Source organism: Pseudomonas sp. GM79, assembly GCF_000282495.1.
GTDB lineage: Bacteria > Pseudomonadota > Gammaproteobacteria > Pseudomonadales > Pseudomonadaceae > Aquipseudomonas.
This window is the reverse complement of record NZ_AKJE01000032.1, coordinates 1-115,343: the sequence shown is the minus strand read 5'-3', so window position 1 is coordinate 115,343 and position 115,343 is coordinate 1. Positions and strand designations below refer to the sequence as shown.

Here is a 115,343-nt window from a genome sequence, read left to right as displayed (position 1 = left end):
GATGGGTCCACGGAAACTGGTCGAACATCGCGCATTGGGTAATGCGGTGCGTGTCGTGCAGTTGGGCGATGTTTGCCGCAAGGGTTTCCGGGTTGCAGGAAATGTAGAGGATGTTGTCGAAGCGTCGGGTCAGTTCGCAAGTGTCCGGGTCCATGCCGGCGCGGGGCGGGTCGACGAACACGCTACCGAATTCGTAGCTCTTGAGGTCGATGCCGTGCAAGCGGCGGAACGGACGAACTTCGTTCAGTGCTTCGGTCAGTTCTTCGGCAGACAAACGCACCAGCGTGACGTTATCCACTGCGTTTTCGCTCAGGTTGCTGAGCGCTGCATTGACCGAGGTCTTGCTGATTTCGGTGGCCAGCACTTTGCGCACGCGGGTCGCAAGTGGCAGGGTGAAGTTGCCGTTACCGCAATACAGCTCCAGCAAATCGTCGGAGCGATCGCCGAGGGCGTCATACGCCCAGTTGAGCATCTTCTGGTTCACCGTGCCGTTGGGTTGGGTGAACGCGCCTTCCGGCTGGCGATAGCTGAAGGTGCGGCCGCCTACTTCGAGTTTCTCGACCACGTAATCGTGACCGATCACTTCGCGTTTGCCTTTCGAGCGACCGATGATGCTGACATTCAGGTCGGCGGCCAGTTTCGACGCGGCCGCGTGCCAGTGTTCGTCCAGCGGGCGGTGATAGCACAGGGTGATCATCGCATCGCCAGCCAGGGTGGTGAGGAACTCCACCTGAAACAGCTTGTGGCTCAGGGCCGCACTCGCTTGCCACGCCGCCTTGAGTTGCGGCATCAACTGGTTGATGCGAAGGCTGGCGATCGGGAATTCTTCGATCAGGATCGGCGTGCGTTTGTCTTCCTGGGAAAACATTGCGTAGTGGCGCTCGCCGGCTTCACGCCACAGGCGGAATTCGGCACGCAGGCGAAAGTTTTTCAGCGGCGAATCGAACACTGCAGGTTCGGGTGCATCGAACGGGGCCAGCAGGTCACGCAGGCGCGTGACCTTTTCTTCGAGCTGAACGGCGTAAGCCTGGGAGTCAAAAGTCATGCGTTGAACCAACCCAATTTGATCACGAACAGAATCGACAGAATCACTAGCGCCGAATTCAATTCACGGCCGCGACCGGACAACAACTTGATGGCCGTCCAGGAGATGAAACCGAAGGCGATGCCGTTGGCGATGGAATAAGTGAATGGCATGGCCAGGGCGGTGACCACGACCGGTGCGGCGACGGTGATGTCGTCCCAGTCTATTTCCGCCAGGCCGGATGTCATCAGTACGGCGACGAACAGCAACGCAGGTGCGGTGGCGAAGGCTGGAACGCTGGCCGCCAATGGCGAGAAGAACAGCGCCAGCAGGAACAGAATAGCGACCACGATGGCGGTCAGGCCGGTGCGTCCACCGGCACTCACGCCGGCTGCGGATTCGATGTAACTGGTGGTGGTCGACGTACCCAGCAAGGAACCGGCCATGGCCGCGGTGCTGTCGGCGATCAGGGCGCGGCCCATTTTCGGCATGTGGCCGTCCTTGCCCATCAGGCCGGCGCGCTTGGCGACGCCGATCAGCGTGCCGGAGTTGTCGAAGAGGTCGACGAACAGGAAGGCGAAGATCACGCTGACCAGACCGATGTCCAGTGCGCCTTTGATGTCCAGTTGCAGGAAAGTCGGTGCCAGCGACGGCGGCATCGACATCACGCCACCGAACGGGGTGAAGCCCAACAGGATGGAGACAATGGTCACCGACAGAATGCCGATCAGCACAGCACCGCGTACTTTCAGGGCTTCGAGGGCAACGATCAGGGCAAAACCAAGGGTCGCGAGAATCGGCGCCGGTTGCTTCAGATCGCCGAGGCCGACCATGGTCGCCGGGTTGCTGACCACGATGCCGGCGTTGTGCAGGGCGATCAGGGCCAGGAACAGGCCGATACCGGCGGCAATCGCCGAGCGTAGCGCCAGCGGGATGCTGTTGATGATCCATTCACGGATGCGGAAGATCGACAGCAGGAAAAACATCACCGCCGAGATGAACACCGCGCCCAACGCCACTTGCCAGGTGTGGCCCATGTGCAGGACCACGGTGTAGGTGAAGAAGGCATTCAGGCCCATGCCCGGCGCGAGGGCGATCGGGTAGTTGGCGATCAGGCCCATTGTTGCCGAGCCGATGGCCGCTGCCAGACAGGTGGCGACAAACACCGCACCTTTGTCCATGCCGGTCTCGCCGAGGATGCTCGGGTTGACGAACAGAATGTAGGCCATGGCCAAAAAAGTCGTAACGCCCGCCAGAATCTCGGTCCGCACGTTGGTGTTGTGTGCCTTGAGTTGAAACAGCCTTTCCAGCATGTCTGCTCCCCGTGGCGCGCCCGGCGCCGTGAATGTATCGACCTCAACAGCAAAGCACAGGCCGCTGCAGGCGCCTGGGTATTTTCTGTGGGTCGGAAAAAGCCGCGCATCATACCAGCAGCGTGGGGCTATGGCTGCTTATGGCTGCGATCGTCGTCGATGTTTTGCATAAAAGGGAACTGCGCCATACTGCGCGCTGTTTTTTTGGGGGAGGGAGGGGGTAGATATGTATTGCATTAATAAGCGTGTGATTGCGGCATTTGGATTGCTGCTCAGCTGTTTCATCGGCGCGCAAACAGCCTCTGCGGCCATGGCTCAACCGTTGAGCCAGGTGAAGGTGCTCAAGGTCGAATCACCAGGCTGTGGCTTTGAAAACATCGCGGACGGCCAGGCGCAAACCCGTTGCGACCACAAAGGGCCAAACATCAAGGTGTATGTGCTGGAGGTCGGCTACGGCCGTGCAGCCCATGTCGCACTGGACGGTTTCGAGGTGAACGGCACCCGCACCCCTGTCTGTGCTTTTGATACCGGCAACCTGACCGAGTGCTCCGCCGGGAAAAAAACCGTCGGCTATCTGTACATCTTCAACCTGGCGGGCAAGCAGGACGGCACCTTCACGTTCAGCAACACCTCGATCAACGCCCCCGGCAACACGCTGTCGACGCAGCTTTACATCAAGTAACGGCTGGCCTCGAACAAGGGTCAGGAAAGCTGACTACGCTTTAAAGATCATCCTGTGGACCGCGCCCATGACCTTTAGAGCCCTGATTACCCTCGCCGAGGGCATCGACGATCTGCAAACCGTGACCCTGATCGATGTGCTGCGCCGCGCCAAGGTTGAAGTGGTGGTGGCCAGCATCGAGGCACGGCGTATGCTCACCTGCGCTCGCGGCACCCGCTTGACCGCTGATGCGATGTTGGTGGATTTACTGGCCCAACCCTTCGACCTGATCGTGCTGCCTGGCGGTGCCGTAGGGGCGCAGCATTTGGCGGCCCACCAACCCTTGCAACAATTGATCAAGGACCAGGCCGCCGCCGGGCGCCTGTTCGCCGGTATTGCCGAATCTCCGGCACTGGCGCTGCAAACCTTTGGCGTTTTGCGCCAGCGGCGCATGACTTGCCTGCCCACGGTCAGCAATCAACTGTCGGGTTGCAACTTCATCGATCAACCGGTGGTGGTCGATGGCAACTGCATCACTGCTCAGGGCTCGGGCGCCGCGTTGGAGTTTGCGCTGACACTGGTGGAGCAACTCTGCGGCAAAGCCACGCGGTCGACGGTGGCGGGAGAGTTGGTTGTTTAGTGAATGTCAGGCGTGGATAGCAATCGGTTCGATGAAGGGGTGCTCACGCTGCTCCGCTTGCCAGAGATCATAGTCGGTCTGAACCCCTAACCACATCCGGGCCTTACCGATTCCAGCCCGCTCCAGACGTACCGCCAGGTCCGGACTGATGGGCGCATGGCCGTGCAGCACTCGCGAAAGATGCGGGCGGGCGAATCCAAGGTGCCTGGCCAGTTCGGTGACGCTGACACCAAGCTCGGGCAATACATCCATCAAGAGTGTTTCGCCAGGGTGTGGCGGGTTGTGCATGGGCATGGTCCTGCCTCCTGTCAGTGGTAATCCAGATAGTCGACCAGTTCGATATCCGAACCAACTTCCGTATCCTGAGCTACATCAGGCCCTGACCTCTTCCACCGGCACATGCATGCGGTCGCGGTTGGCCAGGGTCGGGAACAGTTTGACCCAGACCCCGGTCACCATCAGCGTGCCGATGCCGCCCATGACCACTGCCGGCACGGTGCCGAACCAGTGGGCCGTCAGGCCTGATTCGAACTCGCCGAGCTGATTCGAAGCGCCGATGAACAAGCCATTCACCGCGCTGACCCGGCCGCGCATCTCGTCCGGGGTTTCCAGTTGCACGAATGAGGCGCGGATCACCATGCTGATCATGTCCGCTGCGCCCAATACCACCAGCACGGCGAGAGAGAACCAGAAGGAAGTCGACAGGCCGAAAGCGATGGTCGCCACGCCGAATACACCCACGGCCGTGAACATCACCCGCCCGACGTTTCGCTCTACGGCAAATCGCGCCAGAAACAGCGACATCAACAGCGCACCGACTGCAGGGGCTGAACGCAGCAGGCCCAGACCCCACGGGCCAGTCAGCAGAATATCTTTGGCGAACACCGGCAGCAACGCGGTCGCGCCACCCAGCAGGACAGCAAACAGGTCCAGGGAAATCGCCCCGAGAATATCCGGGCGACTGCGAATGAAGCGGATGCCCGCCAGTAGCGAATCCAGGGTCGCCTTGCCCTTGTTCAGCGGTGTCTGTCGGGCCGGAAGGTTGAGCATCAACGCACAGGCGATGAGGTAAAGGATCACTGTCGGGCCATACACCCAGACGCTGCCGAAGGCGTAGAGCAAACCGCCGAGGGCCGGGGCGACGATGGTGGCCGATTGTTGCGCAGACTGCGCAGCGGCAACGGCGCGGGGGAATAACGCGCTGGGCACGATGCTCGGCAGCAACGCCTGAGTCGTCGGCATTTCAAAGGAGCGGGCGGCGCCGAGCAGGAACGCGAGGATGAAGATCATCTCTCGGGTGACATGGTCGGTCGCGCTGCCGATGGCCAGTGACAGGGCGATCAGCGCTTGCAGTGACTGACAGATCGCCGCGACCTTGCGCCGGTCATAGCGGTCCGCGACATGCCCTGTGTGCAGCATGAACAACACTCGAGGGGCAAATTCCACCAGCCCCACCAGGCCCAGATCGAGCACATTGCCCGTCAGTTGATACAGATTCCAGCCAATGGCCACGGTCAACATCTGAAAACCGCTGGCGGTGAACACCCGAGCCAGCCAGAACGCGATAAACGGGCGGTGATGACGTAACAGCAGGGGCGCTTGGCTGGGCATCTGAAGGCAGGTCTGGGCGGGGGGAAGGGCGAGATTATCACCAACCTGTAACCAGAAGTTGCAGGGCTGAGAAATTTAGTTAGCTAGACACCGATCTACACAGAATACGAAATCCCTGTGGCGAGGGGGCTTGCCCCCGTTGGGCCGCGAATCGACCCCGGACCTTTACGACTGCTGCGCAGCCGAACGGGGGCAAGCCCCCTCGCCACAGTTAGTTCACCCATCTAAAAATGAATTGCAACGCATGACCAACCCCCATGAGGCAACCTGTCACGCGGCAATAGACCACACCGTCCATCGGCAAAAATGCGACTACTCTTTCAACGTTGCTTGATCCAGATCAAGACCCTTCGTGGAATTGATCCGGCGGCCAGATGGCCAGACTCCCTACGTTTGTGATGATGGTACAAAAAGAACGAATTCGAATTCGCCACACTCCATATCCGTGGGGGCAGTGGGTGTAGGCCGCAAGCCTTCAGCCGGTATTACCTGACAGAGGAAGACTTATGTTCGGTTTGGAGGCACTTGATCTCGCCCGGATTCAGTTCGCATTCACCATTTCGTTTCACATCCTGTTCCCGGCCATCACCATTGGCCTGGCGAGTTACCTGGCGGTGCTCGAAGGCCTGTGGCTGAAAACGCACAACGACACTTACCGCGATCTGTACCATTTCTGGTCGAAGATCTTTGCCGTCAACTTCGGCATGGGCGTGGTTTCCGGCTTGGTCATGGCCTATCAGTTCGGCACTAACTGGAGCCGTTTTTCGGACTTCGCCGGTTCAGTGACCGGGCCGTTGCTGACCTATGAAGTGCTCACCGCCTTCTTCCTCGAAGCCGGTTTCCTCGGCGTCATGCTGTTCGGCTGGAACAAGGTCGGGCGCAAGCTGCACTTCTTCGCTACCGTCATGGTGGCCATCGGCACCCTTATTTCTACCTTCTGGATTTTGGCCTCCAACAGCTGGATGCAGACCCCGCAAGGCTACGAGATCGTCAACGGCCAGGTCATTCCAGTGGACTGGCTGGCGATTATCTTCAACCCGTCGTTCCCCTACCGCCTGATGCACATGGCCACGGCGGCATTCGTTGCGACCGCCTTCTTCGTCGGTTCGTCGGCGGCCTGGCACTTGCTACGTGGCAAGGACAACCCGGCCATCCGCACCATGCTTTCGATGGCGATGTGGATGGCACTGATCGTGGCGCCGATTCAGGCGGTTATCGGTGACTTCCATGGCCTCAATACCCTCAAGCATCAGCCGGCGAAAATCGCTGCGATCGAAGGCCACTGGGAAAATCACGGCGACGAACCGACGCCGCTGATTCTGTTCGGCTGGCCGGACATGAAAGCCGAGAAGACCAAATTCGCGGTAGAAATTCCGTACCTCGGCAGCCTGATCCTGACCCACTCCCTGGACAAACAGGTGCCGGCGCTCAAGGAGTTCCCGCCTGAAGACCGGCCGAATTCAACCATCGTGTTCTGGTCGTTCCGGATCATGGTTGGTCTGGGCATGCTGATGATCTTCACCGGTTTGTGGAGCCTGTGGCTGCGCAAACGCGACAAGCTGTATACCTCGCGGCCGTTCTTGTACCTGGCGCTGTGGATGGGGCCGTCTGGCCTGATCGCGATCCTCGCCGGCTGGTTCACCACTGAAATCGGCCGTCAGCCATGGGTGGTTTATGGGCTGATGCGCACGGCGGATGCGTCCTCCGGGCACAGCTTCGTGCAAATGAGCATCACCTTGATCATGTTCGTTGTGGTGTATTTCGCGCTGTTCGGTGCCGGTCTTGGCTACATGATGCGCCTGGTGCGCAAAGGGCCGAAGATCGACGAAGGCAAGGAAACCAACGAAGGTGGTCCTGGCCAGAAGCGCACACCGGCCCGTCCGCTGTCTGCAGCCGATGACGATGGCACCGAAGCTGATAACAGCCCCAGCCTGACCAAGGAGATTTGAATCATGGGTATTGATCTTCCGCTGATCTGGGCCGTGATCATCATCTTCGGCATCATGATGTACGTGGTCATGGACGGCTTTGATCTTGGAATCGGCATTCTCTTCCCGTTCATCAAGGGCAAGAGTGATCGTGACGTCATGATGAACACCGTCGCGCCAGTCTGGGACGGCAACGAAACCTGGCTGGTGCTGGGGGGCGCGGCATTGTTCGGCGCTTTCCCGCTGGCCTATTCGGTGGTGCTCTCGGCGCTGTACCTGCCGCTGATTTTCATGCTGATCGGGTTGATTTTCCGCGGTGTGGCCTTCGAGTTCCGCTTCAAAGCCAAGGACGACAAGCGTCACCTCTGGGACAAAGCATTCATCGGTGGCTCGATCGCCGCAACCTTCTTCCAGGGCGTGGCATTGGGTGCGTTCATCGATGGGCTGCCGGTGGTCAACCGTCAGTTCGCCGGCGGTTCACTCGACTGGCTGACACCGTTCACGATGTTCTGCGGTGCGGCGCTGGTGGTGGCTTACGCGCTGCTCGGTTGCACCTGGCTGATCATGAAAACCGAAGGCAAGTTGCAGGAACAGATGCATGACCTGGCGCGCCCGTTGGCCTTCGTGTTGCTGGCGGTGATTGGCATTGTCAGCATCTGGACGCCATTGGCCCATGCCGAGATCGCCGCACGCTGGTTTACCCTGCCGAACCTGTTCTGGTTCCTGCCGGTGCCAATTCTGGTGCTGGTGACCCTGTACGGTCTGATTCGCGCGGTGGCCCGCAATGCGCATTACACGCCATTCCTGCTGACCCTGGTGCTGATCTTCCTCGGCTACAGCGGTCTGGGTATCAGCCTGTGGCCGAACATCGTGCCGCCGTCGATCTCGATCTGGGACGCCGCCGCACCGCCGCAAAGCCAGGGCTTCATGCTGGTGGGCACGCTGTTCATCATCCCGTTCATCCTGGGCTACACCTTCTGGAGCTACTACGTGTTCCGCGGCAAGGTCACCCACGAAGATGGTTACCACTAGCCCATACGACTACGGCGCAGAATTGATACCTGCGCCGTTGCAGAGGAGAAAACGATGATGGCTGGCAAACCTGATTTGCAGGAAATCGAAGCCGCCGAGAAAAAGCCGCTTTGGCAGCGACTCGGCTGGCTGGCGATGATCTGGGCCGGCAGCGTCGTGGCACTGTTCATTGTGGCCACGCTAATGCGGATGTTCATGAATGCCGCGGGCCTGAGTACCCACTGAACTTCCCATCCCGTTGCCTTGCGGCACGGATTTATAACCCTCCTGCGATGGAGGGTTTTTTTTGTCCGTGATTATTTACGTGCTTTGAGAATCACGAACTTGGGGGTGGCCGCGACTTGTTCGACGCCGCGGAACAACCGCGCCAGCTTGCTGTGATAACCCAGGTGACGATTGCCGACGATGTACAGCGCACCGCCCACCACCAACGATTCACGCGCCTGCTGGAACATCCGCCAGGCCAGGAAATCGCCGACCACTTGCTGTTGGTGAAACGGCGGATTGCACAGCACTACATCCAGGGATTGAGGTTCCTGCTCAGCCAAACCATCGCCGGCCCGCACGATCACGTCGCGATCGCCCAGCGCCGCGCGCCAGTTTTCAGCGGCCGATTGCACCGCCATGAACGATTCGTCCACCAGCGTGTAGTGCGCCTCAGGGTTTTGCAGGGCACTGGTAATCGCCAGCACGCCGTTGCCACACCCCAGATCGGCAACCCGTGCTGCGCCGAGGTTCTTCGGCAAGTGCGGCAAAAAGGCCCGCGTGCCAATATCCAGCCCTTCGCGGCAGAACACATTGGCGTGATTGAGCAGTTCGATCGCAGGGGCGTCGAGTCGATAGCGGGTCGGGTAGGGGGATACAGCAGGGGCTTTGGCTTCGGCTGTGGCGATCAGCAGCCGAGCCTTCTTCACGGCAAGCGAGGCTTGCACCGGGCCGATATAACGCTCCAGCAGATCTCCCGCAGCGCGTGGTAAATGCTTCACCATCGCGGCCGCAATCACTTGAGCGCCGGGAGCCAATTGCCCTTGTAGCCTGATCAGTTGCTCTTCCAGCAGGGCCAGGGTTTTCGGTACCCGGATCAATACCCGGTCGAACGGCCCGACGAATATTTCGCTGGCAGGCACCTTCGGCACTGCATCAAACGTCTGGCCATTGCGTATCAGGTTTTTTTCCAGCCCCTGAAATGCCAGAAACGAATCGCCGCTGCTGGTCACCCGAACCTTGCCCACCAGGCTGGCGGCCAGAGCACCGAAGCTGTCGTTGAGCACCAGCACGCGGGTATCGGCTGCCGGTTGTTGCTCGGCCAAATGATTGAGCAGGTATTCGTCTGCGGCATCAAACGCTTGCAACGGTTCGTTCTGCTGTTCGGGCTGGCGGATCAGATCGAGTTGAGCGAAGGGGGTTTCGAGCAGAGGCATGAGGCAAGAGGGCTCAGGGTAGTCAACGGAGGATAATCATCGAATGGCCCGCCGCTCGGGGGCTTGCAGCGGGCGAACCATCTGAGTGGACTGCGTCGTGGAATTTCACACGGCATCACTCAGGATGGACCGCAAATGGTACGTTTTTTTCGCTTGGATTACTCGCGGGGATTACCGGATTCAAACAGATTCAGATGACGCCCACTCTCGCGGCTCTGATCACTGCCGCAATTTTGTTGTTTACACCGAATTTTCGGATGGCGCCGCGTATATGGAACTGTACCGTGCTTGGGCTCAGGTTGAGGATGATCGCGACCTCGTCTGCCGTCTTGCCATCGGCTGAGTATTTCAACACCTCGATTTCCCGGGATGATAAATGCACTGTGCCTGGTTTTGAGGGCACAGGCAGTTCTTTCGCCACAAGCCCATGCAAGTGACGGCTAATGAACATCGCGTAGCCCAGATTTTTATACAGATCATGCGTCGTAATCGGACAATGGCTTCTGGCCAGGCTCAGCATGCTGCAAAGCCCGTTCTCATCATGAACGGATTGGGACCAGCCATAGCGCAACCCTTGCTGTTTTTGTGCTTGCCGCAGTGTTGGTGTCTTGCAGAAGATTTCTTCCTGCCAAAGAATCGGTAATTCGGAATGATTGCAATGGGCTAGTATCGGGTCGACTTCACTGAAGTGCTCTTGTTCATATTTTGTGTTCCATTCGGTGGGATAATTATTCAGATTGATCGTATGGCGGCGTATCCCCCTTACTTGGGATGTTATTGAAAACGCACAGAAATTAAAGCCAAGATTTTTAACGAGATTGAGAGAAATCTCGTACGCGGTCTCTATTTTCTGAGCGTAAGAAAGCTGCGTTAACTGTGATTCCTTCCACACTTTCATTGGGTAACTCCATTGCGGACTTACTGTCGGTGGTGCTGATTGGATCCGATATCCGGCACGCCACGATTGTAGGAGAATTCTTACATATGTGGTGGATTTTTTTGTTCTTAAAAAAAAATTGCAACTGTATAAACCAGTTCTTAGCCTGCTAACGAAGCAACAGTCGTCAACTGCATATCATATTTGTGTTTCTACTGTTTGGTGAGGTAAGGCAAAAGCCATTACAAATCACCGGTGTTTATGCCCTCTGCTTTGCGGGACACTGGCGTTATCTGTTGAATGGAGCGACCCATGACTGCCAGTGCAGAGAAATTCACACGTCAGACACTGCTCGACGTCCAACCGTTGACTCCAAACCTGTTTACCCTGCGAACCACCCGGGATTCGGGCTTTCGTTTTCGCGCAGGGCAATTCGCCCGGCTGGGCGTGACCAAGGCCGACGGCAGTACAGTGTGGCGGGCTTATTCCATGGTCTCATCCCCCTATGACGAGTTCCTGGAGTTCTTCTCCATTGTTGTGCCGGGAGGGGAGTTCACCAGTGAACTGAGCCGGCTGGAAGTCGGCGATACGCTGCTCGTCGACCGGCAGGCCTTTGGTTATCTGACGCTGGATCGCTTCGTCGATGGCCGTGACCTCTGGTTGTTATCCACAGGCACCGGGTTGGCGCCGTTTCTGTCGATCCTGCAGGACTTCGAGGTGTGGGAGAAATTCGAACGAATCCTCCTGGTCTACAGCGTGCGCGAAGCACGGGAGCTGGCGTATCAGGAGCTGATTGCAGGGCTGGCCCAGCGCGATTATCTGGCTGAGTACGCGCACAAGCTGCAGTTCATTGCCACCGTCACCCGCGAGCAGCATCCTGGGGCCCTGAATGGACGGATCACGACACTCATGGAAAGTGGCGAGCTAGAGCGAGCGGCCGGTGTAGCGCTGACAGCCGAGCATTCGCGGGTGATGCTCTGCGGTAATCCGCAGATGATCGATGACACGCGCAAGTTGCTCAAACAACGGGACATGCACCTGAGCCTCAGTCGACGACCCGGCCAGGTGGCAGTGGAAAACTACTGGTAAACAAACGGCGCCCAAAGGCGCCGTTTCTTGGGCAATCAGTCATCAGGGCTGATTGTTCTGAGCCTTGAGCAGATCGCGAATCTCTTCCAGCAGCTCTTCTTCCTTGGTCGGAACCGGCGGCAGGGTTGGCGCCACGGCCTCTTCGCGTTTCAGACGGTTGATGGCCTTGACGCCCATGAAGATTGCGAAGGCGACGATGATAAAATCGATCAAGCTCTGGATGAACTTACCGTAGGCCAGCATCACCGCCGGGACATCACCGTTGGCAGCCTTGAGCGTAATGGCCAGGTCACTGAAGTCGACCCCACCGATCAGCAAACCTATGGGTGGCATCACCACGTCGCCGACAAACGACGAAACGATTTTGCCGAAGGCGGCGCCGATGATGATACCCACGGCCATGTCGACCACATTACCTTTGACCGCGAAGGCCTTGAACTCACTTATCACGCCCATAGGTTATTTCCTTGTTACAGATGAGGTTGGTGAGCGCAGTGTAAATCAGCAAAACGGCTCCTGCTCGAAACGCCGCCTCACAATGCTCGCTCTTATCGACACATCTTCCGGCAATTAGTTTACAAAGTGCCACCATTCGCGCGCGACTAACCGCTCTAGACCGGGTATTCCAGAACCTTTTCGCTATCGGTTCGGTGCGGGATTTCTATTTATGTTTTGGCCTTTGGGTCACTAGCCTCTGTGGGGCGCACCTGGATGCGCCTTATAAAATCAGAGGAAACTTCCATGACAACTCCCCTTGGCCTCGGGGCTTTTCCCTTCCCTCGTACCCTTGGCGTTCTGACCGCCAGCCTGCTGTCCTTCTCCGTCAATGCCGCGACCTTGACCCGCGATAACGGTGCCGCCGTCGGCGACAACCAGAACTCGCAAACCGCTGGCGCGACCGGGCCGGTGCTGCTGCAAGACGTGCAACTGATCCAGAAACTCCAGCGTTTTGACCGTGAACGCATTCCCGAACGCGTGGTGCATGCCCGTGGCACTGGCGCCCATGGCACGTTCACCGTAACCGACGACCTCAGTGACCTGACCAAGGCCAAGGTATTCGCCGGCGGCCAGAGCACGCCGGTATTTGTGCGTTTCTCCGCTGTGGTCCATGGCAACCATTCGCCGGAAACCTTGCGTGATCCGCGGGGGTTCGCCACCAAGTTCTACACCGCAGATGGCAACTGGGACCTGGTCGGCAACAATTTTCCGACCTTCTTCATCCGTGACGCGATCAAGTTTCCAGACATGGTTCATGCCTTCAAGCCGGATCCGCGTACCAACCTTGACGACGATTCCCGTCGTTTCGACTTTTTCTCCCATGTTCCAGAAGCCACTCGTACCCTGACCGAGCTGTATTCCAACTCCGGTACGCCGGCCAGTTATCGGGAGATGGACGGTAACGGTGTACATGCCTACAAGTTAGTGAACGCCAAAGGCGATGTGCACTATGTAAAATTCCACTGGAAAAGTTTGCAGGGGTTAAAGAATCTCGACCCTAAAGAAGTGACAGGTGTTCAAGGTCAAGACTACAGTCATATGACTAACGACTTGGTCGCCAATATTAACAAGGGCAACTTTCCTAAATGGGACTTGTACATCCAGGTTCTAAATCCGCAAGACTTGTCCAAGTTTGATTTCGATCCATTGGACGCGACCAAGATCTGGCCCGGTGTGCCGGAACGAAAAGTTGGACAAATGGTGTTGAACCGTAATCCGGCGAATGTTTTCCAGGAAACTGAACAAGTGGCCATGGCCCCGGCCAATTTAGTTCCTGGTATCGAACCTTCGGAAGATCGCTTATTGCAAGGGCGAGTGTTCTCGTATGCCGATACTCAACTGTATCGTCTGGGGGCCAACGCTCTGCAGTTGCCGATCAATGCACCCAAAGTCGCCGTGAACAACGGTAATCAGGATGGCGCAATGAACATCGGCGCCAGCAGCACCGGCGTAAATTACCAGCCAAGTCGCCTGCTGTCTCGTGAAGAGCCGCCAACCGCGCGTTACAGCCAGTCGGTTCTGTCGGGCAGCACGCAACAGGTGAAGATTCAGCGCGAACAGAACTTCAAGCAGGCCGGCGATCTGTATCGCTCGTTCAACCAGAAGGAACGTCAGGACCTGATCGACAGCTTCGGTGGCTCACTGGCCACTACCGATGACGAGAGCAAGCACATCATCCTGTCCTTCCTGTACAAGGCCGACCCGGAATACGGGACCGGGGTGGCCAAAGTAGCCAAGGGTGATCTGGCTCGGGTCAAGGCGCTGGCGGCCAAACTGGTCGACTGATCCATCTGCCTGAAGCGGGGCCTCATGCGAGGTCCCGTCTGATCAAGGAGCGTTGCCATGCGTTTTTATCTGTCGGTGTTTCTGGTGTGCGTGTCGTTCGGTGTGCTCGCCGGGCCCGAGACGCAAGTCTCGAAGAGCCCCGAGGCGCTGAAAGCCCAATTACAGGATTACTATTTCGATGCCGCTCGACGGGGCGATCTGCCCATGCTGGATACTTTCATCGAAGCCGGCTATTCCCTCGATACCCGCGACAGCAAAGGGTACACCGCACTGATTCTGGCCGCGTATCACGGCCAGAATGCTGCGGTGGGACGTTTGCTCGCTGCCGGGGCGGACGCCTGCGCCCAGGATCAACGCGGTAACACGGCGTTGATGGGCGCGATTTTCAAAGGCGAAGTGCAGATCGCTCGAACCCTGCTGGCTGCCAATTGCAACCCCGACCAACGCAACGGCGCGGGACAGACTGCCGCGATGTATGCCGGCTTGTTCAAGCGCGTCGAGTTGCTGGACGCCCTCAAGGCCAAAGGGGCGGACATGAACGCCGAAGATCCGCTGGGCAACAGCGCCGCGCGTCTGGCCAGCGGTGAAATCCGTACGGCGGCGCCGCGCTGATCCGCGTGAGCTGAGCTATCATCGCGGTTTTTGCCGGGAGTTCAGATGGCCAAGGCCAAGCGCATGTACGGCTGCACCGAGTGTGGCTCAACCTTCCCCAAGTGGGCCGGCCAGTGCGGCGAATGCGGGGCCTGGAACACGCTGACCGAAACCATGGTCGAGAGTGGTGGCGCCGCAGCCCCCAGCGGGCGCACCGGTTGGACCGGCCAGCAGGCGCAGATCAAAACCCTGGCCGAAGTCAGCGTCGAAGAGATTCCGCGTTTCTCCACGGCGTCCAGCGAGCTGGATCGCGTTTTGGGCGGCGGCCTGGTGGATGGCTCGGTGGTGTTGATCGGTGGTGATCCGGGTATCGGCAAGTCGACCATTTTGTTGCAAACCTTGTGCAACCTCGCCAAGAGCATGCCGGCACTGTATGTCACCGGCGAAGAGTCCCAGCAACAAGTGGCCATGCGCGCCAGGCGGCTGGGCTTGCCTCAGGATCAACTGCGGGTGATGACCGAAACCTGCATCGAAACCATCATCGCCACGGCCCGGCAGGAAAAGCCCAAGGTGATGGTGATCGACTCGATCCAGACGATTTTCACCGAGCAACTGCAATCGGCGCCGGGGGGCGTTTCCCAGGTGCGCGAAAGTGCGGCGTTGCTGGTGCGTTACGCCAAACAAAGCGGCACGGCGATTTTCCTCGTGGGCCATGTCACCAAAGAAGGCGCGCTGGCCGGTCCCCGAGTGCTGGAGCACATGGTCGACACCGTTCTGTATTTCGAAGGCGAATCCGATGGGCGCTTGCGTCTGCTGCGGGCGGTGAAAAACCGTTTCGGCGCGGTCAACGAATTGGGCGTGTTCGGCATGACCGACAAAGGCCTGAAGGAAGTCTCCAACCCCTCGGCGATTTTTCTGACCCGGGCCCAGGAAGAAGTCCCGGGTAGCGTGGTCATGGCAACGTGGGAAGGCACCCGGCCGATGCTGGTGGAAGTCCAGGCGTTGGTGGACGACAGCCATATGGCCAACCCCCGCCGGGTGACGCTCGGTCTGGATCAGAATCGCTTGGCCATGTTGTTGGCGGTTTTGCACCGCCACGGCGGCATCCCGACTCACGACCAGGACGTGTTCCTCAACGTGGTCGGCGGGGTGAAGGTGCTGGAAACAGCATCTGACTTGGCCCTGATGGCAGCGGTCATGTCCAGTTTGCGCAACCGGCCGCTGCCCCATGATCTGCTGGTGTTCGGCGAAGTCGGGTTGTCGGGTGAAGTGCGCCCGGTGCCGAGTGGTCAGGAACGCTTGAAAGAGGCGGCCAAGCACGGCTTCAAGCGCGCCATCGTGCCCAAGGGCAACGCGCCGAAAGAGGCGCCGCCGGGATTGCAGGTTATTGCCGTGACGCGCCTGGAGCAGGCCCTCGACGCGTTGTTCGAATAGCTGCCGAGTCGAACACAATCCCTGTGGGAGCGGGCTTGCTCGCGAAGAGGCCATCACAGCCAACCTCAATGTTGGCTGTTACACCGCCTTCGCGAGCAAGCCCGCTCCCACATTGGATCAGCGTCGGGCCGTCAAACTTCGATCAGAGCGCCCAGCTCACGCTCAAGCTCTTGCGGATCGCCCAGGTTGAACTCAATCAACCGCCGCAGTCGTTCAATCGATTCCAGGCTGATGTGTTTGCAGACAAACCCGAGTTGACCATGGTCATCGTGGGTCAGCAGCACATCCATCTTGATCTCTACGTCTTCATTAAGATGAATATCAACCAGGAAATGCCAGTCTGGATTACCCAGCCACGGCTCGGGCTTCTCGATAAGCAGCCCCTTGAGCGACAGGTCGATCAGCTTCACTGGCCAGATGAATTCCCCTTGGCTCAGCTCGGTTCGGGCATCGAACGCAATACGTTTGAAGCGACGGCGATCAGCAGGGTGGTCACTCATGGCGCAATCCTCTGAATGTCCGCTGACTATAGACCCGCATTGTCAAAGCCTGCCAGCAAAGACAGGCTCTGGATCAATGTCGGGGTATGGCCTTTGCCGTCAGTAGCGCTAAACTCCGGATGGCTGTCTTTCTTGTCCACTCTGGCTGGAATCATAAAATGAAAAATAATAATAGCCTGCTACGCCACTTACCCTGGCTGCTGCTGGCAATCCTGGGAGCGTGCGCCCTGGGCGTAGTGGCATTGCGCCGAGGCGAGGCGATCAACGCCTTGTGGATTGTGGTCGCCGCCGTGGCCATTTATCTGGTCGCGTACCGCTACTACAGCCTGTTCATCGCTAACAATGTGATGCAACTCGATCCGCGTCGGGCTACACCTGCCGTGCTCAACAATGACGGTCTGGACTATGTGCCGACCAACAAACACATCCTTTTCGGTCACCACTTTGCAGCCATCGCTGGCGCAGGGCCGCTGGTCGGTCCGGTCTTGGCGGCGCAGATGGGCTACCTGCCCGGTACGCTGTGGCTGATTGCCGGCGTGGTGCTGGCGGGTGCGGTTCAGGACTTCATGGTCTTGTTCATGTCCACCCGCCGCAACGGCCGTTCCCTGGGCGACATGGTCCGTGAAGAAATGGGCCGCATCCCCGGGACCATCGCGCTGTTTGGCTGCTTCCTGATCATGATCATCATCCTCGCGGTGCTGGCGCTGATCGTGGTCAAGGCCCTGGCCGAAAGCCCATGGGGCATGTTCACGGTGATGGCGACCATCCCGATCGCGATGTTCATGGGCATTTACATGCGCTACATCCGCCCGGGTCGCATCGGTGAAATCTCGGTGATCGGCGTGGCGTTGCTGCTGGGTTCGATCTGGCTGGGCGGGCAGATTGCCGCTGACCCGGTGTGGGCCAAAGCCTTTACCTTCACCGGAATCCAGATCACATGGATGCTGATTGGCTACGGTTTCGTCGCCGCAGTACTACCGGTGTGGCTGATTCTGGCGCCGCGTGACTACCTGTCGACCTTCCTCAAAATCGGCACCATCGTCGCGTTGGCGATCGGCATCCTGATCACCATGCCCGACCTGAAAATGCCGGCATTGACCCAGTTCATCGACGGCACTGGGCCGGTGTGGAAGGGTGGTTTGTTCCCGTTCCTGTTCATCACCATCGCCTGTGGCGCGGTGTCGGGTTTCCATTCGCTGATTGCTTCCGGCACCACGCCGAAGCTGCTCGCCAGTGAAGGCCATGCCCGTTACATCGGTTACGGCGGCATGCTGATGGAGTCCTTCGTAGCGATCATGGCCATGGTGGCCGCTTCGGTGATCGAGCCAGGCGTGTACTTCGCCATGAACAGCCCGGCGGCCCTTGTCGGCGCGGATGCTGTTTCAGTGGCGCAGACGGTCAGCAGTTGGGGTTTTGCAATTACCCCGGAAGCGCTGCAAGCAGTGGCCAAGGACATCGGTGAAACCACCATCCTGGCCCGGGCCGGTGGTGCGCCGACCCTGGCGGTCGGTATCGCGCAGATCCTGCACCAACTTCTGCCAGGTGAAAACACCATGGCGTTCTGGTACCACTTCGCGATCCTGTTCGAAGCGTTGTTCATCCTGACGGCGGTGGATGCCGGCACCCGTGCCGGGCGTTTCATGCTGCAGGATTTGCTCGGCTCCTTCGTGCCAGCGCTCAAGCGCACCGAATCCTGGACCGCCAACCTGATCGCAACCGCCGGTTGCGTGGCGATGTGGGGTTACCTGCTGTATCAAGGCGTGATCGACCCACTGGGCGGGATCAACACCTTGTGGCCACTGTTCGGCATCTCCAACCAGATGCTGGCGGGTATCGCGCTGATGCTGGCAACCGTGGTGCTGATCAAAATGAAACGCCAACGCTACGTCTGGGTCACCATGCTGCCAGCGGTGTGGCTGCTGATCTGCACCACCACCGCAGGCTTCATCAAGCTGTTCGACGCCAACCCGGCAATCGGCTTCCTGGCGCTGGCGAAAAAGTACAGCGACGCCTTGGCCAACGGCCAGGTCCTCGCGCCGGCCAAAAGCATCGAGCAGATGCAGCACGTCATCTACAACGCCTACACCAACGCAACGCTGACCGCGCTGTTTTTGCTCGTGGTGTTCAGCATCCTGTTCTTTGCACTTAAGGTCGGTATAGCCGCCTGGGGCACCAAAGAACGTACGGATAAAGAAGCGCCGTTCCAGGCTTTGCCGGATGCTTGATGGAGGAGGGTGCCCATGTTCAATGACCTGAGTCGCCTCGGTAAATACCTCGGTCAGGCTGCACGCCTGATGGTCGGCATGCCCGACTACGACACTTACGTCGAGCATATGCAAACCAAACACCCGGACAAACCGCTGATGAGTTACGAAGTGTTCTTTCGGGAACGTCAGGAGGCTCGTTACGGCAGCAAGGCGGGACCGAAGTGCTGTTGATGCGAAACATTTAAGCGGTATTTTGCTTTAGGAGCCCGGCCTGCCGGCGATAGCGACCTTCGAGACGCTACCGTTGGCAAGCCGGGCTTTTTTTTGTTGTTGTACTTTCTGATATTGGCCGAATTCCTCCTTGAAGCGGGCGAAACACTCCATGACCTTTTGCTTGTTTTCAAGCAAATAGCCCTCTTTGAAGTACACCGTAGCGATCAATTCCAGCCTGATGACTGGGGTGTTATCCGGCAATTCAAAGGCTAGGTCAGGAGCCTTCTCGTTTAATCTTTCCGGTCTGACGCGCACCTTCAAAAACAAGCCTGCCTCCTGCGGGCAGGCTTTGAAGCTAGATGTCCGACGGTGATGTATTCAATGGGATGATGCGCTCATTTCAGGCGTAAAACCTTGAACCCATGGGTATCTGGCCGAACATCAACACTACCTGCTTCCTCTGGTTGCCCTTTTTCCGCGAAATAGTCATAAACCAGGAACTTTCCTGGGACCTCGTTCCCGATATTTGGAATGACCAACCGCATTTGCTCTTGTCCAAGATAAAGCCAGCGGGGCAGGGACTTCTCTGCAAAATCGATTCGTTCGATCGAATGACTGACGGGGTTTTTGCGTAAAACAACACCCTTCAAATACGGCGAGCCGTAGTTGAGCGCAAATATAAAGCCGGAGGAAATGCACTTTGCCAGGACCACCTGCCCGACAAAGTCGGTATCAGGCATGTCCGTAAATGCAGTTTGTGTTTTCTGATCGAGCTCAAGAAACAAGCGCTGACCCTCTGCAGTTGACTCGGCCAGTAAAGACACCCGTGTTCCATCAGACAAAGGGCAGCCGAGAATTGACTTGGGCGGCTCTGCATAGGCAGTCCCTATAAACAGGACAGTGATTAAATACAACCACGGTTTTTTCACTTTATATTGTCCCTGAGCACCTGCATTGAATCGGGACTGGCCGCGAGTTTCGCGGCACAGGCACTTATTTTTTTATAATAAACTCCGTTGGAAAGGCCTCGGTACTTTTTGTAGGCCTCTTCAATTGAGCTGGATACATCGATCCAATATTGCATGTACTCCGTGCCAAGTTGAATATTTTTGGCTTCGTCAAAAATGCTGGCGCTAGCGTGGAATTCCTTGCCTTCGGCAAATACCGCTTTGGTTTGCTCGTCGCTCGGCGTACGGCCAAGCTGTTTCTTTTTTCGATATTTGTAGACCTGTTGCACCGCTTGCATCTGCATTTGCATCAGGCCTCGAGCATTGTGCCCAGCCCCGGCATTAGCATCGAAACGTGACTCCATATAAATCTGGCAAATGATAGTGTTTGTATCAATCGAAGACTTGTTGTTGGCTTCAACCAGTTTCCTGATTTCCTTCAAACGCTTACTGTCATCTACCATGACTGAAGCCGGTTTTTTATCGGTTACCGGAGTCAACGCTTTTTGACTTGTGGCCAAAGGTTTCAATTTAGGCATATCAAGCGTCCCATCCTGGATTGATAGGGGGGATGTCGTCATAAACCTCAATCACAGCCATTTCCGCTTCTGCACTTTTTATTTTTCCAGTTCTTCCTTCATCATTGGTACGTCCCGCCAGGCTCTTGCCCGAAGAGGTTTTGATGACATAAGGAAAATTTTTCAACGGTAAACCCGTGTTTTGATCAGTAATCAAGAAATCCAAGTCATGGTCTGTTTTCTCGAGAACTGTTTTTCGTTCTAAAAGTTGACCGGCGCTCGCGATTGCAGCTGCTAACGGGATCAATGGACCTAATGCCTGGGTACCTGAACCCGCTCCCGGGCCACCCCCGGAATTCACCTTCACCTCCGCCCCGCTAATCGTCACCCCACCCGCATCAATCTTCACAAAGCACCCGCCAGCCTTGGCCGTCAGCTCCATGCCACCCTCAACCACCACCTTTTCCCCGGCGTGGTAATGAATCTCCGTCCCGGCCTCGACAAACTGCGCCGTTCCCACTTTCACATGCCGGGTCACGCCTACAGTCAGGTGATCATCCGCCCGCGCTTCGGTCTTGCGGTCCAGATGGGTGAGGCGGTGCTCTTCCACCTTGAACTCGCTGAACGCGTTGGCTTCGACCGTGTCATGCCGTTCGTTGCCGATGCGGATTTTCTGGTCGTGCTCGGTGTTTTCATCCCAGTCGCGCTGGGCGTGCAGGTAGATCTGTTCCGCGCCTTTCTTGTCTTCGATGCGAAACTCGTTGTAGCCCTTGCCGCCCGGTGAACTGAGGGTCTTGAAAGTGCTGCGGGTTTTGTTCGCCGGCAGATCGTAGGGGACGACGTTTTCCTTGTGGTACAGGCAGCCGGTGATCAGCGGTTGGTCGGGGTCACCTTCGAGGAAGGTCACGAGCACTTCCATGCCGACTCGCGGGATGGCGATGCCGCCATAGGCGTTGCCGGCCCAGCCGGTGGCGACGCGCAGCCAGCAGCTGCTGGTGTCGTTGCCCTGGCCGTCGCGGTCCCAATGGAATTGCACTTTGACGCGGCCGTATTCATCGCAGTGGATTTCTTCGCCCGCCGGGCCGGTGACGATGGCGGTCTGGCTGCCCAGCACTTTGGGTTTCGGGTGTTCCAGGGCGGGGCGGTAATGCGCGTCCCACGGCGTGGCGAGGAAGCGGTTGCGGTAGCCCTGGTGGAAGTCGTCCTTGTTATGGGTGACGTCGCTGGTGATGTTCTCGCCGAGTACTTGCGGCTGCTTGCCTTCGTGGACGATTTCCAGCAGCAGCCAGAGGTCGTTCCACTCGGCACGCGGGTGTTCGCTGAGGGCCATGAAGTGGCCGCTGACCAGGGTCGGTTCGTCGCCTTTGCCTTCGGCCAGTTGGTAGTCGCTGCGATGGCGTTCGAGGGCACGGGTCGCCAGTTGTTTGCCCCGTGCGCGGTCGGTGAAACGGCCGGGGTAGTCGTAGTCTTCCAGGTCCGGGGCGAACGCGCTTTTGGCCGCGCCCTCAGGCAGCAGGCGCGGTTTTTCGAAATCGTAGTCGCGGCGGCTGACGCGGGTGGTGCGGGTTTCCAGGCGCAGGTTGAAGCGCTTGATCACCGGTTTTTTGGCAGCCATGCCGGAGTCTTGCTGGTAGCTCACCGGCGCGAGTTTGCGGAACACCGTCTGGTCATCGCCGAACACCAGTTTGTGGCCGCTGGTCGAGTGCTGGAAGTGGAAGTGAATGCCTTCCTCTTCGCACAGGCGCTGGATGAAGTGCAGGTCGGATTCGTCGTACTGCACGCAGTACACGCGCTCGGGGTAGATGGCGCCGAGCTGGAAGCTGTAGGCGTCGGCCAGAATGCCGCGGGCCTCGAGGACTTGGGCGATGATCTTCGGCACGCTGAGCTGCTGGAAGATCTGCTGGTCATGGTTATGGCGCAGATAAGCGAGTTGCGGCACCAGGCTGATGCTGTAGCGGGTCAGGCTCTTGCCGGAATCGCCTTGCTCGATGCGGTACACCAGGCCATGGATTTTGCCCTGGCCGGTGGCGCCGAAGGTCAGGCAACCGGACTTGTGCAGCAGCTCTTCGAGTTTCAGGTCGGGGCGGGCGCTCACCAGTTCGATGTCGAAACAGAACGGCTGGTTGAGGGCTTCGCGGCCGACGAAGCTGAGCACCTGAAGGTCAACGGAAACACCTTCAAGGGTGAGGGAAATATGGGTTGCGTTCGCGTCCAGCATGCCTTGAATTCCGTCCTTTGAAAAAGCAGGCGCGGATGGTGCAGCATTAAAGTGCCATGTTCAAGGTTGAAATGCCGTAGGCCCGGGGCCTGACGGGTATCGGGCTTTCCCCTATAGCCGAGGTTTTGCGCAATGAATACAGGCATTTTTTGAGGCGATTGGGGCCGTCACACCAAATAAAAGAAGGCCCCACAGGGTGGAGCCTTCCTTTATTACTCAGCCAGCAAATTCAAAGCGATTGCAAGGATATGGTCGCGCTCTGAGAATCTTGCGGGCTGTCAGCATCCATCCACACCCATTGCGTACCGTCGCCTTGCAGATTATTGGTGATGCTCTGAATCTGCGAGTAAACGATCTTGACGTTCCCAGCCGCACTGGCAGTAGGCCCAATGTTGGTCACCTGATTGGCAAGGAGGCCGTTTGAAGTCTCATTGACAACAAAGACGGTCGCTTGCGCCTCACGGAACTGGCAGGAGAGGAACTGTGAAATGGTGCTGGTGATTGTCAGGTTCATCCACTTCGATGGGGGTACCGCATAGTAACGGGCATACTTGTTGAACGGATGCTGCTCACCATCGGCTTGCAGCGGATAATTGCTCAGTCCCGATGTATTGGTCGGCATACTGACACTTCCCAACCAGATTTCGACCTGGGATTTACCGGCGTTGCTAGGCAGTGAAACCGAAACGGTTTGAGTATCGGTGCCCGAAACAAAACCCAACGATGCCAGGCCTGCATTGGCCGTGGTGCCAGGAACTGTGATCGGTACGGGTGGCTGGCTATTGCTCCAGTTCACGGAGACAGTCGAATTGGTATCATTTTGAGCGGAGTTGTAGATAAAGATGCCATAAAGCTGGCCGGGGCTAAGCGCGGTACAGGTGGCTGTATCTCCTGCGGTGAGCGTAATGCGTTGTCCGCCGTTCCAGTTTATTTGGGCAGCTGAGATAGCGACACTTTCCATGTTGGAGTTCCTTTTCCTGTTGTGGGGTATAAGGATGGCCGCACAGCAATTTCCTTACCTGCGCTGTGCGTGGAAAGGATATTAGTTGAAGGCATGTAGCGGTCAAGTAACGGGCTGGTTATTTTTATTGAGCGCACATTGTCTTCAGTGGCCGCTGGATTGTTTTGTTGGTGATTATCTATTTATTAATATAATTCAATAAGATAAGAATCAGCTATGTATCCGGCGATGGTGCTGCTTGGAGAAATAGGAGTTTGAGGAGTTGATTTTTGGAATAGCTAAAATCAGGAAGCGCTATAACTGGGTACATAATTTTAAATTCTATAAAACTGTCAATATCCGCTCGTCTTTTATTTGGATTGAAGACTCGGTACATATTTACAATCGAAATAAAAATATATCAAAACAATATTTAATCTCTACCGGCAGGTCCTGAAATCAGCACCTGCGGTAGTGAGAAGGCATGAGGTCCGGATTTCAGCTCAACTGCCGCCGATACGGCAAATCCGGTCCGGTCTTGCTGCAGGTCAACGCTGCGGCGCTCACCGCAAACCTGAGCATCGCGTCAATTTGCTCACGGCTCAGCTGTTGCAACCCTTCAACCGAATCCAGCTGCTGCTCGGTCAGCCAGGTAATCAGCGCCGCCTGGAAGGTATCGCCGGCTCCCACGGTGTCGGCAATCTTCACCGAACTGGCCGGCACCGACCATGAACCGTGGGCACGGCTGAACACCGTTGCGCCTTCGCCGCCTCGGGTGAGGAACACCAACTGGCAGCGATGCTCCAGCCAGCCTTCGATGACGCGCTGAGGATCCTGCTCGGGGTACAACAGGCTCAAGTCTTCATCGCTGACCTTGATCAGATCCGCCAGCTCCACCAGCGTGGCAATCCGCGAACGCCACAACTCGATGTTCGGCTCGGGATTGAGGCGCACGTTCGGGTCGAGGCTGATCAGGCGTTTGCCGCTTTCTCGTTGTACCAATGCCAGCAAGGTATCGGCAATCGGTTGCACCACCAGCGAAAACGAGCCGACGTGCAAACCGCGCACTTCAGACCCTAGCTCTGGCAGATGCGCCAGGCTCAACTGCCGATCGGCGCAGCCTTCGCCACGAAAGCTGTAGTGGGGCGAGCCATTGGCACCGACCGCGACCATCGCCAAGGTGGTCGGTGCGGCAAAGTCCACGAGGTAATCCGGGCGCACACCTTCATCCTGCAGCACTTGCTGCAAACGTCGGCCGAGGTAATCGGTCGATAGGCCGCCAAACAGCGCGGCGTCCACGCCCAAGCGGCGCAAACCTACGGCCACATTGAACGGCGAGCCGCCGGCAATTGCCTTGAAATTCACTTTGGATGCCAAGCCGCTGGCATCGTCTTCGCTGAAGAAATCGAACAGCGCTTCGCCACATACCAGATACATAGTTTCTCGCTCTTTAGAGGGTTGCGACATGCTGTCGATAGCGTTCATAGGCCTGCTGACAGGCCGCCACATTTTCTGCAATCGGTAAGGTTTCACTGGCCAGATCGAGCTTTACGCAACGCTCGCACAAGGCCGCCAGGCTGTCTTCGTGACCGTTTGCCCAGGACTTGCACCACGCCGCCTGAATCGCTGCGCCGAGGGCCGCGGCTTCACTTTGCTCGGTGCAAATCACCGGCGTATTCATGATGTCAGCGACGATCTGTCGCCACACCGGGCTCTTCGAGCCGCCGCCGATCAGGCAGATGCGCAGGCTTTGTAAGCCATTCTGGCGCAGCAGGTCCAGCCCGTAACGCAAACCGAAGGTAGTGCCTTCTACCACGGCGCGGCACAGGTTGGCCCGGGTCAGGTTGGTCATGGTCAGCCCCAGCAGACTGCCGCTGGCATGGGGCAGGGCAGGGACGCGTTCGCCATTGAGGAACGGCAGCATGCACACGCCGTCGGCACCGATCGGCGCTTGCGCGACCAAGGCGTTGAACGCCTCGATATCCAATTCGAACAACTCGCGAATCGCGCCGGTCGCGTTGGTCTGGTTCATCGTGCAGATCAGCGGCAGCCAGCCGCCGCTGGAGGAGCAGAACGTCGCGACCGAGGCGTCCGGGCTGACGTTCGCTTGCTCGGCATAGGCGTAGACCGTGCCCGAGGAACCAAGGCTCATGGTGATCGCGCCGGGCTTTATATTGCCGGTGCCGATGGCGCCCATCATGTTGTCGCCGCCGCCGCTGGAGACCAGTGCGTGAGGGTTGATGCCCAGATGTTCGGCGATACTCGGCAGGATTGTGCCGACCGGTTGATGGGCGTCGATCAGCTCCGGGAGCGCGGCTTGCAGGCGCCCGGTGGGGTCGATGTCGCGCAGCAGTTGCAAGTCCCATTGGCGGGTGCGCACGTTGAAATACCCGGTACCCGAGGCATCACCGTACTCGCTGCAACTGCGGCCGGTGAGCCAATAGTTGAGGTAGTCATGGGGCAGCAAAATGCGGGCGATCCGGGCGAACACTTGCGGATGTTGTTCTTTGGTCCAGAGCAGTTTGGACACGGTGTAGCCCGGCGCGATGACGACGCCGAGGCGTTCCAGGGAGCCTTTTTCGCCGCCCAGATGGGCGAGCAAGCGGTCGTTTTCCAGCGTGGACTCGGTGTCGCACCAGAGCTTGGCCGGGCGCAGCGCCTGGCCGCGATCGTCGAGCAGCACCAAGCCATGTTGCTGGCCGGAAACGCCGATGCTGACGATGGTCTGACCGTCTACATTTGCGGCGAGCAACGCGCGACGAGTGGCCTGGGTGAAGGCTTCCAGCCATTGGGCAGTGTCTTGCTCACGACGACCATTGGCGCCGCTGATGAGGCTGTGGGCCGCGGCGCCCTGACCGAGGACCTGGCCGCTTTGCGCGTCGAGGATCACGGCTTTGGTGCCTTGGGTGCCGCAGTCGATACCGAGGAATAGTTGTTGGTTTTCCATGGAGGATCCTTGGTGTGTCAGGTCGATCTCGGTGAACCCATTCGCGAGCAAGCCCGCTCCCACATTGGATTGTTGTCGAACACAAAATCTGTGTTCACTGAGGATCTACTGTGGGAGCGGGCTTGCTCGCGAAGACGGCAGCAGGTTCACCACCACTCTTACGCCAGCACCCGCTCCAGCGTCCGCGTCACCCCAACATCGCGCAAGCTGTTACAGCACCACTCGAACGCAGCGACAAACTCCGGAGAGCGCGGTATCGCCGTCCCAAAGATTTCCTCCACTTCCAACAACCGCTGCGTGATCAACACATCATCGGCCACCAGTGCCTGACAGAACGCCGCCCGTGGATCCGGAATTGCATAGGTCTGGCCATTCTCATCCACGCCTTTGAGGTACAGCGCCCACGCCGCGACCACCAGCGCCGCACGTTTGGTCTCCTGCCCGTCGGCAATCAAGCGATTGATCGTCGGCACAGTGAACTTCGGAAACTTCGACGAGCCATCCGAACATACGCGCTCCAGCTGATCGGCAATCGCCTGGTTGGAGAAGCGCGCCACCAGGGTGTTTTTGTATTCAGTCAGGTCGATCCCCGGCACCGGCGCCAGTTGCGGCGTCACGTCCAGGTCCATGTAGGCGCGCATGTAGCGCACGAACAGCGGGTCGTTCATGGTTTCGTGAACGAAGCGGTAACCCTTCAAAAAGCCCAGATAGGTCAAGGCCAGATGGCTGCCGTTGAGCAGTTTGATCTTCATCTCTTCGTAAGGCGTGACGTCATCGGTGAACTGCACGCCGACCTTTTCCCAGGCCGGGCGACCGTTGACGAATTTGTCTTCCAGCACCCATTGCACAAACGGTTCGCAGACCACCGGCCAAGCGTCATCGACCGCATGTTTGTCGGCCAGTTGCAGACGATGCTCGGTGCTGGTCATCGGCGTGATGCGGTCGACCATTGCATTAGGGAAACTGACATGGCGCTCGATCCAGTCGCGCAGATCGGCATCGCGCAGGGCGGCGAATGCCAGCAGGGCTTTACGGGTCACGGCGCCGTTGTGCGGCAGGTTATCGCAAGACATCAGCGTGAACGCGGGCGTGCCGGCTGCACGACGTTTGGCCAGTGCGGCGCAGAGGAAACCGAATACAGTCTTTGGCGCGTTCGGGTGAGCCAGGTCGTGCTGGATCTGCGGCAGGTGCGCCATGAACTCGCCGTTGCTGTCGTCGATGCAATAGCCGCCTTCTGTGATGGTCAGCGAGACGATGCGGATATCTGGATGGGCGAGTTTGTCGATCAGCACTTCGGCGCTGTCTTCGGCCAGCAGCATGTCGCGGATGGCACCGATGACGCGGACTTCGGCGTCGTCGGCGTCGCCAAGTTCGAACAGGGTAAACAGATAATCCTGCTCTTTGAGATCGTCCCGGGCGCGGCGGTCTTCGGCGCGCAGGCCGACCCCGCAGATGGCCCAGTCCAGCGCTTGGCCGGTATTCATCAAGGCATCGGTGTAATACGCCTGATGCGCGCGGTGGAAGCCGCCAACGCCAATGTGCGCGATGCCTTGGCGGGTATCGCTCAGGGTGTAGGCGGGCAAGGCCACCTCGGGGGCGAGGCGGTTGAGGTTCTGTTTATTCAGTTTCATCGCATGCTCTCGGATCAGGCTGCGGCGCGCAGTGGACGGGTCAGCGCCACGCCGTCGGCATCGAATAAATGGCAGTGTTCGGCATCCAGGTGCAGGCTCAGGGTTTCGCCATAACGGCTGGCCAGATCGCCGCGAACGCGCATGGTCAGCGCTTCGCCGGATGACGTCAGGACGTGGCAGAAAGTGTCGCTGCCCAAGCGTTCGCTGACGTCGGCAGTGACTTGCAGGGTGCAGTCGCCAGGTTGCGCCAGTTCAAGATGTTCCGGACGAATCCCTAAAGTCACCGCACCGCCGACACTCAGATTCGCCCCGCTCAGCGGCAGGGTAATGCGGGTGCCGGCGTCTAACAGCACTTCGCAGCTTGGGCCGTTAACGCGGGTGATTTTGCCCTTTAGGAAGCCCATTTTCGGCGTGCCGAGGAAGCCTGCGACAAACAGGTTGGCCGGCTGGTGATACAGGTCCAGTGGCGAACCGACTTGCTCGATCTTGCCGCCATTGAGGACGACGACTTTGTCGGCCATGGTCATCGCTTCGACCTGGTCGTGGGTCACGTAGATCATCGTGGCTTGCAGTTCTTTGTGCAGGCGCAACAGTTCCAGGCGCATCTGCACCCGCAGGGCGGCGTCGAGGTTGGACAGCGGTTCATCGAACAGGAAAATTTTCGGGTTGCGCACGATCGCCCGGCCGATGGCCACGCGTTGACGCTGACCACCGGACAGTTGCTTGGGCTTGCGCTCCAGCATCGGCCCGAGTTCAAGGATGCGCGCCGCTTCGCCGACTTTTTTCTCGACTTCGGCTTTCGCTACACCGGCCAGGTCCAGCGCGAACGACATGTTTTTGCGCACGCTCATGTGTGGGTACAAGGCGTAGGTCTGGAACACCATCGCCAGGTCGCGTTTGGCCGGGCTGACTTCGGTGATGTCGCGGCCATCCAGTTCGATGGTGCCGCCGCTGACTTCTTCAAGGCCGGCGATCAGCCGCAGCAGGGTGGACTTGCCGCAGCCCGACGGGCCGACGAACACCACGAATTCCTTGTCATTCACTTCCAGGTCGATGCCTTTGATGATGGAAAAACCTTCGAAGCCTTTTTGCAGATTTTTGATTTTCAGGTTGGCCATGATGATGGGCCTCCGATTGTTGTTTTTTAAGATCAAAAGATCGCAGCCTTCGGCAGCTCCTACACGGAACGTCCGGCCGATGCGGTGCTCCTGTAGGAGCTGCCGCAGGCTGCGATCTTTTGCTTTTGATTTTTCATTTCACGGCGCCGAACGACAGGCCGCGGACCAATTGTTTCTGGCTGATCCAGCCGAAGATCAGGATCGGCGCACAGGCCAGGGTCGACACCGCCGATAACTTGGCCCAGAACAGACCTTCGGGGCTTGAGTACGAGGCGATCAACGCGGTCAGTGGCGCGGCCTGGGACGAGGTCAGGTTCAGCGACCAGAACGCCTCGTTCCAGCACAGGATCAGCGACAGCAGAACCGTGGAAGCCAGGCCGCCCTTGGCGATCGGCAGCAACACCCGGACCATTTCCTGCCACAGCGTTGCGCCATCCAGGCGTGCGGCTTCGAGGATGTCCTTGGGGATGTCTTTGAAGTAGGTGTAAATCATCCAGACCACGATCGGCAGGTTGATCAGCGTGTAAATCACGATCAGCGCGATGCGCGTGTCCAGCAGGCCGAAACTCTTGGCCAGCAGGTAGATCGGCATCAGCACGCCCACTGGCGGCAGCATCTTGGTCGAGAGCATCCACAGCAGGGTGCCTTTGGTGCGCTGGGTTTCGTAGAACGCCATGGAGTAGGCCGCCGGCACCGCGATCAGCAGGCACAGGGCCGTGGCGCTGAAGGAAATCACCACCGAGTTCCAGGCGAAGCTGAAGTAGTCGCTGCGCTCGTTGATGTGCAGGTAGTTCTCCAGCGTCGGTGTGAAGATGAACTGTGGCGGCGTGGCGAACGCATCGATTTCGGTTTTGAAACTGGTCAGCACCATCCAGAAGATCGGGAAGAAGATCAGGATCGCGATGGCCCAGGCCAGAGTGCCGAGCAGCAGGCTTTGCAGGCGGCGGGATTGTTGAAGAGTCATGGCGCAGGCCTCAGGCTTTGTCTGTCAGGTTTTTGCCGATCATTCGCACCAGCACGATGGCCGCAACGTTGGCAATCAACACCGCGATCAAACCACCGGCGGACGCCATGCCGACGTCGAACTGCACCAGCGCCTGGTTGTAGATCAGGTAGGCGAGGTTGGTCGAGGCGTAGCCGGGGCCACCGTTGGTGGTGGTGAAGATTTCGGCGAACACCGACAGCAGGAAGATGGTTTCGATCATCACCACCACCGCAATCGGCCGGGCCAGGTGTGGCAGGGTCAGGTGCCAGAAGATCGCGACCGGACCGGCACCGTCCAGGCGCGCTGCTTCTTTCTGTTCCTGATCGAGGGACTGCATGGCAGTCATCAGGATCAGGATCGCGAAGGGCAGCCATTGCCACGAGACAATGATGATGATCGACAGCAGCGGGTAGTGCGCCAGCCAGTCCACCGGTTGCGCGCCGAACAGTTTCCAGATGTAGGCGAGAATCCCCGAGACCGGATGGAAGATCAGGTTTTTCCAGATCAGCGCACCGACGGTGGGCATGATGAAGAACGGCGAGATCAACATCACCCGCACGATGCCGCGACCGAGAAACTCACTGGCCTCCAGCAACGCACTGATCAATACGCCGAACACCACGCTGATCAGCAATACACTGCCCACCAGCAACAGGGTGTTGGTGGCGCCGGGCAGAAAGCCTGAGTCACTCAAAAAGTAGCTGAAGTTTTCCAGCCCCACGAACTGGTTTTCACCGGGGTAGAGCAGGTTGTAGCGGATCATTGAAAAATAGACGGTCATGCCCAGCGGCGCGATCATCCACAGCAGCAACAGCGCCACCGAGGGGCTGACCAGAAACCAGCCGGGGTTGGTCAACCGGCTTTTACGGACCGGTTGGGCAATGTCCATGTGAGCTTTGACAGTTGAAATATTCATGGCGTTAAAACCGATTAAGAACAGACAAATGAAGATCCAATGTGGGAGCGGGCTTGCTCGCGAAAGCGGTGTATTAATCGCTGAAGATGCATCGGATGTACCGGCCTCTTCGCGAGCAAGCCCGCTCCCACAGTTGTTATTGCGCGGTTACTTTGGGATAACCGGCGCGCTTCATCTCACGTTCGGTGGTTGACTGGGCGGCGGTCAGGGCCTGGTCGACCGTGGTCTGGCCGATCAGCGCCGCCGAAAACAGCTTGCCGACCTGGGTGCCCACGGCCTGGAACTCAGGGATGGTCACCAACTGGATGCCGATGTAGGGCACGGGCTTGAGGGACGGTTTACTCGGGTCCGCAGCCTTCAGCGATTCCAGCGTCACCTTGGCGAACGGCGCGGCATTCATATAAGCCTCGGTGTAGGTCGAGGCGCGAGTGCCTGGTGGCACGTTGGCGATGCCGTCTTTTTCCGCGACCAGCGCACCGTATTCCTTGGAGGTGGCCCAGGCGCTGAAGGTTTTCGCCGCGTCCTTGGCCTTGGAACTGGTCGGAATGGCCAGTGCCCAGGAATACAACCAGGCCGAACCTTTGTCGGTGGTTTCATGCGGTGCGTAGGTGAAGCCGACGTGATCGCTGACCTTGCTTTGGGTCTTGTCGGTGACGAACGAACCGGCGACGCTGGCATCGACCCAGATCGCACATTTGCCGCTGTTGAACAGCGCCAGGTTTTCGTTGAAACCGTTGCTTGAGGCGCCCGGCGGGCCGGATTTCTTCATGGTGTCGACGTAGAAATTCAGCGCGTTTTTCCATTCGGGGCCGATGAATTCCGGTTTCCACTGCTCATCGAACCAGCGTGCGCCGTAAGCATTGGCGACGGTGGTGATCAGCGCCATGTTCTCGCCCCAGCCAGCCTTGCCACGCAGGCAGATGCCGTACTGCTCTTTATCCTTGTTGGTGAGTTTGCTGGCGAATTCGCCGATCTGAGTCCAGGTCGGGCGTTCGGGCATGGTCAGCCCGGCGTCCTTGAACAGGTCGGTGCGGTAATAGGTGATGGAGCTTTCCGCGTAGAACGGCAGGGCATAGAGCGTGCCCTTGACCGAAAGGCCTTCACGCACCGAAGGGAACACGTCGTCGAGGGCATAGCTGGCCGGCAAGTCTTTCATCGGTTCCAGCCAACCCTTGGCGCCCCAGAGTGCGGCTTCGTACATGCCGATGGTCAACACATCGAACTGCCCGCCCTGGGTGGCGATGTCGGTGGTCAGGCGTTGGCGCAGCACGTTTTCTTCGAGCACCACCCAATTGAGCTTGATCTCCGGATGCTCGGCCTCGAAGGTTTTCGAGAGTTTTTGCATGCGGATCATGTCGCTGTTGTTGACGGTGGCAATGGTCAGGGTCTGGGCGCCGAGGCTGACGCTACTGAGGGTCATGCAGGTGAGAGCAAGCAGAGCTTTTACAGAAGGTTGCATCGTGCACTCCTTTTCTGCACCCGGCGGGTACAGAAGGACAGTTATTGTTTTTGTGTCTTCCTGGGCAGGAAGAATGTGCACTGATTACAGCCTTCAATCGATGGGGTGACAAATCATCCATCGCACTGTGACCGATACTTTTTTGCACTGGGGTTCAATGCGAGAAGCGCAGAGGACGGTGTTTTAGCGGTTAACCCCGATTGAATCCGTACAGGTTTATACGGCCGAAATCAAAAGATCGCAGCCTTCGGCAGCTCCTACAGAATCACTCGATCCCTGTAGGAGCTGCCGAAGGCTGCGATCTTTTGATCCTGCTTTTAACCGTGGTTTTGCTCAGTCAAACGCTGCACCGCCAACCGCCGGTAGTGCGACGGCGTCATGCCCTTGAGCTGTTGAAAGCGCCGGTTGAAGTTGGAAATATTATTGAAGCCCGATTCGAAACACACATCGGTCACCGTTTTGTCGCCATCGGCCAGCAGCTCACAGGATTTGCTGATGCGCAGGCGATTGACGAACTCGATGAAGCAGCGCCCGGTGGCCTGTTTGAACACTCGGCTGAAGTAGGTCGGCTTCAGGCCCAGGTGCTCGGCGACTTCTTCCAGCGGCAGTTCCCGGGCGTAGTGGGCAAAGATGTAATCCACCGCCCGGTTGGTGCGGTCGATGTTGTGTTCATCGGCCAATTGCGGCGTCGTGGCACCGGACAGCAACTGATAGTCATCGGACGCCGCCAGCAACTCCAGCAGAATGAAAAAGTGCCCGAGCCGGGTCATGCCCCGGGTGTCGGCGATGCGCTGCATCAAGGTCATGGCCTGGCGGATCGTGCGCTTGCAGCGAAACTCGATGCCGTACTGCGCGCGCTCCAGCAAGGGTGCAAGCGTCTTGAGTTCGGCGAACACCTGATGACCGCTTTCAAACAGTTCGTCAGTGAAATTGACCAGCATGTCGCGCTTGGGCACCACTTCGTCTTCGGCCACCTGGCTGATCCAGTTGTGGGGCAGGTTGGGACCGGTCAGGAACAGCGTTTCCGGGTAGAAGTTACCGATGTAGTCACCGATGAACACCTTGCCGGAGCTGGCGACGATCAGGTGCAGCTCGTATTCCTTGTGGAAATGCCAGCGCACCAAAGGGCACGGGAAGCCGTGCTGACGATAGATGATGGACAACCCGTTATGGTCGTCCATCAATTCGTAGGAAGGATCGGTAACTCTGGCTGGTCGGCTCATGTCAGGGCACTTTTATTGTTATCGCCCGTTGATCATGCCTCTTTCCAGGCTCTCTGTACCAGCCCGTGACGTTGACCGTTCAGGACCGGTGATGCAACGAACGGCCATAGATGGCTTTCATGCCGGAGGCGATGCAGCAGTAGCGGACATGGTCAACTGATAACGCGGCTGTGTGAAAGTTTATTCGATTCGATTGTTCGCTTTTATCACGCTGGCGGTTCGACAATCAGAAACCAGTTTTGATTAAAAACAATCACTATTGGTTTCGATTCTTTGCCTCGATCCACTGGGCCATGTACTGAGTGCTTTTGTGATGATGATGGCGCAACATGCTGCCGGTAAAGTTATCCCTTCTAAGTTGTGTCAGATGTTGCTGGCAATACAACAACTTCTCGATCAGCGCCGGGCCATGTACCGCGGGCTGATAGCGATCGGCTAATAATTGCTGGCCATGGGATTGGGCGCTCATCCAGAGCTCTTTGTCTTTATAAAGACGAACCGCACCATCGGCGAACTCACGCGCGGTTCGGGTCACGGCGCCTGGCCACGGCTGTTCGCGGTGCATCGCTTCTGCGCCAATCGGGGTAGTGACATTGGGCGTGCCACACAGCATGGCGTCGACAATCTTGCCTTTGATACCCGCACCAAAGCGTAACGGCGCCAGGCATACCCGCGCCGCGGACATGACTTGCAATGCATCTTCTGCCCAGTTCATCACATGAAACCCTTGGGCCGCATTGTGCAGGGCGGTGGCTTTGGGCGGCGTATAGGCGCCATAGATATGCAGTTGCGCCTCTGGCAACTGCGCACGGATCAGCGGCCAGATCGTGGTTTTCATCCAGAGCACGGCATCCCAGTTGGGCGCGTGGCGGAAGTTACCGATACTGAGGAAATGCGCACGGTCTTCAAAGGCTGGCGATGCGGTGGCCAGCGGTTCGACCATCAACGGGCACCAGTGCAGCAGTTGTTGCGGTAACCCGAACTGCTCGACCAGCAATTCAATCTCCACTTCGGAGATCATCAAGTTCAAGTCGCAGCGATACAGCGCGGCGATCTCCCGTTTCGCCAGGTCGGTATCGGCCATGAGCTCGAACTCTTCACGCAATGCCGGGGCGAACAACTCGCTGAAATCGTTGGCGTCGTCACTGGCCTTCAAGCGCTCCTTGAGCCGCTGGTGCCGGGCATGCCGCAGGCTTTGCAGGTCTGAAGTCTCCAGTACGCGCAAGGCGTCGGGGCAGTGTTTCTCTACTCGCCAGCCGAACTGTTCCTCCATCATGAACTGGTCGAACAACACGATATCCGGGGCCAGTTCGCTGACAAAGGTGTCGAAACTGCTGCTGTTCAACTCGATCGGCACTTCGCGGATGCCCAGCTCGGTCAGATCGGCCTTGTGCTCGCCGGGGCCGGCGGGACTGCTGAAGGTGATATCCCAGCCTTGCTGCAAGAACGTTTCGAGGATCTGCATCACATGCCCACTGGCCGCAGAAGAGCGGGGCTCGGGCCAGACGTATCCGATGACTAGGACTTTGGTGATGGGCGGGGGGGGCATGAAGGTGGATCCTTTGCGGCAAGCGATAGGGCGAAAAGGGCGCAATTAAACCACAGCGCTGGGTAATTTTATTCCTGCGTGGAATCACACGACGGTGTGAATTTTTCAAGCAACCAATGACAAGGGACTATTCATTATTCCTGGACAGCCCAGAGTTCACCTCTCGCCTGGCCATGCCGAGTCGCTGTCGCCGGTTGCGAGCAGTAACGTTCTTTACTGTCATTGCATGCAGGTCAAAAAATATAACTAAGGTTTTTGGTTGCGTTGTAAATATTAATAACATATCTACGGTTTGTTATTTAGTTGGGGATGATTACGCTTGTGCCTGGCTTGCAGTAATGGAAAAGTGCAGTTCGTGCTTTGTTGCTGCTCGCAGGAATACGTTATGAAAATGGAGTTGCCTGGTATTTACGATAATGCCGAAGATCAATACTCGCTTCTATGGCTGCTGGCCCCCCTAAGTGATGTGGAGGAGGAAGAGCCTGTGCCAATCGCGAAAACCAGAACATTCGAAATCAGTTCGCTCGATGACAGAGATGTCGATGGTGTTAATGTGAAAGAACTGAGTGATGAAATATTGCATGGCTGTTCGGTCGTCGCTGACCCCGCCAGCTTTGATCCTGCCTATTTTATTCGTGATCGCATTAATGAGGCGGTGCAAGCGTTAGTGCCTGACGAAAAAAACAGGTCGCGGATAAGTCATGATTCAAAAGTGACGATTAAATATATAGAGGTTAAACAACCCAATCGCAGTGACATGCTTAAAGCCGAAAAGGATCCCGCCAACTGGAAGGAGCGAACATTTACATTGGCAGAACTATGCACCGGCTATCATTATCGTGTGCTGAAAGACAGAGGGTACTCTGAAATACAATGGCCTTCCTATTATCCTGCCAAGCTTGTAAAGACGTTGGAGGGGGCCGACTATCAGGCTGACTTCAAAAAGTATGTTGCCGAAAGCTTACAGCATCCTGCGGCGTACGCTTTTGGGCGACTGCTAAAAAAAGCCGAACTCAACAAGCTGGTCGTAGAGTTCATCAAGAGTGACGCTCGCTCAATGGAAGACAGGATGATTGCCTTTGAGTATCTCAGAGGCTTGATCCCTGCGCGCCTTCTTAACTTGCACAGCGACCCGGATCTTGAGGTCGATAATGCCGTGTTTATCGGGCGCAGCAATCTGGATCGCGGTGTGTTGTTTTTTCTGGGCGAAGACAGTGCGGCCATCGAATTTCCCGCCGGGCATGACGAGCGCGGAAGGTTTCTGGAAAACCATCCGGAACTGCAAAAGCGTCTGCTGAAGCGTGTTCCATTGAGCGCGCAACAAAAACCTTACGTCCGTGATTTCAAATATCGGGGAATGGAATTTCCCCCGTTCGCGACGCGCCCAAACTATCGAGAGATTGTATTTCGATCCAGCATTGACATTGGCAAAGACCTTTTCGACCGGCAGATCGAGCGAGCGTTGGCGGACATCGATACATTGGTATCAACCCACGCCGAGCGTATGACCGATATTGCGTTGGAAGTCGCCGGGTATCTGCTGCAATGCATTGCGTTCGCAGTTTCGATCCCTACCGGAGGAACGGCGGCTTTGGTGTCTGCACCGATTCGTATGCTGATTCCCTTCCTGTTGGGAATTGGGGCATCGGCAACTGATCTGATCCGTGCCGAAATCTCTGATGACCCTTCCGAGGCGGAACGTTTGAGGATCAACGCAGCGATCGGAGTTTTGTCTGAACTCGCCGGCCCCATTGCGGAAAAACTTTTGGGTAAAGCGCTTTCCATCGTGGCCAAGAAAAACATCAGCCGCCGAGTGCTTGAAACGCTTAAGCGCAGCAATAGACCCTCGTTGGTGCGCAGCCCCGCAGGCAGCATCAGCCATCAGTTGGCGAGTACTGCTGGCAAAGAAATACCGGATGCAGGCAAGGGGGTGCTCGTCGCAGGCTACCTGTCAGAGTTGGCGGGCGGGCCTAATGTGGCGCAGTCCCTTGCGACGAGCTCACAGGTGGTGAGACTTTCCGGGCCGGAAAAAGGTTTTGTCTATCAAGGTTTCGTGTTCCGCGGGGACACGCGCGACACGAAGATAATCTTTGAAAAAGGGTTTACTCAACGCACGCCAATCAGGGATCTCAAACAGGTTAACGGCTTCAAAGGTGGCTATGGAGGTGCTCACGATGCGCTCGATCTTGATGGCGCCGGGATTTCGACCTCGGCTTTTTACAAGAAAGACGGCGCAGGTGCCTTTGTCTACGGTGGCCAAAAAGGCGGCTACACCTATTTCGTCGATGCTCGTCAGTTGGAGGGATTCCATTTGTATGCCAATACCGAACTAGCGTTTCGCCCAAACTCCGGGTTGAAACAACTGCCGCCTTTGGAAATCAACTATGCCGTCGATCTACCGCCTGCCTTGATTCTCGGCGCCTATGACAAGGCCGGAACGTTCATTCCCAACCCCAAAGCGATCAATCGAGCGCTGATGGCGAGTGAGGTCAATCCATTGAAAGGCAGTGGTCGAGACCTGGGAAATAAATTCCGCCAGCCGCTGACTGATATCAACGGACTTGCTGGCGTCGATTTTGGTAACGAGGCGGTGGCCGAGCAGGAAGCAGTGCCGCCTGTGCCGCCTGTGCCAGACACTACCCCGACGCCTGCACGACTACCGGCTAAAGTGGATGCCAATGACATCGTCGCTTTCCGAGAGCGGCAGGAGGCTAAACGCAAACGCCCGAGTGCTTGAGTCGCGTTATTGGCCAGGCGACAAAATACCCTTGACCTTGTCCCGCAACTGATCGATAGAGAATGGCTTGCCGATGAGATACATGCCGTCTGGCACCTCGATGCTTTCGGCATAGCCGCTGGCGAACAGAATCGGCAATTCGGGACGCAGCATGCGTGCCTGCTTCGCCAGTTCCCGACCGTCCATGACCGGCAACCCTACATCCGTCATCATCAAGTCGATGTACTGGTCTTCATCATTGATGAACTCCAGCGCCGCTTCACAGCCATCCGCGGCAAGCACCTTGTATTCGAGCTCCTCCAGCACATCGACGATCAGCGTGCGCACGATGGCATCGTCTTCGACGACTAGAATGGTGGAGGGGTCAGCGGACATAGTGGGGCTCTCAAAGGTTGAATTCGCGGTTGCCGGACAATCGAAACCGCCGGGTTCTTGCGTGATTGAGTGATGAATCACGACAGGTTCCCGACGCGTTACAAAGACAATAGCCGCACAAGAGCCACAGAGAATAACCGCTCCTTTGTCCCAGAGCAGCTAAATGCAGGTTTTTGCCGCAAAACATGTCAGAAAAATGGATGGCCCCGGCCGTTTTGGGGCAGACTCGATGCTTTTCAACAGTACGACAAGGCTTCCCCATGACCTCTGCGTCCTCGGTTGATGAGCAACGATTCCGTAAACTCCTGAGCCGCAACGTCAGCCTGCCGCTGGGTGTCGGCGTCATCAGTGCGGTTTTCTTCGTTTCGCTGATCACCTACCTGCTGTCGGTGATTCAGTGGGTCCAGCACACCGACCGGGTGATCAATAATGCCAATGAGGCGATAAAGCTGACCGTCGATCTGGAAACCGGCATGCGTGGGTTCCTGCTCAGTGGCGACGAACATTTCCTCGATCCCTACGAGACGGCCAAGCCCAGAATCGCCGTCGCGCTCAATACCTTGCTTGAATTGACCGCCGACAATCCGGTCCAGACCGATCGTCTGCGCCGGCTCCAGGCCTTGCAGACAGAATGGGCCAATTACGCGCAATCGATGATCGATCTGCAGCGCGCCAGCGGTGACTACCGTGGCGTCGTCAAGGCCGGACGCGGCAAACGGCTGACCGATGAGATCCGCAAGCAGTTCGAAGACGTTATCGACCTGGAGCAGCAGTTGCGTGCCACTCGTAACGAGGAAGTGCGCCGCACCACGATCTGGAGCATCGCCCTTTATCTGCTGTTCGTGGCCGCTATCAGCGGGTTGCTGGCCTACATTGGCCGTCGGGACTTGCTCAAACTGTCGCAAAGTTACAGCACCAATCTCGCCGGACAACAGGCCAGTGCCCGGCGCCTGGAACAGCAAGCCTGGTTACGTAACGGCCAGACCGAACTGGCCGAGCAAGTCCTGGGGCAGCTATCTCTCAATGTGTTGGGGCGCAACATTTTGCAGTTCTGTGCCCAATATTTAGGCACGGCTGTCGCGGCGATCTATGTCCGTGAGGATCATGGTGGCCTGAAGCGTATCGCGTCTTACGGTTTCTCCCGGGAACAGGAAGCGCTTGAACAGCTGATCTACAGTGGCGAAGGGATTGTCGGCCAGGTGGCGCAACAGGCGCGTTTGATTCGTCTGGATAACGTTCCCGGCGACTACTTCAAAGTCAGCTCCGGCCTGGGCGAAGGTTTACCGCACAGCGTGCTGGTGGTGCCGACCAGCGACGACGATCGGGTCAATGGTGTGATCGAACTGGGGTTCCTGCGCCCGCTGTCGGATCGCGATGTCGAACTGCTCGAATTGATTGCCGGTAACATCGGCACCTCGATCGAGGCCGCCCGCTATCGCCAGCGCTTGCAGGAAGTGCTGGCCGAAGCCCAGCAACTCAACGAAGAGCTGCAAGTTCAGCAAGAAGAACTCAAGACCGCCAACGAGGAGCTGGAAGAGCAGTCGCGGATTCTCAAGGAATCCCAGACTCACTTGGAAACCCAGCAGGTAGCGCTGGAGCAAACCAACGAACAACTCGCCGAGCAGGGGCAGATCCTGGCCGCGCAACGCGATGCCATGGACCTGAAGAACACCGAACTGAATCTGGCTCAAGTTGAGCTCGAAGCGCGCGCCGAAGAATTGCAGCGCTCAAGCAAATACAAGTCCGAATTCCTCGCCAACATGTCCCACGAACTGCGCACGCCGCTGAACAGTTCATTGATTCTGGCCAAACTGCTGGCGGAAAACCCGCAGGAAAACCTCAGCGCCGAGCAGGTCAAGTTCGCCGAGTCGATCTATTCCGCTGGTAATGACTTGCTTAACCTGATCAACGACATTCTCGACATTTCCAAGGTCGAGGCCGGCAAGCTTGAGGTACGTCCGGAGAACACCAGTGTTGCGCGTCTGGTGGAAGGCCTGCGAGGCATGTTCCAGCCATTGGCTGCGCAAAAGAACCTGGATCTGCAGATCCAGTTGCAGGCCGATGCACCGCTGATGCTGCTCACCGATCGCCAGCGGCTGGAGCAAGTGATCAAGAATCTGCTGTCCAACGCGGTGAAGTTCACCGAAAAGGGCACCGTCAACCTGAGCGTCGCTGCTCAGCCGGGCAACGGCATCGCTTTTATTGTCCGCGATTCGGGCATCGGTATTGCGCCGGATCAGCAGGAAAGCATTTTCGAAGCCTTCCGTCAGGCCGATGGCACCATCAATCGTCGTTACGGCGGCACCGGCCTGGGTTTGTCGATTTCGCGTGATCTGGCCATCTTGTTGGGCGGCTCGATCAGTGTGACCAGTAGGCCTGGGCAGGGCAGTGTGTTCACCCTGGTGCTACCGCAGCAATACGTCGAGCCGGGCGACGGGCCTGTCGATGCGATGGAAGCCACGCCGGTTGTCATGCCCCCAAGCGCCATGGTTGCTGCGCCTGGGCCGCTGATTGCCGCCGTCGATATTCCGCGTTTCGACGATGATCGCAACAAGGCGCCATTCGCTACTCGCTGCATCCTGGTCGTGGAGGATGAGCCAAACTTTGCGCACATTCTTTACGATCTGGCCCATGAACTGGGTTACCAGTGCCTGGTGGCCCACGGCGCCGACGAAGGCTACGACCTGGCCATGCAGTTCCTCCCTGATGCGATTCTGCTGGACATGCGCCTGCCGGATCACTCCGGGCTGACGGTATTGCAGCGCCTGAAAGAACATGCCGAAACCCGGCACATCCCGGTGCACGTGATTTCGGTCGAAGACCGTGTCGAGGCGGCCATGCACATGGGCGCCATCGGTTATGCGGTCAAGCCCACCACCCGCGAGGAGCTCAAGGATGTATTTGCCCGCCTCGAAGCCAAACTGACGCAGAAGGTCAAACGGGTCTTGCTGGTTGAAGACGACGATGTGCAACGCGACAGCATCGCCCGGCTGATCGGCGACGAGGACATTGAAATCACCGCTGTCGGCCTGGCGCAGGATGCGCTGGACTTGCTGCGCACCACGATTTTCGACTGCATGATCATCGACCTGAAGCTGCCAGACATGCTCGGCAACGACTTGCTCAAACGCATGTCCACCGAGGATATCTGCTCGTTCCCGCCGGTGATCGTCTATACCGGACGTAACCTGACCCGGGACGAAGAGACCGAGCTGCGCAAGTATTCGCGTTCGATCATCATCAAGGGCGCGCGCTCGCCCGAGCGGTTGTTGGACGAAGTGACACTTTTTCTGCACAAGGTCGAATCCCGCTTGTCTCAGGAGCGTCAGACGATGCTCAAGATCGCCCGCAGCCGCGACAAGGTTTTCGAGGGCCGTAAAGTGCTGTTGGTGGACGACGATGTACGCAACATCTTCGCCCTCACCAGTGCATTGGAGCAAAAGGGCGCCGTCGTGGTCATTGGCCGCACCGGCCGTGAGGCGATCGAGAAATTGAATGAAGTCGAGGACATTGACCTGGTGCTGATGGACGTGATGATGCCGGAAATGGATGGTTTCGAAGCCACCCTCGAAATCCGCAAGGACCCGCGCTGGCGCAAGCTGCCGATCATTGCGGTGACGGCCAAGGCGATGAAGGACGATCAGGAGCGCTGCTTGCAGGCCGGTTCCAACGACTACCTGGCCAAGCCTATCGACCTGGACCGCCTGTTCTCTTTGATTCGTGTGTGGTTACCGAAGATGGAACGAATCTAGTGGAGCGCGGCACCGACATCGAATTGCGCTTATTGATCGAGGCGATCTACCTCAAGTACAGCTACGATTTTCGCGATTACTCCAGCGCGTCGATCAAACGCCGGGTCAATCACGCCTTGAGTCAGTTCGAGTGCAAAACCATCTCGGCGCTGCAAGAGAAGGTTCTGCATGATCCGTCCGCGTTCATGCAATTGCTGCAATTGCTGACGATTCCGGTCAGTGAAATGTTCCGCGACCCTTCGCATTTCCTGGCGCTACGTCAGGAAGTGGTGCCACTGCTCAAGACTTATCCGTCGATCAAGGTCTGGATCGCCGGTTGCAGCACTGGTGAAGAGGTCTATTCGATGGCGATTCTGCTGCGCGAAGAAGGCCTGCTGGATCGCACCATCCTCTATGCCACCGACATCAACCCGCACTCGCTGGATAAAGCGCGGCAAGGGATTTTCTCCCTGGAGAACGTCCGGGCCTACACTCACAACTACCAGCAGGCCGGTGGTCAGCGGTCGTTCGCCGATTACTACACGGCGGCCTATGGTTATGCGATTTTCGACAAGAGCCTGTGCGACAACGTGACCTTCGCCGATCACAGCCTGGCCACCGACAGTGTGTTCTCGGAAACTCAATTAATTTCATGTCGTAATGTATTGATTTATTTCAATAAAAAGCTTCAGGGTCGTGCATTGGGCTTGTTTCACGAATCGCTGTGTCATCGGGGTTTTCTGGCACTGGGCAGTAAGGAAACCCTGGATTTCTCGGCCTATGGCAATCAATTTGAAGCATTGGTCAAACCAGAACGGATCTATCGCAAATCATGAATAGGGCAGTGCTGGATACTCATCGGCTGGATCTTCGCGGCATTGGCCGTCTGTTTGTCGAGCTGGAACGAATCGCATGTTAAGTAATGTCCTGGCCAAATTACTGATCGTCGACGACCTGCCGGAAAACCTTCTGGCGCTCGATGCATTGATCAGGCGTGAAGACCGTATCGTCTACAAAGCCCTGTCCGCCGACGAAGCCTTGTCGCTGTTGCTGCAGCATGAATTCGCCATGGCCATTCTTGATGTGCAGATGCCCGGCATGAACGGCTTCGAGCTGGCCGAGTTGATGCGCGGCACGGAAAAAACCAAAAACATCCCGATTGTGTTCGTCAGCGCCGCCGGCCGCGAGCTTAATTACGCGTTCAAGGGCTATGAAAGCGGTGCGGTAGACTTCTTGCACAAGCCGCTGGATGTTCATGCGGTCAAGAGCAAGGTCAATGTCTTCGTCGACCTGTATCGCCAGAGCAAAGCGATGAAGCATCAGGTCGAAGCGCTGGAGCAAAGTCGACGGGAGCAGGAGGCGCTGCTCAAACAGTTGCAGAACACCCAGAATGAGCTGGAGCAGGCGGTGCGCATGCGTGATGACTTCATGTCTATCGTGGCCCACGAAGTCCGTACGCCGCTCAATGGCCTGATTCTCGAAACCCAGTTGCGTAAAATGCACCTGGCCCGCAATAACGCCGCGGCATTCACGCTGGACAAGATGCACGCCATGGTCGACCGCGACGAGCGGCAGATCAAAAGCCTGATCCGCCTGATCGAAGACATGCTCGATGTGTCGCGGATCCGCACCGGCAAGCTGTCGATCCGCCCCAGTCGGTTTGACCTTGTACAACTGGTGAACAATCTTCTGCAAAACTTTGCCCCGCAGGTCGAGGCCGCAGAGTCGTCGGTGACCTTGACGGCCGAGCAGCCGGTGATGGGGCACTGGGACGAATTCCGTATCGAACAAGTGGTCTCCAACTTGTTGACCAATGCGCTGCGTTATGGCGCCAAGAGCCTGATCGACGTACGCGTGTACAATCAGGACGGGCAAGCGTGGGTTGAGGTTCAGGATCGCGGTATCGGGATCAGTGAAGAGGATCAGCAGCGCATTTTTCAGCAGTTCGAACGGGTTTGCGCCAAGGCCGTTGTAGCGGGACTGGGCCTTGGGTTATTTATTTCGGAGCAGATTGTCGCCGCCCACGGTGGCTCCATCACCGTCGAGAGCCGGATTGGCGAAGGCGCCTTGTTTCGCGTTTGTCTGCCGCTGCAGGAAAACAGCCCGATTAACGCAACCTCTGAGTGACCGCACGGTCGTATCAGCAGCTATTGACCGAACAAAGGCTTTCCATGAGTGAAGATGCACAAGATGTGGTACTGATCGTCGAGGATGACCCTTCGATCTTGATGGTGCTGTCTGCTTACTTGTCGGGTGAGGGGTACCGGGTGCTGCAAGCCGAAAACGGCGAGCAGGCCTTTGAAATTCTGGCGAGCAAGCCGCATCTGGACATGATGATCACCGACTTCCGCTTACCGGGGGGAATCACTGGCGTGCAGATCGCCGAACCCGCCGTGAAGCTGCGACCGGAGCTCAAGGTCATTTTCATCAGCGGCTACCCGCAGGAAATTCGCGAGACCGACAGCCCGATCACCCGCAAAGCGCCGATCCTGGGCAAGCCGTTCGATCTGGATGTGCTGCAACAGATTATGCAGGACATGCTGTCCTGAAGACGGCGGGCCCCCGTAGGAGCTGCCGCAGGCTGCGATCTTTTGATCTTTTGATCTTTTGATCTTTTTGCGCTTGCGCGACGGCCCAGGATCAAAAGATCGCAGCCTTCGGCAGCTCCTACACGAGAATCTCTCAGATTCTGATCATCTCCCGCACCTTCGCCGTCAACAAATCGAAGGTGAACGGCTTGGTGATCATCTGCATGCCGGGGTCAAGAAAGCCACCGCGCACGGCGGCGTGTTCGGCATACCCGGTGATGAACAATACCTTGAGATCAGGCCGATACTGCCGGCCGATTTCCGCCAGTTGCCGGCCGTTCATGCCCGGCAGCCCCACGTCGCTGATCAACAGGTCGATTCGCTGACCGGAGTCGAGAATCGGCACGGCGCTGTCGGCGTCGCACGCTTCAACAAAGGCGTAGCCCAATTCACTCAATACGGCACTGACCAGAACTCGCACGGCGGGATCGTCCTCGACGATCAGCACGGTTTCGCCGTCTCGGGCGTAAGGAGCGTGTTGGGCATCGATTTGGGTGTCCTGGACCAATTCGCCGCTGAAACGCGGCAAAAACAGACTGACCGTGGTGCCTTTTCCGACTTCACTGTGAATGCTCGCATGGCCGCCGGACTGCTTGCTGAAACCGTAAATCATCGACAACCCCAGGCCCGTGCCCTGGCCAATGGGTTTGGTCGTGAAGAAGGGATCAAAGGCCCGGTTGATGGTGCTTTGCGGCATGCCGTAACCGGTATCGGTGACGCTCAGGACGATGTAATCGCCCGGTTGCAGATTGCTGTGTGCCGCGGTGAACCCTGTATCCAGATGCTGATTGGAGGTTTTGACCAGCAGCTTTCCGCCGTCGGGCATGGCATCCCGGGCGTTGAGCACCAGGTTGAGCAGGGCGCTTTCGAGTTGGTTGGGGTCTGCCTCGGCGACCCACAGTTGCTCGTCCAGCTGCATTTCCAGGTGAATGCTCTCGTTGATGCTGCGTAGCAACAGCTCGCCCATGGACACCACAAGGGTGTTCATCTGCACCGGTTTTGAATCCAGCGACTGACGCCGAGAGAACGCTAGCAGACGATGCGTCAGGCCCGCCGCGCGGTTGGCGGAGGTCACTCCAAGATCGATCAGACTGTCCAGGTCTTCGGTGCGTCCGCGCGCCAGGCGTCGACGCAGCAGTTCCAGGCTGCCGATGATGCCGGTCAGCATATTGTTGAAGTCGTGGGCAATGCCGCCGGTGAGTTGGCCGACCGCTTCCATTTTCTGCGACTGCCTGAGGACCTCCTCGTTGAGGCGCAGTTGTGCGGTGCGTTCCTCGACCTGTTGCTCGAGGGTTTCCAGCGTGTTTTGCAGGCGCAGTTCACTTTGGCTCAGATCAATCAACCGGTCCCTGGCTTCATACTGCCGTCGTCGCCCGCGCAACGCCGTGGTGACCAGGCTGATCAGCGTGACCGGATGGAACGGGCGCTCAAGGAAAGTCACGTTGCCCAACTGCGAACCGAGTCGCGACGCAGGGTTCTGCTCCGGGCCACCGTGGTGGGTCAGCAGCACGATCGGCAGATCCGACCACGCCGGTTGCTGTTCGATCAGACCCAGCAGCGGTTCAAGGTCGGCGCCCAATAAGGCCTCGGAAGCAATCACCAGCAGGCCGGCACCTAGCGACAGCTCATTGCACAACGCGCCCAGATCCCGGGTGATGACCCCGTCGACCCCTGCCTCGTTGAGCATCATCAGCGCGATCTGGCTGTCGCGTCCCAACGGCGCAAGAATGATCGCACGCTCGGACATTGCCTCCATGACCGTCACTGGGCATCTTCCTCAAGCAGCGGATTGCTCGCGCCCAGGTAAGTGGGCACGCCACGCAATACACCCTGGAATGCATCCAGTGGTTTACCGATGGTCATGCCCTGGCTGCTGATGCGGTATTCGCGGATGGTCGATTCGTGGCTGCCGGTACGTTTTTTGATGATCGAGATCGCTCGGCGTACCTTGCCCAGGGCTTCGAAGTAGCGCAGCAGAATGACCGTGTCGGCGAGATAGGTAATGTCGACGGGGGCCTGCATGTCACCGACCAGCCCATGCTGGGCGACGGTCATGAATGTCGCGGCGCCTTGGCGATTGAGGTACAGCAGCAACTCGTGCATGTGCAGCACCAGCGCATTTTCCTCGGGCATCGCCGCCTGATAGCCGTTGATACTGTCGATCACCACGGTTTTGATATTGCGTTCATCAACACAACGACGAACCCGGTAGGAGAACTCGCCGGGGGACAATTCGGCGGCGTCCACTTGCTCGATCAGCAAGTTGCCGGTGTCTTCCAGTGCCTTCAGGTCGATGCCGATGTTTTTCATCCGCTCGAACAGCAGCCCCAACTCTTCATCGAAAATGAACAACGCAGCCTTTTCGCCACGGGCCACTGCCGCAGCGGCGAAGATCATCGAGATCAGGGATTTGCCGGTACCGGCCGGGCCGAGGATCAGGGTGCTGGACCCCGTCTCGATACCGCCACCGAGCAGGGCATCCATTTCCGGGATGCCACTGGTCAATTGCTGGCGGATATAGCGCCCGCGATGTTCGGCCGCCACCAGGCGCGGGAAGACATGCACGCCGTCACCCATGATGGTGAAGTCATGGAAACCACCCCGGTACTTCTGGCCGCGATACTTCACCACGCGAATGCGCCGGCGTTCGGCGCCGTAGTTGGGCGTCAATTCTTCGAGACGAATCACCCCGTGGGCCACACTGTGCACGGTTTTGTCGAGGGCTTCGGTGGTCAGGTCATCCAGCAGTAGCACTGTGGCCTCGTAGCGCACGAAGTAATGCTTGATGGCCAGAATCTGTCGGCGGTAGCGCAAAGAGCTTTGGGCCAACAGGCGGATTTCGGACAGGCTGTCGACCACGACGCGGGTCGGTTTGACCCGTTCGACCGCCTCGAAAATCTGTTTGGTGGCTTCGCCCAGCTCCAGGTCCGAGGAATACAGCAGACTCTGCTGTTGCTCGGCATTGAGCAGGCTTTCCGGCGGCGTCAGCTCGAAGATGTGGATGTTCTCATCGAGCTCCCAGCCGTGGGACAACGCCCCTTGGCGCAGCTCGCGCTCGGTTTCCGACAGGGTGATGTACAACGAGCGCTCGCCGGCACGGGCGCCAGCCAGCAAAAAATGCAATGCGACGGTGGTTTTGCCGGTTCCGGGTTCACCCTCCAGCAAGAACACGTGGCCGCGGGACAATCCACCGGCCAGGATGTCATCCAGACCTTCAATGCCGGTGGCGGCTTTTGCACTGATCAACTCGTTAGATGTAGACAAGAAATGCCCTCTCATGACTAGGGGAAGCGAGGCAGCAGGCTTGACGTGCCTGAATGGACTGCCTGATCACTTGACCCTTCGCCGAGACGGCGGTTCAACCTTTTGTTGCTCTGATTTGTAGCAGCGCCCACAGGCGCGTAGGAGCTGCCGAAGGCTGCGATCTTTTGATCTTGATTTTCGATCTTTCGATCTTGATTAAAGCCCTTGCTGCAACGCCGGATCATCCGGATTGAGCTGCTCCAGCTGTGCCAACAGAATCTGTACGTTCTGCAACTGACCGCTTTCCTTCCAATAGTTGATCAAGAGCACCCGCGCCTTGCGGTCGGCCGGGTGGCGCTGAACGATTTCCTGCAGCTGGCTCTGCGCCGCTTCCAGCTCTTGCTCAGCATGCAGCGTGGTGGCCAGGTCGTAGCGGTAATCCTTGTTGTCGGGCTCAAGCTCCACGGCTTTGGACAACCCGAGCAGGGCGAACTCACTTTGCCCGTGATGCAGCAACCATAGCCCCAGCGCATGTTGCAGGTAGGCCGAGTCAGGCTGGGCCTTTAGCTGCTTCGCCAACAATTGCCTGGCAGCATCGCTTTGGCCCTGTTTATCCAGCACTTCGATCTGCATCACCAGTGCCGGCAGGTTGCCGGGCTCCAGTTGCAACGTGCGCTCCAAGGCCTGCTGCGCTTCCTTCAGCTCGGCATTGTGCAAGTGCAGGCGCGCCTGTTGATAGTGGATCTCGGCCGTTTCCGGCTGACCCTTGAGGAGTTGCTCCCAAGCATCGATGGCTTGCTCCAAAGGACCAAAGTACAACCCCAGTTCATCCGGCGTCAGGCCCAGCAAAGCGTTGACCGCGGCAAACCGGACGCTCGGATCGCTGTCATCGAGCAAGGGCCCCAGCAACAGACTGCGCTGACCACTGGGCACTAGCCCGCTGATGCTTTTAATCGCCGCGATGCGCACATCCGCCGAGGGATGTTGCAGGTCCGCATCCGCCAGTTTCAGGGCTTGCGGGCTTGGGTAGTTGGGCAGTTCGGCATGCAGCCAGACACGGCGCTTGGTCGACAGGTCAGGGCGGCCCAATTGCTGATAGAGCACCCGCGCCGCCCCCGGTTGACCCGCGCGCGCCTGGGCCAGTGCTTCGCTGTAGCCATGCTTGATCGCTGCTGGCACCACCGGCGTCGTGCTCCGCAGGAAAAACCAGGCGAGGACGAGGGCAAACAATACACAGAGGCTGATGAGCAAGTAGCGGCGGGACTGAGGCATGCAGGAATCCGGGGGCTGGCAGGCTTTTGCAAAGCCACCAGCTTCGGTCAGGCCGGGCTGTGAGTCAAACCCAAGCTTAGTTCAGCACGTAGTCGACGGGCTCAAGGGCGGGTGGCAACTCGGTTTGCCCCAGTGCTGCCAGCACTTCGCGCTCCAGCATGCGCACAATTGCATTGCACGGCAGATCGTTCTCATCGAAGCCGAACGGGTCTTCCAGATCGTCGCCGATTTCGTCGAGGCCAAAAAAGGTGTAGCTGACAATGGCGGTGATCACCGGTGTCAGCCAGCCAAGGGGTTCGGCCATGGCAAATGGCAACAGGATGCAGAACAGATAAATGGTGCGGTGCAGCAACAGGGTGTAAGGGAAGGGCAGTGGCGTGCTTTTGATTCGCTCACAACTGGCCTGGACCTGGCTGAGGCTGACCAGTCGGCTTTCCAGTTGGGTATTGCGCCATTCACTGATCTGGCCGCGCTCGGCCAGCGCTGAGCACCGAGCACCGATTCGCTGCAAGAGTGCGTCGGTGATGTTCGGGTGCTTTGCGTCTACGGCATCTTGCGTCCACGGTTTGATCGCGCTGATCTCGTTTTCAAAGCGCAGGCGGGCGATCAAGCCATGGGCGAAGCCGCAGAGTTCACGCAGCAGAAGTTCACGTTCGGCCGCCGCCATCAATCCTTGGGTTTCGCGAATCAACGAGCGTACTTCGATGATCAGTTGCCCCAGTTGCTTGCGACCCTCCCACCAGCGGTCATAGCAAGCGTTGTTGCGAAAGCTCATGAAGATCGACAGCGCCAACCCCAGCAGGGTGAAGGGGGTGGCATTGACCTTGGAAAAATAGGCCGGGTGCCAAGTCTCCACCAAGACAATGACCGACGCGAGCAGGGTCACCAATAAACTGCGCAAGGCAATGCGCTTGGCAATCGAGCCTTTAAGGGAAAACAGCATGCCGATCAGATTCGGCTTGGGACGCACAATCATGGGCAGCAACTTTATATAGAGAGTGGCGCTTGCGCAGCAGTGTCAGCCTAAGGGGTGGAGGAAGGGCCGTCCAATTGCTATGGCTGACGAGCTAATCGACAGGCTCTATCAAGGTAAGCGTATTTATCGGCGAATTTGCCTACAGGTTTTGTCGACACCGAAACCTGTCGAGGCACTGAAGCAATGACTACGCTTGCTGGAGATGACTCAATGAGCGCTCCCATGCAGCCACTGCTTCAATATTTCAAGGCGATACTCAACCCCGGACGAGAGGTGCTGCTGTTCGCCCTGAGAACCATTGTGGCCGGACTGCTGACATTGTATCTGGCCTTCCTGTTCGACCTTGAACAGCCCAAGTGGTCGATCATGGCGGTGGTCATCGTCAGCCAGCCATTGGGCGGCATGGCCCTGGCCCGAAGTTTCGGCCAGGTCATCGGCACCACGCTCGGAGCAGTGGTGGCGGTGTTGATCATGGCGATCTTTCCCCAGGCGCCCCTGCCTTTCATCCTCACCCTGGCCTTGTGGTTGGCATTCTGTACCGCCGGCGGCACCTTGTTGCGTTACACCAGTTCCCAGGCATTTGTCCTGAGCGGGTACACGGCGGTGGTCGTGGCGCTGCTGGCGGTGCCCGATCAGGAGGGCACGTTCCTGCTGGCCGTCACTCGTGTGACCGAGACGCTTTTGGCGGTGGCTTGCGTGTGCGTGGTCAGCCTTCTCACGGCGCGGCCGGAAGCGGTGGCGCGGGATTACTTCGCCAAGATCGATCAGGTCATCAAGCTGCTCGCGACCCACGCTGCTGCCGTCATCCGAACCGAAGAAAGCGAGGCCGATTTCCATCGGCGGCAAATGCAACTGCTCGGCGCAATCAGTGCTCTGGAGGGGGTACGTCGGCATTTATATTACGATGCGCCACGATTGCGCAGCGCCAATAGTCTGGTGCAGTTGCTTGGCAATCAACTGGTGCTGCTGACTTCGCGGTTGACGGCCCTGCGTCACCAGAGGCTACTGCTCACCGAACGCTGGGAAGGCGCGTTGCCGGAAGAGATACAGCGTTTGCGCGCCGAAGAACTGGCGTTTCTCGATGAGTTGGCCCTGCAAGGGCGTTCGCTGTCGACCGAGGCACGGCACCATTTCGCCGCGCTGCAACAGCGTTTCGATGACCAGGCCTACAAGGCCGAACAACTCACCGAGACGATGCCTGCCACGCTGCGTTCATTGGCCTGGGCACTGCGCTGGGAGCAGGCACGGATGCTGGAGCAACTGGCGCAGATTCTGGAACTGAGCGACGCGATTCAGGAAGGGCGTGAAGCCAGTTGCGTGTTCCGTGGCCAGGAAAATCCGCTGCATTTGGACTTCGCTTTGGCGGCAATGAATGCAATCCGGGCATTTGCCGCGTTGCTGGTGGCCGGTCTGATCTGGATCGAGACCGCTTGGGACGGGGCCCGTGGCGGGATGATTGTGGTGGGGATTCTCTGTTCGCTGATGGCGACTTTTCCGCGACCGTTACTGGCCGCGCAAAGCTTTGCCAGGGGGCAGGGGCTGGCTTTGGTGGTGTCAGCGCTCTATCTGTTCATGCTGATACCGATGATCAGTGACTTCGAGTTGCTCGCCTTGTTGCTTGCCCCATTGCTGTATGCCGTCGCGGTGGGGCTAGCCAGTCCGTCAACCACGGGTACAGGCATTGGTCTTGGACTGACGACCATTCTGTTGCTGGGTCCGCAAAACACAGAAATCGGCCAGAACAGTGCCATTCAGTGGTTCGAGTTTGCCGGTGCGTATGTCAGCGCCTCCGCGCTGGCGCTCAGTGTCTACGCCTTGATTTTCCCGTTCAGGCCCGTTTTGCGGATACGCCGGCTGTTCAATGAAAACTGCGAGCAGGTTTACGCGTTGCTGAAGAAGCCGGCCACCGATGAACAGCAATTTACGTTTGAAAGCCGAATGGTCGATCGCCTGACCATGATGCTGGGACTATTGCCGGCGACCAACGACAAGCACTCCAGCGAGCTGTTCGAAGTCAGCCTTGGGTGCATGGCACTGGGTGTTGCCTTGAACCAGCTCAGGCAACAGGGGCAAAGCAACACGTTGCTGAGTACAGAACAGCAAAACCGTTTGCTGGCAGCCGTGCGTGAGACAGGACGATTGATCTCTGGACGGCCCGGGATTGACCTTGAGCAGTTGCTCGGAAACTTGCGTGTCTTGGGCGATGAAATGGACGACTTGCATTTAGACGTTCATGAACACCTGTGGTCGGTATTCAGGATGCGCGTGGCGTTGTTGATCGTGGTGTCGTTTCTGGAGCGACATCGCAAATACTTTCAACCCGCCCAAACGGAAGGAGAGCCGGCCCTTGCCCATTGATTTTGAATTGGGTGGTGTCTACTTGCCCCCGATTGCCCAGGCGTTACTGCTGGCCCTGCCGATTTTCCTGCTGCTGGACTGGGTCTTGCGCCGCGTTGGCGTGCTGCGTTTTGTCTGGCATGAAGCCTTGTTCGAAGGCGCGTTGTACGCGTGTGTTTGCGCAACGCTGATTCTGGTGATGGGAGCTTGATGCCTTGAAGAAGATCCTTGCCCGACTCGTGACTGTGACGGTGGTATTGCTGGCTTTCGTGCTCGGCTGGTTCGCCTGGGAACATTATACCCGCGCCCCCTGGACTCGGGATGCGCGGGTTCGCGCCGATGTAGTGACATTGTCCGCCGATGTCTCGGGGCGCATCGTCAGCCTGAGCGTTCAAGACAACCAGCATGTTACGAAAGGCCAGTTGCTGCTGGAAATCGACCCGGCTCGTTATACGCTGGCGGTGGAGCATGCCAAGCGTGCGGTGGAAGTCGCAAAAGCCACGCTGGGCCAATCCGAAGCGACGATTGTCTCCAGCGAAGCGCTGCTCAGGCAGCGCCAAAGCGAAGAGCGGCGCCGTCGAACCCTAAAACAGGGTTTCGCGATCTCCGGCGAAGAATGGGAAAAATCCAGTACCGAAGTGGCAGTGGCGCAGGCGGAGCTGTTGCGCAATCAGGCCAATCTGGGCCTGGCACAAGCCAATGTGCAGCTGGCGATCGCCGCATTGACCCAGGCCGAACTGGACTTGCAGCGCACACGGGTCGTAGCGCCTGTCAGTGGTTATGTAACCAACCTGCTGACTCGCCAGGGTGATTACGCCACTGCTGGAGGGGCGTTATTGGCACTGGTGGACAGCGACTCGTTTTATATCAGCGGCTACTTTGAAGAAACAAAACTGCCACGAATCGAGGAGGGCGACCGGGTAAAGGTCGAGTTGATGAGCGGCGAGACCTTCGGCGGCACCGTGCAGAGCATCGCTTTTGCTATCGCCGACCGCGAGAACTTACCCGGCAGTCGCCTGCTGGCCAATATCAACCCCAGTTACACCTGGGTGAAGCTAGCGCAACGGGTGCCGGTGCGGATTCAGATCGACGCCGACTATGTCGCCAAAAACCGCCTGCGTGCCGGGACCACGGCTACGGTAACCATCATGGAAAACGGCGATAGCAAGGCAACCCACTAACCCCCTGTGGGAGCGGGCTTGCTCGCGAAGAGGCCGGCACATCCAATAGATATTCTGCGGCTGATACATCGCATTCGCGAGCAAGCCCGCTCCCACAGGGGGCGTGGTGACTCCAGCACGGTGCGCAGCCCAAAAAAAGCCCCGCGACCGAATGAGGCGCGGGGCAAAAGAATTGGTTGGTTGCGGCCAACCAAAGGAGCTCTTTGAAACGTTACTTGCTGGCGACCGTCTCTGGTTGCCAGCCGCCGCCAAGGGCTTTGTAGATCGCGACAATGCCGCGATACAAATCGACTTCGGCCTGGGCCTGGGTGTCTTCGGCTGCGAGGCGCTCACGCTGGGCATCAAGCAACACGAGGAAGTCCACGGTGCCTTCGCGGTAGCGAATGTCGGCCAGGTCCGCGGCGGCGCGGCTTGATTCGCTCTGACGAATCAGCGAGATCAGGCGCTGCTGACGTTTGCCGTAATCGCTGAAGGCGTTTTCCGACTCTTCCAGCGCCAGCAGCACCTGCTGCTCGTAGGTCGCCAGAGCGCCTTCGGCTTCAGCATCGGCGCCGCGTAAACGGGCTCGCACGCTACCCAGGTCAAACGCCGCCCAGGTGATGCTTGGGCCCAGTGCCCAAGCGTTGGCCGCCGAGGAACCGATCTGCGATCCGCGCCCGGCGGTGAAACCGAGGAAGCCGCTGAGGCTGACCCGTGGGAACAAGTCAGCCTTGGCCACGCCGATGCGGGCGGTGGCAGCCGCGAGTTTGCGTTCGGCGCTGCGGATGTCCGGACGCCGTTGCAGCAATTCGCCCGGATCACCAATGGGCAGGGCCTTGGCGATCGCTGGCAAGTCTTTTGGACTCAGGTCGACGGTCAGCTTGTCCGGACGCTCGCCCAGCAAAGTGGCGATGCGGTTGCGCTGACGAACCTGTTCGGCCTGCAGCTGCGGGACGCTGGCTTCGACAGAGGCCAGGCGTGCATCGGCGCGAACCACGTCCAGCTGATCGCCGACACCGGCATCACGCAGGCTTTCGGTGATCTTGCGCGATTCCTGCTGGTTGTTCAGGTTGGCCAGGGCGATCTTTTCCCGCAGCTGTGCGCCGCGCAGTTGGCCATAGGCGTCCACCAGTTCGGCAATCATGGTGACTTGCAGTTGGTAAAGATCGGCTTCGGCGGCCTGCTGTTCAGCGTCGCTGGATTCCAGGTTGCGCTGGATGCGACCGAACAAGTCCAGTTCCCAGGCCATGTCCAGGCCCAGGTCATAGCGTTCACTGCTGACCCGGTCGGTGGTCTGGCCGGGAATCTGCCCCTTGGCCAGATCACTGCTGGCGCGGCTGGTGATGGTCGGCATGGCGTCATTGCTGGCGTCATCGCGAATCGCCCGGGCCGCTTTCCAGCGAGCGAAGGCCACGCGCAAATCACGGTTGCCTTGCAAGGATTGCGTCACCAACTGGTTGAGGGTCGGATCGTCGAACTGCTGCCACCAGATGCCTTCGAAACGAGCGCGGTCGAAGTTCTTCTGACCGGCGCTGCCATCGGTGGCGGCCGTGATGTTGGCCGCCTCCGTCGCTGGGGTTTTGTAGTCCGGGCCAACGGCGCAGGCACTCAGGGCCAGCACCAGAAGGCTCGGCAGGAAGGCTTTCAGACTCATTGTTGTGCCTCCAATTTCAGCGCCTTGGCCGCTTTGCGCGCTTCACCGCGCTCCACAAAGTTGCGAATCAGTACGTAGAACACCGGTGTCAGCAACAGACCGAAGAAGGTCACCCCGAGCATCCCGGAGAACACCGCCACACCCATGGCATGACGCATTTCAGCACCGGCACCGCTGGAGAAAACCAGAGGCACCACACCCATGATGAACGCGAAGGAGGTCATCAGGATCGGCCGCAGACGCAGACGGCAAGCTTCCAGCACCGCTGCCAGCGGGCCGAGGCCTTCTTCCTGTTTATCCTTGGCAAACTCGACGATCAGAATCGCGTTCTTACAGGCCAGTCCCACCAGTACGATCAAACCGATCTGGGTGAAGATGTTGTTGTCACCGCCCGAGGCAATCACACCGGTAATGGCCGACAGCAGGGTCATCGGTACGATCAGGATCACCGCCAGTGGCAGGCTCCAGCTTTCGTATTGAGCCGCGAGTACCAGGAACGCCAGCAGTACGCAGAGCGGGAACACGAACAGCGCCGTGTTGCCGGACAGAATCTGCTGGTAGGTCAGGTCGGTCCACTCGTAGGTCATGCCGTTGGGCAATTCGTCCTTGAGCAGTTTCTCGATGGCTTTCTCGGCCTGGCCGGAGCTGTAGCCGGGGGCTGCCGCACCGTTGATTTCAGCGGTGATGAAGCCGTTGTAGTGCATCACGCGGTCCGGCCCCGAGGTGTCGCTGACCTTGATGAAGGTCGCCAGCGGAATCATCTCGCCCCGGTTGTTACGCACTTTCAGCTGACCGATCTGGTCGGATTCGAGGCGGAACTGCTGCTCAGCCTGAACGTTGACCTGATAGGTGCGACCGAAGCGGTTGAAGTCGTTGGCATACAGCGAGCCCAGATAGATCTGCAGGGTGTCGAAGATGTCGCTGACGGCAACGCCGTGGGTCTTGGCTTTTTCCCGGTCGATGGCAGCATCGACCTGCGGCACGTTCACAGTGTAGCTGGTGAACAGGCCGGCCAGTTCCGGCACGCTGTGGCTTTTGGTGATGATGTTCATGGTTTCTTTGTACAGCTCGTCATAGCCCAGGTTGCCCCGGTCTTCGATCTGCAGGCGGAAACCGCCAATGGTGCCCAGGCCTTGTACCGGCGGCGGCGGGAAGATCGCCATGTAGGCTTCCTGAATCCCGGCGTACTGGCCGTTCAATGCACCGGCAATCGCACCAGCGGACATGCTCGGATCCTTGCGCTCGTCGAACGGTTTCAGGGTGACGAACACGATGCCGGCGTTAGGGCTGTTGGTGAAACCGTTGATCGACAGACCCGGGAAGGCCACCGCGCTTTCCACGCCAGGCTGTTTCAGGGCCAGGTCGGACATGCGCTTGATCACGTCTTCGGTACGGTCCAGGCTCGCGGCATCCGGCAGTTGCGCGAAGGCCACCAGGTATTGCTTGTCCTGGCCGGGTACGAAACCGGTCGGGGTATTGGAGAAACCGAAGAACGTCAGCACCATCAGACCGGCGTACACCAGCAAGGCGATACCGCTGCTGCGGATAACCCGGCCTACAGTGCCGACATAACCATGGCTGGCTTTGTCGAAAAAGCGGTTGAACGGACGGAACAACCAGCCACCAAAGATCTTGTCCAGAACCTTGGAGAAGCGGTCTTTCGGCGCGTCATGGCTCTTGAGCAACACGGCGGCCAGCGCCGGCGACAAAGTCAGCGAGTTGAAGGCCGAGATCACGGTCGAAATCGCAATCGTCAGGGCGAACTGTTTATAGAACTGCCCGGTCAAGCCGGAGATGAACGCGGCCGGGATAAACACCGCGCACAACACCAACGCCGTCGCGATGATCGGACCGGTCACTTCGCGCATCGCACGCTTGGTGGCTTCGACAGGGGTTAATCCGAGCCCGATGTTTCGCTCGACGTTTTCCACCACCACAATCGCATCGTCGACCACGATACCGATGGCCAGTACCAATCCGAACAGCGACAAGGCGTTCAACGAGAAGCCGAACAGGTGCATCACGGCAAACGTACCGATCAGCGAAACAGGCACTGCCACCAACGGAATGATCGAGGCGCGCCAGGTTTGCAGGAACAGGATCACCACGAGTACCACGAGGATCAGCGCTTCGAAGAGGGTGTGAACCACCGCCTCGATGGAACCGCGCACGAAGATCGTTGGGTCATAGACGATGCTGAAGTCCATGCCTTCCGGGAAGTTCTTCTTCAGCTCGGCCATTTTCTCCCGAACGTCGTTGGAGATCTGGATAGCGTTGGAGCCAGGGCGCTGGAAGATCGGGATCGCCACCGCAGGCTGGTTGTTCAGCAAGGAACGCAGGGCGTATTGGCTGGAGCCGAGTTCGACGCGGGCGATGTCTTTCAGGCGAGTGATTTCACCATTCTCACCGGAGCGAATAATGATGTTCTCGAACTCTTCCTCGGAAACCAGTCGACCTTGGGTGTTGACCGACAGCTGGAACGCGGTGGCATTCGGCGCAGGCGGAGCGCCCAGGGCACCGGCCGCCACTTGACGGTTTTGTTCACGAATCGCGGTGACCACATCGGTCGCGGTCAGGTTGCGCGAAGCGGTCTTGTTCGGATCGAGCCATACCCGCAGCGAGTAATCGCCCATACCGAACAGCTGCACATCACCGACACCGCCCAGACGCGCCAGCTCATCCTTGATGTTGAGCAAGGCGTAGTTGGACAGGTAGAGCATGTCGTAGCGTTTGTCCGGCGAGGTCAAGTGCACAACCATGGTCAGGTCGGGCGAAGCCTTGTCGACGGTGATACCGATGCGCGTCACTTCCTCGGGAAGCTTGGGCTCGGTCCGGGTCACGCGGTTCTGAACCTGCACCTGCGCGTTGTCCAGGTCGGTGCCCAGCGCGAAGGTGATGGTCAGCGTGATCTTGCCGTCGGCGGTGGACTGCGAGGACATGTACAGCATGTTCTCGACGCCGGTGATGGCTTGCTCCAAAGGAGCGGCCACGGTTTCACCGATGACTTTAGGGTTGGCGCCCGGGAAGTTGGCACGGACCACAACGGTCGGCGGCACGACTTCAGGGTATTCGCTGATCGGCAACTGGAACAGCGAGATGGCGCCGGCGATCAGGATCAGCAGCGAAAGCACCGCTGCAAAGATCGGCCGTGAAATGAAGAATTGGGAAAAATTCATCGTAGAGATCCCTTAACCGCGTGGAGTCGCAGCAGCCACTTTCACAACCGTACCCGGCGCGACCTTGGCAGGCGCGATTTGGGGCAGGTTGCTGGCTTCCAGCGCTTGTCGTTGTTGAGCCAGTGCCGCGAGGGTTTCCTGGCTGGCCATCGGGATCACTTCAGGGGTGACCGGTGAACCAGGGCGAACCCGTTGCAAGCCCTTGACGATGATGGTGTCGTCCTTGTTCAGGCCGCTGCGCACGATGCGCAGACCTTCGATCTTCGGACCCAGTTCGACGGGGCGGTAAGCCGTTTTGTTGTCGGCATCCATCACCAGCACGAACTTTTTACCCAGGTCGGTACCGACCGCTTCGTCGTTGATCAACACCGCGGAGTAAGTGCCGCTGCCCACCAGTTTCAGGCGAGCATAAAGACCCGGGGTGTAGGTGCCGTCGCTGTTGTCGAACACCGCGCGACCGCGAATGGTGCCGGTCTTCGGGTTGACCTGGTTGTCGACGAAGTTCATCTGGCCCTGGTGCGGGTTGCCGTCTTCATTGGACAGGCCGAGGTAAACCGGCGTGGTCGCGCCGCGCTGGCCCTGGCGGGCGAGCTGGGTGTATTTAAGGAATACACGCTCGTCGGCGTCGAAGTAGGCGTAGACCTTGTCGGTGGACACCACGCTGGTCAGCGCGGTGGTATCGGCGGTCACCAGGTTGCCGGCGGTGATTTCCGCACGGCTGACACGGCCGCTGATAGGCGCGGTGACGCGGGTGAAGCTCAGGTTCAGTTTGGCCAGGTCCAATTGGGCCTGGAGGGCACCGACAGCGGCGCGGGCTTCTTGAGCCGCGCTGGTGCGCGAGTCGGCGAGTTCGGCGGAAATCGCGTTGCTGGTGCGCAGACGTTCGCCGCGCTGGGATTCGTTTTCACTGCGGGTGGCGGTGGCGCGAGCTTGGGCAACCAGGGCTTCGAGGCGGCGGACCTCAGCCTGGAAGGGGCGTGGGTCGATCTGGAACAACAGGTCGCCTTTCTTGACCAACGCGCCTTCGGTGAAGGCCACATCATCGATCTGGCCAGAAACCCGTGGACGAATCTCTACCGTTTCCGGCGCTTCAAGGCGCCCGGTGAATTCGTCCCACTCGTTGACCGGTTGCTCCAGCACCTTGGCCACGCTGACTTTGGCCGCGGGCATCGTGGCGGCAGCGTCCGGGGTCTTGCCGCAGGCGCTCATCACCAGCACGGCCAACAGGGCCAAGGGGAAGCGCAAATGTTTGAGTGACTGTTCCATGGATGCATCCGCCAATGTATTGAGATGGACGGATGATGCTTGGCGGGGTTGTATGGCACGAATCGAATGAACCGAAGGTAACTATCATTCGGAATGATATAAGTTCATAGCGAGCCCTCTAGCATGCACCTTCCGTTGGCGGGCTTTCAAATGAAATGACGAAAAATCAGAGTGAATACCAGCTGGCCTGAATGTTCAGAACTAAAGTTCGCGCACTTTCCCCACAAAAGACCTGATGACAGCAGAACCGACTATCCTTTCGGATAGTGAACGCTGCACTCTTGGCAAAAAGGGACGCCATGCCAGACTATGAACGCGCCATCAGCTCCAGACCCGGCATCACATGCGGTGATCGAACCTGTCTGATCAGGCCCTGGTTACTCAGGCCCTGGCTACTCTGGATAGCTTCAATTACGGTTTTCTGTCTTTTCACGGCAACTCCCGGATACGCTGTCGAAAACGCCACGGTTACGGTGATTCAAGCGCAGGAAATCGTTTCCAGGGCCACCCTTGAAGCCGTTCGCTGGAGCGGCCCTGAATCCGGCCCGCGAGCCCTGCGGGGCAAGAGCATCGCCCTTGTCGCAGAAGATTTGCGTAACGGAGGAATCGTCGGTGTCGCGCAGGGCGCTCGCGAGGCAGCCAAGGAGATGGGCTGGACGCTGAAGATATTCGATGGCGCTGGATCATCGGCCGGGCGCGCAAAGGCCTTTTCCGATGCCCTGGCAGCGAAACCCGATGGCCTCATCCTGTGTGGCTCCGATGCCCTTGAAAACAATGCGGCGCTGATCCTCTTCGCCAACAGGGATGTGCCGGTGGTTGGCTGGCACGCCGGGGCACGCCCCGGGCCGATTGACGGCACGCCAGTGGCCATGAACGTCACGACCGACCCGCTCGAAGTGGCTCGCCTCACGGCCATGGCGGCCGTGGCACAGTCAAACGGACACGCCGGCGTGGTCATCCTGACCGACTCCAAGTACAGCATCGCCATGGCGAAAGCCAAGGCCATGGAAAACGTCATTCGGGCCTGTCGGGAATGTACGTTGCTGGAAGTGCGTGATGTCGCGATCTCCGAAAGTGGCGAGAAGATGCCGACGATCACCAAGGAGCTGCTTCAGCGCTATGGCAAGCGCTGGACCCACACGCTGGCCATCAACGACATCTATTTCGACTACTCGATTGCCTCATTGACCAGTGCCGCAATACCCAGTGACGGCATCAGCCTGTTGTCTGCCGGTGATGGCAGCGCTTCGGCTTTCTTGCGCATACAGGCAAAAACCTACCAGACCGTCACCGTGGCCGAGCCGCTCAACCTGCATGGCTGGCAAGTGATGGATGAATTGAACCGGCTGTTTGCAGGTCAGCCGGTGAGCGGCTTCGTAGCGCCGATTCACCTGGTCAATGCCGACAATATCGCCTTCGACGGCGGGAAGAAATCCCAGTACGACCCGGACAATGGCTATCGAGACATCTATCGCCAGCAATGGAATCCCTGACATTGGACGTTACTTCCCGGCTCGGACGCCGGCTATTGCCGCAATCTCTACGCGCACAGTTCACACTGGCATTTCTGACGCTGGCGCTGCTGATCCTGGCGAGTGGTGCAACTGCGGTCTACGCCTTGCGCACGTCAAACAACGGCACCCGCCAGTTGACGGAAGAACGACTGGTGCGCATGCAAAATGGGCAAGACATGCTGCAGCGTACCTTGCTGATCGAACGCCAGACCGATCAACTTCTGACAACCCGCTCCCCCGACACCCTGCGTTCAAGCTATGCGGCGACCGTCGAACAGCTTGAAGCCCTTGATCAACTGGTGCAGCAGCTGACTGCCGCGAACAGTGGCGTGGCGATACTCGACATGCATCAGTCGAGTCAGATGTTCCGCAATACCGCCAACATCGTTGCGCAGTTGCGAGAAAGCCTGCTGCAAACCGAGGTCACCTTCAAGCAAACCATGGAGGATCACACCGCCCGGTTAACCGCGACCCAGACCCGGGCCAGCCTGGAACTGGCGGTGTTACTTTTCGATCTGCCGCAGGCTGTCGACAGTAATGCTGTGCAACGGCTGCGGATCCGATATGAGCGCCTGTCACGCACCACAGGCAAGCTACCCGACGCTAATGTGGAGACGTCCGATCTCTTCTCCCTGCGCCTGAGGCTCATCAATCAGCACAACGTCATACAGCACTTCAATGAGGAACTGAAGAACGAGGCCGGGGTTCTGGTCGCGGTGGCCCGTGCGCAATCCAGTGCTTACACCGAAGACTATCGCCAAGCCCTGCAGCGCCTGGTCGAGGACTCAAATCGTAGCCAGCAATGGGTGCTGATCATGTTGGGCGCCAGCCTGGTGTTTGCCTGGTTCGTGACCCGGGTCTTCATGGGGCGTCATGTGCTCGTGCGTCTGGATGAAATAAGCCGGCAATTGCGTCAGGAGCGCACTGACCAGACGCATTTGACGATGGCGGAACATGGGAAGGACGAGATCGGCAACATGGCTCGCGCGGTGAATCAATTCCTCAAAGACCGACTTCAGCTGGAAAAAAGAACGGTCCAGTTGAGCATCGCCACAGAACGGCTCGCCTTGCAAAACAGCCGATTAGAGCAAGAAGCTGTCATCCGTGCCGGGCAAGGTCATGTCCTGGAGCTGATCGCCAGGAGCACCGAGCTTGCAGAAGTCCTCGACAGCCTGGCTCACTTGGTCGAGTCCCAACTGGAGGGGATGATGGTGTCCATCCAGGTGCTGGATGAGGATGGCAAACACCTGCTGCACGGGGCTGCGCCCAGTTTGCCGAAAACCTATAACCAACTCATTGACGGGATTGCGATCGGTCCGAACGTCGGTTCATGCGGCACCGCGGTGTATCGACGAGAACCGGTTATCGTCACCGATATCGAGCTGGATCCGCTGTGGGAGGAGTACCGTTCAGTCGCCGCGCCCTATGGATTTCGCGCGTGCTGGTCGACGCCGATTCTGTCCCATGAGCGAAAGGTATTGGGTACGTTTGCCTTGTATTCCAGCACCGTACGCAGCCCCAGCTCGACCGAGACGCGACTGATCAACATGGCGACACCTCTTGCTGGCATTGCGATAGAACGCCAACTTACCGAAAAGCGCATTCGCTATATGGGTGACCATGACGCACTGACCGGGCTGCCGAATCGCACACTGCTCGAAGACCGTCTCAAGCAGGCAATACTTTATGCTCAGCGCTACAGCCGGCTGGTGACGGTGGTGTTTCTCGATCTGGACAAATTCAAACTGGTGAATGACAGCCTTGGGCACAGTGCTGGAGACGAACTGCTGAAAACCGTCGCCCAGCGCATGCTGGAGTGTGTACGCCGCACCGACACCGTCGTGCGACTGGGTGGCGACGAGTTTGTGATCATCCTGTTCGACCAGCCCTCAGACCTCGACGGCGTTACTCCCGCCCTGCACAAAATCCAGGAAGCCATCCTGCGACCGATTCAGCTCAGCGGACATACACTCCACGTCACCTGCAGCATGGGGTTGGCCACCTATCCCGCCGACGGCAGCGATACCGACACGTTGCTCAGCAATGCGGACGCCGCCATGTACCGGGCCAAGGAGCTGGGTCGCAACAGTTACCAGTTCTATACGAGCGAGATGAATAATAAGGTTCAGGGCAAGCTCGCCATGCAAGACGGGCTTCGAAACGCACTCAACCATGACGAGTTCCTGTTGCTGTACCAGCCACAGGTGGATTTGCAGTCAGGTCAGATTATCGGCGTAGAGGCACTGATCCGCTGGCAGCACCCCGAGCTCGGCATGGTGTCTCCAATCAAATTCATTCCGCAGGCCGAAGAGACCGGGTTGATCGTGCCCATCGGCGACTGGGTGATTCATGCCGCGTGCAGACAGAACAAGGCCTGGCAGGATGCGGGCTGGCCGCCGATCACTATGTCGGTGAATATTTCAGCACGCCAGTTCATCGAAAGGGACCTGATCGACCGGGTGATGCATGCCTTGCAAGAAACCGGACTGGACCCGATGTACCTTGAGCTGGAGCTGACCGAAAGTCTGATCATGCAAGACCTTCAGCAAGCCATCAGCAAAATGAAGGAGCTGCAATCAATGGGGATCAGTCTCTCGATCGACGACTTCGGCACCGGCTACTCCAGCCTCGCAGCATTGAAAAGTTTCCCGATCGCCAGACTCAAGATCGACCAGTCTTTCGTGCGCGATCTGCCCGACAACGAGAACGACAAAGCCATCGCCACCGCAGTGATTTCGTTGGGGCACAAACTGAACCTGAAGGTCATTGCCGAAGGTGTCGAAACCGAAGAGCAGCAAACCTTCCTGCGTGAAAACGGCTGCGATGAAATTCAGGGCCACTTTTTCAGCAGCGCGGTCAGCTGCGATGAAATCAGTGTGTTACTGCGTACGCCCCGGTTGCCTCAACCGAGCCGCATTGCGAGCCCTGACTCGCTCAGGCGGAAACGCGTTGTAAAACGCCCAGGCAGTCCAATACCCGGGCGTTAATGACTCAGCGTACGGTAACAGGCTGCTGTGTCAGAAGCCGATCGCCTGGGTACTTCGCAAACCGGTAGTGACGGGGGCCATTGTCACGTCAGCTTGAAGGGCAGCTCACGCACCGGCTTACCGGTGAGGCGTGCGACCGCGTTTGCAAAGGCTGGGGCCAACGGTGGCAGGCCGGGTTCCCCCATCCCTGTGGGTGGTTCGGCGCTTGGCACGACATGAATGGAAAATTCCGGCATATCGGTGATGCGTGGAACGCTGAAGTCTGCAAAATTACTCTGTTGCACGACGCCGTCTTTCAAGGTGATGGCACCGCCCGGCAGACACATTGACAGCCCCATAAGGGCGGCACCTTGTACTTGGGCCTCAACACTGCGCGGGTTGACGACCAGGTTGCAGTGGACGCCGGCGGTCACATGGTGCAGTACCGGACGGCCGTTCTGCACCGAGGCTTCCACGACGTAAGCCACTACCGAACTGAACGACTCATGTACCGCAACGCCCCAGGCTCGGCCAGCAGGCAGCTCGCGTTTGCCGTACTCGCTCTTGTCCACCGCCAGTTGCAATGCAGCCCGATGGCGCGGACTTTGATCGGCAAACAGTTTCATCCTGTAAGCCACTGGATCTTGTTTGGTTGTTCGGGCGATCTCATCGATCACCGTCTCCATCACGAAGGCTGTGTGGGTGGAGCCCACACTGCGCCACCACAACACCGGCACGTTGAGTTTTGGGTGATGCACCGTCAGGCGCATTGGCAGTGGGTAGGGATCGCGCATGCCTTCCGTCGCCGTGGGGTCGATGCCGTTTTTCACCCGTCCCCCGAACATGGTGCCACTGATGATGGACTGTCCTACCACAACGTGGTCCCAGGCCAGCACCTTGCCGGTATCGTCAAAACCGAGACGAGCGCGGTGCAGGTGCATGGGGCGGTAGTAGCCGCCTTTGATATCATCCTCGCGGCTCCATAGCGTGCGCACCGGTACATTCAAACCGGCCATTCGCGCGGCCTTGGCCACCTCACATGCCAGCACCACAATGTCGCTGGTGGCTATGCCACGCCGGCCAAAGCCGCCGCCAGCCGTCTGCACATTAATTTGAATTTGCTCGGGCTTGAGGTTCAGTACACGTGCGGCCGCGGCGCTGTCGGCCCCGGCAAACTGGGTGCCCACCCATAACTCGCAGCGTTCTTCGGACAGTTTGACTGTGCAGTTCAACGGCTCCATTGGCGCATGGGCCAGGTAAGGAAACACGAACTCGGCGTCTAATCGATGGGGCGCTGTTTCCAGTGGCGCCATGTCCGCCTCGAAGAGCCGTGGACCAGGACGACCCGCGAGCTCCCGGTAGTCGGCCAACTGCTTTTCGCTATCGACCTTCTCAACAGTCGACGTATCCCATTGCAGTTTCAGTGCATCACGCCCTTGTTTGGCTTGCCAGTAACCGTCAGCGATGACGGTCACGCCTTCGGCCCCCCCATCAAGTGGGACGCGCAGCACTGCTTTCACGCCTTTGATGGCGCGTGCAGCGCTGTCATCTAAAGAGGAAATCCTGGCACCGAATACTGGCGGTCTGGCCACCACGGCCGTTAGTTGCCCTGGCAGTTTCATGTCGATGCCGAAATCCTGCTGGCCACTGCTCTTGGCTTTGGCATCGATGCGGGTGGTGGCATGGCCAATGATTCGGAAGTCTTTGGGGTCCTTGAGCGTGATCGTTTCGGGCACGGGCAGCGCCATCGCGGCCTCGGCCAGTTCGCCATAGCTCGCTTTGCGGCCAGCGGGGCCGAGCACCATTCCGGATTGCGTGCTCAGGCTGGCCATATCCACATTCCAGCGCGCGGCCGCCGCGGCGAGCAGCATGGCGCGAGCGCGGGCACCCAGTTCGCGGTACTGGGTATAGCTGTTCTTGATCGAATTGGAACCGCCGGTGAGGTGCATGCCAAAGAGTGGGTCCTGGTAGGCGATGTCGCTAGTACCATTGCGGCTGCGCACGAGGCTCCAGTCAGCATCAAGCTCTTCTGCAAGGATCATCGGCAGGCCAGTCTGCACGCCCTGACCGAACTCCAACCGGTTGATGGTTACGGTGACTTCCCCATTGGGCGCTATCTGCACGAATGCCGAGGGCTGCTGACTCGGCTTGAGAGGCATTGCGCGGTTGTCGCCAGGCTGTTGCGCCAGGGCCAGGTGAGGAAATGCCCCCAGCGCCAGGCCGCCTACACCAAGGATTTTCAGGAAGCTGCGGCGGGGGAGTGTGGCGGGGCCGTCGATCTGGTCGCGCTCGAGCATGTGTTGCAACACGCGGGGGAGCTCGTCCGGGTAGGTGTCGTTGAACATGGCAAGCTCCAGTCAGGCGAGGGCTTTGGCGGCATCAGCCACCGCCGCGCGGATACGAGCGTAAGTGCCACAGCGGCAGATGTTGCCAGCCATGGCCGAGTCGATCTCGGCCGCCGTGGGCTGCTTGCCCTTGGGTTGAGCCTTGAGGAAAGCCGTCGCGCTCATGATCTGGCCGCTCTGGCAATAGCCGCATTGCGCTACGTCGTGTTTGACCCATGCCTCGTGTACGGCTGTGCCAACCGGGTCGCTGCCGTTGGTTGCTGCTTCGATGGTGGTGATCTTCCTGCCCTCGGCGGCCGCGATAGGCGTGACGCAGGAACGAATGGCCTGGCCATCAAGGTGAACAGTACAAGCGCCGCACAGTGCTGCCCCGCAGCCAAACTTGGTGCCGGTCATGCCCAGCGCGTCACGCAGAGTCCAGAGAATCGGGGTGCCAGGGTCTACGTCAACCGTGTAGTCACGGCCATTGATGTTGAGGGCGCTCATAGTGGGACAGCTCTCCATGAATGAGTGGGATCCGTGTTCCGGGCGTTTGCCAACTGTAGCGCCATACTTCCTGGATCGATTGCGCGATCCGCTTCAATGATTGCCCAATTTGACGGATGAGCTGAGCGTCACGAGCGCGACCAAGACGCTTGAAACTCTTCAATCGGTGATCGAATCAGGCAATGAAAGAGGTAGATCGGGCAACTCTTTGAGCTATTGGTCAACGCATACTTCAAGCGTTGTATCTACCGAATAGGACTCGCCATGGAAAAGGATAGAAAGATTCCTGGATCAAGCTCCCAGGATCTACGAACCCTCAGTCGTCGTGATGTGCTGATCAACTCGGCCATCGTTGGCACTGGATTGGCCGTCAGCCCTTTGTCGTGGGCCACCACATCGGACCGCACACATGGCACCTTTGATGGAGGACATGCCATGCAGCAGCGCAAACTTGGCAAGCTGGTTGTCTCTGGGTTGGGCTCGGGATGCATGAGCATCAGCGCCAACTATGGCCCGCCGGCAGACAGGGCTGAAGGCATCAAGCTGATTCGCAGCGCCCATGAAAAGGGCGTCACCTTCTTTGATACGGCTGAAGTCTATGGCCCGTATACCAACGAAGATCTGGTCGGCGAGGCGCTTGCCCCTTTTCGTGATCAAGTGGTCATCGCCACCAAGTTTGGTTTCGACATCGAAGCCGGCGGTCTCAATTGCCGTCCTGAACATATCAGGGCCGTGATTGAAGGCTCACTCAAACGCCTGCGCACGGATCACATTGATCTCTACTACCAGCACCGAGTCGACCCGTCAGTGCCGATCGAAGAGGTCGCGGGTGTGATCCGGGATCTGATCAAGGAGGGCAAGGTGTTGCATTTCGGCCTCAGCGAAGCGAGCGCCAGCACGATTCGTCGGGCGCACGCAGTCCAGCCGGTGACGGCGGTTCAAACCGAGTACTCGCTGATGGAGCGAGACGTGGAGCGAAACGGCGTGCTTGCAGCGTGCGAGCAGCTCGGGATCGGTTTCGTGCCATGGGGGCCGCTAGGAATGGGCTATTTGTCTGGCACCCTGAATGGTCGAACCCGGCTCGATCCGAAGACGGACCTGCGAGCTGGATTCGACCGTTTCAGCCCTGAGAACCTGACAGCCAACACTCCGATCGTTGATTTCCTCAAGGTGTTTGCGAAACGCAAGGGCGCCACTCCCGCGCAGATCTCGCTGGCATGGCTGCTGGCCCAGAAGCCCTGGATTGTTCCGATTCCAGGTACGCGCAGACTGGATCATCTGGAAGAGAACCTGGCCTCTGTCAGCGTTCAATTGACGTCCGCAGACCTGAGTGAGATCCACACGGCGCTGTCCAGGCTCAAGGTGCACGGCGGTCGAATGAATGAAATGCAGATGCGTGTTGTCGATGAGACAGATTCTGTCATTTTAGGCAATGAATACGCCGATTGATGCAGCAACCAAAAGGAGAGGCTCGACACAATAGGTACTCGTTAGAAAAGGAACAATCACATGACTGAGAAACAAGTTTGGTTTATCACCGGTGCTGGCCGTGGACTGGGTGTAGACATCGCCAAAGCGGCACTCGCTGCCGGACATGCCGTCGTTGCGACCGGCCGTGATGCCGGGAAAGTGCTGGCGGCAATCGGCGAGCATGAAGACTTGCTGACCCTCAAGCTCGACGTTACCCGTCCCGATGATGCCCAAGACGCGGTCAAGGCCGCCATCGGCAAGTTCGGACGGATTGACGTACTGGTCAACAACGCGGGTAACTTCTATGCGGGTTTCTTCGAAGAGCTCAGCCCGGAACAGGTGCGCAGCCAGATCGAGACGCTGCTGTTCGGTCCGATGAACGTCGCTCGTGCAGCACTGCCGGTGATGCGCAAGCAGCGCTCGGGTCTGTTGCTGACCATTTCCTCTACGGCGGGTATCGCTGGCGGCATGTTCTGCACGGCCTATGCGGCGGCAAAATTCGGCCTCGAAGGATGGATCGAGTCGCTCGCGCCAGAGATCGAACCCTTCGGCATACGCACGATGTTGGTCGAGCCAGGTTTCTTCCGCACAGAACTGCTGACGGCCGATTCCACCACCTACGCGCTACCCTCCATCGACGACTATGCCCAGCGGACGCGAGAGACCGTCACAGCCTGGAGTGGCATGGACGGCAAACAGGGCGGTGACCCTGCCAAGCTCGCCGACGCGATTGTGCAGCTGGCAGGGCTCGACGAGCCGCCGGTTCGTTTCGCCGCGGGCTTCGATGCGGTGCAGACCTTCGAGGCCAAGGCCAACGCGCTACTGGTACAGGCCGACGCCTATCGTAAATTGTCGTCCTCTCTTGCTCACGACGACGCCTGACGCTCGTTTTTCACCCAGGTTCACAAAGGACATGCCATGACATCACCACTTGCAGGTACCGTTGCCCTCGTCACCGGCGCCAGTAGCGGGATTGGCCACGCCACCGCGCGGGCGCTCGCCGCTAAGGGCGCCAGTGTCGCCTTGGTTGCTCGTCGGCAGGACCGCCTGGATGACCTCGTTGTACAAATCCAGGCGGCGGGCGGTAGCGCCCGCGCGGTACGTGCCGATATCACCGACCGCGCCCAATCCGAGGCGGCTGTTCAGGCAGTCGTCGAACGGTTCGGGCGGCTGGACATTCTCATCAACAACGCAGGGCTGATGCTGCTTGGCCCTATAGTCGGCGCCGATCCCGAGGAATGGGAGCGGATGATTGCGATCAACCAGAAAGGCCTGTTGTACATGACCAACGCGGCTTTGCCGCACTTGTTGGCCGCAGCCGAAGACGGGCCTCGCCGGGTCGCCGATATCGTCAACATCTCATCGATCGCTGGCCGTGTAGCCTGGGCCAACTATGGCGTCTACAACATGACCAAATTTGGCGTGAACGGATTCACCGAATCCCTGCGCCAGGAGATCACCAAGAAGCATGTCCGCGTGGGTGTGCTGGAGCCAGGCGGTGTCGACACGGAGTTGGGCTCGCATAACAGCGGCACGATGCGCGACAGCATCGATGCTTTCTACGAGAGCACTGAGGTGCTGCAGGCCGAGGACATCGCCGATGGCGTGGTTTACATGGTCACCCGGCCACGCCATGCCGCCGTCAGCGAACTGTGGATCATGCCCACCGATCAGGCTTAACGGTTTTTCAGCGAGGGGTTCTCTAATGCGCAACCCCTCTAACGAGCTCGAGGCGGTGTTTTACAAACGACTCACATAGAAAGGGAAACCATCATGGAAACGGGATCAAAAAAGCTTCTGATGAAGCGCTTCACTGATTTCATAAACACCGCGAGCGATGAGTTGGCCGGGGAGCTAATTTCTCCGCAGGCGACGTTTTTCGTTCCGGGGCGTTCTGAGCCTTTGCAGGGGCCGGACGGCTATCAGGAGATCATTGCGATGATGCGCGCAGGTTTTCCAGATATTCAGTGGACGCTTGAGGAACTGATTATTGAGGGCGACAGGGTGGCCGCGCGCTTTACGATGCGCGGTACGCATCATGGAAGCTTCCTGGGTGTTCCACCCTCCGGAAAGACTATTGAGGTCAAGGCGGTCAATTTCTATCGGTTCGCCGATGGTCAAATAGTTGAAGAGCATGGTCAGCCTGACCTGCTGGGTTTGCTGCAGCAGATCGGTGCGGTACCGCTATAGATTCACCGTCGGACTCAGTGCATGGTCGCCATGGGTATTTGGCACCCGGGGCCCATGCAGGACGGCGGCCTCAGGTGACCATGCATCCGTAAGCGGACACCTGTTTTGATCTTGAGCGTCAATTCGCTGGATCAGGCAGTAGAAGCAGCAGAACCGGCAACTCCCTCCTGGCACACCCTCACATACTTTGAAAACCACGATGGCCCATCGATGGCCGATCCGGTTCATCCGGGGGGGCGTTCTGTCTGTTATTCAAACTCATGGGAGTTCATACGATGAAAAAATGGGTCGCAGCTTCTGTCGCTGCAATCACGTTCGCGTTTGCCGGTCTCTGTCTGGCGCAGGAGCCAACGCCGCACGGCTACATGATTGCCAACTACCAGATCAACGATCAGGCGACCTTCCAACGCTACATGGAAGCCGCAGGGCCGCTGGCACCGAAGTACGGTGGCAAGGTGATTGTTTTCAACCTCAATGCCACGGCTGTTGAAGGAAAACCCAAGTCGGTGATGGCTATTGCCGAGTTTCCAAGCCTTGCCGAGGCTCAGCGCTTCTACAACTCGCCGGAGTACACCGCGGCTAAAAAACTTCGAATGGCCGCTACTGAAGGCTCCGTCGTGATAACCGAAGGTTATGTGCCTGCACCGCAGTAATCCCACAAACACATTGCCTGACGTTGTCCCATGGGGCTGTGCTCAACACTTCTAGCGCCTGGCACCTTTGCCGGGCGCTGGTCGCTCAACAATCTCCTTGTATCAGGCAAGCAAGTACCCGGATCGGGCAACCCGATCTACACGGCGCTTCACATACTCCGCGTGAGCCATCGGGGCCTGGCACGCCGCTAGCTGCGTGCCAGGCACTCCATGGGCATTCGAAAACTGCTGTGAGTGCTCGATATGGAAAACAACGCTATCCGGTTTGCCTGTAATGGCTGCGGGATTTGCTGCAAAGGGCGACTGATCCCACTGACGTTGAACGAGACGAGACAGTGGCTACAGAGGGGCCATGAGGTGGTGGTGATACTGGAGGCATTCGATGAATCGACCTGGCCTTCAGAGCCTCAGCAGTATGCTCACAGTGCGCAACGGGCCGTGGAAGTCACCAGCGGTGATGCGCGGATCCGGGTGGTAGCGGTGCTGGCCGGCAATGCGCTCCAGCAGTGTCCGAATCTCGGTGACGACGATCGTTGCGGTATCTATGAAGAACGACCGCTGGTTTGCCGAATCTACCCCATGGAAATCAATCCGTTCATTGCCCTGCGTCCGGAAAACAAAATTTGCCCGCCGCAAGTCTGGGAGCAGGGCGAGGTCTTGTTCTCCGACCGGATCGTCGACCCGGTACTGGCCGATCAAGTCGAACGCTCCCGTCAGGCCGACAGGGACGACGCACAGGCCAAGATTGTCGTGTGTGAAGCCATGGGGCTGAGCGTTGCCGCCTGGAAAGGCAATGCCCTGGCTGTGTATTTACCTGATCGAACGTCTCTACTTGAGGCCATTCATCATTACGACGTCGGGATGAGGACACCGACAAGCCACGACTGGAAGATACGAATCGATGACCCTAAGTTATACCGGCAACTGCAAGCGGCGGGTGTTGCTCTGGATGATCGGCCGCACGTCGACTACATCTTTCATCGACTGTAGAGCGGCTTCATTGTATTAGGCATTAAGACGAACTGAAGTACTTTGTAATATATGGTTCATGGCAAGTCGACGCTACAAAACTCCGTTGAATCGTGCAAACAACAGCGTCAATCAGGCAATCGGCTGATGCCGGAGCCGCATCATACTGTGGCCATTCTGATCAACGAAGCAGGACCGCACGATGACCTCTCTTTTCACGCCCTATACCCTGAAAGACGTCACTCTGCGCAACCGTATCGTTGCTTCGCCGATGTGTCAGTACCAGGCACGTGACGGCTTGCTGAATGAATGGCACCAGACCCACTATGAAACCCTGGCCAAGGGTGGCGTTGGTCTGGTGATGGTAGAGGCCACGGCCGTCTCACCGAGGGGGCGGATAACCTTGGGTGATGCCGGGCTATGGAGTGACTCACAAATATCTGGTTTTGCATCTGTGGCACATTCCATCAAGGCGGCTGGAGCAGTGGCAGGTATTCAGCTTGGGCATGCTGGACGTAAAGCCGGTTGCATAGCGCCTTGGCAAGGCGGGGCACCTCTGCCGGAATCCGATCCTCATGCCTGGCAGCCGATCGCACCTAGCGCATTGCCCTTTATACCCGGTACCCCTCATATCCCCGGGGAGATGACACGCCAAGACATTCAGCGCACACAACACGATTTCGCCAGAGCTGCAGTCCGGGCGTTAGAGGCAGGGTTTGAATGGCTGGAACTGCATTTCGCGCACGGCTTTCTCGGTCAGAGCTTTTTGTCTAGGCGCGCTAACTTTCGCACCGACCGCTACGGGGGAGACCTGGAGAACCGGGCACGGTTCCTGATTGAGACTGTGGGCGCGGTCAAGCGAGTCTGGCCGGCCCATTTACCCTTGGCCGTACGTCTGGGCGTGGTGGAGTTTGGTCAGGAGGCTGAGCAGTCTTTGTCCGAGTCTATTCAGGTGCTGGATTGGCTTAAAGGGGCAGGGGTCGATTTTGTCGACGTCTCCTTGGCGCTCTCTACCGCAGGTGAACCCGTGCCTTGGGCACCGAACTTCATGGTGCCTTATGCCGAGAAGGTTCGCGCGGAAACTGGCCTGCCGGTGGGCACCGGCTGGATGATCACCGATGCCCGGCGAGCGGATGATTTCGTGCGTAATGGGCAGCTCGACCTGGTGTGTTTCGCTCGTAGTTTACTGGCGAATCCGCATTGGCCGTTTCAGGCGGCACGAGCCCTGAACATTCAGAACCCTTCGGCGGTGCTGCCAACCCCTTATGCGTACTGGCTGCAGAACTGGGCGAGTTGAGTTCGCCCCTGCTGGCAGGCGCTACCCCATGAATGCCTGTTTCGCCATGATCGGGCTGCTGAGCAAGGCCCAAGACCTGAACCTGTTTTTTGGAGAGTGCTCATGAATGAATCAGTCCGCGATTCCGGGTTTAGCCAGTTCGTTGAATTCACCGTCGATCCGCTCCATGTGCAGGGGTTGGTGACGGCATTGATCACTCGCGCGAAGCAATTTACTTGCTTCTATCCTGGCTTCATCAGTGCGCAAGTACATGTCAGTGATGAGGGCGAAAGGGTGCTCATGAAGTTTCTGTGGTCCTCCAGAGCCGACGGCGAGCACGCACTCGAATTGGCGCAAACGGTAGAGCCGGATTTGTTTCATCTGGCTCGCCAGCATCATGCCAGCGCTCTGTTGTTCAGTACGTATCACGCAGTGGCTGAAGTGCGTGTTTCAACCCACGGCCTAATGGCTCACGTAGACGCCTATGAAAAACCTTGATCTTCAGGTCATTCAGCAAGCCCTGAGTTGGCTTGATCAGAGCCATTGCGTGTGGCTGTGCACGGTTCTTGCGACATTCGGCTCCGCGCCACGGGGGCCTGGATCGATGCTGGTAGCCTTGCAGACGGGACGCTTCTGCGGCTCGCTGTCGGGAGGATGCGTAGAGGAGGATTTCCTGGAGCGACTGGGCAGTGGCGAATTCGCCGGCCACAACCAGATTGTGCGCTATGGCGAGGGTGGACTTGCACCCTCGCTGGAGTTGCCCTGTGGCGGTGTGCTCGATGTGCTGGTAGAGCGGTTTGAGCCGAATTCCCAGACGAGGGAGCACTTCGCCGTGTTACTGAGTGCGCTGCAGGGCCAGGATCGGGTGGAACGCCAGGTTTCATTGGGGTCCGAAACTCGATGCATTAAAATCGAGACGGCGGTGAGCGCAGCCGTCTGCGTGGAGGCCGATCAGGTGCGTATTCGCGTGGGGGCCGCTCATCGGTTACTGGTGGCTGGGCTGTCTCCGGTGGCAGAGTTTTGTGCCGGTTTCGCGATTGCACTGGGTTATGAGGTGATCGTCTGTGATCCGCGCACAGAACTGACCTCGGGGTTCAGCATGGCAGGGGTGACGTTGGTCGAGATGTTGCCGGCCAGATACATTTCCCAAGTTGGCTGCCACGCGGCGACGGCCATCGTGGCTTTGACCCATGATCCCCGCCTGGACGATCTAACCTTGCTTGAAGCGCTCAGAACCCCTGCATTCTACATCGGCGCCATGGGTTCCCAGCGCACCAGCGCAAGGCGCCTGGAGCGGATCAAACGCATCGGTATGCCGAAAGATCAGGCACTTGAGCGGATTCATGCACCTATTGGTTTAAGACTGGGGAGCAAGACCCCGGCGGAGATTGCCCTGGCGGTCATGGCCGATATTGTTCGTGTGAGCAACGGCATCATTCGTGACCAGCTATAGACTTCATGTTTTCAAGGAGAGCGCTGTGCAGCCTGCTACCAAAAGTCACCAAATTGCCACCAACACAAGTCGTCTCGCCGGCGTCGTCAGCCAGATTGTGCGCAGTGATTGCGACTTGATCACCGCCGTTCCCGGCCTGAGCCTGCATCGACGCAAGTGTTCCACTGCGCCTGTGCACTGTATTTACGGACTGGGGATTGGGGTGACCCTGCAAGGCTGCAAGCAGGTCATGGTGGGGGAGGAAGTGCTTAGTTACGCGCCCGGTCAGTCCATGGTTACCAGCGTTGACCTACCGGTCATTTCACATGTGACCCAAGCGAGCGTCGCACAACCGTTTCTGGGCATGATGCTTACGTTCGACAGCGCCACGGTGATACAGCTCGCCGAGCGCATGCGGTTGTCACAGCGCATGAAGGATGAAGGGTTCCGGCCAATCACCGTACAGGCGCTGGACGCCGCGGTGCTTGATGCACTGGGGCGTTTGGTCGGACTGCTCAGCGAACCCGAACTACTTGAAACCCTTGCGCCGCTGATCAAGGAGGAGATCATTGCTCGCCTGTTAAGCGGTGCTCACGGTTCGCAGTTGCTACATGTCGTTGCCGCGGGCTCACCGAGCCAACACATAGCCAAGACGCTTGCCTGGCTGAAACTTAACTTTCGCCATGCGCTACGCATGGACGACTTGGCGGCGAATGCACACATGAGTCCGTCTACCTTTCGCCAACATTTTCGCACCGTAACGGGCATGAGTCCGCTGCAGTATCAGAAACAATTGCGGCTGCAAGCGGCTCGACAGTTGATGCTAAGTCAGAATGTCGACGCAAGCAGTGCGGGAGGGTTGGTGGGGTATGAGAGCTCGTCGCAGTTCAGTCGCGAATATAGCCGTCTGTTCGGAGAGCCGCCGCAGAGGGACATAAAACGAATGCGCTTGCAGTAAATAAGTTACAGCTGCGAATGGCGATCTTTCGCTGACCGTGAGATCGCCAAGCGGCCGACTCGAGCATCACCGAAACTTTCGTCTTGTAATGTCTCAAGGTGGGACATCATGGTTGGGGGCATACTTTTTAGTGGACAGAGTTTGCCCCCAATAACTCCCCCCCAAAATGGCGGTGGACTAGAGCTGGTCTCAATCGGCAGCAGCGGGCGTTTGGATGGTAATAAATCCAGCTAATGCGCCCTTGACGAGAGATGTGCCAGCCCCTTTCAAAGGCTTTCAGGGTCGCCGAAGAACATCTGAATCCGCGACCGTAACCACCGCTCACCCGGATCATTATCCTGCGACCCACGCCAAGCCATATGCAATTCAAAACTACGCACCGGCAACGGCGGATCTTCGGCCCGCACACCACCAGCCGCCGTCAACGCTTCAGCTGTGTAATCAGGCACGGTCGCAACAATATCAGTGCCACTGATCAGTGTACTGAGACCATTGAACTGCGGCACCGCCAGCACCACATGCCGTTTGCGCCCCAGCTTCTCCAGCTCTTCATCGATAAAGCCGCTCAGGTCGCCCGCGAACGAAACCAAGGCATGGGGGCGGGCGCAGAAGTCATCCAGGCTCAACGGCCCCGGCACCGTGTCGGCCCGCAACAGTTTCGGCATGCTGCGGCGCAGCACTTTGCGCTTGGCGTTGGCCGGCAGGTCGGCGGTGTAGCTGACGCCGATGGAGATCTCGCCCGAGGCCAGCAGGCTCGGCATCAGGATGTAGTTGGCCCGACGCACTACCAGCACGATTCCCGGCGATTCTGCGCGCAGCCGTTTGAGCAGCATTGGCAGCAGCGCGAATTCAACATCATCCGACAAGCCGATGCGGAACACCGCGGTGCTGGTCGCCGGGTCGAATTCCGCCGCACGACTGACCGCGGTGGAAATCGAATCCAGGGCCGGCGAGAGCAGGGCGAAGATTTCCACTGCTCGGGCGGAAGGCTCCATGCTGCGGCCGGTACGCACGAACAACGGGTCATCGAACAGCCCGCGCAGGCGCGAGAGCGCCGCACTGATGGCCGGCTGGCCGAGGAACAATTTTTCCGCAGCGCGGGTCACGCTGCGTTCGTGCATCAGTGTTTCGAAAACGATCAACAGGTTCAGGTCGACACGACGCAGGTCATTACGATTCATCTGGAGTCCTGGCAGATTCAGCAAACTTGACGTGAGCGGCCATATGAGAACAATGGCCGGCATGAATCTTACGGGGAAAGACTGGTACTCTGCATAGGGTAATTCAGTTTTTTCTGAAAGGCTGCTTCGGTTTTTCACGGCATTGGATGATGTCGCCGTCGCTGCGGAATCAATGACAGGCATGTCGACTATTAATAGCCACTGATGGTCTTGGGTAGAAAGCCCAGATAGAGTTCAGGGCATTAGAGGTTACTTTGACGAGGTTTGCGATGTCCCGCACGATCCGTTTTCACAAGTTTGGTCCAGCCGAGGTGCTCAAATGCGAAGAGCATGCGGCCGCTCTGCCTGCGCCGGGCGAAGTGCAGGTGCGCGTCGAAGCGATAGGCATCAGCTGGTATGACATTCTCTGGCGCCAGAACCTGGCCTCATCCCATGCACGTCTGCCGTCAGGCCTTGGCAGTGAAATGGCCGGTGTGGTCACGGCGCTCGGCGAGGGCGTCGATGACCTGGCTATCGGTGACAAGGTGGCTAGTTTCCCGGCCGAAAGCCCTAACGACTATCCGGTCTATGGCGAACAGATCGTTCTGCCACGCACGGCGCTGACCCGCTACCCGGACGTGCTTAGCCCGATCGAGGCTAGCGTGCACTACACGCCGCTGCTGGTCGCCTACTTTGCCTACGTTGATCTGGCGCGAGTCAAACCCGGGCAATTTGCCCTGGTGACCGACGCCAGCCACTGCGCCGGACCGTCGTTCGTGCAACTGGGCAAAGCCCTTGGTGTGCGGGTGATTGCTGCGACCAAAACCGCGGATGAGCGTGAGTACCTGCTGTCCCTGGGCGCCGAGAAAGTCATCGTCACCGAAGAACAGGATCTGCTGATGCAGATCAACAAGATCACTGATAACCGCGGCGTCGATGTGGTGTTCGATGGCCTTGGCGGGCCGCAGATGTCGCTGCTCGGCGATGTGCTCGCCCCTCGTGGCAGCCTGGTGCTCTATGGCCTGCAAGGAGGTAACCAGACGCCGTTCCCGGCCTGCGCGGCGTTCCAGAAGAACATTCAGTTTTTCGTGCACTGCATCGGTAACTTCACCGGCAAACCGGAACTGGGCATCATTCAGGACCAGGTCGCATTGCAGCGTGCCCTGCGTGACATCAACCAACTGACCGCCGACCGCGTGCTGCTGCCGCTCAAAACCCGGGTCTTCCCGTTTTCCGAGTTTGTCGAAGCGCACCGCTATATGGGTGAATGCCCTTGTCGCGAACGGGTCGCCCTTCAGGTCGAACCTGCCTGAGCCCTTCCTCTGCCAAGAGTCCGTCGAACACGGACTCTTCTGCTGGCAGTCGCTCCAAAATGAGACGTGTCATCGATCTGTCGGTGGGCCGGTTCAGCAACTGAACTGGTTTTTGCTCTCAATCTGTATCTTCTAATCATTATGTAAGCCCTGATAATTGAATGATTACTTTCATCTCAAGGAAAGAGTCATGGCTGAGTATCAGGCTGAAACTCCTCAATGCGCGCCGGCAATATATGCTCAACAAATAATGCGGCGTCGCTCAGTTGTCTTACATTTATGGGCAACTTCTTTCTTTATTTCTTGTGCTAAGTGTCTGTGGGACGCTGTCGGAAATTTCCTAGGAAAACCCGCCGGAGCCCAAGGCGCCCGCTCTGCGGGGCATTGCGCCGATATTGATCTCCCTGGGTTACCCGTAGCGTTCAAACATTTCAAATAATTACACAATGCTTAAGTGCTAGCATTTGAATAACAGCACCGGCACTCCATTCATGACAAACAACCTGTTGCGCAATACACCTCGTTATTTGCGTGGCATCGCACTTTTGAGTCACAGGTAAATAATGATGACCGCTACCCATGATCAGGCAATGAACTATGTTTATCAGCAAATGCTGCAGCGCTTGCTGGGTTTTTTCTCTCGCGCCGAGCGCACGGCATTGCAATTGCTGATTCAGCGCCTGGTGATGTCCGCAGGAGGTTTGGAGCGTATCGGCGATTACAAGGTGCTGTCGATCCAGTCCGGGTCCCGCGACAGCTGCTACACCCTGGCGCTACTGCGTGCCGCGCAGCTGAGTATTGCCGGCCGGGCACCGGCGACGTTTCAGCTGCGAGTGGCGACCTTGCGCTTGAACGGTGCGGCCTCGACAGCCTTGGAAAACATCCATCGCAGCTGCAGTGCATTGTTTCTCTACGACGATCCCCGGGTCGAAGTGTTGATGGTCGATAATCGCGAAGTCCTGCCGTTCAATCATCTGGCGCCGATCTCCGAAGCCGGTCGTGAGTCGAATCGGCTCAATCTGCTGATGGTCGGGCACCGCCGTGTCTGGGACGGGCCGCTTGATCTGTGGGATGACGGGTATCTGGCGACCGGCGAGTTTTACGGACAAATCGCCCGTTGGGACCAGGGTGTCGACGCATTGATCAGTAGCGATACGCCCCGTCGGCAGAAGCAGTTTCTCGAGGGGTTGAATCGTGCGGCGGCCAAGGCCGGGCTCAAGGCGCCGGACTGTCACGAAACGGGCTACGAGTGTCTGTTCGCGCGACTCGATGAATTGGGCAGCGATTGCTACCGCGAGTTTTATCCTGAGTCTGCCCAGGCGGCGTGGCGTCCCGCCGAACGTTTTGAAGCGTGTCGCCGCACGACCTTCATCGATATTCACGACATGCTGGTCAGCAACCTGGAAGAGCGCTGGCCACTGCTCACCGATTTCCTCGGGTTTCAACCTGACGAGTTGTCGGCTCAGCTCAGTGATAACGGCTACGTCAGCTTGTCGATATCCGCGCATCTTCGTGGCTTGCAAGCGTGCTTTGTACAGGGTCGCCGCTACGAGGAAGGCATTGGCGAGTACCTGCAGCGGGCGCTGGTGATGATGCGTCGCAAACACGTTCCAGAGCGCTTTTGCGAACAAGCCATGGAAACCTTCGGCAACCCGATGACGATGACCGACCAGCGCGCATTGGCATCGGCTGAAGCACAAAAGAGCCTCGGTTTGAGCGAGGCTCAACTGGTGTGTCTACTGTTTGCCCCGTTTGTCGATAACGGCGCGGCGCTTGAGCATTTTCTCCGTCAGTGCCATCCCGGCATGCTCGTGGCGTTGCCGGACTTGCACCGGGCAATGCAGGGCGGCCCGGCTCCCGAGCAGGTTCTGCAATGGATGGTCGATGTCAGCGGGTTGCCCGTGAGTCTGATCAGTAGGCTTTACCGCATGGGGCCGGTGGTTCGGGATGAGGGCAGGGCTCTCGGCCTGGAAAGCGTCGAGGTGGGTGGGCAAGCTGAAGTCTTGGAGCCTGGCGGTGAAACGACTGTGGCTGGCGAATGGTCGACGGGCCGGTGAAAGTGACTGGTTCGACGGATCCGGCAAGGATGCGTCACGACGTTCGTAGTCTGTTCGGCCATTACCCATGAAAGGACCACGAGATACCGATTTTGCGTACCAGGCGGTGTACCGTTACCTGACTAACCTGATCAATGAGCCGGGCAGCGACATGCAAGTGCGCCTGCCTTCATTGCGGCAGTTGGCGCACCGCCTGAGTGTGTCGATCTCGACCATTCAGTACGCTTATTCGCTGCTGGAAAAGGAAGGGCGCGTCTATTCAGTGGCCAAATCAGGCTACTACGCGCTCCCCGTGTCCTCAATCGGCATGCCCGGTAGCGGCAAGGACCTGCTCGAGACGGTTTATGTCAATGCCAGGCGTCCCGGCATGCTGGTGCTGAGCGCCGATGAACCGGCGTTATTACAACCCCTGGATAGCCCGTTGCTGTTACTGGAGAGAGAACTGCTGCGCCAGTATCCGCGCCAGCCGCAACCGTCTTCGCAACCCTGCGGCGAGCTGGAGCTGCGCGCAGCCCTGGCAGCGCGCTACACCACTTCGCCGACCCGTTGCTGGCATGCTGATGATGTCTATATCGGCGCCGATCTGCGTGGCGTACTGGAAATATTGATCGCCGTCCTTGGTCTCAAGGATGCTGTGGTGGTGGTCGAATCACCGTGCGACTGGGCCATTCTGCGCCTGTTTCAAGACGCGGAGGTGCAGGTGGTCGAACTGCCGCTGCAAGCCAATGGTGGCCTGGATCCTGAGCAGTTGAAAAAGCTGCTTGAGACTGAGCAGGTACGACTGGTGATGCTTTCATCGAGGCTGAATATGCCCCGGGGCAGTGTGGCGCCTGACAGCAACAGGCAAATCACCGCACAGTTGCTGGAGCGACACGGCAGTTGGGTGCTGGAAAACGATTGTTACGGCGAGCTCGAATTCGAGCCGAGCGGCCTGCGGTTTCGTGATCTGCTGGATCCGGATCGGCTGATCGTGTTCTCCACATTCGAGAAAATCATCGGGTCGGAGGCACCCTTCGGCTATTTGCTGTCGCGACAGCTGCGTGCCGAATTGCAACGGCACTTTCTGCTGCGCGCTTTCCGCTTGTCGCTGATTCGTCAGAAAGCTATTGCGCGGCTGTACAGCAACGGACGCATTGATCAACACCTGCTGGTGTTGCGTCGACTGCTCAAGGAACGCATGGTGCAGATGACTCGGTTGCTGGAAGAGCGCCTGCCCGATGCGTTGCACTTCGTCGAGCCCCAGGGCGGGGCGACAATCTGGATTCGTTCGTTGCGCCAGGTCGATTTGCATCGAGTGTTCGAGCGTTTGCTCAAGCAGCATGTGGTGATTGCGCCGGGGGAGCTGTTCAGCCTGCACGGCCTGCACGGGCAGCATTTGCGCCTGAGTCACACCTTCGGTGGTCAGCACGACCTCGCCGATGCATTGGGTCTGTTGGCGGATGCCTTGCGCCTCGAATCGATCGACTGAGCCGAGGCGCAAACCCTCCTCGGTACCTGACAATTGATAACGTCGCGCCCGGAGCAAACTGTCAGTAAACTGCGTTCTATTCCCGAACCACTCTTTCTCAGAGGTTTTGCATGACACTCAGTCCTTTTGCGGGCAAACCGGCACCGGCAGAACTGTTGGTCGACATCCCGCGACTGGTAACGGCCTATTACACCGGCCAGCCCGATGCAGCCATTTCTACCCAGCGCGTCGCTTTTGGCACGTCCGGACACCGAGGTAGCTCGTTCGATCTGAGTTTCAACGAATGGCACGTTCTGGCCATCAGCCAGGCAATCTGCCTGTACCGCGAAGCCCAGGGCATTGACGGTCCATTGTTCGTCGGGATCGACACCCACGCGCTGTCCACGCCGGCCGGTGCCAGCGCCCTGGAAGTCCTGGCGGCAAACGGTGTGACGGTGATGATCGCCGAAGGCGACGAGTACACGCCGACGCCTGCCATTTCCCACGCAATTCTTTGCTACAACCGTGGTCGAACTTCGGGCCTGGCAGACGGCATCGTCATCACCCCGTCTCACAATCCGCCACAAAGTGGTGGCTACAAGTACAACCCTACCAACGGCGGCCCGGCCGATACCCACATCACCAAGTGGATCGAAGCCAAGGCCAATGAGTTGCTGGCGGCCAAACTCGCTGGTGTCAAACGCATCAGCTACGAGCAGGCCCTGAAGGCCAGCACCACCCATCGCCACGATTACCTCAACACCTATGTCGCCGACCTGATCAACGTGATCGACTTCGACGCCATCCGCGAGGCGAAGCTGCGTCTGGGTGTCGATCCGCTGGGCGGAGCGGGGGTACGCTACTGGTCGGCGATTGCCGAGCACTATCGCCTGGACCTGGAGGTGGTGAATAAACAGGTGGATGCGACCTTCCGCTTCATGACTGTCGATTGGGACGGGCAGATTCGTATGGACCCATCATCCAGCCACGCCATGCAAGGTTTGATCGGCCTGAAAGAGCGTTTCGACGTGGCCTTTGCCTGTGACCCGGACCACGACCGCCATGGCATCGTGACCCCGTCCGGTGGTTTGCTGGCACCCAACAACTACCTTGCAGTGTCGATCGATTACCTGTTCCAGAACCGTCCGCTGTGGCGCGCCGATGCGGCCGTGGGCAAAACCGTGGTCAGCAGCGGCTTGATCGATCGTGTCGCCAAACGCTTGGGCCGCCGTCTGTACGAAGTGCCGGTTGGCTTCAAATGGTTTGCCGACGGCCTGTTCGACGGCTCCCTCGGTTTTGGTGGCGAAGAAAGTGCCGGCGCGTCGTTCCTGCGCAAGGATGGCAGTGTCTGGTGCACTGACAAGGATGGCTTGATTCCGGCGCTGCTGGCGGCCGAAATGACTGCCCGCACCGGGCGTGACCCAAGTCAGGCCTATCGCGCGTTGACTGATGAACTGGGTGAACCCTTCTCGGTACGGGTCGATGCCAAGGCCAACCCTGAGCAGAAAGCGCTGCTGAGCAAATTGTCGCCAGATCAGGTCACCTCCACTCAACTGGCGGGCGAAGCGATCCAGAGCATCCTCAGCCATGCACCGGGCAACGACCAGGCCATCGGCGGTCTGAAAGTCATGACCGAGAACGGTTGGTTCGCGGCGCGTCCGTCGGGCACTGAGGATATCTACAAGATCTATGCGGAAAGCTTTGTGAGCGACGACCATCTCAAGCAGTTGGTGGCGGAAGCTCAGACCTTGGTGGATGGCGCAATCTCCGCGAAGTGATTGAGGGCCCTGTGGCGAGGGAGCTTGCTCCCGCTGGGGTGCGAAGCGGCCCCAAATCGGTTGGCGAGGTGTAACAGGTACACCTCGCCGGTTGGATTACGACTGCTTCGCAGCCGGACGGGAGCAAGCTCCCTCGCCACAAATGAAAATGAAAAAAGGGGCAACCATCAACGGTCGCCCCTTTTTTTATTCCGTGTGTCGCCGCATCAAGCCACATCCACCAACACAATCTCACTGTCCTCAATCGCGGTTACGCGCAGCACCTGCTCATCGGCAATCGCAACACCGTCTCGAGCTTGTGCACGCAAGCCATTGACTTCAATGACACCGGTAGCTGGAACCAGATAAGCCCGGCGGCCACTGTCCAGGTGATATTCCGCAGACTCCCCGGCCTTCAGGTTCGCCGCCACCAGACGCGCATCAGCGCGAATGTGCAGGCTTTGATCGTCACCGGCCTTGCCGCTGGCCAGGGTCACGAAACCTTCGCGCTCGCCTTTGGGGAACGGCTTGGCACCCCACGACGGGGCCGAACCGGCTTCGTTGGGGATGATCCAGATCTGAAAGATCCGGGTCTCGGTCGCTTCCAGGTTGTACTCACTGTGAGCGATCCCGGTGCCGGCGCTCATGACCTGAACGTCGCCCGCTTCGGTGCGGCCTTTGTTGCCGAGGTTGTCCTGGTGAGTAATTGCGCCTTCACGAACGTAGGTGATGATTTCCATATCCCGGTGTGGGTGTTGCGGGAACCCGGTACCGGGGGCAATCACATCGTCGTTCCATACCCGCAGGTTGCCCCAGTTCATGCGTTTGGGGTCGTAGTACTCGGCGAACGAAAAGTGGTGATGGGCATCCAACCAGCCATGGTGCGCGCCGCCGAGCGAGTTGAAAGGTCTGAGTTCAAGCATGATCGTCTCCTGAAAAGGTTCGTCATGGGGCAGAACGCCTGAGCCACAAACGAGAACCGGTGGTTGATGGCGAGCATCATCTATCAGGCAATCATCGATAAAAAGCGTAAAAAATGCCTCAATACAATCGAATTAGTTGATGTCAAATAACCTCGAAACATTCTCATCCAGCCTTCACTTCATCGCATAAGCCAATGACCTGTAAGCATTTCACTAGAACTCGGCGGCAAATGCAGACACCATAGCCCTCAACAGCCTCACACCCTGGAGTCCGTCCGCGTGCCGCAACACACCCCCGATCTTCCTCCCGAACTTCGCCCTTTGGCTGAGATGCCTTTGTTCAAGCGCCTGGCCGCCCGGTTTTTTGGCCACGGCCTTACCCGCCTGCGCGCGCAACACCGTGCGTCCTGGCTGCACGGGCAAGCCGACGGTTTTCGCAGCGGTCACAGTGCCGGGGTGGATTACGGTTATAAGGAAGGCAAACTCGAGGGGTTGGAGGAAGGTCGGCAGGTTCTGTTGATTCGCGACTCACGCTCAACCGAGCATCGACCACCCAGCGTCGATGACAATCTGTTCGACGATTGGCGGCTGCCATTGAGTGCTGAGTTGAAGAAGCGCATGAAGGCCGACGTGGCGCGATTGCTGCCCGCGCATGCCCAGCCAAGCGCTGCCCAGTGGAAGATGATTTTCAGCGACACACCGTCGACCTCGGTGATCGCCGGGGCGGGCGCGGGTAAATCCACCACCCTGGTGCTGCGAATTCTGTTGCTCAGCCATTACCTGGGGTTTGAATTGAGCTCGATGACCGTGGTGACCTTCACCCGCGAATCGCGCAAGGACTTCATCAACAAGCTGATTGAACTGTTTGCAGTCTGGGGCCGGGGCATCAGCCTTAAAGAAGCGCGCGATCTGGTGCGCACTTTCCATTCGCGCATCTTGCCGATGGTTCGCAGCTTGCCAGGTTTCGAGCGGCTGCAAGCCTTCGAAAACCTCAGTCACCGCATGCAAGGCGGCGATGAGGAGGTCGACAGCAACCCCTTCGACCTGCGCATCAACGATGCCCAGCGCCAGCAACTCAACGCCTGCTATCACAGCTTGCACACCCGCGATGAGCGTTTCCGCGAGTTGATCAAGCCTTTGTCTCGCCATGCCTTGCAGCTCAAGGAGTTGGAGCGTGATCACCCGGACGTGCAGAAACGCATGGCGGTGACTGAACTCGCCGCCAAGCGCGATGAAGAACTGTGCGACACAATCGAAGACCTATGGTTTCGCGCCGGTGCCTGGCCGATCAAGGGCATCGAACCGAATCGTCAGACTTTCGACATCAACGGCTCAACCTTTCATTGCCACGGCTACATTCCGACGCTGGATGCCTGGGTGGTGCTGGGGTTCGATCCTCGGGAAAACCCTCAGGTCAGCCGGCCGAATGCCAAACTTTCAGTGCGCGCAGAGTGGGCTGTAAAGCGCACCCTGTTTCAAGCTTTCTGTCGTAAGCCTTTGATATGGCTAGACAGTTATGAGTCTTCAAAGCGTGTTTTGGCATCCCTTGCCGGCGACGCCAGCGCGGGGCCCGGCTTCGATTACAAGGTCAAGGGCGAGCTCGGCTCCGCGCCGTTGCTGGACTGTTTTGTCGCGGCGGCCGGGTTTATTGAAAACCTCGGCCTGGATGTGCCGAATGCTGTGGGCCAGATGAGTTTCGCCAAGGATGACCCGGACCGATTCTTTTTCGAGGCCCTGAGCCTGTTCTGGCGGGCGCTGGAAGATCATCTGCTGGATCAATCGCCGCCGGTGATGACCTACAACCGAATGTTCGCCTTGTTCAGTGAACATTCACCGGAGAATCTCAAGTTGCTGAGCGATGAGCTGCTCAGGCCAATGTCGCACTTGATGATCGACGAATTTCAGGACGTGTCACCGCAGATCGTTTCGTGGATTCGCGCCAGCCTGGCGGAGATCCGCAGTCGCGGACCGGCCATGCATGTGGGGCGCGGTGCGCAACGTTCGTCATTGCTCTGTGTCGGCGATGACTGGCAGTCCATCTATGGCTGGCGCGGCAGTTCGCCGACTTACTTCATGGAGTTCAACAAGGAATTCCCGTCGCCGAGCACGACCAAAGTGATGCTCAGTGACAACTACCGTAGCCATCAGCACATCATCGACGCGGCGGAGCATATTGTCCGCGCGGCACCAGCGATTGCTGGCAAGAAGGCCAAGGCCAGCGGTGAGCCCAAGGCGCTGCTGCCGGTGAATGTTCTAGACCGGGATGACCAGGGCATGGCCCAGCGCCTGATCGAGCACTATGGAAAGGGTGATTCAATCTTGATGCTTTATCGAAAAAGCAGCGATAAGTCATTGATTGAAGAGCATATTCAGTCTGTAGTTAATGTGGATTCTAGCTTGCCATACGACGCTCGACGGCTCAAACAACTGACCTATCACAGCGCCAAGGGCCTGCAGGCTGATGCGGTATTTCTGCTGGGCGATTGCCAGCACCTGACCAGTTCACCCTACAAGAACCAGGTCTATCGCATGGCCGGACTCGGCAAGGCCGGCGACAGCGAAGCTTACGACAGTGCACAGAAAGACGAGATCCTGCGACTAGCCTACGTGGGCATCACCCGGGCCGTGAGCCATTGCTACTGGTACGTCGATGGCCAGGATACCTCGGCTGCGAATATGCCCAAGGCCTCCGACCGGATCGGCAAGGGCAAGGCGTTCTTCGCTGATCACCGTCAGGGCAAAGTGTCTGCCTGACCATTCAGAGAGGCTTGAGCAGAAAACCTGTGGCGAGGGAGCTTGCTCCCGCTTGAGTGCGTAGCACTCACAAAAAAATGGGCGCTTGTCGAATTTTTGGGGCCGCTACGCGACCCAGCGCGAGCAAGCTCGCTCGCCACAAAGGCAGGCATGGCTGAAGAGGTACCGACTGGCTGCGAAAAGTTGCGGGGGGCGCAATCCCGGCCTATGGTCCAAAGCGAGGCTTTGCTTGCGACTGGCGCGCAATGATTCGCCGCAGGTCGCTGTCCATCCAGTGCGGATACATGCAGCGAGGTGACGACATGCCGAATGACTCCCGTCCCGCCGTGCTCGAACTGATCGGCAATACGCCGCTGGTGCGTATCAGCCGCTTCGATACCGGCCCATGCACACTGTTTCTCAAACTCGAATCACAGAACCCCGGCGGTTCGATCAAGGACCGCATCGGCCTGGCAATGATCGACACCGCCGAGCGCGATGGTCGCCTGCGCCCCGGAGGCACCATCGTCGAGGCCACCGCCGGCAACACCGGCCTGGGCCTGGCCCTGGTCGGCCGGGCCAAGGGTTATCGAGTGGTGTTGGTGGTGCCGGACAAGATGTCCACCGAGAAGGTTCTGCACCTCAAGGCCATGGGCGCCGAGGTGCACATCACCCGTTCCGATGTCGGCAAAGGTCATCCCGATTATTACCAGGACGTCGCTGCGCGGTTGGCGCGGGACATTCCCGACGCCTTCTTCGCCGATCAATTCAACAACCCGGCCAACCCGCTGGCCCATGAGTGCAGCACCGCGCCGGAGATCTGGGCGCAGACTCAGCATGATGTAGATGCCATCGTTGTCGGCGTCGGTTCGGCCGGCACGCTCACCGGGCTGACCCGTTTCTTTCAGCGCGTACAACCGAACCTGGAAATGGTGCTGGCCGATCCGGTCGGCTCGGTGATGGCCGAGTACAGTCGCAGCGGCACCCTGGGTACGCCCGGTTCCTGGGCGGTGGAGGGCATTGGCGAAGATTTCATTCCGTCGATTGCCGACCTGTCCAGCGTGCGTAAGGCTTATTCGATCAGCGACGAGGAAAGCTTCGATCATGCCCGCCAACTGCTGCGCGCCGAAGGCATTCTCGGCGGCTCTTCGACCGGTACATTGCTCGCTGCGGCACTGCGTTACTGCCGCGAACAAACCGAGCCGAAGCGGGTGGTCAGTTTCGTCTGCGACACCGGCACCCGCTACCTGTCGAAGGTCTACAACGACCAGTGGATGAACGACCAAGGGCTACTTGCGCGCAAACGCTACGGCGATTTGCGTGACCTGATCGCGCGGCGCTTCGAGGATGGCCGGGTGGTCAGCGTAGGGCCGGACGACACCTTGCTCACGGCGTTCCAGCGCATGCGTCTGGCGGATGTGTCGCAACTGCCGGTGCTGGTGGACGGGCAGCGGCTGGTCGGGGTCATCGACGAGTCCGACATTCTGTTTGGCGTGCACGAAGACGCTACGCACTTTCGCATGACCGTGACCAGCGCGATGACCGACAAGCTCGAAACCCTGCCTCCCGGCGCCAGTCTTGCTGAGCTGGAGGCGGTGCTCGATCGTGGGTTGGTGGCGATCATCGCCGACACTTCGGGCTTCCACGGCCTGATTACTCGCGTCGACATGCTCAATCACTTGCGGAGATCCCTCGCATGAGTCAGCACGATGAAACCGCCAAACCACGTGCCTTCGCCACCCGTGTGATTCATGCCGGACAAACGCCGGACCCTTCCACCGGGGCGCTGATGCCGCCGATTTACGCCAACTCCACCTATCTGCAACAGAGCCCCGGTGTGCATAAGGGCTTCGACTACGGGCGTTCGCACAACCCGACGCGCTTTGCGTTGGAGCGTTGCGTGGCGGACCTCGAGGGCGGTACTCGGGCCTTCGCTTTCGCTTCCGGGCTGGCGGCGATCGCCAACGTCCTCGAACTGCTCGATGCTGGCGCCCATATCGTCTCCGGCAATGACCTGTACGGCGGCACATTCCGGCTGTTCGACAAGGTGCGCCGGCGCAGTGCCGGGCATCGTTTCAGCTTCGTCGATCTGACTGACCTGGCGGCCTTCGAAGCGGCACTTGAGGATGACACGCGGATGGTCTGGGTCGAGACGCCGAGCAATCCTTTACTGAGCCTCACGGATCTCGACGCCGTCGCGCGTATCTGTCGTCAGCGAGGCATCATCTGTGTGGCCGACAATACCTTCGCCAGCCCGTGGATACAGCGGCCGTTGGAGTTGGGTTTCGATATCGTGCTGCACTCGACGACCAAGTACCTGAACGGTCACTCCGACGTGATCGGCGGCATCGCGGTAGTCGGGCAAAACGCAGAGCTGGCCGAGCGGCTGGGTTTTCTGCAGAACGCGGTGGGGGCTATCGCCGGGCCGTTCGACGCTTTTCTCACATTACGCGGCGTGAAGACCCTGGCGCTGCGCATGGAGCGCCACTGCAGCAACGCGCTGGAGCTGGCGCAATGGCTGGAGCGTCAGCCACAGGTGGCGCGCGTTTACTATCCGGGCCTTCCATCGCACCCGCAGCACGAACTGGCGCGGCGGCAGATGCGAGGATTCGGCGGAATGATTTCCCTCGACCTGAACAGTGACCTGGCGGGTGCCAAGCGTTTCCTTGAGAGTGTGCGGATTTTCGCCCTGGCTGAGAGCCTGGGCGGGGTGGAAAGCCTGATCGAGCACCCGGCGATCATGACCCATGCCAGCATCCCCGTCGAAACCCGGGCACAACTCGGCATCGGCGATGCGTTGGTGCGTTTGTCAGTGGGGGTTGAGGATGTCGAAGACCTGCGTGCCGATCTGGCTCAGGCCCTGATGCGGATCGGTTAAACGCAATCAATGTGGGAGCGGGCTTGCTCGCGAAAAGGGAGTGTCAGTAAACATTAATATTGCCTGACACACCGCATTCGCGAGCAAGCCCGCTCCCACATGTTTTGTGAAACGCTGGTTGTTCAGGCATAACTCCTGAGGGCCTCCGGCGGAATGAACGCCTCCAGCTCATCTTCCACAGCTTCAATGATTCGTTCTACATCCGCCGCATTCATGACCGTTGCGCAAGGAATGCCGGCAATGGCGATCATGGTTTCGCCACTGGCGCGGTCGAACAGCCGCGCAACCATACTGCCCGGCGCATCCATGGTCGCTTCGAAACCCATGGGATGAAAATGCCAGCGCATCAGCTGGCAGGCATTTGGAAAAGTGACTTTGCTGAAGGAACCTTTATTCATGTGTTGCCCACCTTAATCATCGAGCGCTTCCCTTAGCTCATGTTAGGAGGGAAGAACCTTCAATGGCTCAACCGGTGACTGTCTTTAAAAGTAGCATCCAGATGTGAAAGTCATGTGGATTTTTTCAGTCCGTTTAGCGATTGGTTCATTTTTTTTGACGCAGATCATGAGACACCGATTTTGTGGCGAAAGGCCAATATTGCCGGGGCATTCCACGGGGCCATTGAAGCCTGGCGAGAACTTCGGCAAGCTCGGTTTTTTCTCATTGAGTCCTTTATGCACGCCGATGATGATGCTCCGTTGCAAACCCTGGCCACGGGCGAGACGGTCATGCGTTACCACCTGCGCTGGAAACACCGGGATCTGGACGGCGTCATGGCGCTTTATCATCCGGATATTCAGTACAACGACTTTTTCCAGAACCGCGTGATGGGGCTGGACGAATTGCGCGAGTATGTGCGCGACAGCATGCCGCGCGATCCGGATGAAGCCTTGGAGCATTCAGACCGTATTCGTCTGGACGGCAACACGGCGTTCATTCAGTACCGCATCACCCTTCGCGGCGGCGAGGGGCTGGTGTCGTTTCGGACCAGCGAGGCGATTACCGTACGTGATGGACTGATCTGGCGGGTCAATGAATACGCCACGCTCGTGCATGAGCAAGCGACCGACAAGGCCGCGCGCAACCTGCGCCCGGCGGTCAGTCGACTCGGGCTGTCACCGCGGCAGCTGAGTTTCATGGCCGATGATTTGCAGCAGTACTTCCAGCGCCAGCAACCTTATCTGGATCCTGAACTCGACCTGCAGCGGGTGGCGAAGGAGTGCGGGTACAGCCGCAATCAGATTTCCTACCTGCTGAATCAGGTGCTCGGGCAAAGCTTCTACCGTTACGTCAATCAGGCGCGGCTGCAGCATTTGCTTGCGGCACTGGACGCCGCCACACCGCCACTGCGTATCGACGAACTGGCCTTCGCGGCTGGGTTCAATTCGTTGTCGGCGTTTTACAGCTGTTTTCGTCGACACACCGGCCTGTCGCCCAAGGCTTACGCCAAACAAATTTCTTTGCGTGCACGCGCGCAAGACAATCCCTGAGCCCACGCACTAGGATCGACGCCATCGAAGTTTTCAGTGGCGGAGTCTTGCATGTCAGCGTGGCGCACGATCAGTTTGTGGATGGATCAACTCGACGAGCCATTGCTGGCACGCCCGGCGCTGGAGCAGGATCTGGATGTCGACGTGGCCATCATTGGCGCCGGTTACACCGGGCTCTGGACCGCGTACTACCTCAAGCGCCTGGCACCGGAGCTGGACATTGCCATCGTCGAAGCCCAAACCGCCGGTTTTGGTGCTTCGGGCCGTAACGGCGGTTGGCTGATGGGCAACCTGCTGGGCGAAGATCGCTTACTCGCCGATCTACCGGCCGAACAGCGCCGCGCCTCTTTCGAACTGCTGCACTGTATCCCTGATGAAGTAGCGATCGTGCTCGAACGAGAAGGCATCGACTGCGATTATCGCAAAGGCGGGGTGCTTTACTGTGCTGCGCGTTATCCAGAGCAGGAAGCCAGTCTGCGCCATTATCTGGACACGCTCTACCGCCAGGGGCTGACCGAAAGCGACTATCGCTGGCTCAGTCCCGAGCAATTGGCGCAACAGATCAGAGTTGCCAAACCTTATGGCGGTATCTATGCACCGCACGTCGCGACCCTTCACCCGGCAAAGTTGGTCCGAGGTTTGGCGCGGACGGTGGGGCGCATGGGGGTCAACATTTATGAGAACAGCCCGGTCACGCAATGGCAGTCGGGCAGTTTGCGTACGGCCAAGGCTCAGGTTCGCAGCCGCTGGATCGTGCCGGCGGTAGAAGGGTATGCGGCCACATTGCCACCGTTGGACCGTTATCAGTTGCCGGTCCAGAGTTTGCTGGTGGCGACCGAACCACTGTCCGCCGCGACCTGGGACGAAATCGGCCTCAGCCACGGTCAGGCTTTCAGCGAAAGCAGTCGCCAAGTCACCTATGGCCAGCGTACGGCGGATAACCGCTTGGTATTTGGCGCCCGAGGTGGCTATCAATTTGCAGGCAAGTTGCGCCATGACTTCGACCTGACCACCAGCGAAATAGAGTTGCGGCGCTACCTGTTCAGCGAACTTTTTCCGCAGCTCAAGAGCGTCCGAATTACCCATGCCTGGGGCGGCAACCTGGGTATGTCCCGGCGCTTCAAGCCGCACATGCTCTGTGATCAGGCCAGCGGCATCGCCTTGTCCGGTGGTTATGGCGGGGAGGGCGTCGGTGCCAGCAACCTCGGCGGGCGGACGCTGGCCGACCTGATTCTTCAGCGCGACACCGAGTTGGTCCGCCAGCCTTGGGTCATTCCTCAGGGTGGTCTCGACGCGCTCAAAGCCTGGGAACCGGAGCCCTGCCGCTGGTTGGGCTACAACGCGATCATCCGCAGCTTCGTCCACGAAGACCAGACCCTGGCCAAGCCGACCACCGCGCCCTGGCGACGCAAACTGGCCAGTCGGGTCGCGGGGTTCATGGAAGGTTTCATGCACTGAACGGCATTTTTCTCAATCGACAGGTACTCCCATGCCAATCACTCACTTCAAGAACACCGCAACCCTGACGCTGGAAGAGTCGACTCCGGTCGCCGTGCCATTGGGCACGCCCGTGGCGGTGGCCTCGACCACCAGCGTCGAACGCGACGATGGTGTCGAAACCGGCGTCTGGGAATGCACGCCCGGCCGCTGGCGCCGGCAGATCGTTGCCCAGGAATTTTGTCACTTCATTCAGGGCCGCTGCACCTTCACTCCGGACGACGGTGAAACCCTCTACATAGAAGCCGGCGATGCACTGATGTTGCCAGCCAACAGCCTCGGCATCTGGGACATCCAGGAAACCGTGCGCAAGACCTACGTTTTGATTTTTTGATCTTCTGATTGCCTGCCAACAACAACTCATACAGGAATCGCCCCATGATCCGAAAGACACTGACGCTTGCTCCACTGGCGCTCGTCGCGACCTTCAGCCAGGCCGCCGAGACCGTCAAAATCTACAACTGGTCGGACTACATCGCCCCGGACACCACCAAGAACTTCCAGAAAGAAACCGGTATCGCCTTCAGTTACGACGTCTTCGACAGCAACGAAACCCTTGATGGCAAGTTGATGACCGGCACATCCGGGTATGACGTGGTGTTCCCGTCCAACCACTTCATGGCCCGACAGATTGAGGGTGGGGCCCTGAAAAAACTCGACAAGAGTCAGTTGCCCAACTGGAAAAACCTCAACCCGGTGCTGCTCAAGACGTTGCAGGCCAACGACCCGGGCAACGAGCATGGCTTCCCGTATTTGTGGGGCAGCACCGGCATCGGCTACAACGTTGCCAAGGTCAAGGCCGTGTTGGGCGACAACGCACCGGTGGATTCCTGGGACCTGATCTTCAAACCCGAGAACATGGCAAAGCTGCAAAAGTGCGGCGTCGCCATTCTCGACAACGGCCCCGAACTGTTGCCGGCGGCGCTGAACTACCTGGGGCTGCCACATCACAGCAAGAAGCCCGAGGACTATAAAAAGGCAGAAGCGCTGCTGATGAAAGTCCGGCCCTATGTCAGCTATTTCCACTCATCCAAATACACCAGCGACCTGGCCAACGGTGACATCTGCGTGGCCGTCGGCTTCTCTGGCGACATTATCCAGGCGGAAAACCGCGCCAAGGAAGCCAGGAATGGTGTCGACATTGGCTATTCAATCCCCAAGGAAGGCGCCGCCATCTGGTTCGACATGGTCGCCATGCCCGCCGACGCCCCGGACGAGAAAGCCGGTTACGCCTTCATGAACTACCTGCTGCGCCCCGACGTCATGGCCGGCATCAGCAACTACGTGCACTACGCCAACGGCAACGAACAGGCCGACAGCCTGATCGACCCGGCCATCAAGAGCGACACCAAGGTTTATCCGAGCCCGGAGATGATGGGCAAATTGTTTGCGCTAGAGGCGATGCCGTTGAATATTGACCGGGTGCGGACGCGGGTGTGGAACAAGATTCGTACGGGTAGCTGAGCGGTCAAATCTTGTAGCCAATGGCGCCGGTTGGGTTGACTGCAATGAGGCTTGGCACCTCTTTGCAAACGAAACAGGTGTCCAGGGGCAACTGGGGGCACCTCTGGCTCCCAGTTGCCAGCAGCGCAGATTTTCAGGCAGCTTCGGTATGGAAAGGATAGTCCGTGTACCCCACCTCGGTGCCACCGAAGAACGACTCGCGGTCGTATGGGTTCAGCGGCCAGCCGTTGCGCAGGCGCTCCGGCAAGTCCGGGTTGGCGATGAAGTGGCGGCCAAAAGCGACCAGGTCTGCATCGCCGGCCTCAAGGATCGCCTTGGCTGATTCACCAGAGAAGCCGCCCGCCGCGATAAGGGTTCCCTTGTAGTGCTGGCGTATGAGTTGGGACGCCACCGGATTCTGGTCCCGACGTTCGTCCTCGGCGACACCTAAAATGCGCGGCTCGATCAGATGCAGATAGGCGAGGTCCAGCTTGTCCAGCTCGCGCGCGACATGGGTGAACAGACCAATGGGGTCGCTGTCGGACATATCGCCGAAATTGCCGCTCGGCCCCAGACGCACCGCCACCCGATTGCTGCCCCAGACGGAGATCACCGCTTCTACTGCGTCCAGCAGGAACCGGCTGCGGTTCTCGAACGAGCCACCGTAGATATCCGTACGTTTGTTGCTACCGTCCTGGAGGAATTGATCGAACAGGTAGCCGTTGGCCGAGTGCAACTCCACGCCGTCAAATCCGGCTGCGATGCCGCGTGCGGCCGCGGCGCGGAAGCTGTCTACCAGCCCGTGGATTTCAGCGATGGTCAGTTCGCGCGCCGGGGAGCCGGGGGTCCAGCCGGACTCGGTGAAGGCCAGGCCGCCGTGGTCCACGACGGAAGGGGCCACCGGCTGGGCGCCGTCCGGCTGTAGCAGGCTGTTGGACTGGCGCCCCGCATGGTAGAGCTGCAGGAAGATTTTGCCGCCCTTGGCATGAACGGCGTCGGTCACGAGCTTCCAGCCGGCGATCTGGCTGTCGTCATACAGACCGGGAGCACCGAGGTATCCATTGCCATTGGGTGCGGCGATAGTGGCTTCGCCGATCAGCAGGCCACCGGCAGTGGTGCGTTGGGCGTAGTACTCGGCCATCAGTTGGCCAGGAATAGCGCCTGGTTCGGCACGCATGCGGGTAAGTGGCGCCAGTACGACGCGATGGGCAATCTGGTATGGACCTATTTGGACGCTCGTATGCAGTTTGGACATGACATCGATACCTATCAGTGGCGGGATGGGCGCAATGTAGGCGTAAAATGCGTGAAGAAAAATGTCCCGCGATGCCGAACATTTCGGATGGTTTTTCCGTAATCCGGCCTTGTTGGTGGGGTTCTACCGGGGAAAGCAGGAAAGTGATGGAAAGTCTGAGTGGCATCTCAATGTTCGTGCAAGTTGCCGAAACGCGCAGCTTTACCGAGTCCGCCCGGCAGTTGGGGGTGTCATCTTCAACCGTGGGCAAAGCCATCGCTCGGATGGAGGAGCGCTTGCACGTACGGCTGTTTCATCGCAGTACACGCAGTATCACGTTGACGGCCGAGGGGACTCTGTTCCTTGAGCGATGCCGCCGCATCCTCAGCGAGGTCACCGCTGCCGAGTCCGAGTTGTCAGGCCTGGCTGGCAGTCCACGTGGGCGGCTTCGCGTGGGTACACCTCTACTGGGCGACCTGATGATGCCGGCCTTTGACGGGTTCATGGAGCGGTATCCGGAAGTCGAACTGGATATCGATTTTTGCGACCGTATGGTCGATGTGATCGAGGAAGGGTTCGACGCGGTGATTCGGACTGGCGAGCAAACCGATTCGCGCTTGGCCGCGCGCCGCTTGGGCTCCTGCGCACATGTGCTGGTGGCGTCGCCAAGCTATCTCAAGCGGCATGGTGTACCCACTTCTGCGCGTGAACTGGAGAGCCATTCATGCCTGCAACACAAATTCCCCGCAACGGGAAAGCTGGAGCGTTGGCCACTGCGGCTCGGAACATCCGAGGCTGAATTGGTGCTGCCCGCCACGATGACGTCGAACACGATCGAGCCTCTTGCCTATGCCGCAATCCAGGGCAGGGGGATTGCCTTTCTGCCTACCTTCCTGGTGCGCGAAGCGCTGGAACGCGGCCAACTGGTCACAGTGCTGGACGATTACGTGGACCGCCAGGTTGTCTTCTGGATGCTGTGGCCAGCCAGCCGCTATGCCTCGCCCAAGCTACGCGTGTTCATTGACTACATGAGTGCGCACTTGCGCATCTGATGCCTCAAGCCTCCAGCCTAAGGCGCATGCTTTCACGGTGGGAGACCTCGAGTAGCGGCGGCAGAAGGCGCGTGCGGTGTTACCCGACGCGCCAGTCTGTCATTTGCTGACGTCCAGCACCACGCGGTAGCGCGCCTTGCCACTGCGTAGGTGATCGATGGCTTCGTTGACCCGGCTCATGGGAAAGTGCTCGACCTGCGGCAGACGCCGCAATACTCCACTGCGACTTCCACCTCTTCGCCCCCCAATGGACCGGGATCGTAGCTATAGCGCTGCAGCGGAGCGCCTGCCGACGTTGCAGCCCAACCGGTGAAAGTAGTGAGTTCGGTGCTGTCGCTCATGGGATACCTCCAGATCAGGAGACAGGGGCTTTGACCGCTCGGATGCGGTGGCCTGGCAACGCTGATCAGCAGCCAAGGCGTAATCATTCTAGCAGGCTGCAATGACAAGCATGGTCCGGGAGCGGTGTTGGAATTAACGGGTCGTCGGAGCCTGTCTCCGGCCACCGCTGCAACTAACTGGACGTTTAATTTAGTTGATAGCAATACACTGGCACTTATATTAATAAGTCCGAAAAAAATGCGAACTCATCTACAGAAAAACAACTTACCCATATTTAATATTTAAATAGCAAATTGTCGGACAATCCGGCTAAAACCTTCAACTACAAACTATATTTCGACAGCGCACGCACTGTTTGCTGGAGTTCGCCGGAACCACTCAATTTGACGTCAAAAAAAATGTAGACGTTTGATTTCGAATTGTGTCAGTTTTTATACGCCTTCATTGGGCGAGTGATAGGACGATCTCGCCAGAGATTGTCGTATCGGACAAAAACTGTTCCATTGCTAAACAAGGAAGTGTGTTTATGTCGAAAGTAAAAGACAACGCTATTGATCTTGCCGAACAGGGCTTTGCGCCATTGCAAGCGCTGGCTGCCCCCAGTTCCGCCTACAACCAGATCGATAGTTTCAGCCATCAGTATGATCGGGGTGGCAATCTCACGGTCAATGGCAAACCCTCCTTCTCCGTCGACGAGGCTGCTACCCAGCTGCTGCGTGACGGCGCTGCCTACCAGGACAAGGACGGCAGCGGCAAAATCGAACTCACCTACACGTTCCTGACCTCGGCTTCGTCGAGCACCATGAACAAGCACGGCATCAGCGGGTTCAGTCAGTTCAGCGCGCAACAGAAAACCCAGGCCGTGCTTGCCATGCAATCCTGGGCCGACGTGGCCAATGTCACCTTTACCGAAAAGTCTTTTGGCGGCGACGGTCACATGACCTTCGGTAACTACAGTAGTGGTCAGGATGGCGCCGCAGCATTCGCCTACCTGCCTGGCACCGGTGCAGGTTATGACGGTACTTCGTGGTATCTGACGGGCAGTGGCTATAACGTCAACAAGACGCCGGACCTGAACAACTACGGCCGTCAGACCCTGACCCACGAAATCGGTCATTCCCTGGGCCTGGCTCACCCTGGCGACTACAACGCCGGTGAAGGCGCGCCGACCTACAATGACGCGACTTACGGGCAAGACACCCGCGGTTACAGCGTCATGAGCTACTGGAGTGAAAGCAATACCGATCAGAACTTCAGCAAGGGCGGTGTGGAAGCCTATGCGTCTGGCCCGCTGATGGACGATATCGCCGCCATCCAGAAACTCTACGGTGCCAACACCACCACCCGTACCGGTGATACCACCTACGGCTTCAACTCCAACGCCGGTCGCGACTTCCTGAGCGCGTCTTCGTCGTCGGACAAAATCGTGTTCTCGGTCTGGGATGCGGGCGGCAAGGACACCCTGGATTTCTCCGGTTTTACCCAAAACCAGAAGATCAACCTCAATGAAGCCTCGTTCTCCGATGTTGGCGGCATGGTGGGCAACGTGTCCATTGCCAAGGGCGTCACTGTCGAGAACGCGATTGGCGGTTCGGGTAGCGACCTGCTGATCGGCAACAGCGTGGCCAACGAACTGAAGGGCGGTGCCGGCAACGACATCCTCTTCGGTGCGGGCGGTTCGGACAAACTGTGGGGCGGTTCGGGCTCGGACACCTTTGTGTTCGCGGCCAGCAGCGACTCCAAGCCAGGTGCGGTCGACCAGATCCTCGACTTTGTCAGTGGCCTGGACAAGATCGACCTGACCGGCATCACCAAAGGCGCCGGCCTGCATTTCGTGAACTCGTTCACCGGTGCGGCAGGCGATGCGGTATTGACCACTTCGGGCGGCAATAGCCTGTTGTCGGTGGACTTCTCCGGGCACGGAGTGGCTGACTTCCTGGTCAGCACCGTTGGCCAGGCGGCGTTCTCGGACATCGTGGCCTGATTCAAGGCAAAAAGGAGGGCGGCGCTTGACGCGCCGCTCTCTGTCCCTTGAACGGCAAGTGTTATGAGTAAGGCTACAACCCAGAGTAAAACGCCCTATGATCCAGAACGCTTTTACTTACAAAGCAACCGCGTGGCTGTTGGCAACGCTGATGATGTTTCTTGGAGAGGTAGCCATGGCAAGCAGTCTGAAATTAGCCGACCCGTCGGAACTCGCCGGGAAATGGCAGGCCACCTTGAATACCGCGCAAGACTCCCCCGAGTCCCAGGCGCTGCAGGACAAACCGTCGAATGTTTGCACGATCGAGTTCAATTTGAACCAGACCCTGGGCGAGGGGGCCGCCTGCCTCGGTGCCTGGCTGAACCAGTCGGCGATTGGCTGGTTCCCGGAACCGGATGGCATTGCCGTGACCGGTAGAGAAGGCTCAAGAATTGTGTTTTTCAGCCGACAGCGTGAGGGGCTTTATAAAAGCACCTTGAAGTCAGGTCTGATCATTACGCTCGAGCGCACTGCGCATTAAGTAAATAATGCCTGACTGAATATAAAAATAGTTATTGCCGTTATAAGCAGCAGATCAATAGCCGGAACGCTCTGAAGAGCACAAAGAGTTGTTATTAATGTGCAAGCGATAACCGGCAAAAAGAATGTCTCGGCCATGGGCGGACAGTTAATTGGAACCTCGTCAAGTAAGGCGAGGATTAATACCTCAGGAAAAACCAATGAAGATGGCGAAGAGCCCGGCCACTGCCCCGTTATTCAAGGCGCTGGGCGACTATAAGAGCATCCTGATCAGCGTCGGGTGTTTTACCGCACTGATTAACGTGCTGATGTTGGTCCCGTCGATTTATATGCTGCAGGTCTATGACCGGGTACTGTCTTCGCAAAACGAAACCACCTTGGCAATGTTGTCGTTGATGGTGGTCGGGTTCTTCGCTTTTATCGGTTTGCTGGAAATCGTGCGCAGTTTCATTGTTATCCGTATCGGCAGCCAACTGGAGCGCCGCTTCAACCTGCGGGTGTATCAAGCCGCTTTCGAGCGCAACCTGTTCAAGGGCGAGGGCAACGCTGGGCAATCCCTGGGCGACTTGACCCATATTCGCCAATTCGTCACCGGCCCGGCGCTGTTTGCCTTCTTCGACGCACCGTGGTTTCCGGTGTATCTGTTTGTGATCTTTCTGTTCAACGTCTGGCTCGGCGTATTGGCCACCGCGGGCGCGGTACTGCTGATCGGGCTGGCCTGCCTCAACGAGGCCATGACCAAAAAGCCTTTGGGCGAAGCCGCGGGGTTTTCCCAGAAATCCAGCCAACTGGCCACCAGTCACCTGCACAACGCCGAAACCATTCAGGCCATGGGCATGCTCGGTGTCTTGCGCAAGCGCTGGTTTGAGGTGCACTCGCGTTTTCTCGGCTTGCAGAATCAGGCCAGTGACACCGGCGCGGTTATTAGCTCCCTGAGCAAAACCCTGCGCCTGTGCCTGCAATCCCTGGTGCTGGGGCTGGGCGCCTTGCTGGTGATTCAGGGTGATATGACCGCCGGGATGATGATCGCCGGTTCCATCTTGATGGGCCGGGTACTGAGTCCCATCGATCAGTTGATCGCCGTGTGGAAACAGTGGAGCGGCGCCAAACTCGCTTACCGCCGTCTCGACGCTTTGCTGCAAGCTTTCCCGCCGGGTGACGAAGCCATGGCGCTGCCGGCGCCAAAAGGCCAGATCACCTTCGAGCAAGTCAGCGCCGGCCCGCCGGGGCAACGGGCAGCGACCTTGCACATGGTCAATTTCAACCTGGGCGCCGGGGAAGTGCTGGGAGTACTCGGCGCTTCCGGTTCGGGTAAATCGACCCTGGCCCGAGTGCTGGTCGGCGTCTGGCCGACGCTCGGCGGCACGGTGCGGCTCGATGGCGCGGACATTCATCGCTGGAACCGCGACGACCTCGGTCCTTACATCGGTTATCTGCCCCAGGACATCGAACTGTTCAGCGGCAGCATCGCCGAGAACATCGCTCGATTCCGTGAGGCGGATCCGCAAAAAGTCGTCGAAGCCGCGCAACAGGCCGGCGTTCATGAACTGATTCTGCGCATGCCGCAAGGCTACGACACCGTGCTGGGCGAGGACGGCAGCGGCTTGTCCGGTGGCCAGAAGCAACGCGTGGCCTTGGCTCGCGCGCTGTACGGCAATCCGAGCCTGGTGGTGCTGGATGAACCGAACTCCAACCTCGACACCGTCGGCGAAGCGGCATTGGCCGGCGCCATCGCGCACATGAAGGCCCGGGGCACCAGCGTGATTCTGGTTACCCATCGCTCTTCGGCCCTGGCCCAGGCCGACAAATTGCTGGTGCTCAACGAAGGTCGCTTGCAGGCCTTCGGCCCAAGCCAGGAGGTGCTCAAGGCGCTGTCCGGCGCTCAGGAGCAGCAACGTGAAAAACCTGCACAGGCACCGGGCGGGCTCAGCATGAGCCGGCAGTATCAGCCCACGACAAGGAATTCGGGTGTATGAGCAGCACACGCATGAACGACGACAGCGAAGCGACGATGGAACACGACTACATCGCCGAACGCCCTGAGCGCGACGCGCGTTTCGTCGCCCGCATGGGCTGGATTCTGGCGATTGTCGGTGCCGGCAGTTTCTTCACGTGGGCGAGTCTCGCGCCGCTCGATCAAGGCATTCCCGTGCAGGGGACCGTGGTGGTCTCGGGCAAGCGCAAAGCCGTGCAATCGATGAGCAGCGGCGTGGTCAGCCAGATTCTGGTGCGCGAAGGGCAAGTGGTGAAGCAGGGCCAGCCGCTGTTTCGTCTCGACCAGACCCAGGTCGCGGCCGACGTGCAATCCCTGCAAGCGCAGTACCGCATGGCGTGGGCCAGCCTGGCACGCTGGCAAAGTGAACGGGACAACCTCAAACAGGTGAGTTTCCCCGCCGAACTGAGCAACGATCCTGACCCGCGTCTGGCCCTGGTGCTCGAAGGCCAACGGCAATTGTTCAGCAGCCGTCGCGAAGCCTTTTCCCGTGAGCAAGCGGCCCTGCGCGCGAACATCGAAGGCGCCAGCGCGCAACTGGCCGGCATGCGCCGCGCACGCACCGACCTGACGGCCCAGGCCAGTTCCCTGCAACAACAGTTGAGCAATCTTCAGCCCTTGGCGGACAACGGCTACATCCCGCGCAACCGCTTGATGGATTACCAGCGTCAGTTGTCGCAAGTGCAGCAACAGCTGGCAGAAAACTCCGGGGAAAGCGGTCGGGTGGAGCAGGGCATCCTTGAGTCCCGGCTGAAACTGCAACAGCACAGCGAGGAATACCAGAAGGAAGTCCGCAGCCAACTGGCCGACGCGCAACTCAAAAGCGTGACCCTGGAAGAGCAATTGACCTCTGCCGGCTTCGACCTGCAACACAGCGAAATCATCGCCACCGCCGACGGCATCGCCGTCAACCTTGGAGTTCACACCGAAGGCGCGGTGGTGCGTCAGGGCGACACGCTGCTGGAGATCGTCCCGCAAGGCACACGCCTGGAAGTGGAAGGGCACCTGCCGATCAACCTGATCGACAAGGTCGGCACGCACTTGCCGGTGGACATTCTGTTCACCGCGTTCAACCAGAGCCGTACCCCGCGAGTTCCCGGCGAAGTCAGCCTGATCTCCGCCGACCAGATGGTCGATGAGAAAACCGGTGTGCCGTACTACGTGCTGCGCAGCAGCGTCAGTGATCAGGCCATGGAAAAACTCAACGGTCTGGTGATCAAGCCGGGCATGCCGGCAGAAATGTTCGTGCGTACCGGTGAACGTTCACTCCTCAACTATTTGTTCAAACCGCTGCTCGACCGGGCAGGCTCCGCGTTGACCGAGGAATAAGGATGTTCGGCTGTATGAATAAGCTTTCCCTGCTCGCAGCGACCCTGGCGTTGCTGACGTGCAACAGTGCGATGGCCATGGGGCCGTTCGAAATCTACGAGCAAGCATTGCGCAATGATCCGGTGTTCCTCGGCGCCATCAAGGAGCGTGACGCAGGCCTTGAAAACCGCGCCATCGGCCGCGCCGGGCTGCTGCCCAGGCTCGGTTACAACTACAACAAGGGGCGCAACGACTCCAAGGTCACCTACCTCAACGATCGCGGGAACCGCCAAAGTGATGACCGCAACTACAGCAGTTACGGCTCGACCTTGACCCTGCAACAGCCGCTGCTCGACTACGAGGCGTACGCGGCGTACCGCAAAGGCGTGGCGCAATCGCTGTTCGCTGACGAAAACTTTCGTGGCAAGAGCCAGGAGCTGCTGGTTCGCGTGCTGGAGAATTACACCAAGGCGCTGTTCGCTCAGGACCAGATCGACATTGCCCGGGCCAAGAAGAAAGCCTTCGAGCAGCAGTTTCAGCAGAACGAGCAGATGTTCCGCCAAGGCGAAGGCACGCGCACCGATATCCTCGAAGCCGAGTCACGTTATGAACTGGCGACCGCCGAGGAGATCGAGGCGCACGATGAACAGGATGCGGCCCTGCGTGAGCTGGGCGCACTGATTGGCGTGCCGACCATCGACATTGCCGACCTGACACCACTGGATCAGAACTTCCAGACCTTCACCCTGCAACCGGCCAATTACGACACCTGGCACGAGATGGCGGTGGCCAACAACCCGAACCTGGCCTCCCAGCGCCAGGCGGTGGAAGTGGCGCGCTACGAAGTCGAACGCAACCGCGCCGGCCACCTGCCAAAAGTCAGCGCCTATGCCTCGGTGCGCCAGAACGAATCGGAAAGCGGCAACACCTACAACCAGCGCTACGACACCAACACCATTGGCATTGAAGTCAACGTGCCGCTGTATGCCGGCGGCGGCGTCTCGGCCTCGACCCGGCAAGCCAGCCGCACCATGGAACAGGCCGAATACGAACTGGATGGCAAGACCCGGGAAACCTTGATCCAGTTGCGCCGCCAGTTCAGCGCCTGCCTGTCGGGGGTTAATAAACTGCGGGCTTATCAGAAGGCGTTGACGTCGGCGGAAGCGCTAGTGATCTCGACCAAACAAAGCATTTTGGGCGGCGAACGGGTCAACCTCGATGCGCTGAACGCCGAACAACAACTGTTTACCACCCGCCGGGATCTGGCCCAGGCGCGCTACGACTATTTGATGGCCTGGACCAAATTGCATTACTACGCCGGAACCTTGGGCGACCAGGACCTGGCCAAGGTGGATGAGGCCTTCGGCCAAGGCCCGAAAGCTCAGTAGCGCATAGAAACATTGTGGCGAGGGAGCTTGCTCCCGCTGGACTGCGAAGCAGGCCCAATGGCGGTTGCTGCGCAACCGAACGGGAGCAAGCTCCCTCGCCACAGAAACAGAGCAACGCCGCCCCAGGACTGGGGACTACAACTCTAAAAACGCCAAGAAAGCGAGAGTCATGCACATGGATGTACAGATCAAGCCGATGTCGGTCGGCACGTTATTGCTCCTGATTTCATCAGTACCAGGCCCAGCCCAGGCGCTTTATCTGGAAACCGGCAAACCCGGCGACGCAGCCAGTTGGCGCTCGACAGAGTTCCAGCGCGATTGGGGACTGGCGCGCATGCAGGCCGATCAAGCCTATGCCGCCGGCATCACCGGCAAAGGCGTGAAAATCGGCGCGCTGGATTCCGGTTTCGATTCCAGCCATCCCGAATTTGCCGCAGACCGTTATCACGCGGTGACGGCCAGCGGCAGCTATGTCGACGGCTCAGCGTTCAATGTCGACGGCACGCTCAACACCAACAACGACTCCCACGGCACCCACGTCACCGGCACCATGGGCGCTTCCCGGGATGGCACCGGCATGCACGGCGTGGCGTACAACGCGCAAATCTACGTCGGCAACACCAACAAGAACGATAGTTTCCTGTTTGGCCCCAACCCCGACCCGCGCTACTTCACTGCGGTCTATAACGCCCTGGCGGATGCTGGCGTACGCGCGATCAACAACAGCTGGGGCAGCCAGCCGCCGGACGTCAGCTACCGAACCCTCGACGACCTGCATGCCGCCTACGCCCAACACTGGAACAAAGGCACCTGGCTCGACGCCGCCGCCGACGTTTCGCGGCGTGGCGTGATCAACGTGTTCAGCGCCGGCAACAGCGGCTACCCGAATGCCAGCGTGCGTTCGGCCTTGCCGTACTTTCAGCCGGACCTGGAAGGCCACTGGCTGGCGGTGTCGGGGCTGGATCAAAGCAACCAGCAGAAATACAACCAGTGCGGGATCGCCAAGTATTGGTGCATCACCACGCCGGGCGCGAAGGTCGACAGCACCATTCCCGGTGGCGGTTACGCGATCAAGTCCGGCACCTCCATGGCCGCGCCGCATGCCACCGGGGCATTGGCGCTGGTGATGGAACGCTATCCGTACATGAACAACCAGCAGGCGCTGGAGGTGCTGCTGACCACCGCGACCCAGCTCGACGGCTCGATCACCGAGGCACCGAGTACGCGCATCGGTTGGGGCGTGGCCAACCTCGAACGGGCGATGCACGGGCCGGGGCAATTGCTCGGGTCGTTCGACGCCAATCTGGGGGCAGGGCAAAGCGATGTCTGGAGTCATGACATCACGGACAAGGCGCTGATTCAGCGCCAGGCCGAAGACGCCGCCGAACACAGCGCCTGGCAACAGGAATTGCTGGACAAAGGCTGGCAGAACGGTGTGCCGGTCGGTGCCAGTCAGCAGGATCAAACCGATTACGCGGTAGGCATGGCTCGTGATTCCGCCGCTGCCAACCGAGTCTACGAAGGCAGCCTGATCAAGTCCGGTGCCGGGCGGTTGATGCTGACCGGCGACAACACGTATCGCGGCCCGACCACGGTCAACGGCGGTTTGCTGGCGGTGAACGGCTCGCTGACGTCGGCGGTGACCGTCAATGACAGCGGCACCCTCGGCGGTAACGGACGGATCGCTGCCTTGACCGCCAATGCCGGCGGTACAGTGGCGCCCGGTAACTCCATCGGTACGTTGCAAGTCAGTGGCGATGTGACGTTTGCGCCAGGTTCGACTTATGCCGTCGAACTGTCACCCACCAGCAGCGACCAGATTATTGCCGGCGGTACGGCCACGATCAGCGGCGCGACCGTGAGCCTGTCCCTGGAAAACAGCCCGACCTTGCTCAGCACCCAACAAGTGCAAAGCCTGCTGGGCCATCAGTACAACATCCTGCAAGCGGCGGGCGGCATTGAAGGCCAGTTCGGCGCGGTGCTGCCCAACTACCTGTTCATCGGCGGCAGCCTCGATTACGCCGCGACTGGTATTCAGTTGAGCGTTGAGCGTAACGCCACGACCTTCGCCAGCGTCGGGCAAACGCCGAATCAGCGTAATGTCGCGGCCGCTGTGGAAGGGCTTGGCGCGGGTAACGCAGTCTATGAAAGCCTATTGCTGTCGCCGACCGCGAGCTCGGCGCAACAGGCCTTCCAGCAGTTGTCGGGGGAAATCTACCCGGCGCTGGGCTCGGTGTTGATCAATGACAGCCGTTATCTGCGTGATGCGGTCGGTGAGCGTCTCAACGAAGCCAATGGCTCCCGAAGCAACGGCTGGATCAAGGCACTGGGCGCCTGGGGCAAGACCGATCACAGCCATGACACCGCCGGCTACACCACGTCGATTGGCGGTTTGTTGGCCGGTGTCGATGGCGCAGTGGATGACGAAACCCGTGTCGGCCTGGTCGCCGGTTATAGCGACAGCTCGGCCAGCATGGGCTCCGGAACTCATTCATCAGGGCAGGTCGACAGCTATCACCTGGGCGCCTATGCCGGCCACGAAATAGGCGCCTGGCGCCTGAGTGCCGGGGGGGCCTACAGCTGGCATCGGGCCGACGTCAAACGTGACCTGCAATACGGCGACGTCAGCGCCAAACAGAAAGCCAAAGTCGACGCCGGGACCACCCAGGTGTTTGGCGAAGCAGCTTATCGCTTGAACCTGCAAGCACTGGCCTTGGAGCCATTCGCCAACCTGGCCTACGTACATCTCGACACCGAGGGCTTCACCGAAAAAGGTGACGCAGCGGCGCTCAAAAACCGCGGCGACCGGCGTGACGCGGTACTCAGCACCCTGGGCGTACGCGCGCTGAAAACGCTGACGCTGTCCGGTCAGCAACAGCTGGACCTGAGCGGCAGCCTCGGCTGGCAGCACAACCTTAGCCACACCGACTCCGAGGAACACCTGGCGTTTGCCAGCGGTGGCACTCCGTTCGTGGTGGAAAGCTCGCCACTGGTTCGCGATGCGGCGCTGGTGGGCGCCCATGCCAGCCTGGCCTTGAGCCGGGATGTTCGGCTGAACCTCGATTACACCGGCCAACTGGCCAGCCGCGAGAAGAGCCACGGCGTCGGGCTGAGCCTCAATTGGCAGTTTTAATCCGGTAAACACCGGTTGTGGCGAGGGGCTTGGCGCAATCCATGTGGGAGCGGGCTTGCTCGCGAAGACGTCGGCACAGCCAACATTGATGTCGTCTGACACACCGCTTTCGCGAGCAAGCCCGCTCCCACAGGTTCTGTGCCTTGACTGACAGGCATTGGGTAGGCCCCTGGCCACAAGGATTTTGGCAACACAACTAAGGACGGTAGTTCGATGAATAACAAGTACAACAACCTTGCCTTGCTCTGCGCATTGGCCACCCTGGGCACCGCACACGCGGCGCCCTACGTGGAAAACGGCAGGACAGGCGATCCCGATAGCTGGCGCAGCACCGAGTTCAACGCCGATTGGGGGCTGGGGGCGATCAACGCTCAGGAGGCCTATGCCGCCGGTTACACCGGCAAAGGCGTGAAGCTGGGGATTTTCGATCAGCCGGTTTACGCCTTGCACCCGGAGTTTTCCGGGGCCAATAAGGTGATAACCCTGGTCACCAGTGGCATCCGCGAATACACCGACCCGTACATTCCGGTCAAAGCCGGGGATGCCTTTTTGTATGACGGTTCGCCCTCGGTGGGCTCCAACGGCAAACTCGGTGCCCATGGCACTCACGTTGGCGGGATCGCCGCGGGCAGTCGCGATGGCGGTCCGATGCACGGCGTCGCCTTTGGTGCGCAAATCATCAGCGCCGACAACGGTGACCCGGGCCCGGAAGACGGGATCATTCGCGGCAACGACGGCGCGGTGTACAAGGCCGGTTGGGATGCCCTGATCGCCAGCGGTGCGCGGATCATCAACAACAGCTGGGGCATCGGCATCACTGATCGCTTCGACCTGGGTGGTCGGGATCCGGCGTACCCGCACTTCACCGTGCAGGACGCGCAACTGCAGTTCAACGAGATCCAGACCTTGCTCGGGACCAAACCCGGCGGTGCCTACGACGGCGCCATCGCGGCGGCCCGCAGCGGCATCGTGACGATCTTCGCCGCCGGCAACGACTACAACCTCAACAACCCGGACGCCATCGCCGGCCTCGGCTACTTCGTCCCGGAGATCGCGCCGAACTGGATGACCGTCGCCGCGTTGCAGAGGAATCCGGACACCAGCAGCCCCGATCCTTACAACATCAGCACCTTCTCGTCGCGTTGCGGCTACACCGCGAGCTTCTGCGTGTCGGCACCGGGCAGCCGCATCTACAGCTCGATTATTAGCGGCACCAATGCCAATGACCTGACCACCGGCTACGCCAATTACAACGGCACCTCCATGGCGGCGCCGCACGTTGCAGGCGCGGTGGCGGTATTGATGGAACGCTTCCCGTACATGACTGGCGCGCAAGTCGCCAGCGTACTGCGCACCACTGCCACCGACCTCGGCGCACCCGGCGTCGACTCGCTGTACGGCTGGGGCATGATCAACCTGCGCAAAGGCATCGATGGCCCGGCGATGTTCGTGACCGAGCAGGACATTCCCGAAGAATTCCGCATCGACGGCGCCTACGGCTCCAGCCAGTTTGTCGCGGACTTGCCGGGTATCGGCGCGATCATCGACGCCGGCAAACCCACCGAGCGTGTGTGCAATGACGTGCATTGCGGGCTCGATGTCTGGCGCAACGACATTTCCGGCCATGGCGGCCTGACCAAGCAGGGCATCGGCACACTGGTGCTGACCGGCGCCAATACCTACGCCGGCCCGACCCTGGTCAATCAGGGCCGATTGGCCATCAACGGTTCGCTGCTGTCGGCCGTCACCGTCAATGACAGCGGGATCCTCGGCGGTAACGGCAGCATCGCGGCGCTGACCGCGAAAAGCGGCGGTACCGTGGCCCCCGGCAACTCCATCGGCACCTTGCAGGTGGCGGGCGACGTGACTTTCGAGCCTGGCTCGACCTACGCCGTAGAGCTGTCGCCCACCAGCAGCGACCAGATCATTGCCGACGGCAAGGCTGTGATCGAAGGCGCAACGGTTAGCCTGTCTCTGGAAAACAGCCCGACATTGCTGACCACCAGCGAAGCGAAATCCCTGCTCGGCAATCAGTACAACATCCTGCAAGCGGCCGGCGGAATCGAAGGGCGCTTCGGTGCGGTGGTGCCGGACTACCTGTTCCTCGGCGGCACCCTCGACTACTCCGCTGGCGGCATTCAATTGGCGGTGGTGCGCAACGCGACCTCCTTCACCAGCGTTGGCCAAACCCCGAACCAACGCGCCGTGGCCGCTGCCGCCGAGCAGTTGGGCGCAGGCAATCCGCTCTACGAAACCCTGCTGTTGTCGCCGACCGCCGCTGTCGCGCAACAAGCGTTCCAGCAACTCTCTGGTGAGATTCATCCGGCAATCGGCACGCTGCTGATTAACGACAGCCGCTATCTGCGCGATGCGGTTGGCGAGCGTCTGCGTGAGCACGATTTGTTCGACGCCGGGGCACCCACCGATGACCGCAGCAACGCCTGGCTCAAAGTGCTCGGCGCCTGGGGCAAGAGCGATGGCGGGCATGATAACGCCAGTTCCAACAGCTCCATTGGCGGGCTGCTGGCCGGTGTCGATGGCTTGATCACTGAAGATACCCGACTGGGTTTCGTCACCGGTTATAGCGACAGCTCGTTGAGCATGGGCGATGGCACGCACTCGTCGGCCTCGGTCGACAGCTACCACTTGGGTGCGTACCTGGGCCATGAAATCGACGCGTTGCGCCTGAGCGTCGGTGGCGCCTACAGCTGGCATCGCATCGACGTCAAACGTGACCTGCAATTTAACGGTGTCCGCGGCAAGCAGAAATCCAAACGCGATGCGACCTCCGCGCAACTGTTCACCGAAGCGGCGTATCGCCTGGACCTGCAACCGATCGCTCTGGAGCCATTCGTTAACTTGGCTTACGTGCACTTGAACACTGAAAGTTTCAGCGAAAAAGGTGACGCCGCTGCACTCAAGGGCGGGGAAAACAACCGCGACGTGGTGCTTTCGACCCTTGGCTTTCGGGCGAGCAAAGCCATTGCGCTGTCCGACCAGCAACAGCTGGAACTGTCCGGCACGCTCGGCTGGCAGCACAACCTGAGCAACACCCGTTCCGAAGACCACTTGGCCTTCGTCAATGGCAACACCGCGTTCAGCGTGCAAAGCGTGTCCATGGACCGCAATGCCGCGGTGGTCGGTGCCCGTGCCGGATTGGCGCTGGGCCGCGATACCCGTTTGAACCTGGATTACAACGGGCTGCTCGGCTCCCGGGAAAAAGACCACGGTGTGGGCCTGACCCTGGACTGGCAGTTCTGATTTGACGCAAAGGAAGCAAGCACATGGGACTGTTTGATTACAAAAATGCCGGCAGTGAGGCCGGCAAAGCGTTGTACTCCGACGCGATCGCGCTGACGCTCTACGCGTACACGCCCACCGGTCAGCCATTGCCGGCGACCGCTTGGGCGCCGATTGACGCCACAGCGTTGGGCTATCAGGGCAACGTCGGGGCTCAAGGCACCTTCTATGGCGAGAAGGACGGCTTCACCAGCGCCGAAGCCGAAGTGCTCGGTAAATACGACGAGGCAGGCAAGCTGATCGGCATCGGAATCGCTTTTCGTGGCACCGGTGTCCTGGGCTACAGCGATACCTTCGGCGACATGAAAAACAATTTGCTGGCCGCGGTCGGCCCGGTGGATTACGCGACGAACTACGCGAAAAACGCCTTCGATACTTTGCTGAAAAGCGTCGCCGCGTTCGCCATCGCCCATGGCTTGAGTGCCAAGGACGTGCTGGTCAGCGGGCATAGCCTCGGTGGATTGGGGGTTAACAGCCTGGCGGAGTTGAGCGGCAATAACTGGGGCGGTTTTTTCAAGGACGCCAACTACATCGCCTTCGCCTCGCCGACCCAAAGCGCCACCGGCAACAACGTGCTGAACATCGGCTACGAGAATGACCCGGTGTTTAGAGTGCTCGACGGCACCACCTTCAGCAGTGGCTCGCTGGGCAAGCACGACGGTCATCAGGAGTCGGCGACCAACAACATCGTCAACTTCAATGACCAGTACGCTTCCACCGCGCAGAACCTGGTGCCGTTCAGCATCCTCAATCCGCTGAACTGGTCGGCCCACGGCTCGTTGGGCTATGCCGACGGTTTGAACCGGGTGATCGACTCGCGCTTCTACGACCTCACCGACAAGGACTCGACGCTGATCGTGTCCAACCTGTCGGAATCGTCCCGAGGCAGTACCTGGGTCGAAGACCTGGGCCGCAGCGGCGAGCCGCACACCGGCAGCACCTTCATCATTGGCACCGACAGCAATGACTGGCTCAAGGGCGGCGCGGGCAATGACTTCATCGAAGGCCGTGACGGGAACGACCGGTTCCGAGATGACGGTGGCTACAACCTGCTGCTGGGTGGCAAGGGCAGCAACACCTTCGAGCTGCAGAAGCCGTTGCAGAACTTCAGCTTTGCCAATGACGGCGACGGCACGCTGTACGTGCGCGATGCCTACGGCGGCATCAGCATGACCCGCGACATCGGCGCGCTGGTGAGCAAGGAATCGGGCTCGTGGTCGGGCAGCAAGGAGGTGACCTACAACGTCACCGCCAACGGTTTGCTCAACGGCACGGAACTGACCCATTACAACCACTCGCTCAACGGTGATGCCTACGGCAACACGCTGGTGGCCAGCGTCGACGGTGACTGGCTGTTCGGCCACGCCGGCGACGATCTGCTGCGCAGCGACAAGAGCCACGTGACCTTCGTCGGTGGCGCGGGCAATGACGTGATGCAGGCCTCGGGGGGCGGCAACAACACCTTCCTGTTCAGCGGGGCCTTCGGCTTCGATGCGATCAATGGGTATCAGGGCAGCGACAAACTGGTGTTCATGGGCGTCCAGGGCGCGGGGCAGGGGTATGACTACACCCAGCACGCGACCCAGGCCGGCAACGACACTGTGCTCAAGATTGGCGATTACGCCGTAACGCTGGTGGGCGTAGGTCTGGATAATCTCTCGGCTTCGGGAATTACGTTTGCGTAAAAGCTGCATGCACTAAAGGCTCCGGGGCGCCTCGTGATTGAGGCGTCCTGGCTGTGAGCTATCTCTGACAATTCCAACAAAGAGAGAGGCAATACCAATGGGTGTGTATGACTACAAGAACTTCGGCACAGAAGACTCCAAGGCGTTGTTCAGCGACGCCATGGCGATCACGCTGTATTCCTATCACAACCTCGACAACGGTTTCGCCACCGGTTACCAGCAAAACGGCTTCGGCCTGGGCTTGCCGGCAACTCTGGTGACCGCGCTGATCGGCGGCACCGATTCCCAGGGCGTCATTCCCGGCATTCCCTGGAACCCCGATTCGGAAAAGGCCGCGCTCGAGACTGTGCAAAAAGCCGGCTGGACACCGATCACCGCCGCGCAATTGGGCTATGACGGCAAGACCGACGTTCGCGGAACCTTCTTCGGCGAGAAGGCCGGTTACACCAGCGCCCAAGTCGAGATCCTCGGCAAGTACGACGCCGAGGGTTATCTCACCGAAATCGGCATCGCTTTTCGCGGCACCAGTGGCCCGCGGGAAATCCAGATCGGCGACTCCATCGGTGATGTGATCAACGACCTGATGGCAGCGCTAGGGCCAAAGGATTATGCGAAAAACTACGTAGGTGAAGCCTTCGGCAATCTGCTCAGTGACGTTGCAGCATTTGCCCAGGCCAATGGGCTTTCGGGCAAGGACGTACTGGTCAGCGGCCACAGCCTCGGCGGGTTGGCGGTCAATAGCCTGGCGGACTTGAGCAGCGATAAGTGGTCCGGTTTTTACCAGGATTCCAACTACATCGCCTACGCCTCACCGACCCAAAGCAGCAGCGACAAAGTGCTGAACATCGGTTATGAAAACGACCCGGTGTTCCGCGCCCTCGATGGCTCGTCGTTCAACCTGGCCTCGGTAGGCGTGCACGATGCCGCCAAGGATTCGACGTCCGATAACATCGTCAGCTTCAACGACCACTACGCCTCGACGGCGTGGAACGTGCTGCCGTATTCGATCCTCAATATTCCCACCTGGATTTCCCACTTGCCCACCGGTTACGGCGACGGCATGACCCGCGTGCTGGAGTCGCAGTTCTACGACCTGACCAGCAAGGATTCGACCATCATCGTCGCCAACCTCTCGGACCCGGCGCGCAGCAACACCTGGGTCCAGGACTTGAACCGCAACGCCGAAACCCACAAAGGCAGCACCTTCATCATCGGCAGCGACGGCAATGACCTGATCCAGGGCGGCAAGGGCAACGACTACCTGGAAGGCCGCGACGGTAACGACACCTTCCGCGATGGTGGTGGCTACAACATCCTGTTGGGCGGCAAGGGCAGCAACGTGCTGGACCTGCAGCAGTCGGTGAAAAACTTCGTCTTCGCCAATGACGGTGCCGGCAACCTGTACGTGCGCGACGCCAATGGCGGCATCAGCATCACTCGCGACATCGGCAGCATCGTCACCAAGGAGCCGGGTTTTCTCTGGGGGGTGTTCAAGGATGACGTGACCCACAGCGTCACCGCCAATGGCCTTGTGACCGGCAGCAACCTGACCCAGTACGCCTCAAGCGTGAAGGGCACGACCGGCGCCGACACCCTCAATGCGCACGCAACCGGCGACTGGATGTTTGGCTTCGATGGCAACGATCATTTGATCGGCGGCACCGGCAACGATGTGTTTGTCGGCGGGGCGGGTGACGACCTGCTGGTATCAGGCGGCGGGGTCGACACGTTCCTGTTCAGCGGCGCGTTTGGTCAGGATCGGGTGATGGGCTATCAAGCCAACGACAAACTGGTGTTCCTCGGGGTTCAGGGCGTTGCGCCGAACGATGACTACCGGGCCCATGCCACGGCGGTGGGGCAGGATACGTTGCTCACATTTGGCAGTGATTCGGTGACCCTGGTGGGTGTCGGGCTGGACAGTTTGTCCGGTAGCGCGATTGTGATCGCCTGAGGGTGATGCGGCGCCGGTAAGGGCCTCTTCGCGAGCAAGCCCGCTCCCACATTTCGATCGCAGGCGTACCCATATTGGGTGTTCACTGAAGATCGAATGTGGGAGCGGGCTTGCTCGCGAAGAACGATAACGCGGTAAACCTGCCTGCCCCCGTGACTCACCGGCCACCCTTTGACTCCAATACCTGCACCAACAGGAATCTGGCACTAAACCATCAGCCCATCCACGCGTTATCCCTATGACGCCGGTGCTGCATGCCGCCATTGAGTACAGGAGATTTTGCAACGTGAGTAACAGCAAGAGGTACACCTTCGGTCTGGCGCTGGCCTTGTTATCGGCAACCGCCGCCGCAGAACTGCCTCAAAGCTCGATTCTGACCCGTTACGGGGTCACCTCTGATCAACTGCCGAAACCGGCCGCGATCCAAACCACCAAACCCACCACGCCCGTCGAAGAAAAAAGCCGCTTTCAGCTCCAGCCGGAACAGCCCTGGGTGACTGTGCGCCTGGGCGACGGCAAACCACCGGAGCAGACCGGCAATATCAGCATCGATCGTTCGATGCAGCAGGAACGGGAGCGTTGCCAGCGGATGCAGGAGCGACTGATACGGCAAGGAGGGCAGTCCTTCTCCTGCGATAACAGTATTTCTGCAACTCACTAAACATAGCGGGTGCCTTTTAAGTCAGAGAAACCTGTGGCGAGGGAGC

At 58.8% G+C, this 115,343-nt stretch carries 89 protein-coding genes and 2 pseudogenes (1 of these 91 running past the window's edge); 54 read left to right on the top strand and 37 right to left on the bottom strand.

The window, feature by feature from the left end:
* Together trmA and PMI36_RS20435 are read right to left on the bottom strand one after the other, a co-directional pair.
* A protein-coding gene (trmA, locus tag PMI36_RS20430; RefSeq protein ID WP_008070012.1) for a tRNA (uridine(54)-C5)-methyltransferase TrmA crosses the window boundary here: on the bottom strand, positions 1-1,045 show its 5' portion. The gene continues 35 nt to the left of window position 1, outside the view; only the first 1,045 of its 1,080 coding nucleotides appear in the window; its start codon is at positions 1,043-1,045; its stop codon lies off the left edge, out of view.
* Positions 1,042-2,337 (bottom strand): NCS2 family permease, encoded by a 1,296-nt coding sequence (locus PMI36_RS20435; protein WP_007895297.1) that lies wholly within the window; start codon positions 2,335-2,337, stop codon positions 1,042-1,044. Before PMI36_RS20435 ends, trmA begins: the two co-directional genes overlap by 4 nt.
* A gap of 226 nt (positions 2,338-2,563) precedes the next feature.
* Between PMI36_RS20435 and PMI36_RS20440 the strand changes: the two genes are divergently transcribed.
* Together PMI36_RS20440 and PMI36_RS20445 are read left to right on the top strand one after the other, a co-directional pair.
* A complete protein-coding gene (locus tag PMI36_RS20440) occupies positions 2,564-3,019 on the top strand; it encodes a DUF4879 domain-containing protein (RefSeq protein WP_008070010.1) in 456 nt (151 codons plus the stop codon).
* Positions 3,020-3,086: 67 nt separating this feature from the next.
* Entirely contained in the window at positions 3,087-3,638 is a 552-nt protein-coding gene (locus PMI36_RS20445) for a DJ-1 family glyoxalase III (protein ID WP_008070008.1), read from the top strand.
* 6 nt (positions 3,639-3,644) lie between these two features.
* Here PMI36_RS20445 and PMI36_RS20450 read toward each other — a convergent pair whose 3' ends face one another.
* Positions 3,645-3,932 (bottom strand): HigA family addiction module antitoxin, encoded by a 288-nt coding sequence (locus PMI36_RS20450; RefSeq protein WP_008070006.1) that lies wholly within the window; start codon positions 3,930-3,932, stop codon positions 3,645-3,647.
* Positions 3,933-4,010: 78 nt separating this feature from the next.
* Positions 4,011-5,249 carry an MFS transporter gene (locus PMI36_RS20455; protein WP_008070004.1) on the bottom strand — a complete coding sequence of 413 codons (1,239 nt, stop codon included), beginning with the start codon at positions 5,247-5,249 and terminating at the stop codon, positions 4,011-4,013.
* Positions 5,250-5,755: 506 nt separating this feature from the next.
* Here PMI36_RS20455 and PMI36_RS20460 point away from each other — a divergent pair.
* Genes PMI36_RS20460 through PMI36_RS30400 form a run of 3 tightly spaced genes read left to right on the top strand, consistent with a single transcriptional unit; the run spans position 5,756 to position 8,434 of the window.
* Positions 5,756-7,198: a cytochrome ubiquinol oxidase subunit I gene (locus PMI36_RS20460; protein WP_007895285.1), complete on the top strand. Its 1,443-nt coding sequence runs from the start codon at positions 5,756-5,758 to the stop codon at positions 7,196-7,198.
* Between the two features lie 3 nt (positions 7,199-7,201).
* Complete coding sequence (gene cydB / locus PMI36_RS20465; RefSeq protein ID WP_007895284.1) at positions 7,202-8,209, top strand: cytochrome d ubiquinol oxidase subunit II; 1,008 nt, start codon at positions 7,202-7,204, stop codon at positions 8,207-8,209.
* A gap of 57 nt (positions 8,210-8,266) precedes the next feature.
* Positions 8,267-8,434 carry a DUF2474 domain-containing protein gene (locus PMI36_RS30400; RefSeq protein WP_162830918.1) on the top strand — a complete coding sequence of 56 codons (168 nt, stop codon included), beginning with the start codon at positions 8,267-8,269 and terminating at the stop codon, positions 8,432-8,434.
* A 71-nt stretch (positions 8,435-8,505) separates the two neighbouring features.
* On the opposite strand, the gene PMI36_RS20470 is transcribed toward PMI36_RS30400, so the two are convergent.
* Both PMI36_RS20470 and PMI36_RS20475 read right to left on the bottom strand, forming a co-directional pair.
* Positions 8,506-9,630, bottom strand: coding sequence for a methyltransferase (locus PMI36_RS20470; RefSeq protein WP_008069997.1), 1,125 nt, complete (start codon positions 9,628-9,630; stop codon positions 8,506-8,508).
* 190 nt (positions 9,631-9,820) lie between these two features.
* Positions 9,821-10,528 (bottom strand): autoinducer binding domain-containing protein, encoded by a 708-nt coding sequence (locus PMI36_RS20475; protein WP_008069989.1) that lies wholly within the window; start codon positions 10,526-10,528, stop codon positions 9,821-9,823.
* Positions 10,529-10,819: 291 nt separating this feature from the next.
* Here PMI36_RS20475 and PMI36_RS20480 point away from each other — a divergent pair, with 291 nt between their 5' ends.
* Positions 10,820-11,596, top strand: coding sequence for a ferredoxin--NADP reductase (locus tag PMI36_RS20480; protein ID WP_008069986.1), 777 nt, complete (start codon positions 10,820-10,822; stop codon positions 11,594-11,596).
* A 42-nt stretch (positions 11,597-11,638) separates the two neighbouring features.
* Here PMI36_RS20480 and mscL read toward each other — a convergent pair whose 3' ends face one another.
* On the bottom strand, positions 11,639-12,052 hold the full coding sequence (mscL, locus tag PMI36_RS20485; protein ID WP_007895273.1) for a large-conductance mechanosensitive channel protein MscL: 414 nt from the start codon (positions 12,050-12,052) through the stop codon (positions 11,639-11,641).
* Positions 12,053-12,337: 285 nt separating this feature from the next.
* On the opposite strand from mscL, the gene katB reads away from it, so the two are divergent.
* From katB to radA, 3 genes are read left to right on the top strand one after another with little or no spacing between them, the layout of a single operon-like run.
* A complete protein-coding gene (gene katB, locus PMI36_RS20490) occupies positions 12,338-13,879 on the top strand; it encodes a catalase KatB (protein WP_008069984.1) in 1,542 nt (513 codons plus the stop codon).
* Between the two features lie 57 nt (positions 13,880-13,936).
* Positions 13,937-14,491 (top strand): ankyrin repeat domain-containing protein, encoded by a 555-nt coding sequence (locus PMI36_RS20495; RefSeq protein WP_008069982.1) that lies wholly within the window; start codon positions 13,937-13,939, stop codon positions 14,489-14,491.
* A gap of 45 nt (positions 14,492-14,536) precedes the next feature.
* Positions 14,537-15,904 (top strand): DNA repair protein RadA, encoded by a 1,368-nt coding sequence (radA, locus tag PMI36_RS20500; protein ID WP_008069981.1) that lies wholly within the window; start codon positions 14,537-14,539, stop codon positions 15,902-15,904.
* Between the two features lie 131 nt (positions 15,905-16,035).
* Here the strand turns inward: radA and PMI36_RS20505 are convergent, their stop codons facing one another.
* A complete protein-coding gene (locus PMI36_RS20505; RefSeq protein ID WP_008069980.1) occupies positions 16,036-16,404 on the bottom strand; it encodes a PilZ domain-containing protein in 369 nt (122 codons plus the stop codon).
* Between the two features lie 158 nt (positions 16,405-16,562).
* Between PMI36_RS20505 and PMI36_RS20510 the strand changes: the two genes are divergently transcribed.
* Together PMI36_RS20510 and PMI36_RS20515 are read left to right on the top strand one after the other, a co-directional pair.
* Positions 16,563-18,629 carry a carbon starvation CstA family protein gene (locus tag PMI36_RS20510; RefSeq protein WP_008069979.1) on the top strand — a complete coding sequence of 689 codons (2,067 nt, stop codon included), beginning with the start codon at positions 16,563-16,565 and terminating at the stop codon, positions 18,627-18,629.
* Positions 18,630-18,644: 15 nt separating this feature from the next.
* Positions 18,645-18,842 carry a YbdD/YjiX family protein gene (locus PMI36_RS20515; protein WP_008069978.1) on the top strand — a complete coding sequence of 66 codons (198 nt, stop codon included), beginning with the start codon at positions 18,645-18,647 and terminating at the stop codon, positions 18,840-18,842.
* A 27-nt stretch (positions 18,843-18,869) separates the two neighbouring features.
* Here the strand turns inward: PMI36_RS20515 and PMI36_RS20520 are convergent, their stop codons facing one another.
* The 14 genes from PMI36_RS20520 to PMI36_RS20585 form a co-directional block, all read right to left on the bottom strand.
* Positions 18,870-19,151, bottom strand: a complete 282-nt coding sequence (locus PMI36_RS20520) for a hypothetical protein (protein ID WP_008069969.1) — start codon at positions 19,149-19,151, stop codon at positions 18,870-18,872.
* A gap of 68 nt (positions 19,152-19,219) precedes the next feature.
* Positions 19,220-19,753 (bottom strand): hypothetical protein, encoded by a 534-nt coding sequence (locus PMI36_RS20525; protein WP_008069968.1) that lies wholly within the window; start codon positions 19,751-19,753, stop codon positions 19,220-19,222.
* The gene (locus PMI36_RS20530) at positions 19,750-20,310 is read right to left on the bottom strand and encodes a transglycosylase SLT domain-containing protein (RefSeq protein WP_008069967.1); all 561 of its coding nucleotides are present in this window, start codon (positions 20,308-20,310) and stop codon (positions 19,750-19,752) included. Before PMI36_RS20530 ends, PMI36_RS20525 begins: the two co-directional genes overlap by 4 nt.
* 1 nt (position 20,311) lies before the next feature.
* Positions 20,312-22,507 (bottom strand): type VI secretion system Vgr family protein, encoded by a 2,196-nt coding sequence (locus PMI36_RS20535; RefSeq protein WP_008069966.1) that lies wholly within the window; start codon positions 22,505-22,507, stop codon positions 20,312-20,314.
* Between the two features lie 229 nt (positions 22,508-22,736).
* Entirely contained in the window at positions 22,737-23,468 is a 732-nt protein-coding gene (locus PMI36_RS20540) for a hypothetical protein (RefSeq protein ID WP_008069964.1), read from the bottom strand.
* A gap of 477 nt (positions 23,469-23,945) precedes the next feature.
* A complete protein-coding gene (locus tag PMI36_RS20545) occupies positions 23,946-24,884 on the bottom strand; it encodes a carbohydrate kinase family protein (RefSeq protein ID WP_008069963.1) in 939 nt (312 codons plus the stop codon).
* A 13-nt stretch (positions 24,885-24,897) separates the two neighbouring features.
* Positions 24,898-26,394: a xylulokinase gene (gene xylB / locus PMI36_RS20550; RefSeq protein ID WP_032830235.1), complete on the bottom strand. Its 1,497-nt coding sequence runs from the start codon at positions 26,392-26,394 to the stop codon at positions 24,898-24,900.
* Between the two features lie 158 nt (positions 26,395-26,552).
* Positions 26,553-28,025: a mannitol dehydrogenase family protein gene (locus tag PMI36_RS20555; protein ID WP_008069959.1), complete on the bottom strand. Its 1,473-nt coding sequence runs from the start codon at positions 28,023-28,025 to the stop codon at positions 26,553-26,555.
* A 14-nt stretch (positions 28,026-28,039) separates the two neighbouring features.
* Positions 28,040-29,143, bottom strand: coding sequence for an ABC transporter ATP-binding protein (locus tag PMI36_RS20560; RefSeq protein WP_008069957.1), 1,104 nt, complete (start codon positions 29,141-29,143; stop codon positions 28,040-28,042).
* Positions 29,144-29,276: 133 nt separating this feature from the next.
* Positions 29,277-30,107 carry a carbohydrate ABC transporter permease gene (locus PMI36_RS20565; protein ID WP_007905617.1) on the bottom strand — a complete coding sequence of 277 codons (831 nt, stop codon included), beginning with the start codon at positions 30,105-30,107 and terminating at the stop codon, positions 29,277-29,279.
* Between the two features lie 10 nt (positions 30,108-30,117).
* Positions 30,118-31,044 carry a carbohydrate ABC transporter permease gene (locus PMI36_RS20570; protein ID WP_008069955.1) on the bottom strand — a complete coding sequence of 309 codons (927 nt, stop codon included), beginning with the start codon at positions 31,042-31,044 and terminating at the stop codon, positions 30,118-30,120.
* Between the two features lie 136 nt (positions 31,045-31,180).
* Positions 31,181-32,503, bottom strand: a complete 1,323-nt coding sequence (locus tag PMI36_RS20575; protein ID WP_008069954.1) for an ABC transporter substrate-binding protein — start codon at positions 32,501-32,503, stop codon at positions 31,181-31,183.
* A gap of 317 nt (positions 32,504-32,820) precedes the next feature.
* A complete protein-coding gene (locus PMI36_RS20580) occupies positions 32,821-33,726 on the bottom strand; it encodes an AraC family transcriptional regulator (protein ID WP_008069952.1) in 906 nt (301 codons plus the stop codon).
* A gap of 256 nt (positions 33,727-33,982) precedes the next feature.
* Complete coding sequence (locus PMI36_RS20585; protein WP_008069949.1) at positions 33,983-35,275, bottom strand: glycosyltransferase; 1,293 nt, start codon at positions 35,273-35,275, stop codon at positions 33,983-33,985.
* Positions 35,276-35,660: 385 nt separating this feature from the next.
* Here PMI36_RS20585 and PMI36_RS20590 point away from each other — a divergent pair, with 385 nt between their 5' ends.
* Positions 35,661-38,012 (top strand): hypothetical protein, encoded by a 2,352-nt coding sequence (locus tag PMI36_RS20590; protein WP_008069947.1) that lies wholly within the window; start codon positions 35,661-35,663, stop codon positions 38,010-38,012.
* A gap of 6 nt (positions 38,013-38,018) precedes the next feature.
* Here PMI36_RS20590 and PMI36_RS20595 read toward each other — a convergent pair whose 3' ends face one another.
* Positions 38,019-38,387: a response regulator gene (locus PMI36_RS20595; RefSeq protein ID WP_008069945.1), complete on the bottom strand. Its 369-nt coding sequence runs from the start codon at positions 38,385-38,387 to the stop codon at positions 38,019-38,021.
* A gap of 260 nt (positions 38,388-38,647) precedes the next feature.
* Between PMI36_RS20595 and PMI36_RS20600 the strand changes: the two genes are divergently transcribed.
* The 5 genes and pseudogenes from PMI36_RS20600 to PMI36_RS20615 all read left to right on the top strand — a co-directional run bounded on the left by PMI36_RS20600 (position 38,648) and on the right by PMI36_RS20615 (position 44,667).
* Positions 38,648-42,139 carry a response regulator gene (locus PMI36_RS20600; RefSeq protein ID WP_008069943.1) on the top strand — a complete coding sequence of 1,164 codons (3,492 nt, stop codon included), beginning with the start codon at positions 38,648-38,650 and terminating at the stop codon, positions 42,137-42,139.
* On the top strand, positions 42,139-42,954 hold the full coding sequence (locus PMI36_RS20605; RefSeq protein WP_008069942.1) for a CheR family methyltransferase: 816 nt from the start codon (positions 42,139-42,141) through the stop codon (positions 42,952-42,954). Before PMI36_RS20600 ends, PMI36_RS20605 begins: the two co-directional genes overlap by 1 nt.
* Positions 42,951-43,037: pseudogene (locus PMI36_RS32420) on the top strand (chemotaxis protein CheB); the annotation flags it as partial. The gene PMI36_RS20605 and the pseudogene PMI36_RS32420, both read left to right, overlap by 4 nt.
* Positions 43,031-44,245 (top strand): hybrid sensor histidine kinase/response regulator, encoded by a 1,215-nt coding sequence (locus PMI36_RS20610; protein ID WP_008069940.1) that lies wholly within the window; start codon positions 43,031-43,033, stop codon positions 44,243-44,245. The pseudogene PMI36_RS32420 and the gene PMI36_RS20610, both read left to right, overlap by 7 nt.
* Positions 44,246-44,289: 44 nt before the next feature.
* Complete coding sequence (locus PMI36_RS20615; RefSeq protein ID WP_008069938.1) at positions 44,290-44,667, top strand: response regulator; 378 nt, start codon at positions 44,290-44,292, stop codon at positions 44,665-44,667.
* A 133-nt stretch (positions 44,668-44,800) separates the two neighbouring features.
* On the opposite strand, the gene PMI36_RS20620 is transcribed toward PMI36_RS20615, so the two are convergent.
* The 4 genes from PMI36_RS20620 to PMI36_RS20635 all read right to left on the bottom strand — a co-directional run bounded on the left by PMI36_RS20620 (position 44,801) and on the right by PMI36_RS20635 (position 50,197).
* Positions 44,801-46,462 carry an ATP-binding protein gene (locus PMI36_RS20620; protein WP_443216688.1) on the bottom strand — a complete coding sequence of 554 codons (1,662 nt, stop codon included), beginning with the start codon at positions 46,460-46,462 and terminating at the stop codon, positions 44,801-44,803.
* A gap of 5 nt (positions 46,463-46,467) precedes the next feature.
* The gene (locus PMI36_RS20625) at positions 46,468-47,970 is read right to left on the bottom strand and encodes an ATPase domain-containing protein (RefSeq protein ID WP_008069933.1); all 1,503 of its coding nucleotides are present in this window, start codon (positions 47,968-47,970) and stop codon (positions 46,468-46,470) included.
* Positions 47,971-48,165: 195 nt separating this feature from the next.
* Positions 48,166-49,221, bottom strand: a complete 1,056-nt coding sequence (locus PMI36_RS20630) for a tetratricopeptide repeat protein (RefSeq protein ID WP_008069930.1) — start codon at positions 49,219-49,221, stop codon at positions 48,166-48,168.
* Positions 49,222-49,297: 76 nt separating this feature from the next.
* Entirely contained in the window at positions 49,298-50,197 is a 900-nt protein-coding gene (locus tag PMI36_RS20635; protein WP_008069928.1) for a bestrophin family protein, read from the bottom strand.
* Between the two features lie 210 nt (positions 50,198-50,407).
* Here PMI36_RS20635 and PMI36_RS20640 point away from each other — a divergent pair, with 210 nt between their 5' ends.
* The 3 genes from PMI36_RS20640 to PMI36_RS20650 are packed head-to-tail and all read left to right on the top strand — an operon-like array spanning position 50,408 to position 53,715.
* A complete protein-coding gene (locus PMI36_RS20640; RefSeq protein ID WP_008069926.1) occupies positions 50,408-52,555 on the top strand; it encodes an FUSC family protein in 2,148 nt (715 codons plus the stop codon).
* Positions 52,545-52,745 (top strand): DUF1656 domain-containing protein, encoded by a 201-nt coding sequence (locus PMI36_RS20645; RefSeq protein WP_008069925.1) that lies wholly within the window; start codon positions 52,545-52,547, stop codon positions 52,743-52,745. The genes PMI36_RS20640 and PMI36_RS20645 overlap by 11 nt, the downstream gene beginning before the upstream one ends.
* A gap of 4 nt (positions 52,746-52,749) precedes the next feature.
* The gene (locus PMI36_RS20650) at positions 52,750-53,715 is read left to right on the top strand and encodes an HlyD family efflux transporter periplasmic adaptor subunit (protein ID WP_008069922.1); all 966 of its coding nucleotides are present in this window, start codon (positions 52,750-52,752) and stop codon (positions 53,713-53,715) included.
* Positions 53,716-53,926: 211 nt separating this feature from the next.
* On the opposite strand, the gene PMI36_RS20655 is transcribed toward PMI36_RS20650, so the two are convergent.
* From PMI36_RS20655 to mexE, 3 genes are read right to left on the bottom strand one after another with little or no spacing between them, the layout of a single operon-like run.
* Positions 53,927-55,348, bottom strand: a complete 1,422-nt coding sequence (locus PMI36_RS20655) for an efflux transporter outer membrane subunit (RefSeq protein ID WP_008069920.1) — start codon at positions 55,346-55,348, stop codon at positions 53,927-53,929.
* The gene (locus tag PMI36_RS20660) at positions 55,345-58,524 is read right to left on the bottom strand and encodes an efflux RND transporter permease subunit (RefSeq protein WP_008069918.1); all 3,180 of its coding nucleotides are present in this window, start codon (positions 58,522-58,524) and stop codon (positions 55,345-55,347) included. The genes PMI36_RS20655 and PMI36_RS20660 overlap by 4 nt, the downstream gene beginning before the upstream one ends.
* 12 nt (positions 58,525-58,536) lie before the next feature.
* Positions 58,537-59,790, bottom strand: a complete 1,254-nt coding sequence (mexE, locus tag PMI36_RS20665; RefSeq protein WP_008069916.1) for a multidrug efflux RND transporter periplasmic adaptor subunit MexE — start codon at positions 59,788-59,790, stop codon at positions 58,537-58,539.
* 473 nt (positions 59,791-60,263) lie between these two features.
* Between mexE and PMI36_RS20670 the strand changes: the two genes are divergently transcribed.
* Both PMI36_RS20670 and PMI36_RS20675 read left to right on the top strand, forming a co-directional pair.
* Positions 60,264-61,283, top strand: coding sequence for a substrate-binding domain-containing protein (locus PMI36_RS20670; RefSeq protein ID WP_032830232.1), 1,020 nt, complete (start codon positions 60,264-60,266; stop codon positions 61,281-61,283).
* On the top strand, positions 61,271-64,291 hold the full coding sequence (locus tag PMI36_RS20675) for an EAL domain-containing protein (RefSeq protein ID WP_008069912.1): 3,021 nt from the start codon (positions 61,271-61,273) through the stop codon (positions 64,289-64,291). The genes PMI36_RS20670 and PMI36_RS20675 overlap by 13 nt, the downstream gene beginning before the upstream one ends.
* Before the next feature lie 83 nt (positions 64,292-64,374).
* Here the strand turns inward: PMI36_RS20675 and PMI36_RS20680 are convergent, their stop codons facing one another.
* Positions 64,375-66,615 (bottom strand): xanthine dehydrogenase family protein molybdopterin-binding subunit, encoded by a 2,241-nt coding sequence (locus PMI36_RS20680; RefSeq protein WP_008069910.1) that lies wholly within the window; start codon positions 66,613-66,615, stop codon positions 64,375-64,377.
* Positions 66,616-66,627: 12 nt separating this feature from the next.
* A complete protein-coding gene (locus PMI36_RS20685; protein ID WP_008069908.1) occupies positions 66,628-67,101 on the bottom strand; it encodes a (2Fe-2S)-binding protein in 474 nt (157 codons plus the stop codon).
* A gap of 435 nt (positions 67,102-67,536) precedes the next feature.
* Here PMI36_RS20685 and PMI36_RS20690 point away from each other — a divergent pair, with 435 nt between their 5' ends.
* The 10 genes from PMI36_RS20690 (at position 67,537) to PMI36_RS20735 (ending at position 76,049) form a co-directional block, all read left to right on the top strand.
* Positions 67,537-68,550, top strand: a complete 1,014-nt coding sequence (locus PMI36_RS20690) for an aldo/keto reductase (RefSeq protein ID WP_008069906.1) — start codon at positions 67,537-67,539, stop codon at positions 68,548-68,550.
* 60 nt (positions 68,551-68,610) lie between these two features.
* The gene (locus PMI36_RS20695) at positions 68,611-69,453 is read left to right on the top strand and encodes an SDR family oxidoreductase (protein WP_008069901.1); all 843 of its coding nucleotides are present in this window, start codon (positions 68,611-68,613) and stop codon (positions 69,451-69,453) included.
* Positions 69,454-69,489: 36 nt separating this feature from the next.
* Entirely contained in the window at positions 69,490-70,251 is a 762-nt protein-coding gene (locus tag PMI36_RS20700) for an SDR family NAD(P)-dependent oxidoreductase (protein ID WP_008069899.1), read from the top strand.
* Positions 70,252-70,344: 93 nt separating this feature from the next.
* Positions 70,345-70,761: an ester cyclase gene (locus PMI36_RS20705; protein ID WP_008069891.1), complete on the top strand. Its 417-nt coding sequence runs from the start codon at positions 70,345-70,347 to the stop codon at positions 70,759-70,761.
* Positions 70,762-71,036: 275 nt separating this feature from the next.
* Positions 71,037-71,414, top strand: a complete 378-nt coding sequence (locus PMI36_RS20710; RefSeq protein ID WP_008069889.1) for a DUF1330 domain-containing protein — start codon at positions 71,037-71,039, stop codon at positions 71,412-71,414.
* 243 nt (positions 71,415-71,657) lie between these two features.
* A complete protein-coding gene (locus tag PMI36_RS20715; protein ID WP_008069887.1) occupies positions 71,658-72,404 on the top strand; it encodes a YkgJ family cysteine cluster protein in 747 nt (248 codons plus the stop codon).
* A 181-nt stretch (positions 72,405-72,585) separates the two neighbouring features.
* On the top strand, positions 72,586-73,680 hold the full coding sequence (locus PMI36_RS20720) for an NADH:flavin oxidoreductase/NADH oxidase (protein WP_008069885.1): 1,095 nt from the start codon (positions 72,586-72,588) through the stop codon (positions 73,678-73,680).
* Between the two features lie 102 nt (positions 73,681-73,782).
* Positions 73,783-74,157: an antibiotic biosynthesis monooxygenase gene (locus PMI36_RS20725; protein ID WP_008069883.1), complete on the top strand. Its 375-nt coding sequence runs from the start codon at positions 73,783-73,785 to the stop codon at positions 74,155-74,157.
* Positions 74,144-75,112 (top strand): XdhC family protein, encoded by a 969-nt coding sequence (locus tag PMI36_RS20730; protein ID WP_032830231.1) that lies wholly within the window; start codon positions 74,144-74,146, stop codon positions 75,110-75,112. Before PMI36_RS20725 ends, PMI36_RS20730 begins: the two co-directional genes overlap by 14 nt.
* 25 nt (positions 75,113-75,137) lie before the next feature.
* Positions 75,138-76,049, top strand: a complete 912-nt coding sequence (locus PMI36_RS20735; protein WP_008069879.1) for an AraC family transcriptional regulator — start codon at positions 75,138-75,140, stop codon at positions 76,047-76,049.
* Positions 76,050-76,315: 266 nt separating this feature from the next.
* Here the strand turns inward: PMI36_RS20735 and PMI36_RS20740 are convergent, their stop codons facing one another.
* Entirely contained in the window at positions 76,316-77,230 is a 915-nt protein-coding gene (locus PMI36_RS20740; protein ID WP_007896187.1) for a LysR family transcriptional regulator, read from the bottom strand.
* A 269-nt stretch (positions 77,231-77,499) separates the two neighbouring features.
* Between PMI36_RS20740 and PMI36_RS20745 the strand changes: the two genes are divergently transcribed.
* From PMI36_RS20745 to pgm, 4 genes are all read left to right on the top strand, one after another.
* A complete protein-coding gene (locus tag PMI36_RS20745; RefSeq protein ID WP_008069878.1) occupies positions 77,500-78,522 on the top strand; it encodes a zinc-dependent alcohol dehydrogenase family protein in 1,023 nt (340 codons plus the stop codon).
* A 566-nt stretch (positions 78,523-79,088) separates the two neighbouring features.
* On the top strand, positions 79,089-80,579 hold the full coding sequence (locus PMI36_RS20750; RefSeq protein ID WP_032830230.1) for a hypothetical protein: 1,491 nt from the start codon (positions 79,089-79,091) through the stop codon (positions 80,577-80,579).
* Positions 80,580-80,646: 67 nt separating this feature from the next.
* The gene (locus PMI36_RS20755; protein WP_008069865.1) at positions 80,647-82,047 is read left to right on the top strand and encodes an aminotransferase-like domain-containing protein; all 1,401 of its coding nucleotides are present in this window, start codon (positions 80,647-80,649) and stop codon (positions 82,045-82,047) included.
* Positions 82,048-82,157: 110 nt separating this feature from the next.
* Positions 82,158-83,804, top strand: a complete 1,647-nt coding sequence (pgm, locus tag PMI36_RS20760; RefSeq protein ID WP_008069864.1) for a phosphoglucomutase (alpha-D-glucose-1,6-bisphosphate-dependent) — start codon at positions 82,158-82,160, stop codon at positions 83,802-83,804.
* Between the two features lie 206 nt (positions 83,805-84,010).
* Here pgm and PMI36_RS20765 read toward each other — a convergent pair whose 3' ends face one another.
* Positions 84,011-84,706 (bottom strand): pirin family protein, encoded by a 696-nt coding sequence (locus tag PMI36_RS20765; protein WP_008069861.1) that lies wholly within the window; start codon positions 84,704-84,706, stop codon positions 84,011-84,013.
* Between the two features lie 279 nt (positions 84,707-84,985).
* Between PMI36_RS20765 and PMI36_RS20770 the strand changes: the two genes are divergently transcribed.
* The 3 genes from PMI36_RS20770 (at position 84,986) to PMI36_RS20780 (ending at position 90,317) form a co-directional block, all read left to right on the top strand.
* A complete protein-coding gene (locus tag PMI36_RS20770; protein ID WP_008069860.1) occupies positions 84,986-87,460 on the top strand; it encodes a UvrD-helicase domain-containing protein in 2,475 nt (824 codons plus the stop codon).
* Positions 87,461-87,762: 302 nt separating this feature from the next.
* Positions 87,763-89,139 (top strand): pyridoxal-phosphate dependent enzyme, encoded by a 1,377-nt coding sequence (locus PMI36_RS20775; protein WP_008069858.1) that lies wholly within the window; start codon positions 87,763-87,765, stop codon positions 89,137-89,139.
* Positions 89,136-90,317: a cystathionine gamma-synthase gene (locus PMI36_RS20780; RefSeq protein WP_008069856.1), complete on the top strand. Its 1,182-nt coding sequence runs from the start codon at positions 89,136-89,138 to the stop codon at positions 90,315-90,317. Before PMI36_RS20775 ends, PMI36_RS20780 begins: the two co-directional genes overlap by 4 nt.
* Positions 90,318-90,439: 122 nt before the next feature.
* On the opposite strand, the gene PMI36_RS20785 is transcribed toward PMI36_RS20780, so the two are convergent.
* Positions 90,440-90,715, bottom strand: a complete 276-nt coding sequence (locus PMI36_RS20785; RefSeq protein WP_007896200.1) for a DUF1652 domain-containing protein — start codon at positions 90,713-90,715, stop codon at positions 90,440-90,442.
* A 276-nt stretch (positions 90,716-90,991) separates the two neighbouring features.
* Between PMI36_RS20785 and PMI36_RS20790 the strand changes: the two genes are divergently transcribed.
* From PMI36_RS20790 to PMI36_RS20805, 4 genes are read left to right on the top strand one after another with little or no spacing between them, the layout of a single operon-like run.
* Positions 90,992-91,807 carry an AraC family transcriptional regulator gene (locus PMI36_RS20790; protein ID WP_008069854.1) on the top strand — a complete coding sequence of 272 codons (816 nt, stop codon included), beginning with the start codon at positions 90,992-90,994 and terminating at the stop codon, positions 91,805-91,807.
* A gap of 51 nt (positions 91,808-91,858) precedes the next feature.
* Positions 91,859-93,265 carry an NAD(P)/FAD-dependent oxidoreductase gene (locus PMI36_RS20795; protein ID WP_008069852.1) on the top strand — a complete coding sequence of 469 codons (1,407 nt, stop codon included), beginning with the start codon at positions 91,859-91,861 and terminating at the stop codon, positions 93,263-93,265.
* 31 nt (positions 93,266-93,296) lie between these two features.
* Positions 93,297-93,638, top strand: coding sequence for a cupin domain-containing protein (locus PMI36_RS20800; RefSeq protein ID WP_008069850.1), 342 nt, complete (start codon positions 93,297-93,299; stop codon positions 93,636-93,638).
* Between the two features lie 44 nt (positions 93,639-93,682).
* Positions 93,683-94,768 (top strand): polyamine ABC transporter substrate-binding protein, encoded by a 1,086-nt coding sequence (locus PMI36_RS20805; RefSeq protein WP_008069848.1) that lies wholly within the window; start codon positions 93,683-93,685, stop codon positions 94,766-94,768.
* A 133-nt stretch (positions 94,769-94,901) separates the two neighbouring features.
* Here PMI36_RS20805 and PMI36_RS20810 read toward each other — a convergent pair whose 3' ends face one another.
* Complete coding sequence (locus tag PMI36_RS20810) at positions 94,902-96,002, bottom strand: alkene reductase (RefSeq protein WP_008069846.1); 1,101 nt, start codon at positions 96,000-96,002, stop codon at positions 94,902-94,904.
* Positions 96,003-96,148: 146 nt separating this feature from the next.
* Here PMI36_RS20810 and PMI36_RS20815 point away from each other — a divergent pair, with 146 nt between their 5' ends.
* Positions 96,149-97,033 carry a LysR family transcriptional regulator gene (locus tag PMI36_RS20815; RefSeq protein ID WP_008069845.1) on the top strand — a complete coding sequence of 295 codons (885 nt, stop codon included), beginning with the start codon at positions 96,149-96,151 and terminating at the stop codon, positions 97,031-97,033.
* 200 nt (positions 97,034-97,233) lie between these two features.
* On the opposite strand, the pseudogene PMI36_RS31420 reads toward PMI36_RS20815, so the two are convergent.
* Positions 97,234-97,374, bottom strand: a pseudogene (locus PMI36_RS31420) (alcohol dehydrogenase); the annotation flags it as partial.
* A gap of 527 nt (positions 97,375-97,901) precedes the next feature.
* Between PMI36_RS31420 and PMI36_RS20820 the strand changes: the two are divergent.
* The 10 genes from PMI36_RS20820 (at position 97,902) to PMI36_RS20865 (ending at position 115,297) form a co-directional block, all read left to right on the top strand.
* The gene (locus tag PMI36_RS20820; RefSeq protein ID WP_008069843.1) at positions 97,902-99,359 is read left to right on the top strand and encodes a serralysin family metalloprotease; all 1,458 of its coding nucleotides are present in this window, start codon (positions 97,902-97,904) and stop codon (positions 99,357-99,359) included.
* 97 nt (positions 99,360-99,456) lie between these two features.
* Positions 99,457-99,879 (top strand): AprI/Inh family metalloprotease inhibitor, encoded by a 423-nt coding sequence (locus PMI36_RS20825; protein ID WP_008069842.1) that lies wholly within the window; start codon positions 99,457-99,459, stop codon positions 99,877-99,879.
* Between the two features lie 199 nt (positions 99,880-100,078).
* Positions 100,079-101,854, top strand: a complete 1,776-nt coding sequence (locus PMI36_RS20830) for a type I secretion system permease/ATPase (RefSeq protein ID WP_008069840.1) — start codon at positions 100,079-100,081, stop codon at positions 101,852-101,854.
* Positions 101,851-103,200: an HlyD family type I secretion periplasmic adaptor subunit gene (locus PMI36_RS20835; RefSeq protein WP_008069839.1), complete on the top strand. Its 1,350-nt coding sequence runs from the start codon at positions 101,851-101,853 to the stop codon at positions 103,198-103,200. Before PMI36_RS20830 ends, PMI36_RS20835 begins: the two co-directional genes overlap by 4 nt.
* A gap of 2 nt (positions 103,201-103,202) precedes the next feature.
* Complete coding sequence (locus PMI36_RS20840) at positions 103,203-104,567, top strand: TolC family outer membrane protein (RefSeq protein ID WP_008069837.1); 1,365 nt, start codon at positions 103,203-103,205, stop codon at positions 104,565-104,567.
* A gap of 175 nt (positions 104,568-104,742) precedes the next feature.
* Entirely contained in the window at positions 104,743-107,700 is a 2,958-nt protein-coding gene (gene eprS / locus PMI36_RS20845; protein ID WP_008069830.1) for an autotransporter serine peptidase EprS, read from the top strand.
* 213 nt (positions 107,701-107,913) lie between these two features.
* On the top strand, positions 107,914-110,961 hold the full coding sequence (locus PMI36_RS20850) for an autotransporter serine protease (protein WP_008069829.1): 3,048 nt from the start codon (positions 107,914-107,916) through the stop codon (positions 110,959-110,961).
* 23 nt (positions 110,962-110,984) lie between these two features.
* Positions 110,985-112,685, top strand: coding sequence for a polyurethane esterase (locus PMI36_RS20855; protein ID WP_008069828.1), 1,701 nt, complete (start codon positions 110,985-110,987; stop codon positions 112,683-112,685).
* Positions 112,686-112,782: 97 nt separating this feature from the next.
* On the top strand, positions 112,783-114,636 hold the full coding sequence (locus PMI36_RS20860) for a polyurethane esterase (protein ID WP_008069826.1): 1,854 nt from the start codon (positions 112,783-112,785) through the stop codon (positions 114,634-114,636).
* A gap of 286 nt (positions 114,637-114,922) precedes the next feature.
* Entirely contained in the window at positions 114,923-115,297 is a 375-nt protein-coding gene (locus tag PMI36_RS20865; protein ID WP_008069824.1) for a hypothetical protein, read from the top strand.
* Positions 115,298-115,343: the final 46 nt, after the last annotated feature.

Bases quoted from the DNA above. Each gene is read 5' to 3' on its own strand.
- PMI36_RS20435 (WP_007895297.1), bottom strand. From the start codon at position 2,337: ATGCTGGAAAGGCTGTTTCAACTCAAGGCACACAACACCAACGTGCGG.
- PMI36_RS20440 (WP_008070010.1), top strand. From the start codon at position 2,564: ATGTATTGCATTAATAAGCGTGTGATTGCGGCATTTGGATTGCTGCTC.
- PMI36_RS20445 (WP_008070008.1), top strand. From the start codon at position 3,087: ATGACCTTTAGAGCCCTGATTACCCTCGCCGAGGGCATCGACGATCTG.
- PMI36_RS20450 (WP_008070006.1), bottom strand. From the start codon at position 3,932: ATGCCCATGCACAACCCGCCACACCCTGGCGAAACACTCTTGATGGAT.
- PMI36_RS20455 (WP_008070004.1), bottom strand. From the start codon at position 5,249: ATGCCCAGCCAAGCGCCCCTGCTGTTACGTCATCACCGCCCGTTTATC.
- PMI36_RS20460 (WP_007895285.1), top strand. From the start codon at position 5,756: ATGTTCGGTTTGGAGGCACTTGATCTCGCCCGGATTCAGTTCGCATTC.
- cydB (WP_007895284.1), top strand. From the start codon at position 7,202: ATGGGTATTGATCTTCCGCTGATCTGGGCCGTGATCATCATCTTCGGC.
- PMI36_RS30400 (WP_162830918.1), top strand. From the start codon at position 8,267: ATGGCTGGCAAACCTGATTTGCAGGAAATCGAAGCCGCCGAGAAAAAG.
- PMI36_RS20470 (WP_008069997.1), bottom strand. From the start codon at position 9,630: ATGCCTCTGCTCGAAACCCCCTTCGCTCAACTCGATCTGATCCGCCAG.
- PMI36_RS20475 (WP_008069989.1), bottom strand. From the start codon at position 10,528: ATGAAAGTGTGGAAGGAATCACAGTTAACGCAGCTTTCTTACGCTCAG.
- PMI36_RS20480 (WP_008069986.1), top strand. From the start codon at position 10,820: ATGACTGCCAGTGCAGAGAAATTCACACGTCAGACACTGCTCGACGTC.
- mscL (WP_007895273.1), bottom strand. From the start codon at position 12,052: ATGGGCGTGATAAGTGAGTTCAAGGCCTTCGCGGTCAAAGGTAATGTG.
- katB (WP_008069984.1), top strand. From the start codon at position 12,338: ATGACAACTCCCCTTGGCCTCGGGGCTTTTCCCTTCCCTCGTACCCTT.
- PMI36_RS20495 (WP_008069982.1), top strand. From the start codon at position 13,937: ATGCGTTTTTATCTGTCGGTGTTTCTGGTGTGCGTGTCGTTCGGTGTG.
- radA (WP_008069981.1), top strand. From the start codon at position 14,537: ATGGCCAAGGCCAAGCGCATGTACGGCTGCACCGAGTGTGGCTCAACC.
- PMI36_RS20505 (WP_008069980.1), bottom strand. From the start codon at position 16,404: ATGAGTGACCACCCTGCTGATCGCCGTCGCTTCAAACGTATTGCGTTC.
- PMI36_RS20510 (WP_008069979.1), top strand. From the start codon at position 16,563: ATGAAAAATAATAATAGCCTGCTACGCCACTTACCCTGGCTGCTGCTG.
- PMI36_RS20515 (WP_008069978.1), top strand. From the start codon at position 18,645: ATGTTCAATGACCTGAGTCGCCTCGGTAAATACCTCGGTCAGGCTGCA.
- PMI36_RS20530 (WP_008069967.1), bottom strand. From the start codon at position 20,310: ATGCCTAAATTGAAACCTTTGGCCACAAGTCAAAAAGCGTTGACTCCG.
- PMI36_RS20535 (WP_008069966.1), bottom strand. From the start codon at position 22,507: ATGCTGGACGCGAACGCAACCCATATTTCCCTCACCCTTGAAGGTGTT.
- PMI36_RS20540 (WP_008069964.1), bottom strand. From the start codon at position 23,468: ATGGAAAGTGTCGCTATCTCAGCTGCCCAAATAAACTGGAACGGCGGA.
- PMI36_RS20545 (WP_008069963.1), bottom strand. From the start codon at position 24,884: ATGTATCTGGTATGTGGCGAAGCGCTGTTCGATTTCTTCAGCGAAGAC.
- xylB (WP_032830235.1), bottom strand. From the start codon at position 26,394: ATGGAAAACCAACAACTATTCCTCGGTATCGACTGCGGCACCCAAGGC.
- PMI36_RS20555 (WP_008069959.1), bottom strand. From the start codon at position 28,025: ATGAAACTGAATAAACAGAACCTCAACCGCCTCGCCCCCGAGGTGGCC.
- PMI36_RS20560 (WP_008069957.1), bottom strand. From the start codon at position 29,143: ATGGCCAACCTGAAAATCAAAAATCTGCAAAAAGGCTTCGAAGGTTTT.
- PMI36_RS20565 (WP_007905617.1), bottom strand. From the start codon at position 30,107: ATGACTCTTCAACAATCCCGCCGCCTGCAAAGCCTGCTGCTCGGCACT.
- PMI36_RS20570 (WP_008069955.1), bottom strand. From the start codon at position 31,044: ATGAATATTTCAACTGTCAAAGCTCACATGGACATTGCCCAACCGGTC.
- PMI36_RS20575 (WP_008069954.1), bottom strand. From the start codon at position 32,503: ATGCAACCTTCTGTAAAAGCTCTGCTTGCTCTCACCTGCATGACCCTC.
- PMI36_RS20580 (WP_008069952.1), bottom strand. From the start codon at position 33,726: ATGAGCCGACCAGCCAGAGTTACCGATCCTTCCTACGAATTGATGGAC.
- PMI36_RS20585 (WP_008069949.1), bottom strand. From the start codon at position 35,275: ATGCCCCCCCCGCCCATCACCAAAGTCCTAGTCATCGGATACGTCTGG.
- PMI36_RS20590 (WP_008069947.1), top strand. From the start codon at position 35,661: ATGAAAATGGAGTTGCCTGGTATTTACGATAATGCCGAAGATCAATAC.
- PMI36_RS20595 (WP_008069945.1), bottom strand. From the start codon at position 38,387: ATGTCCGCTGACCCCTCCACCATTCTAGTCGTCGAAGACGATGCCATC.
- PMI36_RS20600 (WP_008069943.1), top strand. From the start codon at position 38,648: ATGACCTCTGCGTCCTCGGTTGATGAGCAACGATTCCGTAAACTCCTG.
- PMI36_RS20610 (WP_008069940.1), top strand. From the start codon at position 43,031: ATGTTAAGTAATGTCCTGGCCAAATTACTGATCGTCGACGACCTGCCG.
- PMI36_RS20615 (WP_008069938.1), top strand. From the start codon at position 44,290: ATGAGTGAAGATGCACAAGATGTGGTACTGATCGTCGAGGATGACCCT.
- PMI36_RS20620 (WP_443216688.1), bottom strand. From the start codon at position 46,462: ATGGAGGCAATGTCCGAGCGTGCGATCATTCTTGCGCCGTTGGGACGC.
- PMI36_RS20630 (WP_008069930.1), bottom strand. From the start codon at position 49,221: ATGCCTCAGTCCCGCCGCTACTTGCTCATCAGCCTCTGTGTATTGTTT.
- PMI36_RS20635 (WP_008069928.1), bottom strand. From the start codon at position 50,197: ATGATTGTGCGTCCCAAGCCGAATCTGATCGGCATGCTGTTTTCCCTT.
- PMI36_RS20640 (WP_008069926.1), top strand. From the start codon at position 50,408: ATGAGCGCTCCCATGCAGCCACTGCTTCAATATTTCAAGGCGATACTC.
- PMI36_RS20655 (WP_008069920.1), bottom strand. From the start codon at position 55,348: ATGAGTCTGAAAGCCTTCCTGCCGAGCCTTCTGGTGCTGGCCCTGAGT.
- PMI36_RS20660 (WP_008069918.1), bottom strand. From the start codon at position 58,524: ATGAATTTTTCCCAATTCTTCATTTCACGGCCGATCTTTGCAGCGGTG.
- mexE (WP_008069916.1), bottom strand. From the start codon at position 59,790: ATGGAACAGTCACTCAAACATTTGCGCTTCCCCTTGGCCCTGTTGGCC.
- PMI36_RS20675 (WP_008069912.1), top strand. From the start codon at position 61,271: ATGGAATCCCTGACATTGGACGTTACTTCCCGGCTCGGACGCCGGCTA.
- PMI36_RS20680 (WP_008069910.1), bottom strand. From the start codon at position 66,615: ATGTTCAACGACACCTACCCGGACGAGCTCCCCCGCGTGTTGCAACAC.
- PMI36_RS20685 (WP_008069908.1), bottom strand. From the start codon at position 67,101: ATGAGCGCCCTCAACATCAATGGCCGTGACTACACGGTTGACGTAGAC.
- PMI36_RS20690 (WP_008069906.1), top strand. From the start codon at position 67,537: ATGCAGCAGCGCAAACTTGGCAAGCTGGTTGTCTCTGGGTTGGGCTCG.
- PMI36_RS20695 (WP_008069901.1), top strand. From the start codon at position 68,611: ATGACTGAGAAACAAGTTTGGTTTATCACCGGTGCTGGCCGTGGACTG.
- PMI36_RS20700 (WP_008069899.1), top strand. From the start codon at position 69,490: ATGACATCACCACTTGCAGGTACCGTTGCCCTCGTCACCGGCGCCAGT.
- PMI36_RS20705 (WP_008069891.1), top strand. From the start codon at position 70,345: ATGGAAACGGGATCAAAAAAGCTTCTGATGAAGCGCTTCACTGATTTC.
- PMI36_RS20710 (WP_008069889.1), top strand. From the start codon at position 71,037: ATGAAAAAATGGGTCGCAGCTTCTGTCGCTGCAATCACGTTCGCGTTT.
- PMI36_RS20715 (WP_008069887.1), top strand. From the start codon at position 71,658: ATGGAAAACAACGCTATCCGGTTTGCCTGTAATGGCTGCGGGATTTGC.
- PMI36_RS20720 (WP_008069885.1), top strand. From the start codon at position 72,586: ATGACCTCTCTTTTCACGCCCTATACCCTGAAAGACGTCACTCTGCGC.
- PMI36_RS20725 (WP_008069883.1), top strand. From the start codon at position 73,783: ATGAATGAATCAGTCCGCGATTCCGGGTTTAGCCAGTTCGTTGAATTC.
- PMI36_RS20730 (WP_032830231.1), top strand. From the start codon at position 74,144: ATGAAAAACCTTGATCTTCAGGTCATTCAGCAAGCCCTGAGTTGGCTT.
- PMI36_RS20740 (WP_007896187.1), bottom strand. From the start codon at position 77,230: ATGAATCGTAATGACCTGCGTCGTGTCGACCTGAACCTGTTGATCGTT.
- PMI36_RS20745 (WP_008069878.1), top strand. From the start codon at position 77,500: ATGTCCCGCACGATCCGTTTTCACAAGTTTGGTCCAGCCGAGGTGCTC.
- PMI36_RS20750 (WP_032830230.1), top strand. From the start codon at position 79,089: ATGACCGCTACCCATGATCAGGCAATGAACTATGTTTATCAGCAAATG.
- PMI36_RS20755 (WP_008069865.1), top strand. From the start codon at position 80,647: ATGAAAGGACCACGAGATACCGATTTTGCGTACCAGGCGGTGTACCGT.
- pgm (WP_008069864.1), top strand. From the start codon at position 82,158: ATGACACTCAGTCCTTTTGCGGGCAAACCGGCACCGGCAGAACTGTTG.
- PMI36_RS20765 (WP_008069861.1), bottom strand. From the start codon at position 84,706: ATGCTTGAACTCAGACCTTTCAACTCGCTCGGCGGCGCGCACCATGGC.
- PMI36_RS20775 (WP_008069858.1), top strand. From the start codon at position 87,763: ATGCCGAATGACTCCCGTCCCGCCGTGCTCGAACTGATCGGCAATACG.
- PMI36_RS20780 (WP_008069856.1), top strand. From the start codon at position 89,136: ATGAGTCAGCACGATGAAACCGCCAAACCACGTGCCTTCGCCACCCGT.
- PMI36_RS20785 (WP_007896200.1), bottom strand. From the start codon at position 90,715: ATGAATAAAGGTTCCTTCAGCAAAGTCACTTTTCCAAATGCCTGCCAG.
- PMI36_RS20790 (WP_008069854.1), top strand. From the start codon at position 90,992: ATGCACGCCGATGATGATGCTCCGTTGCAAACCCTGGCCACGGGCGAG.
- PMI36_RS20795 (WP_008069852.1), top strand. From the start codon at position 91,859: ATGTCAGCGTGGCGCACGATCAGTTTGTGGATGGATCAACTCGACGAG.
- PMI36_RS20800 (WP_008069850.1), top strand. From the start codon at position 93,297: ATGCCAATCACTCACTTCAAGAACACCGCAACCCTGACGCTGGAAGAG.
- PMI36_RS20805 (WP_008069848.1), top strand. From the start codon at position 93,683: ATGATCCGAAAGACACTGACGCTTGCTCCACTGGCGCTCGTCGCGACC.
- PMI36_RS20810 (WP_008069846.1), bottom strand. From the start codon at position 96,002: ATGTCCAAACTGCATACGAGCGTCCAAATAGGTCCATACCAGATTGCC.
- PMI36_RS20815 (WP_008069845.1), top strand. From the start codon at position 96,149: ATGGAAAGTCTGAGTGGCATCTCAATGTTCGTGCAAGTTGCCGAAACG.
- PMI36_RS20820 (WP_008069843.1), top strand. From the start codon at position 97,902: ATGTCGAAAGTAAAAGACAACGCTATTGATCTTGCCGAACAGGGCTTT.
- PMI36_RS20825 (WP_008069842.1), top strand. From the start codon at position 99,457: ATGATCCAGAACGCTTTTACTTACAAAGCAACCGCGTGGCTGTTGGCA.
- PMI36_RS20830 (WP_008069840.1), top strand. From the start codon at position 100,079: ATGAAGATGGCGAAGAGCCCGGCCACTGCCCCGTTATTCAAGGCGCTG.
- PMI36_RS20835 (WP_008069839.1), top strand. From the start codon at position 101,851: ATGAGCAGCACACGCATGAACGACGACAGCGAAGCGACGATGGAACAC.
- PMI36_RS20840 (WP_008069837.1), top strand. From the start codon at position 103,203: ATGTTCGGCTGTATGAATAAGCTTTCCCTGCTCGCAGCGACCCTGGCG.
- eprS (WP_008069830.1), top strand. From the start codon at position 104,743: ATGGATGTACAGATCAAGCCGATGTCGGTCGGCACGTTATTGCTCCTG.
- PMI36_RS20850 (WP_008069829.1), top strand. From the start codon at position 107,914: ATGAATAACAAGTACAACAACCTTGCCTTGCTCTGCGCATTGGCCACC.
- PMI36_RS20855 (WP_008069828.1), top strand. From the start codon at position 110,985: ATGGGACTGTTTGATTACAAAAATGCCGGCAGTGAGGCCGGCAAAGCG.
- PMI36_RS20860 (WP_008069826.1), top strand. From the start codon at position 112,783: ATGGGTGTGTATGACTACAAGAACTTCGGCACAGAAGACTCCAAGGCG.